This is a genomic window from Dictyoglomus sp. NZ13-RE01 (genome assembly GCA_002878375.1).
Lineage (GTDB): Bacteria > Dictyoglomota > Dictyoglomia > Dictyoglomales > Dictyoglomaceae > NZ13-RE01.
Window position 1 is genome coordinate 1 of sequence record NIRF01000002.1, and the last position, 115,343, is coordinate 115,343.

Sequence of the window (115,343 nt, forward strand, 5' to 3'; positions counted from 1 at the left end):
GCATAAACCAATAGGAGCTACCGCTCGACTTGCATGCCTTAGGCACGCCGCCAGCGTTCGTCCTGAGCCAGGATCAAACCCTCCATCCGGATCTATTCCCTATCCCTTCTGGAAGGTCTTTTCCTCGCTCTTTATCTCCTTCTTCCTTCTTCCCCTTTTCTAAGGTGCATCCGCCTGCTTCTCTCCCGCAGGCACGTTAATTCTATCATATACCCTTAACTTTGACAAGAGGGTACCCTTAATTATTTTTCTACAGAATTATCAGAGATAATTTCTTTCTTTTGCAGTTTGTACATTTCTATTATCTCCTTTACCGTCGTAACATCTTTTGCGGATTTATCTTCCCTTATAAAGCCAATAACTCGTGGAAATCTTAAAGCATAACCTAATTTTTCCCCATTCTTTCCGCAGGTATGCACTGGGCTCTTCGTAATTTCATCCGCTTGAATTTCAACTACATATTTGGGATAAACCCATACATCAGGAATAATCTGTGACTCAACATTATGAGGTTTTTCCTCTACTTTTATTTCATCTAATATTTCTCTAAATTTAACCCATTCCTCTTCTGTTGGTCCAGTACCTATTTTAGCAATGGTCTCATATCTATCCTCATCGGGATTGTAAACCCCAACTAGTAAAGCACCAATGCCAAATTTTGCTCTCTGTCCTCTTCCCTTGAAATAACCCAAAATTACAGCATCCACTGTATCTGATAATTGACTTTGATAAGATCTTTTTAACTTTATCCAATTGAAATTCCTTACGCCTGCCTGATAGGGAGCATCTAATCTTTTAGCCACTATACCTTCTAAGCCTTCTGTAATACATTCTTCAAAAAAGGCTTGTAATTCTACGGGGTTATTTGTGATAATGTAATTAGTTAAAAAAATAGTATCTCCTGGGATAATTATTTTCTCTAATCTCTCTCTTCTTCTTAAATAAGGAAGAGGGGTTAGATCCTCGCCATCTACATATAACAAATCAAAAACAAATAGTTTTAAAGGGAACATAGACGCCATTTTATCTATGTCATACTTTCTTTTCCTCTGAACAGTCATTTGAAATGGATAAAATTCATTAGTCTCTGGATTATAAGATATGGCTTCCCCCTCAAAAATGACCTTCTCGTTAGATACTTGTTGAATTATTCCTTGAACCAAATCAGGAAACATATGAGTATTATCCTCAAGGTTACGAGAGAATATTTTAATCTCCGTTCCATTTTTATGGACTTGACATCTAAAACCATCAAACTTTGGCTCTACACTACACTTACCAAGCTTTTTTATAATCTCCTCAGCGCTTGATAATCTCTCAGCAAGAGCCATTCTTATAGGTCTTCCAACCTCAACCTTTATCTTTTTAAGGGCATCTACCCCACCTTCCCAAAATACTTTTGCCACATATCCTAAGTCAGATGTAATATTAAAAGCTCTTTCTATATATTGCCTCAAATTTTTATCTCCCTTTTTCGCATAAGACAAAGCATCCATAATACTTGGTTCTCCCACACCAAGTCGAAGTCTCCCTAAAATAATCCTAACCACATATTTAGAACTCAGCGGACTTAGAGCTCTTATTAGATATCCAAGTTTATTAACTTTTGCCTCAACACTTCCTTCTCCACTTAGCAAAGCAATATCATACAAAACTTTAAAAACCTCTAAAACTTCCATATCTTCTTCTTTCTCTTCTGCTAATTTTTCAGCCACCTCTCCTAAGTCTCCTATTTCTTTATACATGTTCTCTATGTCTAAAATGCTCTTTAAAAATGCTTGAGCTAAAGACCTTATAATGAGTTTCTCAGACATTCCAAATTCTAACTTCTCATAAGGGGGTGCTACTCTTCCATCTAACAAATATATTATCTTATCTATCTCTTCAACCTTAGCTTTATTAAACAAATCTGCCAAAATAACCATCATCTCATTTCTTTTTGTTGTAGACTCCAATCTTTTAAAAAACATGGAAAGATCTTTAAAAAGCATAATTACTTCTCCTTTCCATAATATGGTTTCAAGGTTAATTTTAACATATATCCAAATATGTGTTAAAATATGGCAAAAAATTTTGAGGAGAGGTGATAAAAGTTGAATAGTTTTGTCAAAAGCCATGGGCTTGGTAATGACTATATCATATTTGATAAAAATCACGTCCAATTTCCTCTAAAGCCTTCAGTAATTCAAAGAATTTGTCATAGAAATTATGGTATTGGCTCTGATGGTATATTACTTTTCGAAAAAATAGACGACGAAAATTTTAGCGTAAGAATATTTAATCCTGATGGGAGTGAGGCTGAAAAAAGTGGAAATGGACTTAGAATATTAGCCAAGTTTCTCTATGATCATGGCTACACTAAAAATACCAAATTTTATATCAATACTTTAGGGGGAAAAGTAGAAATAAATTTAGAGTTAGACAATGAAAGAGTAAAAAACATTGAGGTTGATATGGGGAAAATAGAGTATATATACGTAGATAAGGAAATAGAGATCAATAATGAAGAAAAATTAAATATAGTTTACCTATCAATTGGAAACCCCCACTGCGTGTTTTTCGTGGATGAAATTGATGAAGAATTGATTAAAGATCTTGGACCTAAGATTGAGAATCATCCATTATTCCCAAACAGAACTAATGTACAAATGGTAAAAGTAATTTCAGATAGCACCATTGAAATTAGGATATGGGAAAGAGGCGCTGGATATACTTTAGCCTCTGGAAGTAGTTCCTGTGCTTCTGCCTGCGCAGCCTATAAAAAGGGGCTTGTGAAAAATAATGTCAAAGTAATAATGCCAGGTGGAGAATTATATGTAAACATAAAAGAGAATGGACATGTATTTTTAAAGGGACCTGCTCAGGAGATTTTTGAAGGAACTTTAAGTAAAGAATTTTTAGAAGAGCTCATAAGAATTCCATAAAGGTCCCAAAAATAAATCGGGTTTAAAATTATTAATATCTTTTTTAGCCATATAGATAACATAAGGACTTGTAATAGTTATTAACGGAACTTTATTACTCCATAGTCTCTGGAGCTTGTACATATTTATCTTTTTAGTTGTCAAATTACTACCAACTAAATAGTTATTAAAAAGTATATCTAACTCCTTTTCCCAATCAAAATAAGGTCTTCGTTGATATGGAAACCAAAAATGTTTATCTCCTTTTGACAAAAAGACATTTGAGTTTTCTTCGGGATAAATCCCCCAATCATATCTTGTTAAAATCAGTTCCCAATTGAATGTTTGGTAAAGATATATATTAATATTATTTTTATCTGAAATGGTAAGTTTTATTCCTAATTTTTCAAAATCATCTTTAATTATCTCCGCTATTTTTCTAACTATTTCATTATGATTTACAAGCACTTCAAACTCTAATTTATTCCCACTTAAATCCTCTAAATAACCATCTTTATCTCTATCCCGCAATCCTAAACTCTCTAAAAGATTTCTTGCTAAATCCAAATTATAATTAAATTCAAAGATATTTTTAGTATAGAAGCAGGATAAAGGATGAATTGGATTTTCCCTTATACCTGCATAGCCCCAATACACTTTTTCAATTATTTTTTCTCTATTTATGGCATGAGATAAGGCTCTTCTGAAATTTACATTTTGAAAGAGCTTTAATTTGTATTTAGGAATAGGAGCATATGGGTTTTGGTTAATTAATAATACGTCACTTAAAAAATCTAAACCTAAATTATAAATGTTATAATCTCTTTCATATGAACTAATGTTTTTTAAGTCTTTTTCTTCTATTTTTTTAATATCGACATCTCTATTTTCTAAGCTAATAGTTATCCTATCAAGATACGGTAATTGATTATTCGCTTTATCCTTCCTCCAATAATAGATATTTTTCTCAAAAGAAATCTCTTTATTAGGAATATATTCTTTCATATAGAAAGGTCCTGTTCCTATCCTATATTCACTTTTTATATGGGCTGGGAGAATTAAGGGAAGCCTTCCATAAAAAGGATATGTAAAATCAGGGAAAATAATCTTTACAACATAATTACTAACTTTTTCAGCAATTATCCCCTTTTCTTTCAGATCTGCGAAGGAATAAACTACATCATCTGCACTAAAATCTTTTCCATCAGCCCATTTAACATTATTTCTCAATTTAAAAAACCAAACTTTACCCTTCTCATAGATTCTCCACGATTCTGCCAAAACAGGTATCAACTTATTTTCTTTCTGATTAACAGTAAAAAGAGGCTCATACAGGAGATTAATAACCTCTTTGGGATAGGAATAGAGATTTTTTGTATCAATATTAAAGAAACCAATATAGATACTCAGGCTTTGCCTATTATTTTCTAAAAAAGAAAAACTATTATTTAAAAATAAAAATAGAAATACTACAAGTACAACAGCTCTTTTCATACTTGGGATAATTTTATATCTTAACTAATAAGATGTCAATTAAAAGGACTTTTTCAAAGTTATCAATTGTTCTAAATGTGTTCTCTCCTGATTTATTATTTCCCTTACTATTTTCTTACTTTTTTCTTTTAAATGATCTAAAATTCCATAATAAAATAAAAGAGAATCTTTTTCCAAAGAAATAGCCAAATCTATGGCAGATGAGGAATTAAAAAAGGTATCCTCTTTTAAAATCCTATCCCAATCTATAAAAACTTGTGCAGAAACCCAAGCATGTAGGTATTTGTTTGCCTCCTCATCCTCATAAGCAGTTAAAAATTCTTCTTTTTCTAAATTCTTATATATTTCCTTGAAGGTTTCTGCATGCCTTCTTTCCTCTAAGGCTAAAAAGTTAAAAATCTTTTTAACTTCATCTTTAAAAGCCTTTTCTGAAAACAAATTATAAAACTTTTCACCTTCCTCTTCTATATGGATAGCCATCTCTAATATGTCCTTATCTGAGAATAAAATTGGCATAGTCCTACATCCTCCTTCGAATGATTTTTTTTAAGGGCTCCCAAAAAATGGGAGCCCTCGAATAAGAGCTTGTTATTCAAAGACCTTAAAACTTGTTCTTGGTGCTCCACATATAGGACACTTATCAGGAACTTCCCCTTCTCCAGTATATCCACAAACATCACAAACATATACTTTTCCAAGTTCCAAATCTTCTCCCTTTTCTGCTTTATCTTTTGCCTTCTTATACATCTCCGCATGAATTTTTTCTGCTTCCAATGCAAAGGTTGTGGATCTAACAGCACCTTTCTCATTTTGTAATTCTGCAACCTGTCTATAGGCAGGATACATTTCCTCTACCTCAAAAGTTTCACCATTAATAGCAACCTGTAAATTTTCAGGAGTTTTATTTATTCCACTCAGTTCTCTTAAATGGTTTCTTGCATGAACTAACTCTGCATAAGCTATGGCTCTGAATAATTTAGAAATATTTTTTAATCCTTCCTTTTCTGCTACATCCGCATAGATCATATATTTCATATGGGCTTGACTTTCACCAGCAAAAGCACTTTTTAAATTCTCCTCTGTCATCTTCCTCATGCTCACACCTCCACATAAAATTATTATCATTTTTATTATAGCATTACTGTTGAATAAATAAAACTTACTTGGTAAACTAATACCATGATATGTGAAATTATTAGTATAGGAACAGAGCTTTTATTAGGTAATATATTAAATACAAATGCCCAGTATATATCAAAAAGATTAGCAGAACTCGGTATATTCGTTTACTATCAAACCACTGTAGGAGATAATATAGACAGGATCAAAAAAGCTATTGAGATTGCTCTGAACAGGAGCGATATTATCATAACTACAGGTGGACTTGGACCAACCCAGGATGATTTAACTAAGGAAGCTATAAGTGAACTTTTAAATATAGAATTAGTTTATGATGAATTTTCTCTTAATAAAATCCAAGAATATTTTGAAAAGAGAAATATACCAATAACAGATAGTAATAAAAAACAAGCGTTAGTTTTGAAAGGAAGTAAGGTCTTAATAAATAATCATGGGTTAGCACCAGGAATGATAATTGAGAAAAACGATAAAATCCTTATAATACTCCCAGGTCCACCTCGTGAAATGATTCCTATGTTTGATGAACAGGTAACTCCATTTTTAAAGCAATTCAGTAAGGGGACACTGTATTCTGAAATTTTAAGATTTTGTGGTATAGGAGAAAGCCTATTGGAAGAAAAAATAAAAGATCTTATTAAAAATCAGAGAAATCCAACTATTGCACCATATATAAGTAGCGGAGAGGTTATTCTAAGAATAACTTCCTACGCTGAAAGTGTAGAGGAAGGGAAAAAGCTGATAAATCCTGTAAAAGAAATTATTGTGAATAGATTGAAGGAATATTTCTATGGTGAAGGAGATATTACAATAGAAGAGGTTATTGCAAAACTACTTATTGATAATAACCTTACAATCTCTATTGCAGAATCTTGCACAGGTGGATTACTTACATCAAGACTTGTAAACGTTCCTGGTATTTCAAAAGTATTAAAAGAAGGCATCATTGCATACAGTAATGAATCAAAAATAAAAAGACTATCAGTAAGGGAAGATACAATAAAAAAATATGGGGCTGTTAGTAAAGAATGTGCTTTAGAAATGGCTGAAGGAGTAGCCAAAGTTTCCAATTCAAATATTGGATTATCTATAACAGGTATTGCAGGTCCAGAAGGTGGCACTCCTGAAAAACCTGTAGGTTTAGTTTATACAGGTCTCTATATTAACGGAATAAAAAAAGTTAATGAATTTCGCTTTTCTGGCGATAGAGAAAGAATAAGAACCCAATCAGTATTATACAGTTTGAATTGGCTTAGACAAGAATTAATGTCATTTACCAGCCAACATAATATCCTCTAATTTGAGCATAGGGGATACAACAGTACCATTAAAAGTGATCTCCTTTGACACTTCACTCACTGATTGTAGGAAATCCTTAAGATTTCCAGATATTGTAATCTCACAAACAGGTCCTACAAACTCTCCATCCTTTATCCATAAACCATCCGCCCCTATAGAAAAGTCTCCTGATATAGGATCAATAAGATGTAATCCCATTAAGTTAAATACATACAATCCATCTTTCGTAGACTTAATAATCTCTTCTTCTGATTTTTCTCCAGGTTTTATAAAGAGATTGAAAGCACCAACACCTGGTAAATTTTTATAACTTCCTCTCACACAATTTCCAGTTGATTTCACATTATCTTTATTAGCTGTATATAAATTATGTAAGAAAGAGTTTAATTTTCCATCTTTCACAATTTCTTTACTTTTAGTAAAAATTCCCTCATCATCAAATTTTCTTCTAAGAAAAGCCTCTTCAAGATTAGGATCTTCAATTATGGTAAGTTTCTCTGAAGCTATTTTTTCACCTATTTTATTTTTAAAAATGGATTTTCCTTTTTGCACCATATCTGCAGAAAAAGCCTGAACAAAAACTTCTAATAAATCCTGAGCACGTTCTCTCGGTAATATTACAACCGCCCTCTGAGAAGAAATAGGTTTTGCTCCCAATAGACTTATTGCCTTCCAAACCGATTTACTTATCAGATCATTAAAATCTAAATCGTACCACGTTTTTCCAACTTTAAACTCCCATGAACCCCTTTCATCTTTTCCATCTGAAGCACCAACTTCAGTATATACATACTGATACTGATAATTGTATTCTAATTCAGAACCCAAACTATTTAATATATTAACTCTAACCTTGTAAAATTCATACGTAACTTCTCTAATACTTTTTATTCTTTTATCTTTTGCATAAATTTGTTTTTCAACTTCCTTTAAAGTATCAATTTTTTCACGAATAGAAGGTTCATCTCTATAAAAATTTTCATCTTTACAAATAACATTTTCTACAAAGGTCCAATTATTATCCTCCGACAATACTTCTGCTGAATTTATCGCTTTATCCAAAATATCTTCCATTTTCTCTATATTGTTGGCATAAGAAAAACCATGTCTATTATTTTTTATAACCCTAACACTATATCCAGATTCTTTAGAAGACTGAAACCTTTCAATATCTCCCCCACTAATAGACAAATGAACCTTCTCAACTTCTTGATAAAAGAGCTCTGCCTTCTTTATATTCTTCTTATCAACACATTGGATAAATCTATTTTTAAGATCAATATTCATCAGTTCTCCTCCTTAGTCCCACCAACAGTAATCTTAGAAACCAAAACTGTGGGCATACCGTCAGTTACAGGTACTCCTTGCATATCCTTTCCACAAGTACCTGGGGCAAAACCCAAATCATTACCAATCATTTCAATTAATTCTAAAACCTTAGGACCATTTCCAATTAAAGTAGCACCTCTAACAGGAACTGAAATCTTTCCATTCCTTATTAGATATCCTTCTTCTACAGCAAAAACAAAATCACCACTTATTGTATCTACCTGACCTCCTCCCATCTTCACCACATATAATCCCTTATCTACACTATTTAATATATCCTCAGGATTTTTTTCTCCTGGCAAGATAAAAGTATTTGTCATTCGAGGAATGGGAGGAAATCTAAAATTTTGTCTTCTACCATTGCCTGTTGGTTTTGCACCTAAATTTTTTGCTGATAATCTTGAATGCATGTATCCTCTTAATATACCTTTTTCAATCAAAATGTTATATTGAGAGGGAATTCCTTCATCATCAAAACTAAAACTCCCATAATAGCCTTCTAAATTACCTGCATCCACAAGAGTTATATGTTCAGAAGCAACTTTTTGTCCTACTTTTCCAGCATAAACCGACACATTCTTTTCTACCAAATCTCCTTCTAATCCATGACCTACTGCTTCATGCACTATAACTCCCCCAGCTTTTGAGGAAATAACAACTGGCATTTCTCCCGCTGGTGCCTCCTCAGCAGAAAGCAGTAGAACTGCTCTTCTTGCAGACTCAAGAGCTACATTTATCGCTACTTCCTCCTTCAAAATATTAAAATCGCCAAGCCTTGCAAAGGACTCATACCCTGTTTGTATAAGACCATCCTTACCAGCCACAGAAAAACCATATAAGGATGTTCTAAATCTTCTATCTTCCTTATAATCGCCATTCGAGTTCGCAATAATCACTTTTTGATCACTACATCTTAATCCTGCTGTAAATTGAATTATAGAAGAATTATATTTTCTTGCCTTATCATTCATTAACTTCAAAAGCTCTGCTCCACTATTAAGATTAAAATGAGATATATCTCTTTTAATATCCTGAGAGTATCCTATTTCTTTATCTTCTAATGCAATTCTTTTTAAATAATCACCCTCACTTATTGCAAGAGCTATTTCTTTTGCCAATTTTCTTAAACCCTGATGGGTTATATCATTAGTATAACCATAAAAGGTAATATTCCCCTTTATAACTCTTATACCAACCCCAAAATCTTCTCCAAAAACTGCCTCCTCAATCTTATTATCATCAAGTTTTAATAATATAGAGTTACTTTCCTCATAAAATAACTCTGAAAAATCTCCACCTTTTTCCAAAGAAATAGCCAAAATCTCCTCAATTATATTTTTGTTAAACAAGCTATAACCACCTCACAGAAAAAATTTGGGGTAGGAAAGTTCCTACCCCTTAAAAAAATCTCTCTATAGAGTAATGGCAGAAACTGGACAAGAATCTGCTGCATCTTGACAACAGCCTGCAGATTCACAATCTGCACCCTCAATAACTCGAGCCTTGCCCTCCTCATCAATCTCAAATACATCAGGGCATAAAGATGCACAGACTCCACATCCTATACATAAGTCTCTATCAACTTTAGGTGCTCCCATTAAATTAACCTCCTCTATATAAAATTTTTCTCTAAAGAATAAATAAAAATTTTTTTATTGTCAATTTAATTCTTTTTAAAATCAATCTTAGCTCCTTCCTTAAAACCAAACTTTTCAAAGAATCCCATCTTAACCTCCAAAGCATATCTATAAGGCTTTGGACTAAAATAAACAGGGCAATCTTCTCCTTTACAAGGATACATTTTTTGAATATTAAAGATTATCTTCTGTGAATTTATAAATGCAATTTCTAAAGGAACATAGGTATTTTTCATCCAAAAACCATAACTAACATCCTGGGGAAAAATAAAAAGCATTCCAAAGTTCCAAGGTATATCCTTTCTATACATTAAGCCAAAAGAATGAAGCTCATCTCTATCCGCTATCTCTATTGGAATAGTCAATTTTTTGCTTCCTTGAGTTATAGTTAAGTGCCCTTTGGGGAATTTAGGGAATTTAATTTCTTCTCCAAATCCCACAATCAAAAAGAGAAAAACAAGAATAAAAATTAATATTAACCCTTTTTTTAACATAATTATCACCTCGTAAAAGTAATAGTGATATAATTATACAAGATGAAAAGAGAATTTGCAGATTTACCTTTACATTCAGGAAAAGCCCCCTACTGGCTTTTTCAGAGAATGAAAAAGCTCGCAAGGGAAATAATTCTTTTGTTTTATATAGAAAATAGAATTTCCGATTTTATTAGAAACTTATCAGACCCTTATTGGTTTCAAGCTTTAGGATGTGTACTTGGTTTCGACTGGCATTCCAGTGGACTTACCACAACCACAGGAGGTGCTCTGAAAGAAGGTTTAGGAGAGTTAAGCAAAGAATTAGGGCTCTTTATTGTGGGAGGAAAGGGTAAAACTGCTTTAAATACACCAGATGAGATCAAAAGTTTGGCAGATTCTATAGGGTTTGATCCTAACCCCTGGATTACTTTAAGTAGACTTGTAGCAAGAATAGATAATAATGCCCTTCAAGATGGTTACCAGCTCTATCATCATCTATTAATTTTTACAAAAGATGGAGCGTGGTGTGTAATTCAACAGGGGATGAATGAAAAAAATAATTATGCAAGGAGATACCACTGGTTAGGAGAAGAGGTTGTAAGCTTTATAGAAGATCCCCACAAAGCTATTTGTACTCAAAAATTTGAAAATAATGTATTAAATTTGGTAGCAAAGGAAAGCAAATCTGCCCAAGAAGTCATCTTAAACATAGTAAAAGAAAATCCCAAATCAGTGATTAAAACTTATGAAAAGATCTCAAATTCTCTTATACTTCCTCCTCATCACTCAATAACAACAAAAGAGATAAAACCTGAAAATCTAAAAACAATTATTTTAAAAACCTATGAGAATCCGCCCAAGGATTTTCAGGAACTAATACTATATGAGGGAGTGGGAGCAAAAACATTAAGGGCTTTAGCATTAATTAGCGAATTAGTATATGGTACTCCTCCGAGCTTCAAAGATCCAGCAAGGTTCAGTTTTGCTCATGGAGGAAAAGATGGCATTCCTTATCCAGTAGATAAAAGAACCTACGATAAATCCATTGAAATTTTAGAAAAAGCCATTAAAAAGGCTAAATTAGGAAAAAGGGAAGAAATTGATGCCTTAAAAAAATTGTCTTTTTATTTCAAACTGTAATAATGAGCCCATCTAATAGGCTCAGGCAATCTATACTTAGCTATCGTTTTTAAAATTATCTCTCTTGCAGACTCTAAAGACACTTTATGTCCAGGAGAAACAAATACAGGTTTTACATTCTCTTTAGTCCTTAAAACTATTCCAACTACCTCTTTTCTGTGATAAATATATTCATATTCTCCTCTTTTGTTTCCAGGAATTTTGAAATTACCCACCAATGGTTTCTTAGCACAACCAATAGTAGGAATATCTAAAACCACTCCAATATGCGAAGCTATTCCTAAGCGTCTTGGATGCGCATAACCTTGACCATCAACAATCAATATATCTGGCTTAATCCTTAGATTTTCCCAACACTTCACTATACTCAAACCTTCCCTAAAACTTAAAAAGGTTGGAATATAAGGAATCTTTTCTTCAGTAACAAATCTCTGAACCTCAACACATCTTAATGTATCCATTTCTAAAACTACTATCACACCTAATATTTTCCCATCTTTCGACGATGCATCAGCTCCCCCCACAAAGGATAAACTACTAAATTTATCCTGAAGCACTATTTTCTTAGCTAATTTATTTTGAATCTCTATAGCTTCATCTAAATTCCTAAAAGAGAAGTATTTTTCATAATCCAATTATTTCAATACTCCCCCAACAAAGATCCTCTCTTCCCTTTGGAATATAGCCTAAAAGATCAAGAAACTTCTGGAATACCGCCACCTTTTGTTGAGAAAAATAAATAGACACAAAATTTCTTAAAGAATCTCTTGGAATAAGGATATATTTGTTTTCATTAACCCTTTTTACTTCTTTTAGAGGAAAACTAACTTTATAATCTGCTATGTTATATCTACGTAGTTCTCTAACTCCTTGTAAAATTAACCACAAATCTTCAATATTAAGATATTTTCTAATTATTAACCCCTTATAAACCTCTTCCACATTCTCTGGTAAATTCTTATCGGGTGTTAAATAGATCTTTGAGTAACCATGATAATATTTTTCTCTATTAGGAATTAAAAATGAATTTATATAAATATTTAGGCTTACATCTTGTCTTTGTTTATAAACAATCTTCGAAAAAATCTCTTCAAGTAGTCCAGGAATAATAAATTTAAAACCATCTTCTTCAGGAAATACCTCAACAGGATTTTCTTCTTTATAAACAATAAGGGTAAAATTAATCTTCTCTCCTTTTCTACCTTCAAAGTATTGCATAGGAATTTTTAACTCAAAAATATTTTTTACACCTAAATCCTTTATTCTATCTATCAAAATCCACTTCTCATTTCCCAAAGCTTTCCACAATTCATAATTATTAGAGTTCTTAATCCTAATATTTAAAGATAAAGGATAACCTAAAATCCGTTTTTTATTTCTTATATAAATATTCCTTGCACTATCCTGAGGATGAGAAAAGTAAAAATCTATATAGTAACCATGTTTAAAGAATTCATCAGGATGTATATTTGTATCTACCCTTATATACAAGTTATCAAGATCATAGGCATAGTAAACCCCTTTCAACAATCTACTCTTAGTATCTATCAAATTAAGGGATGCATCTGCCCATTCCCCTTCGCTACTTATTTCTCCATCAATATTTGGAGTCATTATCAATGGTTCCCTTTCAAGCCATAGAGGCTTTTTAATGACAATAGGAACATTAAGGAAATAAGGTGGATCCTCTCCTAAAGAAATATATACATTCTTTAAATGCTGTCTAAAAATATAATCAAAGATCTCATCATGTCCCGAATCCTGATCATCACCAAACCACCAAAACCAATCACTTCCCTCACCTGCATATAGAGATACACTATCTATTTTACTTTTCAAGCTTTCATTTTCCTCTAACTTATCTTCAACAAAATCTCTTACAATCTTTAAATAATTCCAAGCGATATTTTCTTCTTTCTCTCCAATCCATGTAGTAAGATCTGCATCTACCCAAGAACCAGTAAAAATATTGTTCAATTCATCCACTGGAGAAAATTTCTCTAAATACTCACCTACAGTAATTGTTTCTATATCAGATGAATTAGATAATAAGCTATAAAAGCTTCTTAAGAAATCTCTTCCATCATTATCATAATATTCCCAGCAGTTCTCACCGTCCAATGCAATAGTCACTAAGTAAGGAAAATCATTAGGTAATCTATTTTTAATATTTATCAACCTTTGATATAAGTCCTTTGCAGCCTCCTCTGGGGAAAGATGCATATAAGTAAATCCTATTTTATCTGACAAGAAACTATCCCTAAAAACCACATTTGTCTTCTTACCCTTTATATTAACTATATACGGTTTATATAAAACATGCGGTTCAACTAAATATCCGTCTAAATCTCTAACCAAATCCTTTTTTAAGGTTTTAAAGAGAATTTTCTCATCAGTAATAATCCATCTTAAATTAAAATCTGAAACCATCTCTATGACTTCTGGACTTACTGCCTGTTCAGAGGGCCACATCCCCTTGGGGTAAACTCCAAAGTTTTCCAAATAAAAGTCAATTCCCATTTTTATTTGCATTTTTGCATCCTCAGGATATCTAAAGGGCAATGCAGGTAGTGGCAAATTAGGAGTTGCTATCCTTGCAGAATCTGTATCAATTAAGAGGGGAAGAATTGGATGATAAAAAGGAGAAAAAATAACCTCTATTTGCCCTTTATCTTGCAGATCTTTGTATAAACTAAGGACTTTACCAAGGAGCTCAAATTGTTTTTCTACTAACCTATATTTTTCACTCTCAGTATAGTTTTTCCCTTTCTTCCATAAATAGTTTAAAAACTCATCTTTATTCCTATATTCTGGATCAAACCAACAAAGATTATATAAAACTTGTAAGTCTAAGAAATCCTGCGAGGAAAAACTCTCTTTATTCTGTTTTTTTCTCCATAACTCGTTATACCTTGGATGTATTGATGCCATCTTATCAAAATTAAGCCAGAAAAATCTATCTAAAATAAATTCTTTATCTTCCTCAGAAAGATCCGTAGAAGGAATTAAAGTTTTTTCCAACCATAAGTCTTTTGCTCTATTTTCTACATAATCTTTTAACTGCATTACAAGAACTGGTGTCAAATTAAAGACTTGTTTAATCTTTGGATAATCATACAATATATTCACCATATTGAAATAGTTTTTAATCCCATGAAGCCTAACCCAAGGGAATAAATAAATATCCTTCTCCCTATCCTTATAATAGGGCTGATGCATATGCCATACAAAAGCAAGAAAAATTTTCTCTGCCATACCACAATATTATATATCAAAATATTTTTTATTGACACTCATAAATCAAAGGTTTATATTAAGGCTTAGAGTTATTAATTAATAAAAAGAAAGGGGGGAGAAAGCAAAGGTATATGAGTACTAATTTAGACGGTAATCCTGTACCGAGGCGCTTGATTTTTAGTTTTTATCTTAGAGAAAAATTAAAGAAAGGAGAAATGGTTCTATGGATTATATTAAGCTTTCTCCCATATATTTACTTAAAATACCAAGAAAAGGGGATCAGAGACCATGAAAAGAATACTCTGGTCTCCTATATCTTACAGAAAAATATCCATTGGAGATTTTATAATACTTCTTTTTATAGGAAGTATTATTTACGCTATTTCCTCTCTAAACCTTTACTACACAAAATCTCCTCAACCTCTATCCTTTGATCTTTCACCAACAAAACTACCACTTTATGCAATATATTCTCTAATAAGAATGATTTTTGCTTACATACTTTCTTTTATATTTACCTTAGTTTATGGCTATTTGGCTGCATACAATAAAAGATTAGAAAAAATTCTTATACCTCTTTTAGATATCTTACAATCTATACCTGTACTATCTTTTTTGCCTCCTGTTTTTATGGCAGTATTGGCTTTGTTTCCAGGTTCAAAATTAGGATTAGAAATAGTTTCAATAATCCTAATATTTACAGGACAAGTTTGGAATATGGTTTTCAGTTTTTATCAATCTTTAATTTCTATTCCCAGAGACTTAAGAGAAGCAAGTAAAATATTAAAACTAAATCCTTGGCAAAGGTTCTGGTATTTGGAGCTTCCATATTCCGCTATTGGATTGCTTTGGAATAGTATGATGTCTGTAGCAGGAGGATGGTTTTTCTTAATGGCATGCGAGATGTTTACCATTACAAACCAAGAAATCGTACTACCAGGTATTGGCTCCTACCTATCCTTTTCTGCTATGAAAGGTGATTTAAACAAAATTATTTATGGATTATTAACCTTAATAACTGTAATCATACTAATTGATCAATTAGTTTGGAGACCTTTAACAGCATGGAGTCAAAAATTTAAGATGGAATTTACAAAAGGGGATGAAGTTGAGTCTACGATACTTATATGGTATAGGAGATCTCAAATAGTTAACATAATTAGAGAGAGAATAGCCCATCCACTAAGAGAAAAGATAAATATGTTTTTTGTTAAAAAATATATTCAAGAAGCAAAACAAATCTCAAATCCCTCTAAATTAATAAAGATCTTCAATAATATAATCTTAGCTCTTATAATATTATTAGTTATAAGAGGAGCTATTGGTTTAGGAAATTTGATTATTCAACTTCCCCTTGAAACTTGGAAACAAATTATTTTCTCAGCCTTTATGACCTTTCTAAGGGTGGCAGTAGCAGTTACTATAGGTCTTGCATGGACCCTTCCAGTTGGAGTAAAAATCGGAATGAATCCAAAACTGGCTAAAATTTTCCAGCCCATAGTACAAATTGTTGCATCAGTCCCTGCAACAGCAGTCTTCCCAGTTATACTAATGTTTTTAATTAATACCGCAGGGGGATTAAATTTAGCAAGTATACTTCTTATGCTTTTAGGTACTCAGTGGTACTTATTGTTTAACATAATAGCAGGTGCAATGTCTATACCCAAGGACCTTATTGAAGTATCTTTGCTATTAAAGATTAATAAATGGGAAAAATGGAAAACTCTAATTCTTCCTTGCGTATTTCCTTATCTTGTTACTGGAGGAATCACAGCAATGGGAGGAGCTTTTAACGCAACTATAGTCTCAGAATACGTACAATTTGGTAATAAAATTATAAAAACTATTGGACTTGGAGCATTAATTACTGAAGCTTCCTCTACGGGAAACAATGCTCTTCTTGCTGGAGCCACATTAACTATGGCTCTCATGGTAGTTGCTATAAATAGGCTATTTTGGAAAAGACTCTTCAAATTATCTGAAGAGAAATATAGCCATTTGGGAGGTTAAGTATGGAACTTCTAAGACTTGAAAACGTAAGTTTAAGTTTTAAGTTTCCTGAAGGAGAAATAAAAGTTTTAGACAAGATAAACTTTGTTATTAATGAGGGGGACTTTATTGCTCTATTAGGTCCGTCAGGTTCTGGAAAATCCACTATTCTCAGAATAATATCAGGACTTCTTAAACCACAAGAGGGTAAAGTTTACTATAAAGGAGAGGAGCTTAAGGGAATTAATCCAGGGGTTGCCATGGTATTTCAAAACTTTGCCTTATTCCCATGGTTAACTGTTTTCGAAAATGTGGAGTTAGGGCTTAAGGCATTAGGACTTCCCCCTGAAGAAAGAAGGGAAAAGGCATTAAAAGTTATTGACCTTATCGGACTTGATGGTTTTGAAAATGCATATCCTAAAGAGCTTTCTGGAGGGATGAGGCAAAGAGTTGGTTTTGCAAGAGCTTTAGTGATGGAGCCAGACATCTTACTCTTAGATGAACCGTTTTCTGCATTGGATGTTTTAACAGCAGAAAACCTAAGAAACGACCTAATCGAGCTATGGATTGAGAAAAAAATTCCAACAAAGGCTATGATTCTTGTCACTCATAGTATTGAAGAGGCTGTATATATGGCGGATAAAGTAATTCTTCTGAGTAAAGATCCAGGAAGAATAATTAAAGAGGTTAAAATAAATATTCCCCACTGGAGAGATAAAAAATCTAAGGAGTTTCTTGAATTAGTTGATATGATTTATGGCTTATTAACAGGAAAACCAGTAGAAAAACTTGCTTTTAGAGAAAAAAAGCATCTATTCTTACCTCAGGTTGGAGTTGGAGCAATAACTGGATTAATTGAGCTTGTAAATGATATGGAAGGTCCTGTAGACATATATAAATTAGGAGAAGAACTATTAATGGATGTAGAGGACTTATTACCAATAGTTGAAGCTGCAGAAATTTTGGGACTTGCAGAAGTAAAAGAAGGAGATTTAATATTAACAGAAGCAGGGAAGAAATTTGCAGAAGCAGATGTTTTGGAAAGAAAGGAAATCTTTAAAGAGCTTGCTTTAGAAAAAGTACCATTCTTAAAACAAATAGTTAGGGTATTACAATCCAAATCCAATCATAAAGCACCAAGAGACTTTTTCTTAGACCTTCTTAAACAACACACTTCTGCCCAAGAAGCAGAAAAACAATTAGATCTACTTATAGACTGGGGAAGATATGCAGAGCTTTTTGAATATGACGATAATAAAGACGAACTATATTTACCGGAAATTATGATGGAGGTTAAAAATGAATGATGAAGTAATTGCTCGATTAAGACTATTGATATTTTTTCTACTTTTTATTTATCTATTAAGTCTTGGATTCTTTTTTGACAATCTTTGGATTAGGGTTTACTTTTATGGTGTCTTCCTCTATTCCCTATTTATATATTATCTCTTCTATAAAAAACTTTTAAAGGAGTCTTTTCTCATATCTTTGTTAGATGAATTTTCCATCTTCCTGTTTCTTTATATAATGAAGGGAATGGAAATTAAATTTTTATTCTTGATTTTTCTACCAATAATAAAGGAAGTTGTATACAAAAGATTTAAACATGCATATTTACTTAGTCTTCTATCTTGGATAGCTCTATTTCTTTTTTCAATTTATATAACCCCATATATTCCTATGCAAGTTTCTATCTCTATATTACCTTTCTCTTTTCTTATTACTTATGTTAGTATATACTATGCTAAGGAGAAAGGAGGCTAAAATTTGAAAAAATTACTACTTTTATTTCTTCTCCTTATTTCATTAACATTTTCCGCAGAAGAAATTGTATACATAATACCAGTAAAAGGCACCATAGAGCTTGGCTTAGCATCATTCATAGAAAGAAGTCTTAAAGAAAGCAAAAATGCAAGAGCCTTTATCTTTGAAATTGATACTTTTGGAGGCAGAGTAGATGCTGCAGTTAGGATTAGGGATGCCATATTAAATACGCCTGTAACCACTATTGCATTTATAAAGGAAAGAGCCTGGTCTGTTGGTGCCCTTATCGCAATAGCTTGTGAAAAAATAGCCATATCTCCCAGTGGAAGTATTGGTGCTGCAGAACCAAGACCTGCAGATGAGAAAACTATATCAGCTTTAAAATCTGAGTTTGAAAGTACTGCGGAAAGAAGAAAAAGAAACCCCAAAATAGCTGGAGGAATGGTGGATAAAAATATTGTAATTCCTGGTATTAAAAAAGAGGGAGAAATTCTTTCACTATCTGCAGAAGAAGCTAAAAAATATAAATATGCTGATATTATAGCAAAGGACATAAATGAAGTATTAAAAGGATTTCAATTAGATAATTTTGCAGTTAAAAACTTACATCCAACCTGGTCTGAAAATTTAGTAAGATTTATAACAGATCCTACAGTATCAAGCATAATACTTACTATTGGTATGTTAAGTTTATATGTAGCAATTTTTACTCCAGGTCTTGGTTTTCCCGAAGCTTTAGCACTAATTTGTCTGGGTTTATTCTTTGGAGGACATATTTTAGCTGGGCTTGCAGGTTTTGAACCTTTAATTTTATTTATCTTAGGATTGATACTACTTTTCATTGAGATGCATACTCCTGGTTTTGGCATAGCAGGAATATCGGGAAGTGCAGCAGTATTTTTCAGTATTTTTTGGCTTTTAAGTGGAACCACAAATATATTACAAGCCATGTTAATGGCTCTTTTCACTATTACTTCACTAATTATATTTCTAATCATCTACTTACCTAAAAGCTCCGCTTGGAAAAAATTAGGACTTACTCAAGAACAAAAGAAAGATCAAGGCTATATAGCAGTAAAAGAGAGAACTGATTTAATAGGCAAAAGGGGTAAAACTTTAACTATGTTAAGACCTACAGGTTTTGCAGAGATTGAAGGGGAAAAATTAGAGGTGTATACTGTTTCAGAATATTTACCTCCAGAAACGGAGGTTGTTGTGGTAAAAGTGGAGGGGAATAAAATTTTTGTGAGGAGGGTTTAGTTATGAGTTTAATCTATGGAATCGTAATTTTCATACTTGTAATAGTTCTTCTCTCTATTTTCTTTTCTTTTGTACCTTTAGGGCTTTGGATCTCCGCTCTTGCAGCAGGTGTTAAAATAAGAATCTTCGATCTTATTGGCATGAGGCTTAGAAGAGTGCCTCCATCAATAATAATTAATTCCATGATAAAAGCCCACAAGGCAGGGCTAAGTGAGGTAACCTTAGATAAATTAGAAGCCCATTATCTGGCTGGTGGAAATGTTGATAGAGTAGTAAATGCCCTTATTGCTGCTCAAAGAGCAGGAATACCATTAACTTTTGAGAAGGCAGCAGCTATTGATTTAGCAGGAAGAGATGTGTTAGAAGCAGTACAAATGAGTGTGAACCCAAAAGTTATAGAGACTCCTGTTGTAGCTGCAGTAGCAAAGGATGGAATTGAGCTAAAGGCAAAAGCAAGAGTTACTGTAAGAGCAAATATTGAAAGGCTTGTAGGAGGAGCAGGAGAGGCAACCATAATTGCAAGAGTTGGAGAGGGAATAGTAACGACTATTGGTTCTGCAGAAAGCTATAAAGAGGTTTTAGAGAATCCTGATAGTATATCAAGAACCGTCTTAGCAAAGGGATTAGATGCAGGAACTGCCTTTGAGATTGTTTCTATCGATATAGCGGATGTAGATGTTGGAAGTAACGTAGGTGCAAGACTAAAAAGTGATCAGGCAGAAGCAGATATGAGAATTGCACAAGCTCAAGCAGAGAGTAGACGCGCTCTTGCTATTGCAAGAGAACAAGAAATGAAAGCCCTAACTCAAGAAATGCGTGCAAAAGTAACAGAGGCTGAAAGAGAAATACCTCTTGCTATAGCTCAAGCTTTAAGAGAAGGTAAAATTGGCGTTTTAGATTACTATACCTTAAAAAATATAATGGCGGATACTGCCATGAGAGAGGCGATCTCACAAATAACAAAGAAACCAGAAGAGGGTAAACAATAATGGATTGGATAATAATCTTATATATAATTTTTATAATAGCTTCTGGTATAATTTCCGGTTTAATGGAATCCAAAGGAAAAAGACCAAGAAGAATAAAACCAATTGAGGTTCCTGTTACAAAAGAAGAACCTGAATTAATAAAGGAAAAACCTATAGTAAAATATGAAGAACCCAAAAAGATTTTAGAGGAGCCGAAAAAGACGAAAAAAGAAAATATCCCTCAAAAAGTAGAACAAGAGGAATTCTCTATCGAAAAAGATTTGGTAGAAAAACTACCAGAAATAATAGCTCTCATGGAGATAATAGGACCTCCAAGAGCTTATCGGGGTTTTGGTCAATCATTTCCTCGGAAATCTTTATAACTTGAAATTCCTCAAAACCAAATATTGTTGTAAAGACATTTATAAAATCCCTCTTTACCTCATAAAGGTGAAGAGGGATTTTTAATTCCTTTAGCATAGAAGTGACCTCTTTATCCTTTAATCCACAAGGAATTATATAAGAAAATGGTTGAAGATCATTATTAACATTCAAGGCAAATCCATGTAACGACACATGATTTTTCACTGCTAATCCTATTGCACATATTTTCCTATTTCCCACCCAAACTCCCGGATATTCCTTTATAATTTCTGAATTTATACCATATTTTCTTAAAAGTTCTTGAATTGATCTCTCAATTTTATATATAAATTCTTTCACCTTATTTATTTTAAAACTAAAATAACCGACCAACTGTCCAGGACCATGGTAGGTAATATCTCCACCTCTTTCAATCCTATAAAAATCAATACCTAACCTATTTAGTTCTTCAATAGACTTTAGTAGGTTTTCTTCCTTTCCAAATCTTCCCAAGGTTATAACAGGATGATGCTCCAAAAGAATTAGGACATCAGGTATTTTATCTTCCTTTCTTAAAGAATGTAAATATAATTGGAGATCCCAAGCCTTTTTATATTTTACACAAGGTAAATCTAATATCTTTAGCATCATGTTCTATACGTAGATATTTTAACAAAAACATTTTTCCAAGATCTTTTTATAACAAAGAAATAGAAATTAATCATTGCTTTACAAGATATATCCATTGCCATTGCTATCCATGCTCCTGGAAAACCAATTTTCCACACATTTATAAAAAGATAAGCAGAAGGTATTCTAATAAGCCACATTCCTAAGCTATTTGAGATCATAGGAAGTTTTGTCATTCCAGCACCTCTTAAAGCTCCTGACATAACATTATTGGTTGCAAGTAATGGTTGTATAAAAGCTATAATCCTTAATGCTGTAACTGCCATATTAATAACGTCTTTCTCCCTACTGAATATCTTTACTAAATATTGAGGAAATAAAAATAATAAAACCCCAACACTACTCATAAATAATAATGCCATCTTCCAAGATTCTATTGCCGCCTTAAAGGCATTATCATCTTCTCTTGCTCCTCTAAACCGTCCTACCAAGGTAGTAGCAGAAACTCCAAAGGCAAAACCAGGTTGAAAAGATAGTGATTCAACATTTAAAGCAATTCTATGAGCTGCATAAGCCTTTGTACCTAACCTAAGAACAATAGTAGCATAAATAAGGGCGCCAACAGAAAAGAATAATTGCTCCAAAGAAGTAGGGATACCAATCCTCAATATATGGAGCATTTTTTCTTTTCTATACTCAAAGAAATATTTTATTTGAAATTTAAAAAAATGATCTCTTTTATACAAAACATAAAAGAGGTACATAAGAGCTATAAATCTTGAGAGGGAAGTAGCTAAGGCAGCTCCAGCAACTCCCATAGCTGGCATTCCTAATTTCCCAAAAACTAAAACATAATCCCCAAAAATATTTAGTATATTAGCTACCATGGTAACGTATAAAGGCGTTTTTGTATCCCCAGCACCCCTCAGAGCTGAAGAAATGATAGGTATGAAAACAATTAAAAAACCTGGAATTAATATAAACTTTAAATAGCTTGAGGTTTGTGCTGTTAACTCCCCTTTAGTACCTAAAATAAACAAAAAAGGCTCAACAAGAAAAGCTCCAAAGATGAACAATATAATGGATACAATAAGTCCTAAAGTAAGAGAGTTTCCCAAATATTCCTGTGCAGATTTGTAATCTTTTGCACCTACACTATGAGCAACAGTTACCAAAGTACCAGTCGTTAATGAAGCTAAAATAGCAACAAAAATATTTACAATCTGTCCTCCCAATCCTACCGCAGAGAGAGCAATGTTTCCTAAAAAACCTACAAAAAACATATCAACAAAACTAAATAATAATTGGAATAAGTTCTCGATTAGCACAGGAATTGCTAATTTCAATAATTTACTTCTTATCTCTTTGTTATTACCATTTAATAATTCCAAATTCTTCATTGACTATACATTAAAATATTAAAATTTTTTACTCCACTATTTTCACCAATAAAAAGGGGCGGCTGGATTAGGTTTATTTACTCCAGCCGCCCAACAAGGAGGGGGGTGTAGCTATATTATAAAACTTAAAAATTTATATGTCAAAAAATTATTGCATCTTAAAAATCTTTGTTATAAAATATTCCCAATGAAAAAGGCTATGAACGGGAGTAGTAGCCACTGTTCGCAGAATTCAGAGAGGCTGGGTAAAGGTGTGAGCCAGCTATTCTGCAGGTGGTGAATGGGCCCGGGAGCTGTGGACCGAAAAAGGGAATAACCCTTGAGTAGGCTCCACCGGAAGATGCCACCGTTATCAGGGCAAAGGGTATCGGAGATTATCTCCCGTACCCAAAAAGAGTGAGGTCTTAAGACCTAAATAAGGTGGCACCACGAGAGGAAAGCCCTCTCGTCCTTTACAGGGATGAGAGGGCTTTTTTATTTATAAAAATATGAAAGGAGGAGCAATGTGATGAGAAGAAAGTTTAATCTGGAGGAAGAAAAGATTCCTAAAGAATGGTACAACATTCTTGCGGACCTTCCTTTCCCAATACCTCCTGTATTACATCCTGCTACTGGGAAACCAGCAAAACCAGAAGACTTATCTCCTATCTTTCCCATGTCCCTCATTCAGCAGGAAGTAAGTCAGGAAAGATATATCCCCATTCCCAATGAGGTCTTAGAAATTTACAAATTATGGAGACCAACGCCACTTTATAGAGCATTAAACTTGGAAAAATATTTGGATACTCCTGCTCATATTTACTATAAATATGAAGGAGTAAGCCCTCCAGGAAGCCATAAACCAAACACTGCAGTTGCCCAAGCTTATTTTAATAAGATAGAAGGGATAAAGAGGCTAACTACAGAAACAGGAGCTGGACAATGGGGTTCCGCTTTAGCCATGGCATGTAATTTCTTCAAACTTGAGTGTAAGGTTTATATGGTTAAAGTTAGCTACTATCAAAAACCATATAGAAGATCATTGATGGAAACCTGGGGAGCAAAAGTTGTGCCAAGTCCAAGTAAAGATACAGAAGCAGGAAGAAAAATTTTAGAGCAAGATCCAGAATCACCAGGGTCCTTGGGAATCGCCATAAGTGAGGCTGTAGAAGATGCAGTAAAGAGAGATGATACAAAATATTCCTTGGGAAGTGTTCTAAATCATGTCTTACTTCATCAAACCATAATAGGAGAAGAAGCCCTATTACAAATGGAGATGGCCAATGAGTTTCCAGATGTAGTAATTGGATGTGTAGGAGGAGGTAGCAATTTTGCAGGGTTATCCTTTCCATTCTTAAGAGAAAAATTCAAAGGTAAAAAGATAAGGTTTATTGCGGTAGAGCCAGAATCTTGTCCAAGTCTTACAAAGGGAATTTATGCTTATGACTTTGGAGATACAGCTAAACAAACTCCCCTTTTAAAGATGTATACTTTAGGACATAATTTTGTACCACCTGGAATACACGCAGGAGGACTGAGATATCATGGAATGGCTCCAATAGTAAGTGCTTTATACCATCATGGATATATTGAAGCAAGAGCTTATCCTCAACTTTCAATTTTTGAAGCAGGAGTAATTTTTGCAAGAACAGAAGGTATAATCCCTGCCCCAGAGTCTGCTCATGCAATAAAGGCAGTAATAGATGAAGCCTTAGATGCAAAAGAAAAAGGAGAAAGGAGAGTTATATTATTCAACCTAAGCGGACATGGATTCTTTGATCTCTCTGCCTATGATCAATATTTTGCTGGAAAGTTGGAGAACTATTCTTATCCAAAAGAAAAAGTAGAATCAGCCTTAAAAGATCTTCCAAGAATATAAACATTATAGGTGAGGAGCACTTCTTCTAAGCTCCTCACCTTCCAAGGAAAGATACAAATCTCCAAGCTCAATTCTTCTTATCTTCTCCCTTACTTTAAATGGAGTAAAAACTATAATGGAATTTTGCTCAAAGTTTATATCCTTAATGATACCTAAACCTAACAGATTTTCTTTTTCATCTAAAAGAGCTACTAATCTATTTTCATAGATTTGTTTTTTTGTCCTATCTATGAATTTACCTATAGAATGTAATAAAAAAGTAGGTAATTCTAAAAATTCTGCATGAGCAAAATAATTTCGAAACTTTTTTTGCCTGAAACTTTTTCTTTCCTCCCAAGATCTTTCTCTTGCCATTCTACTTTGAGATATCACATAAAAATTTTTAGTTAATCTATGAAGAATTTTGATGAAACTTTCTAATTCCCTATCTTTTCTAATTAGAACTATATGATCAGGCTCTAATAGACTTAATTTATAGTATTTTAAAACATTTCCCAATTTACCTAATATTAATCCACAAGTATTAACTAATATAAGCTCACAATTAAAAAGTTTTGCCCTCTCTACCAACTTCTTAACTCCAACTATGAGAGGCAAAAGATGCCCTACTGGTGAAATTGCCCCAACAAAATACCAATCGTTAATGGGAAGTTCATCAAAATTATAAAATTCTCTTTCTGGAATGCTAAGACTAACAGTGGTTGGAATACCTAACTCGCTCTGACCCAAATCGCTATTTATAATAGCAACCTTTATATTACACTTTAAAGCTTCTTTTGAAAGATAATAAATAAAAGAACTTTTACCAACATTTGGAACCCCTAATACTACCACTAGACCCTTTTTATTAAATATAGACTCTTTTGTTCTCTCCCAATCTATGGGTATATCTAACATTAAAACTCTCTATATTGAGGGGCCTTTTGATATAATTCCTCAATCTTATAAAAATCCCTTGCCTTTGGTGAAAAAATATGGACTATAAAGTCATTATAGTCCAATAATAGCCAACCACTACCTTCCTTTCCCTCAATTCCTCTTGGTTTAAAACCTAATTTGTCCATTTCTTCCTCTATAACTCTTTGAATAGCTTTTCTTTGTGTAGGAGATGATCCTGTGCAAATCACAAAAAAATCTGTTATCCCAGAAATATTTGTTACGTCTAAAATAACTACATCATCACCCTTCTTGCTTATAATCAAACGAGCCACTAAAAAAGCCTTCTCTTTACTATCCAAACCATCACCTCCTATGATTTTTCATTTTTCTCTTCAAAAATTGACTTTTTCAAATCCTCTATAGCCTTCAAGTCAGGTATAACATAACTTATTCCATTAATATTTTCTGACACTCCTGGCATCGTATACATTTTTATATTTTCCTCTTCAATCCCCCAAAATCTTGAAGCCAAATATAAAGCCTCATAAAAAGACATATTTGTTTCTATGGTTGAGCCCACCAAATTTATATATTTAGGAAGATCTGTTAAGGTTATCTTAGATTTCAACTGGTTATAAAGAGCTTTTAAAAATTTTTGTTGTCTTTCTATTCTTCCCAAATCGCCTAAAGGATCATGCCTAAATCTAACATATCCTAAAGCTTCTTTCCCATTTAAGTGATGTTTTCCAGGCGTCAATCTCACATAAAATTTATCAGTTCTATCTGTATAGTACATGGGCTTCTCAACCTCAATTTCAACACCACCAATAGCATCAATTAGTTTCTCAAACTGTTGAAAATTCATCTTTGCATAATAGTTTATTGGAACTCCCAAAAATTCCTCTACTGTTTTTACTGCTAAATCCACCCCACCATAATGATAAGCATGATTGATCTTATCATATCCTCTCCCAGGGATTATAACCCTCGAATCCCTTGGTATTGATAAAAGATCTACATGTTTATCCTTTAGATTTAAAGATATAAAAATAATCGTATCAGACCTTCCAATATCATAACTTCTCTCGTCTACTCCGAAGAACAGAATATTAATACGATCCTGCTTACCTAAAACAAGATCTGTAATCTCAATAGGATCTAAAGATGGAAAAGATTTACTTGGTTTATAATTGTAACTATTTTGAATATAATAGTAACCACCAATACCTACAATAACTAATAATATTAGTAGTATTCCAACTCCTATTAAGAATATTTTTAACTTTCGCAAACCTATTTCCTCCCTTTCAATAAAGGACCCCTCTTATCGAGGGGTCTTATTTTTCATTTTAAATTATATCACAGTTAAATATTTTATGAACGAGGTCTTCTCTCCCTTGGTTTTTCAGCTCTTGGCTTTGCCTCGTTTACTACAATCTTTCTCCCTTTAACTTCAGAACCATTTAAAGCAGAGATCATTTTTTCTGCAGAATTATCTTCTACCTCTACAAAGCCAAAGCCCCGAGATCTTCCTGTATTCTTATCAGAGATAATTCTTGCAGATATTACATTACCATAATTAGAAAATATATTTTTTAGTTCCTCCTCGGTGGTAGACCAAGGAAGGTTTCCAACATACAAAGTCTTGCTCATTTTTCACCTCTGGAAAATTTTTTAGATTTGAGAGCTTTTTGGGGAAACCCTCGAAACCCTAAAAGAGAATAATTTAAGCTAAAATCTACGGTACCTCGGTAACCTTCACCTCTCTTTCCCGGGAAAATAAAAAGACCTAAGCATCCTAAAAACTTAGGTCTTTTCTGAACCCTACATTCTTTTAAAAAACAAAAACCTCTAACCATCTTCAACAGTAAGGAATTGTAGCATAATTTCATTTGGATGTCAAAAATAATTTTCCCTTGCTCTGTAATCATTTTTAATCATCCTAAATCATAAGCACAATTCTTTTAACCATCTCCCTCTTGTTCTACATAAAAATCTTGTTTTTACTTAATATGTAATCTGCTTTCACGTATGACGGAATAGGAAATAAAAAGTATACAAGCAACAAACATAACATCTACTAAATTTGTTAGTCCATATGCTTTAAAAAGGTAAGAAAATATTATGTCACCAAGGGAGTGTAAGGAAGCCCCAATGACAAAGAAAATTAAATTTTGAGCTCTAATTCCTCCCCAAAGTTGTATAGTTAATATTAGAGATAAAGTTAAGAGAACAAAATCTCCAAGGATATAGAAAGAATTTAAAAATTTCTCCAAAAAAGTTTGTTCTTTATCAAAGAAAGTAGGAACAACTCCAACGTACATTACCCCTATTAATAAAATTACTGCTATAATGGCTATCAAAAATTTCTCTGTAGAAGAAAGGGCAACGTTTATCCATTTAATAAAGTAAACTAAAGCTATTACAATTGGCACATAAAAGAGTACATAAAAAAGCTCTGCAATTCCTGGAAAGGGAGCTTCTTGAGATAAAAAGATTGGGTAATAGAACCAGATAATGTCACCAATAATAAAAAAAGCTATTCCTAAAACTATGAAAAACCAGCCTAACCATCCTCTCCAATTCCTGTCAACAAAGGAAAATGTGATTACAGCTAATAGTGAAGATATGATTTCTGCAATCACATAGGAGATTGGGGCAAGCTTAATTAATTGGGGATAGTATGTAGAGATAAGAAATGAGAAGAAGACTATCAAAGAAAGAATAATAAATATAACCTCTACTTTTTCTAAGAATTTACTCATGATCTCCCTCCTCAAATTCTAATTTTTCTGGACTCAAATCCTCTAAAATTTTTAAGATTTCTGGTTCATTTTTATATTTTTCAAAAAAAGTTTTATAAACTTGCTGATATTTTTGAACTGTCACCTTCTTTCCCCAGTATTTTGCAATCTCTACGTTTAGCATTTTTATAAATGACACAAAATATTCAACAAACTCGTTCCAGCCTATCTCATGAATTTCTTTAAGTATAAACTTTTTGTTGTAAAATACTAAGGATTCTCCAAAAGGATTCGTATTTTTAATATAGCCTTCTATTGTCCCATTACTAAGTCCATGCTGAGAATAAAAGTCCAACAGGAAGTTCATATAAGAAAGTAAAACATCATAAATTTTATCCATTTCTTCTTCAATTACTCCAAATTTTAAAGATGGTAATTTAAGATTTTCAAAATCTTCCTCAGTTATTTGATAAAATCTTAAAAATCCCTCCCCTCTATTTAAGAGTTCATTAAAAACTTTATACTCTGGATCCAACTTTAGCATACCTTCTCCTTCTTCATAATAACCTAAAAGCTCTCCGCCCTCAAATAAAAAGTGATATTTATCTTTAGAAAATAAAATAGAAAGTTGAGAGATGGTATTTTTTTTAATACAATCCTCTAAAAGCTTTGAGGGGACAAATAAAGATATCTCTTTATCATGAATTTTAGGAGAAGTGAATAGTGAAACAAGAAGTACTTTTGTGATTTTTGAATCAAGAGAGCATAAAGAGATTTTTGAATTCCTTGCCAATGCATCTGTAACAAACATATTTATAGCATCCTCATCAGAAAGTATCAGCTCCCCCTGATGGTAGGTAAAAGCTTTTCTAAGTTTACCATTTGTTATCAGTATTTCTGTCTCATATTCCGAAACTATACCTCTTAGAATACCATAAAATTTTTTAGAACGAATCCATGCTATAAGTTCTTTAAGGTTTAATAACTCTGAAGGGGTCTCTTTATATATAGTTTCCCCTTTAGGGAATTTCATATCAATACCTCCTAAAAATTTATTTTTGTAACAAACAATAATAATTATATTTAATATTTCAATAAAGTTCAAGTATAAATTTTATCTTTGTTATAGTTTTGTGATATTGTCACCTGTAATAGATTTGAGATAATGTCACTATTATGAAAGGAGTTCGAAAGAACAAGATTAATTCAAATGGCTTTAGATGGCTTCATCTCTAACAAAAAAGCTTCTGAACTTTTTAATCTTAGTATTAGACAAGTATCTTTATTTACCCTCTTAAATAATGTAGAATATCATAAATTTTTTCATAAATTTTTATTTAGAGGTGAAGATATGAGTAACAATATATTTTGGGCTATGATATTAAATGTCATAATTGCATTAGCTCAAATAATAGCAGGAATTTTTTCTGGAAGCCTTGCTTTGATAAGTGATGCTCTACATAACATAAATGATTTTTTCTCTCTTTTTATAAGTTATATCGCAAATAAAATTGCATCTAATAAGAAAAGTGATATAAAGCACTCATATGGCTTCAAAAGAGTAGAAATTATATCCGCTTTTATTAACGGAATCATGCTTTTGGGAGTATTCTTTTATCTACTCTTTGAAGCTTATAAAAGATTAAGAACCCCCCATGAGGTATTAGGGGTTCCCACTTTGATTGTTGCTATAATTGGATTAATTGGCAATATATTAGGTGCAATGTTATTGCACGAGGAGAGTCACGAGAACCTTAATATTAAAAGTGCTTTTTTGCATTTAGTTTCTGATAGTTTGTCTTCTGTAGGTGTAATTTTATCCTCAATTCTTATTCTATGGAAAAATCTTTATATAGCAGATACAATCATATCCATAGTTATTGCAATTTTTGTCTTATTTGGAAGCTATGAATTATTAAAGGAGTCTATCCATATTCTCTTAGAGGGCGTACCATATAATTTAGACATAGAGGATGTAAAAAGGAAAATATTAGAAATTGAGGGAGTTAAAGATGTTCATCACATTCATCTTTGGCAAATTGGAAGTAAAGAAATATTACTATCCGCTCATGTAGTCGTAAAAGATCAGGAATTATCAAAGGCAGAAAAGATATATGGTCGTATAAATAGCATTTTAAGAGAAAATTTAGGAATAATTCATTCTACTATACAGTTAGAAACCAGCGAGGATAAGGACTGTAATTGTGAGTTTTGATTTTATTCCTATAAATTTTTTTGAAGTAAAGAAAAAAGGATGGGAAAGCTTAGATATCATCTTGATATCAGGCGATGCTTATGTTGACCACCCCTCCTTTGGCACCGCTATTATTGCAAGAATCTTAGAAAAGAATGGTTTTAAGGTAGGTATTATACCTCAACCAAATTGGAGAGAAAAAGAAAGTTTTAAAGTATTAGGGAAACCTAAACTATTTTTTGGTATAACTGCTGGTTCTCTTGATTCTATGGTAGCTAATTATACTCCTAATAAAATTAGAAGGCGAGAAGATGCCTATTCTGAAGGAGGAGCAGCCGGAAAAAGACCTGATAGAGCTACCTTAGTTTATTCCAATATAGTTCATGAATTATATCCAGACATACCAATAATATTAGGAGGAATCGAGGCAAGTCTTAGAAGATTTTCCCATTATGATTTTTGGGAGGATAGGATAAGACATTCCATATTATTGGAATCAAGAGCCAAGATATTAGTTTATGGAATGGGAGAGAAACAAATAATTGAGATAGCTAAAGCTTTAGCAAAGGGAGCATGCTGGGAAGAAATATTTGAAATACCTGGAATTGTATTCTCTATAAATGAAAAAGAATTTAAAAATTTCATTCGAGATGAGAATTATATAATTCTTCCCTCCTTTGAAGAAGTTGAGGAAAGCAAGGAAAAATACCACGAATTCCAAAACTTACTAATAAAAGGTTTAAAATTAGGGAAAAGATTAATTCAAAAGGATGGTAAAAGATTAATTATCCAAAATCCTCCACCTATTTATACATCAAAAGACTTAGATTACATATATTCCTTGCCTTTCACAAGAAAAGCCCATCCTTCATATAGAGATGAGATTCCAGCATTAAAGACTGTTCAAACCTCCATAACATCCCATAGAGGTTGTTTTGGAAGTTGTACTTTTTGCTCTTTAAATTTACATCAAGGCTGGCAAGTAATAGAAAGAAGTGAAGAGTCTATAATGAGAGAAATTAAATGGCTTGTATCCCAACCATTTTTTAGAGGAACAATAACAGATATAGGTGGTCCCACTGCTAATATGTATGGATTGTCTTGTAAAATCTATAAAATTCCTGGTTCATGTCCTTATAGAGACTGTCTTTATCCTGATATTTGTCCTAACCTTATTATAGATTTTTCGAAACAACTAAAGCTTCTTAAAGATGTAAAAAATATACCAAAAGTAAAACATGTATTTATTGCCTCTGGAATCAGATACGACTTAGCCTTAAAAGATCCATATTATATTAGAGAGATAATAAGAGAGGGTTATATAGGTGGTCACTTGTCTGTAGCTCCAGAGCATGTAGACAACAAAGTCTTAGAAATAATGAGAAAACCCAAATTTGAGATCTATGAAAAGTTCGTAGCTTTATTCAATGAGGAATTAAAAAGACAAAAAAAGGAACTTTATATAATACCATACTTCATTTCTTCACATCCTGGAGCAGATCTAAAATCCGCTTGGTCCTTAGCTATGTATGTCAAAAGTTTGGGACACTATTTAGAACAGATTCAGGACTACACACCACTTCCTCTTACTCCTGCCTCTTGTGCCTTCTATACCGAACTCCACCCCTTCAGAAAGGAAAAAATATATGTAGCGAAAAGTCAGGAAGAAAGAAGATTACAAAGGGCATTAGTGCAATATAAAGACAGGAAAAATAGAGACTTCTTACTTAAAAATAAAAACAAGATTCCTTTTCCCCTTGAAGAACTCCTATACTAAATCATCTTAAAAAATATATTATTAACAGAAAAATAGCAAGAATAAATCTATAATAGGCAAAAATCCTTAAACTATTTCTCTTAAGATATGAAAGTAAGAATTTAATACTTAAAATACCAAAAATAAATGCGGAAATTATTCCTAACAAAGTTATTGATAGGTCCAAACTCACATGCCCTTTATATACTTGATAACTTTTTAATAGAAGGGCGCCTAAAAGAGTAGGAAGAGATAACAAAAAGGAAAATCGCGCAGATTCCTCTCTTCTCAATCCAACAAATAAACCTCCTGAGATTGTAGAGCCAGACCTTGATACTCCAGGAAATAAAGCAAAGACTTGCCAAAAGCCAATAGTAAGAGCTTTTACTATATTTAAATCAGTAATTTTCAAAGATTTTTCAGTTCCTCTTTCAAAAAGTAAAAAGATTATTCCAAAACTTATAAGACCAATACATATAATAGGAATTGCAAAAGGATATGACTGCGGTTGAGCAATCTTCTCTGTTATAGGATCTAATATAATTCCAAATATTCCTGCTGGTATAGTAGCAATAATTAGATAAAAAAATAATCTCCTTTTTTCTCCACCTTTAAAAATTGCAAGAATCATATCCAACCAATCTCTAAAGAAATAAATTAAGATTGCTAAAATAGTCCCTAAATGAAGAGCAACATCAAAAGAAAGCCCAAGATCTGGAATCCTAAATAAGTAAGGTATAATAATAAGATGTGCGGTACTACTAATAGGTAAAAACTCAGTAATACCTTGCACCATGCCTAAAATAAATGCCCAAAAACTTCCCATAATGACCTCCTTATTTTCCTACACAAAAATTCTCAAAGATTTTATCCACAATATCTATAGAGGTTTCCTCTCCCAAAATATTTCCTATTAGCTTCTCCGCTTCATATAAATTTTCCGCTATAATATCATACCCTCCAAAACTCCAATTTAATATTTCTAAAGACTCAGTAAGTAACTCATAGGTAGATTTCAATAGGGTTTGATGATGAATATTTAGAAAAATGACATCTTCTAATTCTTCCTTCTCTATACTTGAAAGAATAAAATCCTCTAATTTATCAAGCCCCTCCTTAGTATATGTAGAAATATGTAAAATACCCATAACATCTCTAAACTTTTCTCTTATCTCTTTTTCATTTATCTTCGATGGTAGATCCATTTTATTAATAACTAAAACAATCTTATTATTTATACTTTTTATTTGTTCATATAACCTGATATCCTCTAATAGTACACCCTCTGAATTATCTATTAAGAAGAATATCAAATTCGCTTGATGAATCAATTCCTTTGTTTTTTCTATTCCTAAAGCTTCTATCTCATCCTTTGGTTCCCTTAATCCCGCCGTATCATAAAGTTTTACAATAAAACCTGAAAGAATGAGCTCTCCCTCGATATAATCCCTTGTAGTTCCAGGATACGGACTTACAATAACCCTTTCTTCTCTCATAAGTGCATTGAACAGACTTGACTTTCCTACATTTGGTCTACCAACAAGTATAATCTTATACCCTCCCCTGAGCCATTCACCTTTTTCCGACTTTTCTATAAGATATTTCACATCTTGAGAGATTTCCCTTATCATATCTTTCCATTTTTCTTTTTCTAAATCACTAACGTCCTCTGGAAAATCTAAAACTGCTTCTAAAAAAATTCGCACTCTTTCAATCTTATCCTTCAAAGTTTTCAACCTTTTAGAAAAGTCTCCCTCTAATTTTTTCAAGGCAAAATCCAAAACCTTATTGCTCCTTGCATATATGAGATCCAAAACTCCTTCTGCCTGTAATAGATCAATTCTACCATTAAGAAAAGCTCTCTTAGTAAACTCCCCCCTATCCGCCAAACGAGCACCCAATTTTTGAAACAGAGTAACAATCTCACGGAGAATTAAAGGGGATCCATGAGCATAAATCTCTACCATATCTTCTTTAGTGTATGTTTTAGGTGCCCTTAGTATTGCAACCATTACCTCATCTATAACTCTTTCTCCATCCACAATTTTTCCATAATGAAGAGTATGAGATGGTACCTTTTCTATATCCTTCTTCTTAAAAGGTATAAATACCTTTTTCAAAAGAGATATCACATTTGGTCCACTAAGACGTACAACACCAATTCCGCTATGTCCCAAAGGAGTAGATATAGCAACTATATCATCTTCTAAATATTTTTTCATAGCCCTTCTTTAGGTGCAATTACAACGTATCTATTAGGTTCTTCCCCTACACTGTATGTATATACTTTTGGATTATTTTGGAGAGCCAAATGAATAATTCTTCTTTCCCGTGCAGGAAGAGGTCTCAGAGATATTGGTTCTTTTTTCTCTTCTACCTTTTTAGCTAATTTATTAGCCAAATTTACAAGATAAGCTTCTCTTCTTTCTTTATAATGATCAATATCTAAAACCACTTTTTCTTTGATACCAATTCTTTGAGCATATATCCTTAATATAAGCTCAAAAGCTGATAAATTCTTTCCATTATATCCTATTAATCTTCCTAAATTTTCTCCTTCAATACTTACTAATAAAAAATCTTTTTTGTGACTATTTACCTTTGCTTTAATATTCATCTTTTTTAGAAGATTTTTTACAAATTCAATCAATGATTCTTCTTCCTTCTTTTTCACCCATGCAAAAATCCTATATGGTTTCGCTCCCACTCCTAAAATTCCTTCTCTCCCCACCTCTAAAATTTTATACTCTATCTCTTCTAAGGGCACCTCGAGAATAATTTGGGCTTTTCTTAAAGCATCCTGTAAGGTTTTTCCCTCTGTTTCCACCTCTTTCATAATTTATCCTCCAAAATGAAGCTTTAATACCACATATTGCTGTAATAACTGGAATAAATTAGAAACTAACCAATAAAGCATTACACCTGCAGGAATATTGAAAAAGTAAAACATACCTGTAAAAAGAACTGACATTATTATGTTATTAATTTCTTGCTGTTTTTTAGACTGAGGATCCATGGAGATAGAGGATAATTTTCCTGAAAAATACTGAGTAACTCCCATTAAAATTAACAAGATTATATCAGGCTTAGTTAGGTCCGACATCCAGAGAAAAGATGGTGTTACTACGTATTTATAGTGCAATAGTAATTGGTATAGAGCAATAAGAATAGGAAATTGTAATAGTAAAGGCAAACATCCCATCGCTGGATTTATCTTATACTGCTGATATAAAAGCATAATCTCTCTATTTAATGCTTGTGGATCATCTTTAAATTTTTCCTGTAACTTCCTAATCTCTGGTTGAATCTTTTGCTGAAGCATTAGAGCCCTAAGCTGTGCATGAGTTAAAGGATAAAGAATAATTCTAACAAGAACTACAAGAAGAATAATAGCAATACCATAATTTCCAGAGATATTATAAAAAAATTCCAAAATGTATCTTAGTATATCTACCAAAAACTGTATCATTTATCTTTCCTCCTTAAAAATTTTATATTAATTTTTGTAAATTCTTCGGGTACAGGATCATAGCCTCCAGGATTAAAAGGATGACATCTTAAAATTCTTTTTATAGCTAAAAAACCACCTTTTACTACTCCAAATCTATCTATCGCAATTAGAGCATAAGTAGAACATGTAGGATAAAATCTACAAGAACGGGGTAGAAATGGAGAGATAAAATTTTTATAAAACTTTATCAGGCTAATGGCTATTTTTCTCATCATCTTTTAGAACCTTAGCATTTTTCCAAATACTTCTAAGAATTCTTTCCATTTCCCAATAGTTATCAATAGGCTTTTCACTGCGCCTGACTATTACAAACATTTCAATATCCTCTGGTAAATAAGGTCTGTGTAACCTGTAAACCTCTCTAATAAGCCTCTTGATTCTATTTCTTAGAACTGCTGAACCAACTTTTTTATTTACACTTATGCCAATCTTTCTCTTTTCAGCACCTTTTCTAATATAAACAATAAGAGGAGGAAGGGCGTAAACCTTTCCCTCCCTCAATATCCTTTTAAAATCTTCCTTCTTTTTTAAACGTTCATCCTTCGGAAAAGAATACTTCCCCAATTACACAGCTAATCTCTTTCTTCCTTTGGCTCTACGTCTCTTTAAAACTCTTCTGCCACCAGGAGTCCTCATTCTTCTTAAAAATCCATGAACTCTTTGTCTATGATGCTTTTTTGGCTGATAAGTCCTTTTCATAGCTCATACCTCTCCCTTGCCATAAAATTTACACAAAGGTAATGTTAACAAAAATAAAAATAATCGTCAAGGATTGAAAGAAATAGATGGAATTTTGCCTCCTACAATAATTTTTAAGTTTTCTGGCAAACTATTGATATTCTTCATTACTCTTTCCCTTATCACATCAGGATTTTCAAAATCTCTAACTATTTTCCCTTCTTTAATTAGAGGTTTTAATAGAGGAGTAAAACCAGAAACTGGGGAAGAATTATATAATCTAATTACATCTTGAAATTTTTCATTCCGATAAACCTGCTTTCTTCCAGGCATATTACCTGACTTTGCCCTTGGCTCTCCATCGACCTCGACAATCTTCAAGGCAAAATCAATAGAAGGTGCATTAGCCACTCTTGTCCCAACCCCAAAAGCATCCACAAGATCTTTATATTTTTCTACCTCATACTCATCTAAACCACCACTTAAAAAAATCAATATATCATTAAAGCCTCTCCTCTCAAACTCCCATCTTATATCCCTTATAAGATATGCATAATCTTTACTATCCAATCTAATCCCCTTTAGCTTATCTCCTAAAGCTTCTAAGGCGTTTAATGCCTCCACTGTTGGCGAGCCGTAGGTATCTACAAGGGCAATTCTTGGTATTTTCTCATCTACATACTTATCAAAAGCCAAAAAGGCTTCTTTTTCATCCCCTATTACAAGTATCAAGGCATGGGGCATGGTACCTACAGGGGATATCCCAATATACTTTGCCCCAAGTACATTTGATACTCCATCAAAACCCGTTACATAGGTAGCATACTCAATAGCTGGAGCTAAAAAAGGATGTTGTCTTCTTGTTCCGAAACTATAAATTTTTTTATTGCCAGCAGATATTCTAACCCTTACTGACTTCGTACCAATCCCAGAAAGAAAAGAGACAAAACCCAAAATAGAGGTTTCATAACGAGCAAAATCCCTATAATTTCCAATTATTTGTAATACCGGCTCATAGGGGAAAAATATCTCCCCTTCATCCATAGCATAAACATCTACAGGCAAACCTTCTAAAAGCTTAGCTACCTCAAATATACCTAAAGCTATGCCAAATAAATAATTCCTATCAGGAAAAGATTTTGTGAAAAGCTCCATAACAACTCTTGGATTCTTTCCTAAGCCATTCAAAACCTCTTCAGTACGCAAAAAATACGCATCTGTTTCTAAACCATTTTTAATCTCTTCAGGCTTTGCAATCAAAAAATCCCTCATCCTCTCATAATCCTTTCTTTTATTTCTTTTGATGTAATTATCTCAGCACCATAAATATCCTTCATATATTTCAATGCCCTCTCGTGCTCCTCAGGAACAAAAGAGGCTACAGCATCAGAAACCACAATAACCTTAAAACCTCTATAGAAGGCATCACAGGCATTGTGCTGAACACAGATATGGGTACTTGTCCCAGTCAAAACCACAGTATCAATACCTAAGTTTCTTAACTTATTTTCTAAATCTGTCCCAAAAAATCCACTATAAACTTTCTTTTTTATTACATAATCCCCTTCTTTTGGAGAAAGATCTGCAATAATTTGTGCTCCCTCATCATTTTCCATGGCATGCTCTCCCCAAAGAGATATCTCAGGATCATTAGGAGAATGGGAATCAGTAAGATAAAAAATAGGAATTTTATTGTTTCTTGAAAACTCTAACAAATCTTTTATTACAGGAACTATTTTTTGGGCATATGGATTACCAAATTTACCTGTAACAAAATCTACAATCATATCAATTACTAATATTGCAGGCTTCATTCTTCTCACCCCCAAGGATAAGGGGATAAGCTTTATTAGCTTATCCCCTTAAAACAAAAAATTCTACTACTTCTTTCCTTTTGTGAAATACCAAATGAGAAGGATTATTACTACGATTATTATTAACCACCAATACCAAGCCATATATCTCCCTCCTTCCTAAAAAAAATTAAGAGGGCATCGGCTCTCTTGGATGTAGTTTACATCTTATCCTCAATTATGTCAACCCAAACCCTTCTTGTTCTTGGTCCATCAAATTCTGCTAAGAATATACCTTGCCAAGTTCCTAACTTCATCCTACCATCCTGGATCAAAACAAAAGTAGTATTACCTAATATGGAACTTCTGATATGTGCAGCAGAATTTCCCTCTATATGCGCATAATTTCCAATCCAAGGAACAAGTTTTTCTAATACCTGCAAAATATCTTTACTCACTGATGGATCATAATTTTCATTAATTATTACTCCTGCAGTTGTATGAGGAACAAATATATAACAGACCCCATTTCTTACATTGCTCTTTAAAATACACTCTTCTACTTTTGATGTTATATCCACCAAAGCACTTTTTGCATTTGTAGATACTGTAAATTCAAAAAACATCCCTTTATCCTCCTTTTAGACTATCCATAATTTTCATGTATAATAATCATAGCACGTATTATAAAGGAGGTGACAAAAATGGGCAACGAATGGAAAGGGAAGATCATAAAAATCGACGACTACAGGTTCATGATTCCCGAAGATTACAAGCCAGGAATGAGAGTTCCTGGAATCATATTTGCAGACGAAAAATTACTAAAGGATATTCTATCAGACCAGTCACCAGAACAAGTTGCAAACGTAGCAACTCTGCCAGGTATCATCTATGCATCTTTAGCCATGCCTGATATTCACTGGGGATATGGATTTCCCATTGGTGGCGTTGCTGCCATGAGAAGAAAAGGTGGAGTAATATCTCCTGGTGGAGTTGGATATGATATTAACTGTGGCGTTAGATTAATTAGAACAAATCTAACAAAGGAAGAAGTAGAGCCCAAAATAAAAGAGTTAGTAGATGAATTATTCTATGCCATACCTGCAGGAGTTGGTTCTGAAGGGGAATTGAGAATTAAAGGGAAGGAATTAGATGAAGTTCTTGCAAATGGAGCTCGTTGGGCTGTAAAAAAGGGCTATGGTTCGAAAGAAGATTTGAATAGAATAGAAGAAGGTGGCTGTCTTAGATATGCAAATCCAGATAAAGTTTCAAAAAAGGCAAAAGAAAGAGGAGAATCTCAGTTAGGAACCTTAGGATCTGGAAACCACTTTTTAGAAGTGCAGGTAGTAAGTAGGGTTTTTGAGCCTGAAATTGCAGAAAAAATTGGCATATTTGAAGGACAGATAGTTATAATGATCCATACAGGATCACGTGGACTTGGACATCAGGTAGCAGAAGACTATATTAGGGTGATGAACTCCGCTATGAATAAATATGGTATAAATGTTCCAGACAGACAACTTGCATGTGCTCCTTTCGAATCCCCAGAAGGTCAAGATTACTTTCAAGCTATGTGTGCAGCAGCAAACTTTGCCTGGGCAAATAGACAAATGATAACCCACTGGGTAAGAGAAACTATGGAAAAGGTCTTCAGAATGGGGGCAGAAAAACTCGGTTTACAATTAGTTTACGATGTGGCTCACAATATAGCAAAATTAGAGGAACATATAGTGGAAGGGAAGAAAGAAGAAGTAATAGTACATAGAAAAGGAGCCACCAGGGCTTTTCCTTCAGGTCATCCAGAAATTCCTGAGGAATATAAAGATATTGGTCAGCCTGTGATTATCCCTGGAGATATGGGAAGATCATCTTTTCTTCTTGTTGGACTTCCAAAAGCTATGGAAATCTCTTTCGGCTCCACATGTCATGGAGCAGGAAGAACTCAAAGTAGAAGTGAATTGTTAAGAAGTGGCAGAAGTGCAAGTGATATAGAAAAAGAATTATTAGAAAGAGGCATCATTGTAAGAGCTGCATCAAAAAAATCAATTGTAGAAGAGGCATCTGAAGCTTACAAAAATGTTGTTGATGTAGTAAATGTGGTACATAATGCAGGAATATCCTTAAGAGTTGCTCAGATGAAACCTCTTGCAGTAATAAAGGGGTGAGATTTACTCACCCCTTTTTTTTAAAAATTCATTAGCATTCCTACTTTATGACTTACTCCACCTATTCCTAAGGAATAGAGAAGAGCATAATCTATTCTCCACTTACCATCTGGGCTTCTAAACCCAAAACCAATAGTAGGAGAATCAATATTCCAACCTAACCTAAACAATATAGGATCAAAGGAATATTCCATACCTACATGAGGATATAGGGAGGGAAAATCCAGATCAAAGGCAACATTTAATTTTTTTGACTGATAAGCAATTCCAAACTTAAAATTAGTAGACAGAGCTTCCTTCGTATTACTCTCACCATTGTACCAATCAATATTAGAGAGCAAATTTTGAGCAGAAAAACCCAATTTAAAACTTGAGAAGAGGCGCAATAAAATACCAAGATCCAATCCCCAACCTTCCGCCCTATAAGGTGAAGGTAAATCTACCCAATATCTTTTAAGACTTACTCCCAAAGATACACCCTTTATACCAATAAAATCCAAAGATTTTGCCATAATATATCCCAATTGATTCTCTTTATATAAAACTCCTAAATCTTCAGAGGGAGATAAGGAAGCAAATAAAACTCCACTTGACCAAAGCCCAAAATCAGGAACAGCAAAGGTCAAATCATAAGAGGAAAAATACATGGAAGTACCAAAACCAAAATTTTCTAAGCTTAGAGGGGAATAACCATAAGTAATGTTAAATTGAGAGTTTGAAAGTTTAGCTATACTTGCAGGATTAAAGAACAATCCTACTATTTCTCCCTCAAAAGCACAAAAGGCATTTCCCATTCCAAGAGCACGCACATCCGGACTCACATAAGGTCCTGTGGAAGCAAAGGCGCCATAAATCTGGGCAAAGGACGGAGATACCAATAGAATTACTATTAGAATCCAGATAAATTTTCTTATGATATACCTCCTCACTTAATAACCACAAAACCTTTAAATTTAATTCTTACTGCTCCACTGCTCTCTACAATTATTGCTTTAACAAGATAGTATCCATTTGGAACCAGCTTTCCTAAACTATCTTTTCCATCCCAAACTACAGTATCTTGAGCTTGAGTAGTATTGTAAGATTTTGAGCTCAATTTTTTTACAAGCACTCCATTAAGGGAATATATTTCAATATCTACCCTTTGAATATTTCCTGAAACTGCTTGGAATTGATAATCAATCCTAAGAGTTCCTTTACTTGGAGAAAATACCTTTGGAGATATTAGTAAATCTCCTATCTCTTGTACAACCTGTTCTAATGTAAAAGTATATGTGTCAGAAATTGAATTATCAAGTTTATCAGTAGCTTTAATTATTACAGTGTATACTCCGTTAGTCCAAGTATAACCACTTATTTGAAGGGTTAAAGTTGCAGTTTTATCATCAGAAGACTTTTCATAAGTATAGGTTCCAGAAACAGCACTTCCGTAAGGATCAATCAAACTAATATTAGTCTTAGCCAAATTAAGATCTAAACCAATAGTTTCATCTGCTACAACCGCCCATACCCTCTGAGGAGCGAGAAGAAGTTTGGAATTTCTTGTAGGATTTACTTCTTTTACGATAGGTCCCTTTCTATCTAAGATAAAGGTTGTATTGGAAGTGGATGCATTTCCAGCATTATCATATAAAATCACATCAAGGTTATATGTACCATCTTGACTAAAAACGCTACTTTCAAATCTTGCTACAAGTTCAGTATCTGAAGATTCAGATGGAATAAATAAAGTATCTGTAGAAACTCCTTGAAAAGTAATAGTAACCTTTGATCTTGTAAAATCTATTCCACTACCTAATTCAGAATACTTCACACTAACTTTATCTACATTCCTTACATTTCCAGTTGGAGAAATAGAGAGAATGTTAGGTGCTGTTGTATCTAAAATAAACTTTTGAGGGACAAAAAGCACATTATCTAAAAGGTCAGAAACCCTTATTGTTAAATAATATTCTCCTTCTTGCCAACTATATGTAGGATCTATATTTAATATAAGCTCTGCTGTTTTTGGATTTATAACATTTATTGTAAAGGTAGATGGGACAGTGTTTCCTAATGAATCTTTTAATTCTAAGAAGGTCTTCAATGTATATGTACTTACACCTGTAGTATCATCCTGAACCGTTATTTTAATCTGTGAAAGAGTATAATTCACATAGGTTTGAGGTAAAGTACTACTAATTATCTTTGGAGGTGTTCTATCAATTACAAAATACGTATAAGTAGTAGTATTATTTCCGGCTTTATCTACTAAGTATATGGTAAGATCGTATCTTCCATCCTTAGAAATAACATCCGCTGGCACATTAGCAATGGCATAAATAGAGGATGATAAATTCTTATCAAATAAGAGAGTGACTTCTTTGGAAGGAACATCAGGAGTATACATCTTTATGTGAGATTTTGCAGGCATTAGTGGATAATTATCCCAAAAGTCTAATCCTGAGCCTATATCTTGATACTGTACCCTTATTTGAGTAACAGAATTTACATTTCCAACAGGATATACACTTTGGATTACTGGAGGCGTGTTATCAATAATGAATGTTGATGTAGCCAAAGAGCCAACATTTCCATTTTTATCTACTGGTACTACCTCTATAGTATATTGTCCTGATGGAAGAGAAGAAGTAAAAGTCCAATAAAGGGTATCAACTCCATTATTACACCTTATTCCTCCTACAAGTCTACCCAAGGTATCTTTCACAACTATAGAAGATTTTTCTAAATCTGGTCCTACACCAGCACCATCATCTAAAGCAGCAGAAACTACAAGTATATCAGAAACTAAACTTCCATTTTCAGGTGAAAAGGAAATTACCCGAGGTGGTGTTATATCTAAGGGTCCTGTTGAAAGCCTTTCTACCTTTACAGTTGTCTTAATTTCTTTAAGAGGCAAAAACATACCAAGTGTAGTAGAGAAATAATCAGCATACAAAATAATAGAGTAATTTCCATCCTCAACTCCACCCTCTAAAGTATAATACAATGGTGTTGTATAACCTTCTTGATATACAGGTTGTGGAGAACTTTTCTCTGCATACCAACAAAAGCTTCCATTTCCTGTTGTAGGATCGTAATTTATATTAGTGATAGTTCTTACAGGTTTACCTTTTGCATCATAAATTACAACTTGTAAATTATTTAAAGTATAGGAGGATGCACTGGGATCAATCTTAATTGCATTAAAGAAAAAGGTAGTTCCTGCTATAGCCTCGTTACTCTTTGTTGGGAAGGGAGAAATAATATTAAACTGATTCGAATGAGTATCCCATATACTTGTCTCAATAGTATAGGTAGCATTGGTATCAAGGGAGGGAGAAAAAGGATTAGGGATGGGATAAAAGTTTACAATGGCTAAATCAGGAATATCTAATATCAATCTACCACTTGCCATATTGCTGTTTCCTGCATAATCCACTGCAGTTATAGTATAAACTATATATCCTTCCCTTGCTAAAGTATATGTCCCCCCCAAATACACCATAACCATCCCATACAAAATTATACGTTTTAGGAACAGGACATATAACCCCATTCCACTCAGGAGGAGTATAAACATTTCCTGAACTATCTTGAAGAGTTATAGTTACTGTTGCATATTCGCTCAATTCAAAGGAAATTGTTACCTTATCTCTATATCCATCTCCATCTGGAGAAAATGGGTTAGGTGAAGCACTGAGATTACTAATTGATGGTTTTGTCTTATCCGCTTTTGCAAAGCCCATTTCTGTTGTTAAAGTCTGAGTACCATCGAATACAGCAATCACATAGCTATATTTTAATCCATCCTTCGTAGCTGTATCTGTAAATGTAGTTGATGTGGTAGAGGTGTAAAAGAAATTTGGGTAAGGATTTGTGATACCTTCCGCCCTATATATTGAATAAGTACCTGAGACAGTTGAGGTCCATGCGAGTTCTATTATCCCATTAGGACCAGATCTTGGATAGTTTGGAACCCAATTAATACTCTGAGCGTAAATTATGGAGAAGAGTCCCAGAACGAAAATCGAGAAGAAAAGAAATTTTCTCATATTCCATCCTCCCAAAACTTTTCTTGTATCTTAAATATTATATCACAATTCTAAAAACTCCTTGAAAATACATTTTAATTTCTTTGACAAAGAAAGTAATTATCTGTTATAATCTTCTTAGAATAAATATATTAAAAATCTTGATTAAAGGAGTATATGGTATGGTTGAGAAGCTTAAAAAACATGAGTTTCTTCAAATATTAAAGAGTAATCCTATTATAGCTGCTGTGAGAGAGGAGGATAGATTAACACAGGCTCTTCAAAGTAAAGCAAAGGTCATCTTCTTATTAAAAACAAACATTTTAACTTTACCCCACATAGTACAGGAAATTAAAAAAAACAATAAACATGTTTTTATTCATTTAGATTTATTAGAGGGATTAGCTCAAGATAAATATGCATTAAGATATTTAGGAGAGGTAGTAGGGATAGATGGGATTATAACTACAAGGACTAATCTTATTCAACAGGCAAAAGAAGAAGAACTCATTGCAATCCAAAGATTTTTTGTTTTAGACTCATCAGCATTGGCAACCGGAGTAAAGATTATGCAAACTTCAGAGCCAGATTTCGTGGAAATATTACCAGGTATAATATTCATTCATTTAGGTGAAGAATTAAAACAACAACTGCCCTATCCTTTAATTGCAGGAGGACTCATCCGTACCCCAGAAGAGGCAAAAGATATCCTTAAAGCAGGTGCTGTTGGAGTTTCAACAACTTCTATCGCTCTTTGGAACTTTTAGCTTCTTCTAAGCTCTCAACAGCCTTTAATTTAGCTAAAGCCTTTTGAAGAGAGGCATAAAGTTGTACTTTTTGGGTAATTGCCTTCTTTTCAGAAAGGAGTTTTTCTATCTCTTCCTTCTCTTTTTTAGCTCTTAATATATCTATTTCTTCTGCTTTTTCCGCAGAATCTACAGTAATATAAACATTATCATCAATAAGTTCTAAAAATCCTTCACCAGTAGCAAAGAAATCAACTTTACCACTTTGTTCTTTTACTTTTATAACTCCAATTCTCAAATAAGCCAAAGTGTTCATATGTCCTGGTAAAATTCCCCACATGCCATCCTCTACAGGAACTATTACCTCATAAACATTACCTCTAAATACTACCCTATCTGGTGTTGCTATTTCTAAATGGAGAAGTTTCTCCTTATCCTCTTTCATACTAATACATTAAAGCTCCCATCTCGTGAGCTTTTTTCTTTACATCATCCAAAGTTCCTACCATATAGAAGGCATCCTCAGGAATATCGTCTACCTCTCCATTAATTATGGCAGAAAAGCCCTCTATTGTCTTTTCTCGTGGCACATATACTCCTGGAATATTATTATATTGAGATGCTACAAAGAAAGGTTGAGATAAAAAGAGCTGAATTTTTCTTGCCCTTTGAACAATTAACCTATCTTCTTCTGAAAGTTCTTCCATTCCTAAAATTGATATAATATCCTTTAAGTCTTCATAGTGTTGTAGAATTTCTACAACTTTTCTTGCAACTTTTGCATGTTCTTCACCAACAAACTGAGGCTCTAATATCTGTGAAGAAGATGCTAAAGGATCTACTGCAGGATAAATACCCATCTCCGCTATCTCTCTTGATAGCACTAAGGTAGAATCCAAATGAGAAAAAATTGTAGCAGGAGCAGGATCTGTTAAATCATCTGCAGGAACATATACTGCTTGTACCGATGTAATAGACCCCATATCAGTAGAGATAATTCTCTCTTCCAATTCTCCCATTTCTGTAAGAAGGGTAGGCTGATAACCTACAGATGATGGAATCCTTCCTAACATAGAAGATACTTCCATTCCTGCCTGTACATACCTAAATACATTATCTATTAAAAGCAAAATGTCTTTTCCTAAATAATCTCTAAAATATTCAGCGATGGTTAAAGCAGTGTACGGAACTCTCATTCTTACTCCTGGAGGCTCATTCATCTGTCCAAATACCAAAACTGCCTTTGAAATGACCCCTGAATTTTTCATCTCGAGCCAAAGCTCATTTCCCTCTCTTGACCTTTCTCCAACTCCTGCAAAAACAGAAATTCCTCCATGGGCAGTAGCTATATTATGAATAAGCTCCATGAGTAAAACGGTCTTGCCTACTCCGGCTCCTCCGAATAAACCAATTTTACCTCCCCGTGGGAAAGGAGTAAGTAGATCAATTGCTTTTATACCTGTCTCTAAAATGGAATAAGAAGGCTGTACCCTACGAAATTCTACAGCACTCTTAACAATAGACTCCATTTCTCCTTCTATAGGATCTCCTCCATCAATTGGCTCCCCAAATACATTCAATACTCTTCCTAAAAGCTGTTCAGAAAGAGGCACTCTTATAGGATGAAATAATCTCTTTACTGGCATTCCTCTACGCAGTCCATTTGTGCTTCCTAAAGCAACAGTTCTAACCCTATTATTCCCTAAATGAATTCTTACTTCTAATATCAACTTTTCACTTTCGCCGTTTGGATTATGAACTTCCAAAGCCTCATTTAAAGAAGGGATCTCTTGAGGGAAATAAACATCAACAACAGGACCATTCACTGCAATAATTTTACCTTCCAATTCTAACCACCTCTTGTTCTTTCAAAGTTTCAATACCCGATATAATCTCAAGGAGCTCTCTTGTTATCTTTGTTTGTCTTACTTGGTTAAGCTGAAAAACCAGTTTTTCATAAACTTTCTGAGCATTATCGTAAGCTCTTCTCATGGCTATTCTTCTAAAAGCTTGTTCACTGGCAGATGCATCAAGAAATATCTGATATAAAGTAGTCTCAAAAATGTTTTCAAGAAGGGGACCAATAATTCTATCTGGAGAAGGAAGGAATAAAAAACTTTCCTCTTTCTCTTCTGTAATATTTAAAGGTTTTAGAGGAAGTAATCTTTTTATAATAATATCCTGTCTTGCAATATTAACAAAGTCATAGGAAATAACAAAAACTTCATCCACTTTCTCATCAAGGAAATCTCTCAATAAACTGCGAGCAAGTCTTTTTACTTGTAAGAAGTCAGGATTATCTAAAAGATGAGTAAATGAATCTATTACTTTGTAATTTTTTGCCTTCACAAACTTTATTGCATTTATTCCTACAGGATAAAAACTATACCTCTTTTTAGGATTTTCCTTTATAAATTTTTCTACTGTATTAAGTATCTGCACATTATAACTTCCACAAAAACCCCAATCTGATGTTATCATTAAAATACCCGTATTATAAATGTCTCTTTCTTTTAATAAAGGATGATTCAAATATTCCTTAGGTAACTTTGCGACCAGATTCTCTAACATTCTCTGCAATTCTTGGGTATAGGGCTTTAATCTTAGGGCTCTATCTTGGAAAGCCCTAATCTTTACTATACTCAAAGTTTCCATAGATCTAATTATATGGGTTATATTGTTTATGCTTTTAACTTTTCTTCTCAGTTGTTGAAGAGTTGGCATATTCTTTACTAAACTCCTGGAAACTATTATGTAACTCGTAAATTATCTGGTCATCTAATTCTAATTTCTGACGTAAAAGAGAAAGAAGAGAAGAATATTTTTTAGAAACATATTGAATATATTGATAAACAATATCCTTAACCTTTTCAACAGGATAGTTATCTAAAAACCCACCATTTACCAGGTAAAAAGTTATTATCTGCTCTTCAATAGGTTGTACATCATGAGGTGCCTGTTTTAATATCTCCTCTATCCTAAGTCCTCTTTCTACCTTTTTCTTCGTGTTTGCATCTAATTCTGTACCAAATTCTAAGAAGAGAGAAAATTCTCTATACTGCGCCAAACTCAATCTCAACATACCAGCAACCTGCCTTATTCCTTTTGGTTGAGCAGATCCTCCTACTCTGGATACCGAAAGCCCCACATTAATGGCTGGTCTAATTCCCGCATTAAAAAGAGAAGTATCCAAATAAATCTGACCATCAGTGATAGATATAAGGTTTGTAGGGATATAAGTAGATATTTCACCTGCTAAAGTTTCAGCAATAGGAAGAGCAGTTAAGGCTCCTCCTCCTTTTCTGGCATTTAGTTTTGCAGCTCTCTCTAAAAGATGAGCATGTAAATAAAAGATATCTCCAGGATATGCCTCTCTTCCTGGTACTCTTCTTAAAAGAAGGGCAATTTCTCTATAAGTATTTGCATGTTTTGTCAAATCATCATAAACCACTAAGACCTTTTCCCCTTGGTTCATGAAATACTCTCCCATAGCGCATCCAGCAAAGGGGGCAAGATATCTAATGGATGGGGATTGATCTGGAAATGTCGCAATAACAATAGTATTAGCTAAAGCCTTGTATTCCTTTAGCGTTTGTACAATACGAGCTATATTTGTTCTTTTCTGAGCTATAGCAACGTATATACAAATTGTTCCATATCTTCTTTGGTTTATTATTGTATCTATTGCAATTGTTGTTTTTCCAGTCTGTCTATCTCCCAATATTAATTCTCTTTGTCCATGTCCTATAGGAATCAAGGCATCTATAGCTCTAATTCCAGTATAAAGGGGTTCCTTAACTGGTTCCCTATCAAAGATACTTGGGGCAGGTCTATCAATAGGCATGAAAGCTTCAGGGTAGACAGGACCCAAATCATCCAAAGGATTACCTAAAGGATCAATAACTCTACCCAAGAAGCTACTTCCCACAGGAACCTGTACCATTTTACCAGTAGAATAGACTATATCTCCCTCTTTAACTGCCTCATCTTTCCCAAGAAGAATAACCCCAACAGAATCTTCAGAAAGATTTAAGACCATTCCAAGAACACCAGATGAAAAGGCTACAATTTCGCCAACAAAAGCATCATCAAGCAAAGAAACTTGAGCAACTCCATCTCCAACATATTTTACATATCCTATATTAGCAAGCCTTGGAGAAAACTCGTATTTTTCTATTTTACTCTCTATCTCTTTCCATGAGAGCCCTAAAATTGTTTCTCTCATATATTCTCCGTCTCCCTAATGTGCTGATAAATCTGATTAAGATGATAATCTAATGAATGGTCTAACAAATATTCTCCAAGAAATAGTTTAAAGCCAAGTACTATTGATGGATCTTCTTCACATTCAAAATTCCAATTTCCCGGGATAATATTTCTCAGTTTTTTCTCAATCTTATTGATAATATTAGAATTAACATTATTGGGAACTACTAACTTTACTTCTTTTAAGGAATTGAAACTTGTTGCCATTATAAATTTATCAAAGGAATCTACAAGATAAGACAAAAATTCTTCTTCGCTTGATGGTGGTAAATATTTCGCAAAAAATTGTTTAATTATTATTTTTGAAAGGTTAATAATCTCCTCTCTTGATGTTTCTAAGGCTCTTTTTCTTTCCGCCTTAGCTATATCATGAGCCTTTAGAATGATTTTTTCTGCTTCCTCCTCTGCTTTTGATATAATTTCTTGTCTTAATTTATCAGCATTTTTAACAGCCTCATCAACAATTTTTGCCGCCTCATCCCTTGCCATAGCCAACCTTTCTTCTCTTCTCTTTCTCAGCTCTTCTGCTTCTTTTAATTTTTCCTCTGCCGTTTTTATTGCTTCCTCTATTTTCCTCTTTCTCTCTTCCATTATTCTAAGAAGAGAGCCAATAAAATACCTCTTTATAATCCAAGCTAAAACTAATAAATTTACTATAGAAGAAAATATTGTAAGAACATTAAAGTTAAACATACCTTACTGCAGTCTCCCCAAAAGTGGATTTGCAAATAGTAAAATTAAAGATATAGTTAATGTAAAAATTACAATAGTTTCAATAAAAGCAAGGGCAAACAAAAGCATTCTGTTAATTTGATCGCCTGCTTCTGGTTGTCTTGCTACACTCTCAAAAGCAGAGGAAGCAGCATTACCCTGAGCACGTGTAGCAAACATACCTACTAAAGCTATCGATAAACCTGCAGTAACAATAGAAGCAATGATAATCCATCCTAACATGTCAACTTACCTCCTTATTCCTCAAATACTGCAGCCAAATAGGCGGCTGAAAGAGTAGTAAAAATTAATGCCTGTATAAAACCCATAAACATGGAAAGAGCCATAATAGGAACAGGGACAATTAAAGGAGCTAAAAAAGAAATTATGGCAAGCACAATGTGCTCTCCTGTAATATTTCCAAATAAACGAAGAGATAAAGAAACCGGTCTTGTAATTTGTTCCAAAAGGTTTATAGGGAGAAAGATAATTGAGGGGGAGATAAAGCTTTTGAGATAATCAATACCTTTTTCTTTTATGGCAACGTATTGTATATAACCAATGGTGCCTATAGCAAGACCAATTGTAACATTTAGATCAGAAGTAGGGGATGTAAAGCCAGGAATCAAACCAGACCAATTAGAAATAAGAATGAAAAGGAAAAGAGAAGAGAAAAAAGGAAAATACTTTACTGCTTTTTCTTCCCCTAAAAATCCCCCCAAATACCTTTGGAACATTTCAATAAGAGCTTCCACTAAGCTTTGTCTTCTTGTCCTTATCTCCTCGGTAGGTTTATAGGAAACCCAAAAACTAATCAACAAAACTAAAATACTTACAATCTGTAAGCTTATAAATGTATTTGTTATTTTAAAAATTCCTATTCTCGCTATTTCCCGTGGACCTATCTCTTCCATTATTTTTCACCTTCTCATTACGTAATACCTTAAAAATCATGTACCATTGACCTATTACGTATCCTAAAATAAAAAGCAAAGCTCCAAAAAGCTCTGCTTTGAGACTCATCAAAAAAGTCAATATTAATAATCCATATCTTTTAATTATACCTCTTTTATAACCAAATACACCATATTTTTTTATATCTTCCGATAACCAACAAAATGAAATTATACTACTACCAATTCCAAATGTCAAAGAAGATATGTAAGGGAAAAATAGATAAATACATAATCCCACTATTACCAATATTTTACCTATCTTAAAGTACTTATCCAAGTATCCTGAAGATATCACGGAAACCTGCCCAGATTCCCAATGCTATTCCAGCAAGAAGAAAAACTGGAGAAGATTTAAAAATCTTATCCAGATAATATCCTAAAAATATACCAACCAATAGGGAAGCTAACACACTCGTTCCCAAAGAAAAAGCAACATTAAAAATCTCCCATGGAGTTCTTGGCTTTTTCCTCATTTCTTACTAAGAAGCTCCTCTGCAATCTTCCTTATAATTGTATTATCCGCTCTTCCTTTCAGTTCTGAGACTGCGGATTTCATAACCTTTCCTAAATCCTTAATACTTTCAGCATTCACCTCTTTTATTATCCTATCAATTACTTCTCTTAGTTCATCTTCTGTAAGCTGTTTTGGAAGATACTCTTCCAAAATCTTTAACTCTTTCTCCTCCTTTTCAGCAAGATCTATTCTCTCTCCCTTTTTATATAATTCTATCGCCTCTTTTCTCTTCTTTATCTCCTTATTTATTACATCTATGATATCCTCATCAGAAAGTTCCTTCCCCTTTTCTCTCAATTCTATCTCCTTATACTTTATTGCAGAACGTAAGAAACTTAAAACTTCTGCCCTAAAACTATCCTTATTTTTCATTGCTTCCATATAATCTTTTGTAATCTTTTCACTTAGCACTTTCTCTTCCTCCTTTCTCCCTAACTTTCTTCATTCAAAATTTTTACAATTCTCATCCATCCGTTCTTTGTATTCTCTGGATTATAACCCCCACCACCTAATATTAACAACCTTCCATCACATACTTTATGGGACAACTCATGAACTCCTCTAATAAACTTCTCATAAGCTTCCAAAGAATAATTCAAATGGGTAATAGGATCTCCTTTAATACCATCTACTCCAGCCTGTAGAATTATAAGTTCACTTTTGAACTCCATAGCAAAATCTTCAATCTCTTTTAATGCTAAAAGAAGATCCTCATCGGAAGATCCCGGAAGCAGTGGAATGTTTAACTTAGTTCCAAAGGCTGACTCTTCTCCCCTTTCATGTCTTCCGCCTGTTCCAGGATACAAAAATCTACCATCTTCGTGAATATCCGCAATATATAAATGGGGATCTGAAAGAAATTCATAAAAAACACCATCCCCATGATGAGCATCAATATCTATATAAAATATGTCCAAGACATTATAGGATTTTCTTGCTTTTTCAATAGCTACTCCAATATCATTAAAAATGCAAAATCCACCAGCACTATCTCTTTTTGCATGATGTAAACCAGCCATAGGGACAAACACATGTTTATACTTTCCACTTAAAATAAGATCAAGCCCCTTTAAAGTTGACCCTACAACATAAGAGGCAGACTCAAAACAGCCCGGATATGCAGGTGTATCTCCATAATCCAAATACCCAGTTCCTTCCTTAGATTTTTCCTTTACAAGCTGAACATATTCCTTTTTATGGAATAGGAGAAGATCATCTTCTTTTGCGATATCAGGAGGTATTATATCTATTTTCAAATTATTATTCTTCTTTAACTCATCCCAAAAAGACTCTAATCTCTTTCTATTCATGGGATGATCCCCTGGAAAAGAATAACTAAAGGACTCTTCTCCAAAAATAATAGCACTATGAGTTTTTGACAATCTCTATTCCCTCCTTTCTGAGCAGGTAATTCTCAAATTCTTCCTTCTTACTTAATGGTATTCTTATCTTTAATATTACCTTATCATGAAAGTCCATATCTACCTCTTTTGTAAAATTCTTGTAAATGTCATTTTTCACATTATTTAATAGGTTATAGGGAAGTGATAAAATATAATCAGCAGTAATGTGCTTTTTTACTATCCTTCCAGCCAATATAGCAGATTTAGATGTTGAATAATATGCAGAAATTAACCCTTTTACTCCCAATTTAACTCCCCCAAAATATCTAACAACCACAACCATGGAATTCCAAAGATTAAACTCCCTTAGAGAGTTCAATATAGGTCTTCCTGCGGAACCAGAAGGTTCACCACCATCAGAAAAATACTCCTCGCGTGGTAATTTTCTATAAGCCCAACAATAATGAGTAGCAGAAGGATACTCAAGTTTTATCTCTCTCAAAATATCCTGGTAGTTTTTCCCCTCTAATGGATACGCTAAACCGATAAATATTGAATGTTTTATATTAACTTCGACTTTTCCAATATTTTCTAAGCCTAAATACTCATCTTCCATAAAATCATTAGGTTTGGGAACCTAAAATAATAGGTATATCTAACAACTTTTTCCTTTCTCTTATAACCCTTACATTAACCTTTGTGCCAGGTGGAGTATAGGTCAGAACTTTATGAACATCATCAATACCATTAATGATGGTATTTTCAATCTGAATTATAACATCTTCTTCTTGCAAGCCCGCTTTATAAGAGGGGCTAAAAGGAGCAACCCTTAAAACAATAACACACCCTTCTTGATTTAAGTTGAACTTCTCCCTTAATAAAGGTGGTAAAACACCAGTTTGTCCCAAAATTCCAAGAAAACTTCTTCTAACTCTTCCATCCCTTATTAATAATTCCGCTATCCATTTTGCAGTATTTATAGGTATAGAAAAACAGATACCTTGAGCCCCTTGAATTATAGCAGTATTTACTCCTACAGCCTTACCATAAACATCCACCAAAGGACCACCTGAACTTCCTGGATTTAAAGGGGCATCAGTTTGAATTATATTCTCTATGAGATGCCCACTTAAACTTCTTAAAGATCTTCCTAAAGCACTAATAACTCCACTTGAAACACTATGACCAAAACCCAAAGGATTACCAATTGCCATCACAAGCTGACCAACCTTTAACTTATCAGAATCACCAAACTCTAAAACAGGAAGCCTTCTTTCAGGAATTTTCAAGACAGCAAGATCTGTTGGAGGATCCTCTCCTACTATCTCCGCCTCATATCTTCTACCATCTGCCAAGGTTATTACAAATCTACCCCCCTGTTTAGTTACATGGCTATTTGTAATGATATAACCATCAGGATAAAATAAAAATCCTGATGCTACACCTGCTTTTGCCTCAACAGCAGGCAAAAAAGAAAGTACCGGCTTGTTAATGTCAATATTAACCACCGCAGGACTTACCTTTTCTACAACCTTAACTAAAGCTAAAGAATAAGCCTCCAAAATATTTTCATAATCCATTCTCTTCCCTCAAAATCCATTCTATTATATATTTTACACTTTTTTCTAAAACATCCAAATGATCAGTATCTTCTAACATAACAAAAACCCTATTATCTTTTTTGTGTTTTAAAAAGGCTTGCTCCACATCCTCCTTACCAAAAAATTCATCCTTATCTCCAATAATAGCTAAAATGGGAAGCTCTAAACCTTCCCAAATATGATCCATATCTGTAGGGAAAACTGCCCGGAAGAAAGCATAAGAATAATTTGAAACTATTAAAGGATCGTCAACTTTTATTGGAAATTCAAAAGAAATTATTCTCATATGAGGAAATATGGGGGCAATAAATTGAAAGGTTCTTGATAAAGTTTTAAGCCTTAAAAGTTTTTCACTCTTCGAAGATATTCTACTTACAGGTAAACCTCCAGCTACAAGAACAAGTCCTGAGGGCGAAAGTTTAAGCTCATGTACATATTTTACAGTTAAGCTTGCCCCCATACTATGTCCTCCTAAAAAGATAGGAATAGGAGGATTTTCTTTTAAAACCATCTGATAAAATAGCCCCATATCTTGAACAATTGTAGCAGTATTAGGGGAGTCTCCTCTCTTTCCTTGGGAATTACCATGCCCTCTAACATCAGGTAAATAAACCTTTATTCCTTTTTCAGAAAGTTTATAGGCAAAAGGAAGATAATATTTACCGTAGGAAGTTATTCCATGAACAAATATCAAAATTGCCTTTGGAGATGGTGGAGAAACAACCCTATAAGCCAGCTTAGTCCCATCCAAAGAGGTAAAATAAAGCACATTATCCTGAATGCCCTTGACATCCTCCAAAAATTTTTTAAGATCCATTGAGAATAAAGGAAGGAAAAAGAGTAGAAGAAAAACAATAAAAAACTTCATTCTACTCTTCATATAGGATCTCATCCTTCTTCTCTATGATTTTTTTACTACTTATTAGACTTTTTATCTTATTTATATACTTTTGAGAATTTTCCAAAAGAATAGCTCCAACAATAACATTGTCAACAAAAATTAGCTTTCTGTAAAAACCTTTTTCCTCATCCTTTAATACAAATATTTCCGCATTGGGCTCGTTATACTCAATATTTCCCATAGATGCCAAAGAAATTCCAGTAATTTTTAATGTATTAAAAGGTATAGTCCCTGTATATACAGTTTTCTCTCCTACCATGTTTTTCCCCGCAATACTACCTTGTTCTAAGCTGGCAGGAATAATACCATAAATTCTTCCAGAATACTCTACACAATCGCCAGCAGAGTAAACATACTTTACATTTGTTTCCATATATTCATTTACTATTATCCCTTTATTGACCTCAATCCCAGATTTTTTAGCTATATCTATCTCTGGAATTATTCCAGCAGAAACTATTAACAAATCGCCCAAAATTTTTCTTCCATCCTCTAATTCTATTCCCTTAAAAATATTATTCTCCGCTATTACTTTCTTCGCTTTTGCTCCCAAATAAAATTCAAATCCGAATTTTTCCTGAAGCTTTCTTTGAAATATTTTTGCTCCCTCTTCATCCAACTGCCTTGGAATAAGCCTTTGGAAAAACTCTATACCAACAACCTTAAGACCTCTTTGAGATAGAGCCCTTCCTACCTCTAAGCCTAATAAACCACATCCCAAAATTACGACTTTTTCTTTTCCCTTAATATAATCTAAAATTTCCTTTGCATCATCTATATTTCTTAAAGTAAAAACTCCTTTTGCATCTATATTCTCAAGAGGTGGCTTAGAGGGTTTAGCACCTGTTGCAATTAATAATTTACTATACTTGTACTTATCCTTTGTAGTCAGTAAAATTTGTTTATCTAAATCAACACTTAATCCTTTTTCCCCATATACGACATCTATCTTTTTTTCTTGATACCAACTTGATGGATAAAATGGAAGTTCTTCTTCTCCTATTTTTCCTGCTAAAAATTCAATTATCTGTGGGCGAGCATAATATGGGTATTTTTCTTCTGTTATTACAAGAATAGGAATTGTACGATCTTTCTCTCTAACTACTTGAGCACAAGTTATTCCTGCAACACCATTCCCTATAACTATGATCATAGGTCAATCTCCTATACAGGAGAAAACATATCTTTGCCAGCTCCACAAACAGGACATACCCAATCATCTGGCAAATCCTCAAAGGGGGTCTCTGGGGGAATTCCGCCATCTGGATCTCCTTCTTCAGGATCATAAATATACCCACACACTAAACATCTATATTTTTGCATGTTTTTAATCCTCCTAAAGTAAAATTATTTTCAGTCTAAATTATATCAAAAATTAGGCAGTAAAGAAAATCCTGTTGGAGTTAATTCTCCTCCTATTTTCTTAGTAGGAATAGCTTTTAATGATATCTCAAATTGAAAACTTCCTGTATTTGGATTTAGAGAAAACTTACCTAAAAAGCAATGGAGGTCTTTTTCCAAAGATATTAATGGATAAACATTAGCTGATGGATATGTTCCCCATAAAGTTAACTTACCTGCAAAATGCCAATCACCCTTTATGTCAAATATTAATTTGTAATCTAATCTCTGCAGAGGATTATCGTAATAGGGATTTATTAAAGCTCCTAAGCTAAATGCCATTGTAGGTGGCAAAGAAAAAGTTCCCTGAAGAATAACAGGTGAAAACTTTTGATTCTTCCAGTCATAATTACTGCTTCCCGTAAGAATAAAAAGATTTCTATAACTTAATCTTCCCCTAATATTCAATGGAGATAGTGTATTATTTATGAAATTATAAGAATCAGAAAGAGAAAGATTAACATCCTGAGTCCCTAAAAGTATAGAGAGAGTCAGATTATTTGTTTCTCCCATGTAATCAAAATAAAAAGGAGTATTACCCAAATCTCCTGTGATTATATCTTTTCCTAAAAGCTGAAAATTATAAATTGTAGATAAGTTCAAAAAGGATAGGGGTTTATAGTTTGCCTGCAAATTCCCCAAAACAAAATATCTTGCATCTCCTGTCTGATAAAAATCTTGCTTGTAGCCTAAATTAGCGTTTAAACTTAAATTTGATACCCTATAAGATAAGGGGAGATATAAACTATAACCCAATTTTAATGCCTTCATATAAGAAGATGGCTCATCGTAATAGCCTAATATCCCTTCAAATCTTAGGGGTACACTAAACAAATTAAAATTACTATTAAATGTGATCTCAGGTATTTTCAGTAATAATAAGTTTTTAGGGTCAGAAACCCTATAATTTTGATAGATCGAGAGGGAATAATTTTTACCCCTAAAATTAATTCTACCATCTTCATATAATTCATATCTTCTATTTCCAGAAATAATGTTATTATTATATCTTGCATTAAAAACAAAAGATTTTGTTCCCTCTTTATCAAAATTCTGTGATAAATTAAGAATTGAGCCAAACTTTTGGGAATTTACATCCTGAGACATATTAAACTGCAAAGATGTCCTATTTAATCCATAAGTAAAAGTAAACCTTAAATTATCTTGAATACTAAAGTAATTATACTGAGGCTTTAAATAGTAAGATAAGTTGTTATTAAAGAAAATAAAATCAGAGATTTTTTGATCATGGTTCCAATTTAAAGAAACATTGGGACTTTTAATACTCTGAAAATCTATATACTCTGACAAATTCAATTTAATACTTCCCTTTATATTCCTGAGATTATAATTTTGGGTTATATCTATAGAATAAGGATTTTGATTTGTTACAAAATTATGCTTTAAAAGAATAGAAATTAATCCTGCCTGATTAAAAATAACATAAGAAATTGGATAGGATAAAAATATGCTTTGGGCATCAAAACCTATTTGAGGAAAAGGATTAGGTTCCTCTTTTAAGGAGATAACATATCTAAACAAAGGAATTGAGAAGGGCAAGAATATAAATTTTAAAGAGACTCCATCTAAAATTATCTTGTCATCAGGCAAATAGGTGATCTTCGAGGCATATAGAAGATAATGAGGATTTTCCAAATCACAAGTCGTTATAGCACCTTTATTTATAATTATTTCATTTTTCTTCCACTCCAATAATGATCCAGAAAAATATAAATTCCCCTTTACTCCTTCCGCCGTATATGTAGCTTTTACCTGCAAAAGCTCACCCTCATCCTTCTTAAAAGCGTAAACCAATTCCTTTGCCAAAAATTCTCCTTTACGATCCTTAAATACTACATTCCCAGAAGCCTTTACTATTCCATCATTTACATTACCTTCCACACTATCTGCATATATGATAATACCTTTTCCCTCAATCTTTACCTTACCATAGGCTTTAAAAGTACGAGTCTCCCAATAAAATTCTATCTTCTCCGCCTTTATACTCCAAGGAGAAGTCTCACCGAAAACCTCATTTACTATTAAAAGCAACAGAATAAATGAAATTATTCTTACCACTTTCTTATTTTCCATAAAAACACTCCTAAGCTAATGGTTCCTAAGAAAATATTAGGGAGCCATGCAGAAAAGAAAGGAGAAAATATTGCATACTCTCCCAAAGATCGAGCAAATATTGTAAAACCATAATAAAAGAAAGCAATTATAATGCTAAAGGCTGTACCCCATAACCTCCCACTTTTTCCAGTAAATAATATTACAGCAAAGGCAAGCAAGGTAAAAACAGGTATAGCAATGCTTTGAGCTATTCTTAAATTACTTTCTACCTCTAAGCTTCTTGAGGATACCCCCGCTTTTCTAAAAACCCTTATTCTTCTCATAAGTTCATTGGTTGTCATCTCCTGAGGTCCTCTCTCCCTTTGAAATATATATAGAAATTCCTGGGGCAAATTTATTTGAAAGGTATCAAATTTTCCCTCCCAAGAAACAAAATGGTCTTTCCCTAATTTATGTACTATACCATCCTGTAAAATTAATTTTTCCTGACTCCAGATAGCAGATTTTGCTGTAAGAAGCATAGGAAACTCTTCTCCTAATGATAAGTCAAATATCATTACTCCCTCTAAAACATTACTATTTTCTTTTACCTTTTTAACATAATAATATCTTGATTGTTCATCATGAAAAAAAATATTTTCTCCTTTGGTAGGGAGAGGATTTACAAAGAAATACCTTTGGATAATTTGATTTGCTCTATAATTTGAATTAGGAATCAAGGAATAATTTAACATCCAAAGAATACCAGAGAGTAAAATAGACAATATAAAAATAGGAATTGTAAGTTTTATAAAGGGTATTCCATTGCTTCTTAATGCAAAAAGCTCTCCATCCCTTATTAGCCTACTAAATCCAAAAATAACTGCAAAAAGTAATGCGGTAGGGATCACAAAGACCAAAAGTGAGGGGACTTTATAGTAAAGAAGTTTTAAAACTGTATAAATACTAATCCTTTTTAGAATTATAAAATCAGAAAACTCATAAAGGATTTGTATTAACATTACTAAGACAAATCCCAAAATACCTAAAAGAAATGGAGAAATAACTTCTGCAAGAATATATCTTATATAAAGCTTCATAACTTATTCTGTCACATAAAATATACTTTCCACATCTCCTTCTGCTTCCATCCTCTTCTCTTTTACATAGACACTGATTTTGCTACATCTTATCTCGTTTTTCTCACTATCTAATATTGAAACATTATCTATTAGTGTATATATTTCCTTATTAGTATCCACTACAGCACTATCAGACTTTCCTTTTAGATCCTCTCTATCTATGCTTACCCCTCCAAACAAGTTCCCCGTATTTGTCCGAAGAGAATATTTAAGACTTTGAGAGGTAATTTTTGTAACTTCCAATTTACCCCCTTCAACCTTTCTTTGAATTACAATAGAAACATTCTTCTTTAATTCAACATTCTCATTTTTTAGGTCCGCCTTTAAATCTTCTCCTGAGATACTTAAATCCCTTTGAGAAATAGAAACTTTTCCAGGCGCCTCAACCAAGCTTGCATCTTGATTGTAATACACAGTTGTAGCAGTAATCCTTGTTTCGTCTTCTTTACCTGGCTTATAGATTACCACTACGTTTCCTTCCGCCTTTGACATTTTCTTTCCCCAATCATACGAGACCTTTTGAGCCTTAATCTGAACAGGATTTTTTGTAGGAGTTGTCTGGGCTGAGACTGTACTTATATGAGCCAGAAATAAAATTAAAAGAGAAAAAATCAATACTTTTCTCATTTTTCTTACCTCCTAAATACCAGTTTCAATAACAACATTACCCTCAAAAACTGCAATACCCTCCTTAGAGGAAAAACGGAAAAAATCTGCCTCCGCCTTGAACTCACCTATTTTTTCAAATTTAACTCTTCCTTTTGAACATATAAATTCTTTTGTACTCATATACCATACTGCATAGGGAGCAGTACCTTTATATCCATCCTCGGTCTGAAAATCTACTCCCTTTGGAAATACTAAAACTCCTTTATCCATATTTATTTCTGCAGAATCACCTTTAACATCTATGGATAGCTTCTCTCCTCTATATACCTTTCCTTCTATATTCCCTTTGAAATAAAAATTTTTATAAGAGAGATCAATTTTTAAATCATCTGCCTTTATCTCCCAAGAAATATTTCCCTCCTCTCTTCCCCTTAATATTACATTTTTACCAAAGACTCCAGCCTCCTCATGAGAAACATTTGGAATGTCCAAATCAATGGGCTTTGATAATAAGGCACTTAATCCCCATCCTGTTAATATTAAGACTAATAAAACCCCTAAAGAAATTACTTTATTCATGATTTCATCCTAAAAATAAGATAGATAATAAATGCCATAAATAAAGGTATATCTCCCCATACTCTATATAAGGAAAATCCATTTTTGTTAATTAAAACATCCTGATAATATATGCTTTTTTCACCTTCCCTACTCTCCCATAATATTTTACCATAGGGATCTACAAAAAAGGTTACACCTGTATTTGCAGTTTGAACTAATGGAGCTCTATTTTCCACAGCCCTTATTAGGGATAAATTTCTGTGTTGCCATACAGCTGGAGTTCCCTGAAACCAACCATCATTAGTTATAACCACAAGAATATCCGCACCGTTTCTTATTTGTTCCCTGGCAGTATAAGAGAATAAAGATTCAAAACAAATCAATGTACCAATATTTGCAAGAGGAGTTTTAAAAGGATAAAAACCTTCCCCTCTACTATATCCTCCCACCAAACTTTTAATATAGTTGGGAAAAAGAAAGGAAAAAGGCAATTCCTCTACAAAGGGTACCAACTGCACTTTACTATATGTCTCATATTCATCACTAAAGGGGGAGAAAAGATAAGCGGAATTATAAATTTTGCCCTTTTCATATTTCAAAGCCCCTACAATTAAATAAGCCCCCTTCTCCTTTGCTAAATCTTTTAACTCCTTTAGATAACTGGGATAATTATTTAGAGTGCAAAACAAAACACTTTCTGCCCAAACAATTAAATAAAGATCATCCGGTAATAATAATGTTAAATCCTTATGTACTCTCAATTGATCTTCAATATCTCTTAGATAATACTTTGAAAAACTATCATAATTCCCTTGTACTACGCCAACCTTTAGCTTTATTTGGGAATCATAAGACACTGCCCCCAAAATCTCTCCTACTAAAAATAATAAAAAGACAAAAAGGATACTAAATATTTTTTTTCTAATAGGCATTTTAAAAAAATAATATAAAATTGTATTTATAAGCACTACAATAAAGCTTAATCCCAAACCACCAAATATACTTGCCCACTGCAAAAGAGGATATACATTTACTAAGGGTTCTCCTAAGGTGCCCCAATTAAAGGCAAGAGGACCAATACTTTTTATAAATTCTAAAAAACACCAAAAAAACGCAGGAAATAAAAAGGAATTTCTCTTCTTAATACCCCATAAAAATAATCCATTGTATAAAGAAAGGTAAGAAATAAGAAGAAGATTAACAAAAATTCCAAAATAAAAATTCACAAAATTCCTTAAAAGATTAGGAATCCAATAAAAATTAATCCCATAAAAACCAAATCCATAGAGAAAGCCATACCAGAAAGCCTCTTTTTCAGAAACCCTTGAAATAAGATGAAACAAAGGAATGAGAGTAAAAAAAATGAGAAAGGAAAAATTAAAAGGTGGATAGGAAAAAACATATAATAATATGGATAAAAAAAGTAAAATTAAGTCAAACATGTTCCTCAATAAAATTTTGCATTAAAATTTTTAATTTTTAAAGAATCATTGGCAGTAACCGATGATCCCCTTATTAATTTCAATAAAATTCCATCAGAATTTGTCATTAATAAATCATCATTTTTATTAAGATAATATCCCGTATTAGGATCATAATAAACATTAAAAAAGATAACATTGATATATAATTGGTCTGGCTCTATATTATTTTCATAAAGGTTAATTAAAGGTATTTGCAAACGAATAGATCCATTGTCATAAGTTCCATACGTAACCTCTGTTAAATTATCAAGGTTAATATCTCCTTTCTCCTGGTCAATCTTTAGATTTTGATCCCCATTAACCCCCTTATAAAATTTATCTCCATTAAACAGGATAAAGTTTTTCCATGTAGACAAATTTTCCCAAATAGGTTCTTTATTCATATTAAAAACTACTGCTATATAATTTTTTTGCTCTCCCCCTAAAGTTTCACTAAAAGAAAATGATACTTCTACAATTTTTTTCAAAGGACTTGTTACTGTTCTAGCACAACCAGATAAGGAAAAAACAAGCAATATTAAGATCAATAATAATCTTTTCATTCCTTAATAACCCTTAAAAATTCATCATAAATATGGGGAGAAATTGCCAATACTTCTCCCTCAAAAAGATCAAATTCTTCTCCATCTGGTTTTCTTACAATAGCTCCTCCCTCTTTAGCGATCAAAACTCCAGCTGCAAGATCCCATGGGTATAACCCATATTCCCAATATCCATCAAAGATTCCCATAGCCACATAACAAAGCTCTAAAGCGGCACTCCCAAAGGCTCTAAATTCTGTAAAATCTAAAATTTTATTTGCAGTCTTAATTGCCTTTTTCAATTTCTCCTTATCGTAAGGCCAGCCTGTAACAAGAAGGGCATCCTTCAAAGATTTTGGACTTGAGGTATGAATCCTTTTCCCATTTAGATAGGCTCCTTCTCCCTCTTTAGCAAAAAATAATTCTCCTAAGATAGGTGCATAAACAACCCCAACTTTTGGATTTCCATCCTCCCAATATCCTATAGAAACACAAAACATGGAAATACCATGCACAAAATTAAGGGTTCCATCTAAAGGATCAACAAAAAAGGCTCTTTCATATTTTTTAATCTCCATGCCTTCTTCCCCTAAGATAGGTATGTGGGGAAATTTAGAGGATAAACTTGAAATGATAAGTTCCTGAGATTCCCTATCCGCATTCGTTACCAAATCATAAGATATAGTCTTCTGATCTACCTCAAAATCTCTATTATAAAAATATTTCTTTAAGAGCTCACCAGACTTCATTGCTGTTTCCATCATAACCCCAAATATGTCATCCATAAAAATCCTCCCTCGTAAGAAATTAAGATCTATTATAATATTTTAAGGTAAAAAGTAGAACCTTCATTCTCCTTAGATTCTACATCAATTTTTATATTCAATACATCACAGATCTTTTTAGCAAGAGAAAGACCAAGTCCATACCCCTCGCTACTTCTTGACTTATCAACCTTATAAAATCTTTCAAAAATTTTTTCTTTTTCGCTCTCTGGAATACCTCTTCCGTAATCCTTAACAAAAAACATACCTTTAGAGAAGCCCAATTCAATTACTTTTCTATCTAAACTATTCTTAACCGCATTATCCACCAATATATTGAATAAAATCTCTAATAAAATCTTAGATGAATAAATCTTTGTGTTAGAATCTATCTTTAGCGCAAAATGAAATTCTGGATACATCCTTTCATAATAAACTATACGCTCATGCAAAAACTCTTCTATATCAATTTCATCCTTACTTATTTTCTCCTGAATTTTTGCCATTTCCAAGAGTACCTCAATTAAATTCTTCATATTTTCCGCTGTATCCTCTATAACATCCAAAGATTCATTGAGCACTTTTTCATCTTCTTTTCCCCATCTTTTCAGCATCTTTACATAGCCAAGAATATTCGTTAGAGGTGTTTTTAACTCATGAGATACATCAGAGATAAATTGCTCCTGCATTGCATAAGCTTTTTCCACCTTCTCCAACATATTATTCAGAGTATTAATTAAGTCCCATAATTCATCTCTCTGCCTTGGTAATTTCACTCTCATCTTCAGTTTCTTAGCATCAATTTCCTTTACTGTCTTTATAACCTCTCTAATAGGCTTTAAAAATCTATTGGATAGTAGATAACCTAAAAATGAAGATATTAAAATACCTATAAAACCAGTATATAAAATACTTCTCCTTAGTCTATTAATAGCAGTAATTAAAGAAGTAATATCTTTTCCAACAACATAATCATCCCTTCTTATAAAAAAGTAATAATTTTGATCTTTTTCCACTATTCCTTCTTTATTAACTACTCCAATATTAAAGGGATCTTGAATAATTCCTAAAATCTCTGAATAGATATAATAGGTTGAGTATCTAAGACCTAATTGGAACCCCATTCCTCTCCCCATCATCATGCCTCTGGAAATCAAAACTCTTTCTAATTCTCTTTTAGTCTCAGACAATACCAAACTTCTCGTATAAACAAAATATCCATAGGAGAAGAGAATAATAAAAAGAGAAAAAATTATACTGAAGAGAATTGTTAATTTCCATGCTAACTTCATTTATTCCCCTCTAAAAGTATAGCCTACTCCTCGAACAGTTTTTATAAACTTTCCTTTCTTTCCTAACTTCTTTCTTAGATAATTAATATACACTTCTACTAAATTCATTCTCTCATCACTACTATCTCCCCATATAACTTCAAGGATTCTATCCTTAGTTACCACTATACCAGCATTTCTCATTAAAAAATATAAAAGATTAAATTCTGTCTTTGATAAATCTATCTCTTTCCCATCCACCTCAAACCTATATTGAGCTGGGAACAACTTTATTCCATAGAGCTCCAGTACTTCCGCCTCATCTCTTTCCTTTCTTCTTGCCACTGCCTTAATTCTTGCAATTAACTCTTCAATACTAAAAGGCTTCACAACATAGTCATCTGCCCCTAAGCTAAGTGCAGTTACCTTATCCTTCACATCTCCTAAAGCAGTGAGCATGATAATCCCTATATTGGGATATTTTTCTCTTAATCTTTTCGCTACTTCTTTACCATTTAAACCTGGTAGAAGAATATCTAAAATAACCACATCAGGCTTATACTCTTCTGCAGATATAAGAGCAGAATATCCATCTGAAACTACCTGCGTGTCAAATTTTTCATGCTTTAACTCCAATTCTAACAATTTTGCAATCTTAGGGTCATCCTCTACTATTAATATTTTCATCTTAATTCCTCCCAGATTTACTCCTTGTATTATAACCCAATTTTCTAAGGATTTTTTAAGGATTAATTTATTTTCTATTAAGGTTACTCTTTTAAACTTATTATCGTCTCGGGGATAAACCCGGGATTAAAAAATAAAAAATAGGAGGTATCAAAAGATGAGGTTCAAAGGTTTAGTAATTTTAAGTTTAGTAGTATTTAGTATCTTAAGTTTAGCTTATGCTTATGGTCCAAGGTTTGCTCCAGGAACTTGCCCTAACTGCTCTACTACTTTAGAGCAAGTAAAAGTAACAGGTACTGTAGAAAAGATTTACTACGATCCAGGTTTAACAATTGATGTAAAAACTACAAAAGGTGAAACAATCACGGTAAGAATTGGAGCATACTGGCTACAAAACAAACTAAATTTAAAGGTAGGAAGCAAAGTAGAAATTGATGGATTCAAGAGTGCTGTAACTAATGTCATAAGAGCTCTAAAAGTTTCAGTTGATGGAAAACAATTATTAGATTTAACCTCTCAATCAAATCAAGGTTTCGGAAGAAGACAAGGCTTTGGTAGAAGATGGTAAGTTTAGTAAGGAGGCAGGTAAAAACCTGCCTCCTTAATTTTTAAAATGTATTCCATCTCAATACTTCAGACAAGGATTTTTTAGGGGGAGTTTTTGGTTCCTCAGCAGGATAACCAACCGATATCATAGTCATAAGCTCCATATCTTCAGGACAATTTAAAGTTCTTTTTACCTCTTCTGAATGGGCTTTTTTTGTAAGAATTTACCCAACAGGTTCCCAACCCATAAGCCTGAGCAGATATAATAATATTCTCTGTTGCAGTACAAGCATCCTCTAATGCAGTTTCTGCAGACTTTTCACAAAATACAGCAATACAAGCTGGAGCATCTTTAATAAATCTTCCATAAGGAGTTACATCCGCTATTTTTTTCTCTAATATTTTTATCTGTAACTACTACAAAGACCCAAGGCTGTTTATTATATCCACTGGGAGCTAATCTCGCACAATCAACTATATCCTCTAAAATTTCCTTTGGAATTTCCTTATCCAAATATTTTCTAACGCTTCTTCTTGACTTTATAACCCTAATCGTTTCTAACATAAGAAACCTCCTTTTCTTCCTCTGGAAATTGAGCAAGACACAAATTATAATAGAAACCTTTCTTTTTCATTAATTCTGCGTGATTTCCGACTTCTACAATTTCTCCCTCTTTTAAAACAATTATCTTATCAGCCCTTTTTACTGTTGAAAGCCTATGAGCAATTATTAAAATTGTTCTTGTACCTGCAAGATTATTTATAGCATTTTGTATTTCTCTTTCGGTTTGAGTATCAACTGAGGAAGTTGCTTCATCAAGAATTAATATAGGAGAATTCTTAAGTACAGCTCTTGCTATAGCCAATCTTTGTTTTTGTCCTCCTGACAGTTTAACTCCTCTCTCTCCAACCACTGTATCATAACCATTTGGTAATTCCATAATAAAATCATGAGCACAGGCAATTTTAGCAGATTTTATTACCTCATCCAACGTTGCATCTTCTTTTCCATAAGCAATATTCTCAAACACAGTCCCATTAAAGAGGAATACATCCTGCATAACCATACTTATTTGATCCCTCAGAGACTTCAAGGTTACTTTTCTTATATCAATATCATCAATTTTAATAGAGCCTTCTTGAGGATCAAAAAATCTTGCTATTAGATACATAATTGTAGTCTTTCCCACACCTGTTGGTCCCACAAAGGCTACCATTTCTCCTGGCTCTATAACAAAGGAAATATTTTTCAAGACAGGAATTCCTGGAACATAAGAAAACCAAACATTTTCAAAACTAATCTTCCCCTTCACGTTTTTCAATTCTATAGCATTTGGATCTTCTTTAATTTCAGACTCTGTATCTAAAACCTCAAAAACTCTCTCTGCACCTGCTAAAGCCTGCTGTATATTTTCTAAAACCTGGCTTAGAGCAGTTATTGGCTGATAAAACATATTTAAATAAAGTAAGAAACCTACAATATCTTGAACCTGCAATTTACCATTTAGAGCCATAATTCCCCCAACAGATACTACGATGAGAGTACCTAATGAGCTTAAAAATCCTACTGTTGGATGAAAAATAGCACTCAACTTTAAAGCATCTAATAAAGACTGAATATGCTTATAAACTTTATCTTTAATCTTTAATAGCTCTTGTTCCTGCTTATTAAAAATCTGTATCTCTCTTATTCCTGAAAGATTATCTTGTAAATCTGCATTCAAATCCGCAAGAGCCTTTTGAGCCCTCCTAAAAATCGGCATTATCTTCTTCGCAAAAATAGTACTACTAAAAACTAAAAATGGAATTGGTATTAATGATAAACCTGCAAGGATAGGATTAATTAAGAATAAAATAAAAGCAACCCCCAATAATATGAGAATATTAGTAGCTAAATCTGGCACAGCATGAGCTATTAAAACCTCTAAATTAGCTGTATCGTTGACAACCCTTGACATAAGTTGTCCTGTTTGCTTATCAACAAAATACCTGAAAGACAAATTCTGAAGCTTATCATAAACCATAGTTCTAACCTCTGCTACAATATGCCAAGCAGCATAATGAGATAAATAATTTCTTAAAAACTGGAATAACACCCCTGCTATGTAAGAAGCTATAAGAAGGAGTGAAATTTTAATTAAATCCTCTTTTGCATTTGGATATTTACTTATATTCGATACTATACCTATTAGAGAGCGGATAAGCCAAGGACCAATAAGATTAAGGGCAGTCAAAACCAACATACTAACAGCAGAAAGGATCAAATATTTCCAATAAGGTTTTGCTATTTTTAATAGTCTCCATATGTACGACGTCTTAAACACCTCCTTATTCCCTTTTATTTCTTCGGGATATTAACATTATATCTTGAAGTTAAAAAAGATTGAATTTGTTATATAATTTAATAAACTATTTTCCAAGAAAGGAGATGGATTTATGAAAGCAGTTTATTTTGAGGAAAGTATACCGAGATATTTAATTAGCAAGGTTTTGGGTAAACTAAATTCATCTTTTTATTACAATGTATTTTCCTGTATAAGATATGGAGATATTCCAGAGCCCAAACTCCCAAATGAAAACTGGGTAAAAATAAAAACTTTAATGGGAGGTATCTGTGGTAGTGATATAAATCTAATACGTCTACATGACAGTCCATCGACATCCCCATTTGCATCCTTCCCCTTCGTTATAGGACATGAAAACTTAGGAATTGTTGTAGAAAAAGGAGAAAATGTAAAAAATATCAATATTGGAGATAGAGTAATAGCAGATCCTGTTCTTTCTTGTTCTGCCCGTGATATAGAGCCAGTATGTGAATTCTGTCAAAAAGGCGATTTTAGTCAATGTCAAAATTTTACAAAAGGTAGTATATCCCCAGGATTTATGATAGGATCATGCAAAGATACAGGAGGAAGCTGGGGAGAATATTACGTAGCCCATAAATCCCAGATTTTTAAAGTACCAGAAAAAGTTAAGAATGAAAATGCTATCTTAGTGGATGCTTTCTGTTCTGCTCTTCATCCTGTGATTAGAAATTTTCCAAAGGATTCCGATACTGTTTTAGTTATAGGAGCAGGAAGTATTGGAATAAATGTAGTGTCTTCCCTAAGAGCCTTAGGAAGTAAAGCAAGAATCATAGTTTTAGCAAGATATAAGTATCAAGGAGAGTTTGCAAAACAATACGGAGCTTCTGAAATAATATATACGAAAGGACTAAATAAAAAAGAACTTTATAAAAGAGTAGCTGACGAGGTTGGCGGTGAAATTCTACAGCCTATCTTAGGTAAACCTATTTTAGTAGGTGGAGCGGATGTGGTATTTGAATGTGTAGGTACCGATGACAGTATAGATGATGCCCTAAGATTTACTAAAATGGGTGGAAAATTAGTTATGGTTGGGTTAGTAGGAGAGACAAAAAAAGTGGACTGGACACCTCTATGGTTCAAAGAATTAAAGGTTTTCGGCACTAATTCCTCAGCTGAAGAAGATTATAATGGAGAAAGAAAAAGATGTTATCAAATTGCGTTAGAGCTTATGGAAAAAGGTTTAGATCTTTCTCCTCTCTTAACCCACACATTTCCTTTAAAGGATTATAAAAAGGCAATAGAAATGAATTTTAGAAGAAGCAAATATGGAATGATAAAATCCGCCTTTGTATTCTAAAAAAGGGGCTCCAAAAGGAGCCCCTAATTTTTACTCGTATAAACAAGCCTTTATCTTAGGATCATCTATATTTGTCTTATCGTACCAATAGAAACCACTATCAATAAACTTAGGAAGTTTTTCTCCCTTTATAGCTTTTACAGCAGCCTCAACTGCCATATACCCCATTCCTACAGGATTTTGAGTAATTGCTCCTGCCATCAAACCGGACCTGATTGCATCTATTTGTTGTTTTCCAGAGTCATATCCTATTACAACAATCTTTCCTACTTTCTTCATTTCTTTTACAGCATTGATAACTCCAATGGCAGAGCCCTCATTTGCTCCAAATATTCCTTTCAAGTTAGGATGTGCTTGAATAATAGCCTTTGTTAAATCTGTAGATTTCAGATGATCACCGCCACCGTATTGAATATCTACAATCTTTATCATTGGATATCTCTGCTTAATACGATTTACAAATCCATCTCTTCTATCTATTCCTGTTCTACTTACTTGATCATGAACAACCAACGCCACCTCTCCTACTTTCTTGATAAACTCTGCCATCTTATCTGCTGCATAACCTGCAGCTTTTATGTTATCAGTTGCCACAGTAGTAACTGGGATGTCACTATCTACACCGGAGTCAAAACCTATAACAGGTATTCCCATAGAGCGTGCTTTTTCAAGGTATGGAATTACTGCCTTACTATCTAATGCTGCAATACAAAGTGCTGCTGGCTTCTTAGCTAAAGCTGCTTGTAACATTTCAATCTGTTTATCAACCATAGCCTCCGATTCTGGTCCTTCAAAAGTTATATCTACATTGAGATCTTTTGCCGCTTTCTCAGCACCACTTTTTACTGCTTGCCAGAATTGATGCTGGAAACCTTTAGAGATCATAGCTATATAGGGTCTCTCTGCTGCTAATAGTGATAGGGAGAAAAGGAGCAACAAACCTAAAATTAGGGAGAGCATTTTAAAACCTTTCATAGCGAACCCTCCTTAAAATTTAAATTTTTATAATATTTGCCTTTACAGGCAAACATTACCCCCTTTTACCTTTCTGTCCTTCTAATAATATCCAAGTAGACCGCACCAATGACAATTATTCCGCTCACTACTATTTGCCATTCCTGAGGGACAGAAAGTATTCTAAGACCATTCGTTAATGTACTCATTATGAGAGCTCCAATAACGGTGCCAATAATAGAGCCTTCTCCTCCTCTTAATGATGTACCTCCTATGACCACAGCTGCAATTGCATCAAGTTCATATCCTTGTCCTAAAGCTGGCTGTGCTGAGTTTAAACGGGATGCCATCAAAACTCCTCCCATTCCTACAAACATACCACACAAAATATAGATAATTGTCTTCCATTTATCCACATTTAATCCTGAAAGTCTCGCCGCCTCTTCATTACTTCCTATTGCAAAGTCATATCTTCCTAAAGCGGTCTTTGTGAGTAAAATATAGGCAATAATAATTGATAAAATAAAAATTAAAATTGCATTAGGAATATCTGCAGATGGAATTATTTTATTAATTAATGAACCCATAGCTATTTCATTAAAAGATGGTGCATCACTGTAATATATTGGTCTACATCCAGAAATAACAAGAGCTAATCCCTTTGCTATCATCATCATACCCAAAGTAGCAATGAACGGAGGTAACTTCATCTTAGAAATAACAATACCATTGATAAAACCACAAAGCATCCCAGTAGCAATTCCACCAATTACTCCTATTATCACAGGAAGACGCCAAAAAGTAATAAATACTCCACTCATAACTGCAGATAAAGTCATTACAGTTCCTATTGAAAGATCTATTCCTCCTGTAATGATCACAAAAGTAACTCCTAAAGCCAGCATTCCATTTACACAAGTAGCAAGAATAATTGCGATGACGTTTTCAAAGGTGAGAAAGTTTGGTGATGCCAAAGAGAAAAATAAGAAAAGCAGAAATAAACTTGCAAACATTAAAAGCTGTCTTAAACTTCCAAACTTTGAAATCTTTTCATTATTTAACATTAAAATAATACCCCCTTAACTCTCATAAGCTGTTGCATATCTCATAATAATCTCTTCGGTTAAATTTTTATTTTCCAACTCACCTGTGATTCTACCTTCTCTCATCACTATTACCCTATGGCTCATCCTCAATATCTCAGGAAGCTCTGAAGAGATCATAATAATAGATTTACCTTCCTTAACTAATTCATTTAACAATTTATAAATCTCATTCTTAGCTCCTACATCAATTCCTCTCGTTGGTTCATCAAATATGAGAATATCGCAGTTTTTTAATAACCATTTCGCTAAAATTACTTTTTGTTGATTTCCACCCGATAAATTCTTTACCTTTTGCCTTAGAGATGGAGTTCTAATTCTCAACTTCTCTACATATTCCTTACAAACCATTTCAGCTTTTTTCTTATTCAAAAAGAGTAAAAAATTTAAGAATTCTTTGAGAGATGGTAAGGTAATGTTTGCCTCAACATCTAAGTCTAACATTAGTCCAAACCTTTTTCTATCCTCAGAAAGATAAGCAATTCCATTTTTAATTGCATCCGTAGGGCTTTTAATATGTACCTTTCTACCTTTTACATAAATCTCGCCCGAATCAAAAGGATCCGCTCCAAAAATAGCTCTTGCAACCTCTGTACGACCAGCCCCTACCAATCCAGAAAATCCTAATATTTCCCCTTTTCTCAATTTGAAACTCACGTTTTTAATTTCTCTTCCCCTACTAAGATTCTTAACCTCTAAAACAACCTCAGCATCCTCTTCAACTTCCTTTTCTTTTAAAGTTTCATAAATCTCTCTTCCTACCATCATACTTATAATCTCATCTATTGTAGTTTCGCTCATTTTGACTGTTCCTATATACTGACCATCTCTCATAACTGTAACTCTATCTGCAATTTCTTTTAGCTCTTCTAATCTATGAGAAATATATATAATCCCTATCCCTTGGCTCTTCAGCTTTCTTATTATGTTAAAAAGCTCCTCAGTCTCAGAAATACTAAGAGCAGCTGTTGGTTCATCAAAAATAATCACTTCCGCGTTGTATGATAAAGCCTTTGCGATCTCTACCATTTGTTGTTTTCCTACTGTTAAATCTGCAACTTTAGCTTTTGGATCTATATTCATATGAAGAGTATCCAATAGTTCTTTTGTTCTCCTATTAATTTCTTCCTCATCTATGAAAAATGGAATTTTCTTATTTCTTGGCTCTCTCCCAATAAATATATTTTGAGCTACTGTAAGATGAGGCATTAAATTCAAGTCCTGATAAACAATACTTATTCCCATTTCCTGAGCTACTCTTGGATTAGGAATTTCAACTTCTTTTCCTTTATAAATAATTCTTCCACCATCTTTCCTGTATACTCCTGTTAGGATTTTCATAAGTGTAGACTTTCCAGCCCCATTCTCGCCAACTAAAGCGTGTACTTCACCACTCCTAAGTTCAAATCTTGCATTCCGAAGGGCGTGAACTCCAGGGAAACTCTTCTCTATACCTTCCATCAAAACCAAAATATTGTCAGATATAATTCCACCTCCCTAATTACAATGTGTGATTAAACCTTCTTGTAAAGAGGTCCTAAAGTTTTGCATGCTCTAAAATCTGCTCCTTCTAAATCTTCGGTTCCAAACATACTCCACATGCTTGGTCTAAATATTCTTTCCTCCTCAACATTATGCATACAAACAGGAATTCTTAATATAGAAGCTAAAGTTAGGAATAAATCTCCTACATGTCCATAGGTAATATTGCAATGATTAGCTCCCCAGTTCTCCATAACACTATAAACACTTCTAAAAGCTCCTTTTCCTGTTAATTTTGGCACAAACCAAGTTGTTGGCCATGTAGGGTCAGTTCTTCTATCAAGAACTTCATGAACCTGAGGAGGAAGTTCTACAGTATAGCCTTCTGCAATCTGTAAGACCGGTCCTAAACCCTTTACTATGTTCAATCTGGAAATAGTAACAGGCATATTTCCCTTAGTAACAAATTTTGTAGAAAATCCACCACCTCTAAAATATCCTAAATTAGCATAACAAAATCTCGTTGCTTCCAAACATTTCATTACCTCTTCTTCAGTTATTTCCCAGAATGGTTTTATTCCCGGTTTTCCATTTATCTCTTCTTCTCCTGTACCATCAAGAGCAGCAGGACCAGAATTTATCAAATGTATAACACCAAATTGGGCAAGACCCTCTGGTTTCCATCCTGTAACCCTATAAATTGCTTCAGGACTCCAATAGGTCCTCACATCTGCGAAAATTTGAGCAGTATTTGTAAGTAAATGACCAAACAACATGCAAACTCCATTTAAGCTATCATTTTCTGTGGCAAGAATATATGGTTGTCTTAATCCATTCCAATCAAAGGAAGAATTAAGAATTGCTTCCATAAAATCTCCATTTGGGAAATGATCTGTCCATTGACGTTGTCCCTGAAATCCTGCAACTATTGCATTATGTCCCAAACTTTCTTCCGGAAATCCTTTTGCTTCTAATTTTCTATTTCCTACCATAAGATCTCTTGTAATTATTGCCATTTTAACTACAAATTCCCAAACTTCTCTTTTCTTCTCTGGACTTACTCTTTTTTCAGGTGGATTTGGATCCTCTCCTTCTTTACAATATTTTTGAACCCACTCCATTGCTTTCTTAAACTCTTCCTCATCATAAATACCTTCTTCAATTCTCCTTATTATTTCAGTCATATCTACATATTCAACTCTCATTCCCAAATAATCCTCAAAAAAGTCAGGATCAACAATAGAACCTGCAATTCCCATAGAAACACTTCCAATAGACAGATAGGATTTATTTTTCATAATGGAAACTGCAAGCCCACTCTTCACAAATTTTAATATCTTCTCCTGTACATCACTTGGAATTGAAAAATCATCCTTATCCTGCACATCTTTTCCATAGATTTTGAAAACTGGAAGCCCCTTTTGATTATGAGCAGCAGAAACAGCTGCAAGATAAACAGCACCTGGTCTTTCCGTTCCATTAAATCCCCAAACAGCCTTAGGTATATCTATACTCATATCCATAGTCTCTGATCCATAACACCAGCAAGGAGTAACCGTAATAGAAACTCCAACCCCTTCCTTTTTGAAAAGCTCATCTGCCATTCTTGCCTCTACAACTCCACCTATACATCTTGGAGGTATAACACATTTAACTCTTTCTCCATTTGGAAGATAAACATTATTCTCTATAAATTCAGCCACTGCTTTTGCAAGTCTCATTGTTTGCTCTTCGAGGGATTCCCTAACTCCGCCATATCTACCATCAATAGTAGGTCTAATACCTATCTTGGGGTAATCCTCAACAAATCTTTTTTCTCCTTTCAAAACTGGAATCATTAATTAACACTCCTTTCATAATTATTTTTTAGGGGGAGCTGTCGAGCTCCTAATTATTAATTCGGGTTTAAGCAAGATTTCTCTCTTTTCCTTTATCTTATCCTTATTTTCAATACGCCTTATAAGAAGTTCAGTAGCAAGTACTCCCATAGTATATGCAGGTTGCTTTACTACAGTAAGAAAAGGATATACTTCTGACAAACTTTCCACATCATCAAAGGAAACTAAAGAAATATCATCGGGAATTTTTAGTCCCATCTCCCTTATAGCCAAAATAGCTCCTATCGCCATAAGGTTATTTCCTCCAAAAATTGCAGTAGGAGGCTCCTTCAAGCTTAAAAGCTCTTTGGTTAATCTATAACCATCTTCTTTTGAAAATTTTGAATTCTCATTAATTTTAATTAGGCTCTCATCTATTGGAATGTTATATTCTCTAAAGGCTCTCTTATAACCTTCTATTCTATCCACAGCAGTAGAAATATGTTTGCTTCCTACGACAATTCCTATCCTTCTATGACCTAAATCAAGTAAATGTTTTGTAAGTAAATAAGCCCCCTCTATGCTATCTCCCCTAACAATATCCACATCATCTAAACCTTCAATAGTTCTATCAATTAAAACCAATGGAATATTTCTTAAAAATACAGATTTTAATGGACTTTTCCTTCCAGATGCAGAGGTAAAAATCAAACCATCAACCTTGTTTCTTGACAAAACTTCTATATACATAAGTTCCTTATCTGGATTTTCATCGGTATTACATAAGATGACTGTAAAATGTTTTGCGATAGCTGTATCTTCCACACCTCTTGCTATAGTAGTAAAAAATGGGTTTGTAATATCTGAAATTACAAGACCTATAGTTGCGGTTTTTTTCAGGGTTAAGCTACGAGCTATAGAGTTTGGCACATAACCCAATTCTTCAATAGCCTTCAAAACCCTTTCTCGGGTACTTTGCTTCACATTTCTTTTGCCATTAATTACCCGAGAAACAGTCATTACAGATACACCAGCTTTTTTGGCAACATCATGAATTGTTACCATATCTTTAAATTTAATTTTTTGTTAACGATAACATTATACTATAAAAAAAATAAAAAGTCAAAAATTTTTACATATCAAATTGAAAAAAAAGAAAAATATAAATAAAAAAAGCAGGGCAAGAGCCCTGCTTGAAAATAGCGAAAATAAAGAATAATGCTTAGAAGTTAACCAAACTAAACCCAAAGATTATTGGCCAAGGCCAGAAATAAACATACATATAGGAGCCTTTAGAATTAGTAGGAGTATATATACTGAGGTAAATATCAAAATCAACATAATCTTTATGATACTGCCCAATATTTATCAAATTAGCAGTTAAATAAGCTCCTACTGCAGGGTACCACTTTCGACTCAACAAATTAAAGGACCACTGTTTTAAGAGATATATTGCCTCAAGATTAGCACCAATAGAAAAAACACTCCCTACATCTTGCATAGATAGAAAACTGGCCGTCGGACCAAAAAATACATACAATCCTTCAACCCCCTGAATTGGAAGACCAATCTCATAATCACCAGCCACACCAAAAATTAATGGATAAACAGGATAAACTATGACGGCCCCACCATATTTTGAAGAAGGGAAATTCACCCCAAAAATCTCAAAAGCATAGGAAAAAGATATTAAAGAGGAAATTATAATTATGAAAGCCAAAATTTTTTTCATACAATTTAACCCCCTAAATTTAAAGAATTTACAAATTCTTTTATACCACATTCAACCTTAAATTGTCAATTAAATTTTTAAAATTTCTTTAAATACCTTGTAGGCGAGCTAAAAACTCTTATTTTTATCTGCTTCTTCCCATTCTTTAATAAATAATCAATAATCTGCCAAAGCATATTTCACTTGAAATCTCACTTTCTCCTATTACAACTGCCCCCTTAACTGAAGAAGCATTCACATATTGAACATAATTACTCTTAACCTCAATTACAAGTCCTCCATGTGATATCTTGCCTTCTGAATTTCGCCAAAAGATTATGTCGCCAGGATTAACATCTTGTATTGAGATGTGTTTTGTGTTGTAAATATAAAGCTCTTCTATATTCACATCAGGCACTGTGCTAAACCCAAGTCTGAATTTCAACTCTGGAATAACCTGTTTATAAGCCCAAACGATTAAGCCAGAGCAATCAAACTTGTCTGGTCCTCGCGCTCCGTATTCATAAGGAGTTCCTAATTTCTCCAACGCTTTCTGTAATGCTAAATAAGATTGCTCTTGAGTAGCCTCTACTACATTAATCTTAACGCAACCACTCAAGAAAATTAGTAGTAGCGATATAACTAAAACGACTTTATAATTTCTTTTAATCTTAAAAATTCTTCTTAGCTTAACTATTCTTGGCAATGTAAAATCACCACCTGAGGGGAGGAATAGTACATAACACTAATATCCATAATTTTATAAAAATTCTGTTTCAATCCCTTATAGGCGAGCTACAAATCTAATTGATATTTCTCCGCCTCCATAGATGGATATTGTTTCAATCCCTTATAGGCGAGCTACAAATATATGGAATCATTGCAAAAGTTTTAGTTATCACAGAGTTTCAATCCCTTATAGGCGAGCTACAAATTTGGGACTATGCCCCAAGCGGTCGCAAGGTTCCAAGTTTCAATCCCTTATAGGCGAGCTACAAATCGGGCGTTTTTATTTTTGTGTTTTTATTTTTGATAGTTTCAATCCCTTATAGGCGAGCTACAAATTTCCTTAATACTTGCTTTAATTGTCAGTTATCTTGCGTTTCAATCCCTTATAGGCGAGCTACAAATCTGAAAGCATAAATTGTAGGTGCACAGTTGCTGCAGGTTTCAATCCCTTATAGGCGAGCTACAAACAGCAAAAATATTAGAATTAGACGCTACTTTACGCAAGTTTCAATCCCTTATAGGCGAGCTACAAACTGCAAAACAGGCGTCCCTTTCTTTTTGCTCGCCTATAGTTTCAATCCCTTATAGGCGAGCTACAAACAAACAATTGCACGCTTAGAACAATTTGGGCAACAACTGTTTCAATCCCTTATAGGCGAGCTACAAACTAGCAAGAATGGCGAAACTTCTTACACAGAAGCGAAGTTTCAATCCCTTATAGGCGAGCTACAAACATATAGAAGGCGGGCACTTCTACACCTAATTGTCTTGTGTTTCAATCCCTTATAGGCGAGCTACAAACATAGTTGAAGTCCCTGATGATGTAGGGGAAAGGTTATGTTTCAATCCCTTATAGGCGAGCTACAAACCGTAAAGAGTTCTATGTATATGAGAACTATGATTTCAAGTTTCAATCCCTTATAGGCGAGCTACAAACACCCTCTCACTTGAGATATAACTCTCTCAAAGAGTTTGTTTCAATCCCTTATAGGCGAGCTACAAACCACTTAAGAAGTTTACTTCTAATGTAGTAGGAGAAAGTTTCAATCCCTTATAGGCGAGCTACAAACGATTTGAATTATTACAATTTAACGGATGTCGGGAGTAGTTTCAATCCCTTATAGGCGAGCTACAAACTAAGAAATATGTTAGGTTAGTATTAACCCCATCAAGGTTTCAATCCCTTATAGGCGAGCTACAAACAGTATGTTTTTAAAGATATGGAAAGAAACCTTTTAAAGTTTCAATCCCTTATAGGCGAGCTACAAACAATTATAAATCTTATCTTCGTCTATATCATATCTTTGTTTCAATCCCTTATAGGCGAGCTACAAACGTAATGTCTTGGAGCATGCCCATGAAATCATTTAAAACTGTTTCAATCCCTTATAGGCGAGCTACAAACTCCCTTCGCTACTATCTCTACTTCAAATCTTACTGTTTCGTTTCAATCCCTTATAGGCGAGCTACAAACTTACCTAACGCTATATCTTGGTCATTTGGATTAGGAGTTTCAATCCCTTATAGGCGAGCTACAAACTAGCTCTTGCAATGATAAGACTTTCCCTTCGGGCAACCGTTTCAATCCCTTATAGGCGAGCTACAAACTCATTGGCGTCAAGGGAAGCATGAAGAAGCCTATAAGTTTCAATCCCTTATAGGCGAGCTACAAACTACGAGTTTGAGGGTTGGGTATTTTCAAAAGTTATTCGTTTCAATCCCTTATAGGCGAGCTACAAACAGAAAATTATACTTTTGAACCATCTTCCGAAACCGAAGGTTTCAATCCCTTATAGGCGAGCTACAAACCATCTAAAGCAGTGCCAGATAAATTAGCTATTGAGAGTTTCAATCCCTTATAGGCGAGCTACAAACCTAAATATTTTGCTATTCCTTTAAATACTATAATTGTTTCAATCCCTTATAGGCGAGCTACAAACTAAAACCTATCTGGATAGAGGGGGACGAAAGAAATGCGGTTTCAATCCCTTATAGGCGAGCTACAAACTTAGCCAAGAAGGTGATGTCCTCTGAAGTCAATTCAGTTTCAATCCCTTATAGGCGAGCTACAAACCATACTTTTAATAACCTGTCAAGTGCTTTTATTTTTGTTTCAATCCCTTATAGGCGAGCTACAAACCCGTTAATCCCGCAAAAAATCTACAATTTAAAATTAATACCCTTATAGGAGATCTACAATTTTGATTATATTATACATCAAGATTTGTTAGATTTAAAGAGGGAAATTTTGAGATTTTAATTTTCTGTCGTACCCCGGGGTTTTTTGCATGATTGGAGGTCGACAGAAATTTTACAAATAGAAAAATTCCTATAAAGAAAAACTTCCTATGATAAATAGAATATAAAATAGCAATAGAACAAACCCTGTTTTCCTTCCTATTATATTATCTCTTTTAAGAGAAATTGTTAAAATAAAAATTACAAGTAGAGTAAGCGGTAAAATAAATTGTACAATATTTTTTTCAACTTTTATGGGATTTATAAGAGAAGAAAGACCCACTACTATTAATATATTTATTATGTTTGCTCCAATAACGTTACCAGTACCAATATTAGGTAACTTTTTTACAACAGAAGTAATTGAATTAGCAAATTCTGGTAATGATGTGCCAAAAGCCACTAATGTTAATCCAATTATAGCCTCAGAAATTCCAAAGCTTCTTGCAATATTTATAGCACTTGTTACCAATAATCGAGCCCCAATTACTATAGCCAACCCAGAGAGAAAAACCCAAATTATACTTCTTGTTGGAAATTTAATATTTTTATCTTCTTCCTCAATCTTTTTATTATCCTTATAAACTCTAAACAGAAACACCACATATATAATTATTAAAATAAATCCTTCAATCCTTGATATAATACTATCAATCATTAAAAACCATAAGAAGGTGGTAATTAAAAGCAAAAAGAAAGAGTTTCTCCACGCCTTTTCATCAACTTTCATTGGCTTAAAAAAAGAGCAAATTCCAAGAATAAGAGATATATTAACTAATACACTTCCTAATGCATTTCCCAAAGCAAGACTACTATCTCCTTGTAACGATGCTATTATCGAAACCGTAATCTCTGGTAAAGTGGTTGCTATACTTGCTAAAATCAATCCTATTACATATTCACTTACTTTGAAACTTTCTGCAACAAGCTTTATATGAAATATAAATTTATCTGAGCCTTTAATTAGAACATATAGTCCAACAAAAAATATTATAAAATTTAAAATCATGAAAATGTCTATTAAGTGCTATATTTATTAATATAAACAAATTTTTCAAATGGTAATCTTTCAGGTCTTTTCTTTTCTCTTTCCTTTTGCTCATCACTAAGCAGATCACTTAGCTTACTATCCTTTTTCCCAAATATAATCAAAGCTATCACCTGCATATCCTCAGGAATATTTAAAATCTTTTTTACCTTTTCCTCATCATAACCCGCAATAGGATGAGCAATAAGACCAAGCTCTGTAGCTCTCAACATCATAAAAGCCACAGCCATTCCTGTATCAAATAAAGCATAGTTCCTTCCTTTGATTTTGCAATCTAAATCTTCTTTAGTAAATACTGTAACTATGAGTGAGGAATTAGTAGCCCAACGATTGCCTGGAGTTAGAGCACTAAAAAGTTCCTGAAGAGTCTCCTTCTCATAAGTAAATACGAATCTCCATGGCTGATTATTAAAGCATGAAGGTGCAAGGCTTGCTTTCTCTGCAAGATCATAGATCAGATCCTCTGTGACATCAAAAGCAGAAAGAGATCTCAATGCTCTCCTTTCATAAATTGCATCTTTTACATCCATTGTTAAATCACCTCTCTAAATAAATTTTATTAGGAATAATTATAATATTATGCACACTTGACAAAAATACTTTATAATTGTATATTTTTATAGAATTTATACCAAAAAGGTAGATGATTTTAAAATGAGAAAGATATTAATTGTAGGTGCAGGTGCTGTAGGTACTTCTTTTGCATATAGCCTAATGCAAAAAGGATTGGTTGAAGAAATAGTCCTTTACGACATTGATAAAAATAAAGCAAAAGGCGAAGCCATGGATCTTTCTCATGGAGTGTCTTTTGTAAGTCCAGTGAAAATAAGAGAGGGAGATTTAGAAGAAGCAAAAGATTCAGATATAGTGGTTATAACTGCAGGAGCAAAACAAAAACCAGGAGAAACAAGACTTCAATTAATAGATAGAAATCTTGAAATATTTAAAAATCTTATCCCTAATATAGTAAACACAGGTTTCAATGGTATATTCTTAATAGTAACTAATCCCGTAGATATCTTAACATACATTACATGGAAAATTTCAAATTTTCCAAGAGAAAAAGTAATTGGGTCTGGAACAGTATTAGACAGCTCACGTTTTGCATATCTATTAAGTCAACATTGTAATGTTGATCCCAGATCTCTTACAGCATATGTTATAGGGGAGCATGGTGATACAGCTGTTCCTGCATGGAGTCTTACACATATTGGTGGAATACATATCTCAGAATTTTGTCCTATATGCGATAATAAGTGTATTTCAAAGGATGTTATGAATGAGATTATGAAAGAAATAAGAGAATCTGCTTATAAAATAATTCAATATAAGGGAGCTACTTACTATGCAATTGGACTTGCAGTAGTTAATATTGTAGAGGCAATATTACGAGATGAAAATAGAATTTTACCTGTTTCATCAGTTATACCCGATCTTTTTGGAATAAAAGATGTTCCCTTAAGTCTTCCATCTATATTAAATAGAAATGGGATAAGAAAAGTACTAAATATATCTTTGTCTTCAGAAGAAAAAGAAGCATTACTTCATTCCGCTAAAACATTAAAAAGCATTATTGATAATTTAGATTTACAATTAGTAGCAGTATAAAACAAACTTGTGATATAATTTGACTGTTTAAAATTAAATTTTAGAGAGTGATAAAAATTGCCTAAAGTACTTGTAATTTATGACAGTGTTACAGGAAATACCAAAGAAATGGCACATGAAGTAGCAGAAGGGGTAAAAGAAACTGGAATAGAAGTGGTTATAAAGCATGTAGATGATGCAAAACCAGAAGACTTGCTAAATTTTGATGGCATAATTGTTGGTTCCCCTGCTTATTGTGGAACCTTAACTTGGAAACTTAAAAAATTCTTTGATGATAGTGTTAGTGTTGCTTGGGGTAAAGTCAAAGGGAAAATTGGAGCAGCCTTTGCTACTTCAGGCGGACTTGGTGGAGGGAATGAAGCCACATTATATTCCATTCTTACGATACTTTTAAATTATGGTTATTTAGTCTTTGGACTTCCAGATTACTCTGCACCTGGAGTTACTGCCCATTATGGTGCAGTTTCTGTAGGTGCCCCTAAAGAAGCAGAAAGAAAATCTGCAAGGCTTCTTGGAAGACAAATGGGAGAATACCTAAAGAGATTTAATATATAAGGGAGGAAAGGATGAAAGTAAAATTTTTGCTAAGCCCTATAGCATATGATGTTGAAGATAAGTTAGAAGAGGCAAAAAGATTTTTAGGAAAGTATCTAAGGCTTGAAGAAAGCGAAGATCCAGATGCCATAATTCTTTTGACAGGTGGAACAGAAGAAAAATCCTTAAAATATTTGAAAGATGGGCTATATATAATCCCATTTGGAAAGGCTAATGGACTTGCAGCAAGCCTTGAAGTCCAAGCCTATGCAAAAGAGAAAGGCATAAAAACAATATTAATTCCAAATCCTAATGAAAATATCCTAAATACTCTAAGTGTTCTTGATGAGCTAAAAAATAAGAAAGTAGGTATAATTGGAAAACCCAGTGATTGGCTTATAAAAAGTGGAAATTATGAAATTTTAAAGGAGTATAATCTGATACCTATAGAAATTTCTTTATCTGAGGTAGAAGAATATTTGCAAGAGGACGAGGCTTTGGCAGAAAAGATATGGAGCATATCAAAAGAAAAGAAGATATCAAAAGAAGAGCTCCTCAAAGCTACAAAAATTTATACATCCTTAAAAAGAATAATAAATAAATATGATTTATCCGCTCTCACTATAAGATGTTTTGATCTTGCAATTAATTTTAAAATTACGGGATGTCTTGCCCTTTCCCTTTTAAATGCAGAAGGCATAACATCATCTTGTGAGGGAGATATAGAAGCTCTTATTACTATGCTTATTGGAAAGAAACTAACAGGAAAAACTCCTTTTATGGCAAATTTAGCTAAAATTGATGGTAATAAATATACTTTTGCCCACTGTACTATTGCTATTGATATTCCAGAATATTTCAATCTAAATACCCATTTCGAGACCTTAAGTAGTGTAGGAATAGAAGGATATGTGAATACAGATAAAATTACTTTATTTAGATTGGGAAGAGGAAAGAGGCTATTAGTAACTTCGGGAGAATTTATTAAAACTCCCTTTGAAGACAACATGTGTAGAACTCAAATTACTGTCAAAATAGAAGATGATACCTTTTTAAAAGATCCTATTGGCAATCATTTTGTAATATTTTTAGGGGACGAGAAAGAAAAACTACTTAGCTTATCGGCAGTCTTATAATTTAAATTAGAAAACCTTCTTAATACTTTCACCAGTTGACTTAGAGTTAACTCCAACATGTATAATTTTTAGAAACAAAAACGGTTTCTTTAGGAGGAAAGTCAAAATGAAGCTTAGAAGATTAGGTAGAACAAGTATAGAAGTATTTCCTATAGCGTTTGGAGGAATCCCTATACAAAGAGTAGATATAGATTATGCCGTAAAGGTTATAAAGAGGGCAATAGAACTTGGAATTAACCTAATAGATACAGCAAGAGGATATAGGGATAGCGAAGCTAAGATCGGTAAAGCATTAAAAGCTGTGGATAAAAAAATATATATTTCTTCCAAATCTCCTAATAGAACAAGAGAGGGAATATTAGAAGACATAAAAACAAGTTTGAAAAATTTAGGCGTAGATAAAATAGATATTTATCATCTACATGGAATAAATAATAGAGAGGATTTTAAGAAGGTTTTTGCCCCAGATGGAGCTTATTATGGTCTGCTTGAGGCAAAAGAGAAAGGATACATTGATTTTATTGCAGTTTCAAGTCATAGTGTAGATATATTGGAAGATCTTATAAAAACTGACAAGTTTGATGTGGTTCAGCTTTGTTATAACATAATAGAAACCGAAGTAGAAGATAGAATATTTCCATTGGTATTAGAAAGAGATATTGGGGTTATTGCTATGAAGCCAATGGGGGGGGGTGGCGTGCTTCCAAATCTAACCTATCCCTTAAATATGTTCTTCAAAAAGAATTTGTAATTCCAGATCCAGGAATGGAGAGAATAGAGGAAGTTGAAGAAAATGTAAAAGTTGTTATGAATCTTTCAGAGATAACTTTCGAAGAATATCAAGAAATAGAAAAAATAAGGAGAGAAATGGGCTCTACTTTTTGTAGAAGATGTGAATATTGCCAACCATGTCCCCAGGAGATTCCAATATCTACCATGGTAAGAGCAGAATCCTTTTTAAAAAGAATGTCCTATGAGAGCCTAAAAACTGGATGGTTTTACGATGCCTATTTAAAAGCCCAAAATTGTACAAAATGTGGTATTTGTACAACCCGTTGTCCTTACAATTTACCTATTCCTGAACTTTTAGAGAAAAATGTAAAACTTGTTAGAGAATATTTGGGAGAGTAAAAGTTATGGAAAAACAAATCCTAATAGCCTACTATAGCTGGTCTGGAAATACTCGTAAAATAGCTGAGCTAATTCATAAAAAAATAGATGGTAATCTTTTTGAAATAATACCTGAAAAAGAATATCCTTCATCTTATTGGGTTGTTGTAGAACAAGCAAAAAAGGAAATACAAGCAGGATTTAAGCCCAAATTAAAATATAAAATTGATTTGGAAAAATATGAGATAGTCTTTTTAGGAACACCCAATTGGTGGAGTACAATAGCACCACCTGTAGCTACCTTTTTGACAGAGTATGATTTCTCCGGCAAAATTATAGCTCCTTTTTGTACCCATGGCGGAGGAGGACAAGGAAGGATAAAAAATTATATTCAAAAATTGTGCCCAAATGCCAATATATTAAGCTTGCTATCTATACATGAAAGGGAGGTAGAAAAAGCAGAAGAAAGAGTCTCTGAATGGTTACGAAATATTGGAATCCTTAAGTAAATTTTAAAAAGGAGGTAAAAAGAGATGAAATATAGAAAATTTGGTAAAACTGATATTGAAGTTTCAATTTTGGGATTTGGAGCTATGAGGCTTCCAATTATTGGAGGAGACCATACTGCTATTAACGAGCCCGAAGCTATAAAAATGATAAGATATGCAATAGACCATGGGGTAAACTATGTAGATACAGCCTATCCTTACCATGGTGGAAAAAGCGAAGTTGTTGTTGGAAAAGCCTTAAAAGATGGTTATAGAAATAAAACCTACGTAGCCACAAAGCTTCCTGTTTGGCTAACAAATAGTAAAGAGGACTGCGATAAATATCTTGATGAACAATTGAAGAGATTAGACATGGAGTATGTTGATTTTTATCTTCTTCATGCATTGAATAAAGACACCTGGAACAAAATTTATAACTTTGGAGTGTTGGACTGGGCTGAAAAAAAGATTAGAGAAGGAAAATTTAGATATCTGGGATTTTCCTTCCATGACGATTTAGAAACCTTTAAAAAGATTGTAGATGCTTATGACTGGACTTTCTGTCAAATCCAATATAACTACATAGATATAGACTATCAGGCAGGAAGAGAAGGATTACAATATGCAGCAAATAAAGGTTTAGCAGTAGTAATAATGGAGCCATTAAGGGGAGGAAATCTCGTGAATCCTCCTGCAAAGGTGAGAGAATTGATGGAAAGCTACAAAGTTAAAAGAAACCCAGTAGAGTGGGCACTTTTATGGCTATGGAATCAAAAAGAGGTAACTACTGTACTTTCTGGGATGAGCACCTTGGAACAGGTTATAGAAAATATAAAAATAGCTGAAAAGGCAGAGGTCGGTATTTTAGATAGAGAAGATATAGAGTTAGTAGAAAGATTAAGAGACACATTCTTAGGAATAAAGGCAATAAATTGCACTCAATGTCAGTATTGTCTACCATGTCCTTATGGTGTTGACATACCTCGCAATTTCCATATATATAACGAAGGATTTAGATATAATAACTGGGGACATGCAAAGTGGCTCTATAATAACACTCTAAAACCTGAAGAAATGGCAAGTAACTGTCAAAAATGTGGAATATGCGAAACTAAATGTCCTCAAAATCTTCCTATTAGAGATTTATTAGAAATGGTTGCAAGAGAGTTAGGAGGTTAAGTCAGATAAAAAAGGGCAGACTAAAAAGTCTGCCCTTTTTCTTATGCTATACTCTTTTTAAATTGATGTCTTGCTACAAACATCATTATTATTGCAAGAGAGAGTACATATAAAAATCCCTTAACAATATCCTCTACATTCCATCCTGATATAACTAAAGTTCTTAATGGATTTACTACATAGGTTACAGGATTCCATTTAGCAATAGTAGCAAGCCAATTAGGCATTACATTTATAGGGAACATTGCACTACTTGTAAACATTAAAGGCATAGTAAACAAGTTCATTACTGCAAAAAGAGTTTCCATATTTCTTAATCTTGAAGCAATTGCAATGGAAAGACCAGCCATTGTAAAGTTAAAGCAGGACGCAAGAAGAATAATTACTAAAATCCCAAAAATTCCAGTAGCAAACTTTACTCCAAAAAGGGTTGCAATAATAACTATAATAACTGCTTGAATTGCTCCTTGAAGGGCTGTAGCAAGCATTTTGCCTAAAGGAATAGCAGTTCTTGATATAGGAGAAGAAAGAACTCTATTAAGAAAACCCCATCTTCTATCCCATACTACTGAAGTGCCACCAAAAATTCCTCCAAAAAGGGATGTCATTACAATTATTCCTGGAGTCATAAAATCAATGTAATTTACTCCTCCAAGAGCCATTCTGCCAAATGGATTATTTGTAAATCCTGACATCATATTTCCCATTAGGGCAAGCCATAGGAAAGGTTGAAAGATTGTAACTAATATTCTAATTTTTTGATCCCAAAAATGTTTCATTTCTCTCCAGAATATCGAATAAGCATCATATATTAACGTCCTCATTATCTCGTCCTCCTTATTAATCTTCTCATTCTCGCAGCATCTTCTCTTGAACCTTCCTCATCCCTAAATTCTCTTCCTGTATATGCAAGATAAACATCATCTAAGGAAGGCTTTTTCATAGTAATAGATGTAATTTGTATATTTAAATCTTGTGCAATAGAAAAGATAACAGGAACCAATCTTTCCGCCTGTGATGCTACAATAGTATATCTTCCATCTTGAGAAGAGATATTCTTCACATTCTCCAAGCTTCTTATCTTATCTAAAAAGCCTGAAATATTTTCTGTACCGTCCGCTATTTTTAAAGAAATAAGATCTCCACCAATAGAGTCTTTCAACCTTCTCGGTGTATCAAGAGCTTTTATTTCTCCCCTATCAATTATTGCAATTCTATCACATAAAGAATCTGCTTCTTCCATATAATGGGTAGTAAGAAATATGGTCATATTATTTTCCTTCCTTATTCTTTGAATATATTCCCATATATCTTTTCTTGTTTGAACATCAAGACCAAGAGTAGGTTCATCCAAAAAAAGTACCCTTGGTCTATGAATAAGAGCCATAGCAATATCAAGTCTTTTTCTCATTCCCCCAGAATAAGTTTCTACTTTATCCTTAGCTCGATCGTAAAGACGTAGTAGTTTTAAAAGTTCCTCAGACCTCTCCTTTACAACATCTTTTGAAAGGTGATAGAACCTGCCTTGGAGATGCATATTTTCCCATCCTGTTAGAGAATCATCCACTGTAAGGTCCTGTGCAGAATATCCAATACAATGTCTAACCTCATTAGGATTCTCTACTATATCAAAACCACAGATTTTGGCAGAACCCCTTGTTGGTTTCAAAAGGGTAGTTAGCATCATAATAGTTGTACTTTTCCCTGCCCCATTAGGACCTAAAAATCCAAATATTTCTCCCTCTTCCACATCAAAAGATATACCCTTTACAGCATGGACATCTCCAAAAGGAGAATGATAAGTTTTTGCAAGATCTTTTACTTCAATTACTTTCATTCTTTTCCTCCTCCTTTATTTTGGATACAAACTTTTCTAATTCTTCAATATCTCGTGTCATCTCCTCAAAAAAGGTCAAGATCTCCTCTGTCTTAACAAGCATAAGACCAACTTTAGGTCCTACACACATAACCATTAGTTTATCACCAGGCTTAATGCTTAGGTCCTCTCTTGCCTCCTGAGGAATTACAATTTGTCCTCTTTCACTTACAGTTGCAATTCCATATACTTTTCTTCTCATTCATATCCTCCTTATCAATCATATTTTTCAAACCAGGATTATATAACTTATTATTATAAAAAACAAGACCAAAAATTTTTTGACCATATATGACCTCTGAGTCATAAAATGGAAAGTAAAGAGATAGAAATGCTGTGAATTTTAATCTTCCAAATTCATATCTAATTGACTTTTTCGAAAATTTGAAATTATCTTTTAAATTTAGTATAATCAATAAATAATTTTTATTTTTATTATAAGTACTATTTGATGAATTATGGACAAATATAGAATTGAAAATTTAGATCAATTTATAGAGTTATGGACAAAAATTTACAATACAGGCGGAAAGCCTGATTGGTCTCACATTTTACCTTATTACAGCGATGATATTCATTTTAGAGATACTATTCAAGAAATAAAAGGTATTAATGAATTTCGATCATTGGTAGAACGCTTAACAAAAAGATCAAAAGAATTAGAATTTAAAATAAAGCACGCTGTTATGAATGAAAATATTATCTTTATGGAGTGGGAAATGGTGATATCATTTAGAGGAGCTAAAAAATCCTCTGTTTACGGTGCAAGTAGACTTACCTTAGATGAGAACGGAAAAATAATTGACCAAAGAGATTATTATGATCTATGGGGAGATATCTTTGATAATATTCCAGGAATAAATAAACTTTATAGAAAAATTATGCGTGCTTTGTTTGGGTGATTGTCATGGAACCATCTTTTAAAAAATATTGGCGAGATTATAAGTGGTCAAACATTTTTGAAATGGTGAGAAATAGCTTCAAAAAACCAAAAGTTTGTAGTGATCCTTTTAAGGGTTTTGTTGTTATCACTGGCGCAACATCTGGAATTGGTTATCAAACTGCAAGAAAATACGCATCTTTTGGTGCAAAGTTATTGACTATAAATAGAAATAAAGAGAAATCAGAATCCCTTTGCAAAGAGCTAAAAGATGAATTTGGCGCAGAGTGTTCCTATATAATTGCTGATCTTAGTAAATTAGAAGACATAAAAAGAGTTGCAAAAGAACTTTCTTCAATAAACTCAGATATCGATGTCCTAATCCACAACGCAGGAATTTATCTAAATAGAAGAGTCATCACAGAAGATGGAATTGAAATTACTTTTGTAGTAAATTATCTTTCAAACTTTATAATAACTTATAGTTTACTTGATAAATTTAAACTCCAAAAACATGGAAGAATAATTTTTGTATCGTCGGAAGGCTACCGATTTGCTGCATGGGGTCTAAAATTAGACGATATAAATTGGGAAAAAAGAAAGTATACAGGTTTAGGCGCATATGGTTCAGCTAAATTGGCACAGATTCTCTCAATGATGATATTTGATGAACAGCTTAAAGGTACAGGTGTAACAATAAATGCAATGCATCCTGGTTTTGTTAGAACAGCAACAGGAAGAGATAACGACGCCGTTTATAAATTTTTTAAGAGAAATATCCTTGATAGACTTGCAAGCTCCCCTGAAGTTTCAGCAGAGGCTCTTTACTATCTTGGGGTTTCAAAGGAAATAGAAGGAGTGAGTGGTAAATTTTTCAATTTAACAACAATAGAAGAATTAGCACCCCCTGCAAAAGACCGTGAAGTAGCAAATGACTTATGGAATTTAAGTCTTAAGTTGGGTGGATTTGTATGAAGTGGGATATTATAGTTGTTGGTGGTGGGGTTGCTGGACTTACCGCTTCAATAAAAGCTGCCTCTTACGGTAAGAAAGTTTTACTATTTGAGAAAAATGATAAATGTGGAGGACTCTTAAATACTTTTGAAAAAGACGGTTTTTTATTTGATGGTGGGACAAAATCACTCGAGGGTATTGTTTTAGCCCTACTAAAAGACTTTGAGTTAAAATTAGATTATACAAAAACAGTAGTTTCGTTAGGGATTGAAGATAAGCTTATTGAAATAAAAAATGAAGATGATTTAGAATTATATAAAAACTTATTACTAACCTTTTATAAAGAAAGCTCTAAAGATGTTGAAAAAATAATAAAGTCGATTGAAGAGATTGGTAATTTGCTTAAAGCCACCAATAAGATTTTAGGTTTTAAGAAAAATCTTAATTATATTTTTACTCAATTTATTCCTGGATTTTTTTCACTTCTCTTTAACTTAAAAGTCTTAAACAAAATGAAAAAACCAGTCGAGAGGTATATTTCTGAAGATTTGAAAATAGAAAATAGATATTTATCTAATGTTTTAATACAGCACTTCTTTAAAGGGACACCAGCATTCTTTGTTTTTGGTTACTTCTATTATTATATGGATTATATTTATCCCAAAGGGGGTACTGCAAGCCTTGCTGTTTCTTTAGAGAAGAAGGCAAGAGATTTGGGAGTCGAAATAAAAACAAATACTCCAGTTGAAAAAGTAATTCCCTATGAAAATGTTGTAGTTGATAGTCAAGGGAATAAATATCATTTTGATACGCTAATCTGGGCAGCTGACTTAAAGAAATTGTATTTAAACTTAGATCTTAACGGTTTGGATGATAAAACTAAAGCTAAGGTTTTGCAAGAGAAAGAAAATATTTTAAACGGAAAAACAGCTGAATCTGTATTCAACATATTTATAGAAGTTGATGAACAACCAGAAGTTTTTAGCAAAATTCACAGCCCACATGTTTTTTATACCCCCTCAAGAAAGGGAATAATGGATCTTAAGGGAAAAGAGCAGTTTATAATTAATAATTTTGAAAAATTGAGCAAGAATGAAATATTTAAAATTTTAGACGAGTTTTGCTCTAACAACACTTATGAGATCTCTATCCCAGCCCTCAAAGACCCCGAAGCTGCACCTTCTAATAAAACTGGAATAATAGTAAGTTTCCTTTTTAATTACGAAATTACAAAAAAAGCAAAAGAATTTGGCTTTTATGAAGAATTGAAAGATCACGTTTCAAGAAAAGTTATTGACATTCTTTCTGAAACAATTTATAAAGACGTACAGTTTAAAGATAAAATAATAAAATTCTTTTCTGCAACTCCTCTAACTATTGAGAATATAAGCGGATCTTCATGTGGATCTATCGTTGGTTGGTCTATGGAATATCCCCTTCCTGTTAACGGAAGTTTAATCAACATGGTAGGTGCCGTAAAAACCTCAATAAACAATATTTTTAAGGCTGGGCAGTGGACAATGTCTCCTGCAGGAATTCCCACTTCAATTATTACAGGTCAATTAGCATCAAATGAAGCATTAAAATATTTAAAAAAAGGTAAAAAATGAAATACAATGCAATTGTAGTTGGTGGTGGTATAGCAGGACTTACAGCAACAGCTTATTTAGCAAAATCAAACAAAAATGTTTTGCTTATCGAAAAGAATGAAAAGTGTGGTGGTTTAGTTAATTCCTTTGTAAAAGATGGCTTCACTTTTGATGGCGGAATTAGAGATTTAGAGAATGTTGGCATTATAATTCCTATGATTAGAGATTTAGGAATTGAATTGAATCTCATAAAAAGTATTGTTTCTATAGGTATCGAAGACCAAGTAATTAAGATAGAAAGCAAAGATAATATAGAGGATTATAAGAATTTACTCATAAGGTTATTTCCTGACAAAACTTGCGAGATAAATAAGGCAATAAAGTTAATAAAGGAAATAACAGAAGAAATGGAAGTTTTATATAAATTTGATAACCCAATGTTTTTAAATCTTAAATCAAATTTATCTGAATCTTTTAAGCATATACCTTGGTTATTTCGTTTCTTAAAAACCCTTTACAAAATGAACTCATTAAAAATGCCTGTTGAAGGCTATCTTGAAAAAATTGTAAAGGATCAATCACTTCGAGATATGATTACCCAACACTTTTTTAAGGCTACGCCAACCTTTTTTGCATTAGGATATTTCTACCTTTACACTGATTATTTTTACCCCGAAGGTGGAATAGGAGTACTTTCTGAAAAAATTGAACAAAAAGCAATAGAAAATGGCGCAAATATTATTACCGAGAGAAAAGTAACGAAAGTAATCCCAAGCCAAAATTTAGTTATTGATTCTTTGGGAAATGAATTTTATTACGACAAACTAATTTGGGCTGCAGACTTAAAAACCCTTTATAAAATAATGGATTTGTCAGGTTTAGATAAAAGAGAAAAAGAACTTATAGAACATGAAAAAACAAAAATTCTTGAAGGGCATGGCTCCGACTCTGTTTTCACTATATTTTTAGGTGTGGATTTAGATCCTACATTCTTTAAAAATATCCATACAGGGCACTTCTTTTATACCCCAGAAAGAAAGGGTCTTACAAATTTGTATAAAGAAGATAGTATAGAAAATTTAAGAAATTCTGCCCCTTTTGACAAGAGAAAGGTTTTTGAATGGTTAGAAAAATTTTGCGAATTAACAACTTATGAAATTTTTATTCCCGCCTTAAGAGACCCAAATTTAGCACCTCCCCATAAAACCGGTCTTATAATTGGTTTTTTGTTTGACTATAGACTCACAAAAAGGATTTATGAACAAGGCTATTATGATGAATTTAAAGACTTTATTACGAATAAAGTTATTGATGTTTTGACAAGAAGCATTTATAAAGATTTAAAGGATAAAATCCTTTTCTCTTTTTCTGCTACACCTTTAACTATTGAGGAATATGTTGGAAGTAACGAAGGTTCAATAATAGGATGGTCTTTTGAAGAACCTCAACCTGTTGAAAGTAACATGCTTTTTGTAATGAATTCTGTTAAAACTCCGATTAAAAATGTCTTTAAGGCAGGGCAATGGGTGTATAGTCCTGCTGGGGTTCCTATGTCTATTTTAACTGGCAGATTAGCAGCAAAATTAGCCTTTGGAGCTTAAGAATAAAATCTTACAGAATAAACACGAAAAGAGCACATTAAAAGGATGCTTCAAGAAATTAGAGAAGGAAAGAATTTCCTTTACTTTTCTGGATGTCCCCATAGAAGACCAAACACACAGAAGTGTTTTAAGAAACAAAAATTTTAGAAAAAATAAATTTTTACAATAAAGCCAATTTTCTTTATGATAACTTGATGATAACATGAAAAACAGAAGAAAAAGTGGATTACTTTTTTATATTAGTACACTTCGGTATCTGCATTTGCAATTAATCCTCTTTTTATAAGTCTCGAAGGGCTTGTTGATTAAGTTAATTTCACAATTGACAAATTAATGACTATAGAGTTATCTAAAATTAGCGAGATAGGTAAGGAGGTTTTTCTTTATGTTTGTAGAGATAAAAAACTTATGGAAAAGCTACCGTATAGGGGGTTTTAAGATTGACGCACTGAAAGATGTTTCTTTAGATTTGGAGAAAGGTAAATTTTACGTTATATTAGGACCATCAGGATCAGGTAAAACAACTCTTCTAAATATTTTAGGAGGAATAGATAAGCCTGATGCTGGAAAAGTAATTGTAGAGGGGGAGGACATTGCATCTTATGATTCCAAGACTCTTACCAATTATAGGAGAAAGAAATTGGGATTTGTCTTTCAATTTTACAACCTTGTAAATTCTCTTACAGTTTATGAGAATGTCCTTTCCACAAAGTATCTTTCTGAAGACGGTTTAGATCCGGAAGAGGTATTAAAAACTGTAGGTATGTGGGAACATAGAGACAAGTTTCCCTTTGAACTCTCTGGAGGAGAACAGCAAAGGGTTGCTATAGCAAGAGCTGTAGTTAAAAATCCTGCAATTATTTTATGTGACGAGCCAACAGGAGCATTAGACTTTGAGAATGCAAAAAGGGTATTAGCCTTATTAGAAGAGATTAACAAAAAATATGGTACTACTATAATCATAGCTACTCACAATACTGCAATCTCTAAAATGTCTCATAAAATAATCAGGCTGAGAAGTGGAGAGCTTATTGAGTTTTCAGATAATCCCTCTCCTATCTCAGCAGAGGAGGTAATTTGGTAATGTTAAAGAAAATTCCTTTAAGAATAATGTGGAGGGATAAAGGATACTCTTTGGGCATAATAGCTCTTGTCCTTTTTACTTCATTTTCCTATGCACTTTTTAGCATATTAATCACTAATATTGATACAAACTACAAAATCTTTGTAGAAAGATATAATCAAGAAGATTTTCATTTTCTAACCTTCTTTCCTATAAATATTAGTGAACTTGAGAAAAAATACAATGTCCAGATAGAAGAAAAGTTTACATGGGACTATGAATATGGAGATAAGCTTATAAGATTTTTTAGTGTCTCTGAAAAAGTAAATAAGCCACTAATAATTGAAGGAGCCTTCCCGAGAACTGGAGAAATAGCTATAGATCCTAATTTTGCCACTGCTAATAACCTTAAAATTGGGGATGAAATGGAAATTTTAGGGAAGAGGTTTACCATCTCTGGTTTTGTGGCTTTTCCCGATTATATCTATATAACTAAGAACGAAAATGACCTCTTGCCTGATCCAGTTCATTTTGGTATTGGCTTAATGAATTTTGAAGATATGAAAAACTTTTTAACTAATCTTTCTTATAGATACTACATGGTAAAAGGAATGCCAAAAGACCTCGATGCCTTTAAAAAAGATATTTCAAGTAGATACTTATTGCTCTCTTTTCAAGAAAAACCGGGAAACTTTAGAATAATAGTCACAGAAAAGAAAATGGAAAGCGCAAGACCCATGTCCCTCATAATATCAACAATGTTACTACTCATTTCATCAATACTACTTTTTATTGTTCTAAGGAGATTAATCAATTCAATGCATGCAGAAATAGGAACTCTATATGCCTTAGGATACAATAGAAGTGAACTTCTAAACGTGTATATTAGATTTCCTGTATATATATGGCTTTTTGGAGCTCTTCCAGGAGGTCTTTTGGGATACTATCTTTCTGATCCCTTTATAAAATTTTATGTATCATTTATAAGTGTACCTGTAGTTGAGAAAATTTTCCCCATAAAGGATCTTCTCGTTGCTATACTATTTCCTGCCATCTTCATGATCCCTTCTGGATATCTTGCCCTAAAAGATCTTTTGGGAAGAAGTGTTGTGGAAATAATTAAAGGTGAATCTGAAAAAACCTTTAAGAAAAAATATAGAATGACTTTTCTTGATAGATTTTCCTTTAGACGTAGAATAATGCTGAAACAAGGTTTACTTCATCCTTCAAGGGAACTTGTTTTAATTGTAGGTGTAGCTTTTGCCACTCTCATATTTCTATATGGAATTACTGCAAAATCCGCCATGGAAAACCTTGTGTATGATACCTTTGAGAATGTTTATAAATATAATTACATGTATCTTTTAAATTATTACAAGGATAAAAACGAATTTCCAAATGCAGAAAGATTCAATATGTTAAATTTCAAAATAGAGGGAACAAAAGCGAAAGTTGTTATATACGGTATTGAGAAAGATTCTAAATTTATAAATTTAAGGGATAATAAAGGGCAGAAAATAGAAGTTAAAGGATTCATCATCTCACAATCTCTCGCAGACAAATTTAACTTAAAAGTAGGAGATATTCTGAATCTCATAAGTTATGTGGATGGCAAAAAATATAGTTTAAAAATTGACAAAATAACAGATCTTTATGTAGGTAACAACGGATTTATGAATATAGAAGAATTCAATAATACATTTAGATTAGATAAGGGCTCATTTATAGGACTATATTCCAATGAAAAGCTGAATATTCCCAAAGAGGAATTAGTCACTTATTTAAGCAAAGAAGATCTTATTAAATCTTTTAGAGATAATATGCAGAGTGTTGATCAAATGCTACAAGTTATGTACATTATCTCTTTCTTTTTAGCCTTTACCATAATTTATGTGCTTTCCTCTCTAATTATAACTGAGAATAGGAAACCTCTCGGAATATTTAAAATTCTCGGATATTATGATAGTGAATTAAGCTCTGTGTTTTTAGGATTTAATAATTTCTCCTTTTTTATTGGTTTTCTATTAGGTATACCATTGTATAATTTATTAATTCGATATATTCTAAATGTCGCCTTAAGAGATATGGACTTTTCTTTTAATCTAAAGCCTCAAATAACAGACTTGGTTTTTACTTTCCTATATCTATTTATAGCTTTCATACTCTCTAAATACTTAGGAAGAAGGAAAATAAATTCAATTTCTCCAAGTATAATATTAAAAGAGCAATCAGAATAATTTATCAGGAGAACTACATAGATGATAATGACTGTTAGAGGAGAGAAATACTTTGGTAGAGATATTATGGTCCTTAAAAGTTTAGCTGAGGAGTTAGATATTCACATAATAGCCAGTACTGGTTGCTTTGCTGCAGGAAATGACAAACATATACCTAAAATCTATTATGAAAAAACAGAAAAAGAAATAGCGGAAATGTGGATAAGAGAATGGAAAGAAGGGATCGAAGCCTCAAATGTTAAGCCAGGAATAATTAAAATAGCTGTTGATAGCGGTCCTTTAAGTAGTATTGATAAAAAGATTGTTTCATCCGCATGTATCACAAGTCTGGAGACAGGACTTACTATTGCGTGCCATACAGGAGAAAAAGAATGTGCTTTAGAGGTTTTTACGGTAATAAAAAAATATAAATTAAACCCGTCTAAATTAATCCTTGTTCATGCGGACAATATTGAGGATAGGGAAGTCATCTTTAGTTTAGCAGAAAAGGGATGCTTTATTGAGTTTGATTGGATCGGACTCAAAGATATAAATAATCACGTAGAGTTAATATTGGAATCTATTAGTAGAGGTTATATATCTCAAATATTGTTATCTCAAGATGCAGGACAATATTATGTAGGTTTTAAAGATGGAAATAGAAAAAAGTTTCGTCCCTATTCCTACATTGATAAATATTTAATTCCAGAACTAAAAAAGAAAATTGACGACAAAGATATTTATATTATGCAGGTGATGAATCCAAGACGTGCCCTTGCAATAGAATAAATTAAGGAGGGAGATTGCTTTGAGAAAAGTATTAACACTTTTAGGCGATTTTTATCATGACCATGATAAGTTTTTAGAAGTAGTAAAATATGCTTTAAAAGACAAAGAAATTGAATTATTAGACTCATCTATAGATAACTTCCATGAATATTTAGTTAAAAAACCTGATCTTCTAATCTTAGGTAGAGAGAATAAAATAAATCCTCAAGAAGATAATGTTTTGGTATGGATGAGTGAAGACATTGAAAAAGACTTAGTAGAATATGTAAAAAATGGGGGAAAACTTATTGTTTGGCACTCTGGACTTGCAAGTTACAATGTTGATGGACCATATGTATCCCTTATAAGAGGATATTTTAAGCACCATCCAGAGCCCAAATTAGTTACTTATTATGGAAATAACATAGAATTTTCTTTCATAGATGAACATTATTTTGTACATTGTGACGAAAAGAATACAAATGTTTTTTTGAGATCAAGATCTGAATATGGAGATTCAATTGCTGGATGGACCCACAATTTTGGAAAAGGTAGAGTAATATGTCTTACCCCTGCCCACGATATAGGGCTTAAAGATAAAAAATTTAGAGATTACTTTAAGAGCTTAATAGAAAATATGATTTAAAATACATGCAGAATAGAAGAGATATGGACAATACTTGACAGTAATATTTTTAAGTGATATATATAAAATTGAGATATAGTAATTAACAGGGGAGGATTATGGAAAGAATAAGGATAAAAAAGGTTGTAGGATTAAGTCCAGGATTTTGGTTAAGAATGTGGATCCTAACCTGTTTAGGAGAGGGCGAACTACATGGCTATGAAATTATTAATAGAATCTCTGAAGTTTTTCCAGGTATTATTTCATCAGGTATTAGTGGAATGGGAAGAGGTTATAAAATTTTAAGAGAACTTGAATTAGAAGGATTAGTTGTATCAAAATGGGATGTAGAAGAAAAAGGACCCGCTAAAAGAGTTTATAGACTAACACCTAAAGGACTTGAGGCAAAAGAGGAAAGCATAAAATATATAATGGAGCTCAAAGAGTATATAGAAAAGTTCTTAGAAATAGCAGGAGGAGAGGATAAAGATTTATAATTATTCTTCTAAAATCGCAATATATTTTAGGTTTCTGTACTTTTCTTTATAATCCAGACCATATCCTATTACGTAATAATTTGGAATTTCAAACCCCTTATAATCAATAGGTACATCTATAATTCTTCTTCCAGGACAATCTAATAAAGTACAAACTTTTAATGATGAGGGCTCTCGAGTTTTTAATGCCCTCAATAAATATGCCAAAGAAAGCCCTGTATCTACAATATCCTCTACAATAATTACATCTCTATTGTAAATGTTAATATCTAAATCTTTAATAATTCTAACAACACCAAAGGTTTCCTTTGAAGGACCATAACTAAGAATAGAGATAAAGTCTAAAATATGAGGAATAGATAAACTTCTTGTTAAATCAACTGCAAAATATACTGCTCCTTTTAATATACATGCCAAGACAGGTTCTTTTCCTTCGTAATCCTTGCTTATTTTTTCCCCCAAAGTCTTAATTCTCTCTTTTATTTCTTCTTCTGTAAACAAAATTTTTCCAATTTTTTCCATTATTTCACTTTAGCCCCATATTTTTCCAATATCTTTAAATAATCTTTTCCATATAATAGCTTTATATTTATATGAGGATATAATTCTCTAAGTTTTCTTATCTTTCTTAACTTTTCTGTCATAAGCTTGGGCTTTTGAACTGTAAGCTCAATATAAAGATTAAACTCAGGAAGATAAAAATCTGGAGTAAAAGCTTCAATTATTTGACCTTCGCTATCCCATTCTAAGGGAAAAGTATGAGGCTCATATTCCCACTTTATTCTATAAAAGGTCAGTAATTTAGCAAACTCCTCTTCACTCTTATTTGCAAAATTCACAGGAGTTGTAAGAGTGAAACTCTCCTGAGAATCTGGAATATTTTTTTTAGGTTTTTCAATTGATTTTACGATAATTTCATAGATCTCCTGAGAGGTATAATAAGAAAGATTTAAAATTAAGTGATAAAGATATGGATTTTTCCAATCCTCATTGAACAACATTCTAAAATAAGTTTCCCTTTCTCTATCCTTCTCTTCTATAAGCTTCTTAGTAGTATTTATATCTAAATTATACTCCTTTATTAAGTTTTCAATTCTATACTTTAATGGTGCAATTATATTTACATGTATAGTATCTGGATAGTTTTTAAATATTACCTGCCCTCCCCTTCCCATTAATATTACAGAAGATCTTTTTAGCAAACTATCTACTACATTTTTTATGCCCTCTACATATTTACTGGAAAAATCATCTTCGTACTTTCCTTTCTCAATCTCTTTTTCTTTAATAATTAAATCCTCCTCTGATATTTCCAAATATTTTGATAAATAAGATGTTAGATTTTTTCTATTTAGAAGAAGGAAATTGTATTCTTTTGCTAATTTCTCAAAAATACTATCTACATTGGTGCCAAATTCGCGTGCCACAGTAATTAGCTTTACAAGCATTATATGACCTCCTCGTATAATGCATATATGTCCTCATCTTTTACAGGTCTAAGAGTATTTTCAATATTCATAACTGCAGATTTTGCTCTCTCTACTAACAGATTTATATTTATTTTATCTCTACTTATAACCTGAGACAATCTAAGAGGTAACTTTAATGTATTTAATAACTCTTCAATCTTATCAGGTGGATATCCCTTCATAACTGTTTTCAGAAAATTCATTTTCTCCTGTGGAATAACAGGGGCACAAAATCTCAAATAAGCAGGAAGAAGAATACCATTTGCAATTCCATGTATTACTCCGTATAGACCACCTAAAGGACGAGACATGGCATGCACAAGAGTAGTCTTTGTATTATTTATAGCTACACCTGCCCAAAAAGCAGAGTAAGATACTCTTTCCTTAGAATAATTGGAATCTTCAAGAATGGCAGGAATAAGATGATTCCAAAGCGCTTCTATGGCAGATTTTGCCCATATATCTGTTGTACAAGTTGCAGACTTAGATAAAAAAGACTCAATAGCATGTGAAAGAGCGTCTATACCTGTAGCACTCGCTACTAAGGGACTCATAGTATATGTAAGTTGAGGATCTATAATGGCAACCTTTGGAATTAAAGCCTTTCCAAATAAAATAAATTTATCTTTTGTTTCCAAATCTGTAGCAACTGCAAACCTGGTTACCTCGCTACCTGTTCCAGCAGTAGTAGGACTTGCAATAATAGGATATGCTTTTTCTATTTCTTTCCCCTTAAGATCAAAGATTGTTGCGGTTTTATCTGCAAGAAGAGCGGACACTATCTTTGCAGTGTCTATAACACTCCCTCCTCCTATGGCAATTATAGCATCAGGTTTAAATTCTTTAACTTTACTAAGAATTTCATTAATGAGATTAACATTAGGCTCAGGTGGAATTCCAGAAACCACTTGTATTTCCAGTCCAGCTTTATCCAAAGAAGATAAAATTTTATCAAAATATCCACTTCGTTTTAAAGAATTTTCACCACAGAAGAAGGAGAATTTTCTTCCTAATTGAACAGCCTCTGAAGATAAGGAATTTATTGTTTCTACACCGTAGATTATTTTTCCTGGGAGCTCTAATAATGGCATTTTTAAAACCTCCCTTTATAAGAATCATTTATAATTTTATCATATTTGTTATTCTAATAAACAAAAAAATTTATTGACAGTGATTTAGATCACACATAAAATTTAAAGCATGACAGAAAAAATATTCTACAAGGATCCAGAAAAATATACAGATAAAGCAAAAATTATTTACCTGAAAGAAGGTAAAGAATTTAGTGTTCTCTTAGATAGGACTATATTTTATCCTGAAGGTGGAGGACAGCCTTCAGACAGAGGAATCATTAAGGGAGAAAACTTCGTTATCAGGGTTACAAATGTAAAAGAAGAAAAAGATGGTATCTGGCACTATGGAATTTTAGAGGGTGAGAAGCCTAATTTATATACTGATGTTTTTTTAGAAATAGATTGGAGATTAAGAAGGGAATACTCCCAGGAACATTCCGCCCAACACTTGTTTTCTGCTGTTATTGAAAAAAGATTCGGATATGAGACTACAGGTTTTCAAATATTAGAGGATCACACAAAAATAGAAATTCCATTCTTTGGCGATCTTAATCTTTCCCACATATTTGAAGCTGAAGAAGAAACTAATAATTTAATAATGGAAGGTTTACCTATTCTTGTATACTGGAAGGATGAAAAAACAAGAATAGTTGAAATTCCTTCCATAGATGTTAATCCATGTGGGGGAATTCATGTAAAAAACACGAAGGAAATAGGTTTGTTCAAAGTATTAAAAGTATACAGGAAAAATGCTCAATTTTGGAGGATTGAATTTATAGCTGGAAGTAGGATATTGAAAAGGTTAGAAAAAAGAGAAAAAGAGTATGAGTATATTAAACAAAGATTAGGAGATCCAGAAATTCTACCCGCTATAGATAGGCTATTAGAAAAGCTTAGTAATTTAGAAAAAGAGAATAAAAAGTATAAGGATGATATCATAACCTTTGAAAGCGAAAAACTTTTAGAGGAAAGCTTTGAGACCCTTGGGGGAAAAGTTCTTCTTAAAAGAATAGATAAAGAAATAAATGATTTGAGATTTTTGGGACAAAAGCTTTCTCAACATGTATCCTTCTATTTCCTTATAAATAGAAACAAGCAATTAATAATGGGAAGAAAAGAAAATTTTCCTAAAGAAAAGTGGGAAGAAGTTATTTTTGAGATTTCTCAGAGAGGATATAAGGGAAAAGAAGGTGAACTCTTTTATCAGGGAATAGTAGAAAGGGATGAAAATTTATTGGAATTCCTTAAGGAACTCCTTACTAAACACTGATACTTTATTTCTATCTTTTTTAGCATTATATAGGGCAATATCTGCATATTTAATTAACTCAAAAGGATCATTGGAATGTTCAGGATAACCAGCTATTCCCATACTTAATGTACCAATCTTCTTTTCTTCGTTTATCTCTATTACATGCTTCTCCTCTATCCATCTTCTTCTAATCTTTTCAGCCACATTTTTTGCTCCTGCAATATGAGTTTCTACCAAAACTAATATAAACTCCTCACCACCAAATCTTCCCACATAGTCTGTATGTCTTATATTCTTAATGAGAAAAATAGAAAGCTCTCTTAGAAATTCATCTCCTATAACATGTCCATAGGAATCATTAATTAATTTGAAGTGATCAATATCTAAAAAAATGATACTTAGAGGGTGAGAAAATCTTTCTGCTCTTTTCATCTCAATAGATAATATTTCTTCTAATCTTCTTCTATTTAAAAGACCAGTCAAATGGTCTGTAATGGAAAGCTTCTTTGTATGCTCATAAATCAATATGTTTTCTAAAGCAATAGTAAAGTGATCCTTTATAGATATTAAAACCCTAATAGTTTCTTCAGACAAAGAGCTTATGTCTATGATTACAAAACCAAATATCCTGTTTTTTCTTCGTAGGACAGATAAGATATGATCCTCTGGAAAGGATGGAATAAGAAAGTCCACATCTTTCTTAGTTAATCTACTTGGAATCTCAGTAGTAGTATTAAAATATTCTAATAAAATATCCATCTCTTCCTCAGAGATCAAAGAAAATCTTTTATAAAATATTTCTTTAGTCCACGGGTTTATCAAGACTAAATCTTTAAGTCTCTTAGGGAAGTATTTTTCAAACTTTTTTTCTGTAGAGGATATGAGTTCTTCAAAGCTTTGAGCCATATTAAAACCACTTAGGAAGTCAGAAAGTATATTTAATTGGTATGTTCTATTTTCTATAATTGATTTTTGTTCCTTAATTATACTCTCCAGTCTTTCGTGTAGTTCCACAAGGGTTCTTGATAACTCTCCTATCTCATTGTTCTCTTTGAAAAATGGCTCCTCTTTTATAGATGGATTAGGTTTTTTTATATATTGGGTTAGAGCCTCTAATGGAAGTAGAAAATCCCTTCTTAATAGATAAAAAGCAACAATTGATAATAGAATCTGAGCTAATATCACATAAAAAAAGATGTTAAATAAAGTTAAGCCTAAATTTTTTTCCAGATTTTTGGTAGAGGAGACACTTACTAAGTGGTAAGGAAGATTCTCATCTATTAATTTCATAGGAATAATAAGATAGTATGAATGCCCCTTTAGATCATGGTACTTCGTAATTTTGGAAGATATACTCTGATAAATATATTTAGGGAAAGATTCGTTTATATTATAGGAATAAACAATATTAAAATTCTTATCCAAAATAGTTATGCCCATCAGCTCAGGCATAAAAGATATTGTATACTTAATCTTATCGTCTATGGCTAACTTATCATTAAAGCCCAACTTAATGTTTGGATAGATTGTTTCTGCTAAGTGAATAGTATAATGCTCAATCAGTCTTTCAAAATTACTAAAAAGCATCCCCCTTAATTGGGTGAATAAAACAAAAAGAATACCCCCAACAAGTATAAAATTGATTAAGAATATTATAATAAGGACCTTTGTAGTTATTCTCATTTAGGGCATATTTATCTCCAACGGATTCTTAAGACCAAACTGAGGATCTATTATAAGCTTTTCAGGAGTTGTTGGCACATCAAATACAAGATAACCAACTGTAGCTTCACCAGGATAGATAATTTTTCTAAATAATACTTCTTTTCCTTCGTTATTAAGAATAACAGATGCAGAACCATCTGGATAGTAAATACTATTCCCAATTTTTAGCTTGAACATATTCTGCTGAAGAGTTACAGGTTGAGAATCAAGATTAAATATACATATCTCTAAGAGGACATATTTCATTTGTGGGAAAATCCCATAAGCAAAAAGCTTAAATCCCTCCCAATCGTAATTGTAACCTGTTAGAGAAAAATATACATTTCCCCAATTTTTCACTTCATATTTCTTTCCATTTTTAAATAGTAAGTTTTTTTTAGGATAGAAGACTATATCTCCAAAAGAGATTATTTTATTTACTTCATTCCCATCGAGCACTACTTTTAAATCTTTTGAAATATAAAAATTATCTATTTTAATAAGTTCATAACTTTTATTCTCGTATATTACTAACTTATTATCAAGTACAAATATATAATTTCCTATTTTTTCTCCTTTATATTCTTTACCATCAATCAATACGGGGACTGTCTCAGCAAAAACAACTGACAAAAGAAGAATTAATAAAATAGCAAGTTTTTTCATGGCACCCTCCTATCCATTTAATTTCATTGCTTTAATTATAAAACATTTAAGCCAATTTAACAAATGGTTTTCCATAATGTATTATATATGTTATGAAAGGGAAGATTATAAATTTAGAAAAAATAAGTCCTTTTTATCTCTTCTCCTTAGAAGATTATCTTCTAAGCAATATAAACGAATTTTATGTTATATTTTACTCCTTTCCACCCTGCGTTATATTAGGTAGGTCATCAAAGGTAGAGGATGAAGTTTTTGTGGAAAATATCATTCAAGATAATATTACAATTGCAAGAAGGCAAAGTGGTGGTGGCGTAGTATACATTACTCCTGATCAATTATGTGTTAGTTTCTTATTCCCAAAAGAAATCAAACTTCCTGAAGATCTAAAAGAGAAATATACCTTTTTAGCATCAATAACTGCAAAAAGCTTAAGTGATTTTGGAGATTTTACCTTTGACGAGAGGGGAAATATTTTTTCTATGGATGGGGGTAAAATCTCAGGATGTAGTGGCTATTTAAATAAACATGGGTATCTACACCACTTTACCATTATAAGAAAACCCATTAAAAATATGGAAAAATATTTGAAAAAGATCAAATACAAGACTTCCTTTATAAATGTTCCAAAGGAAAAATTAAAAAAGGCAATCACAAAAGGGCTTAAAGATTACTTTTCCATTACTTTTAAAGAATTTTTAATTGACTCTATAGATTTAAGTAATATTCTATCTAAATATAAAGATAAGAATTACATATTTAGGTTATAAAGATTATGATTTGGGCATACTTAGCTATTTTAGGTAGAATAATCCTTTTAGGCTACGAGAAAATTGTTGTTAAAAAGGTTGGAGAAAATAATGATAGTATGGCAACATCTTTTCTATTTTTTGCTCTTGCCATCTTATTCCTCTTTCCTTTTGTTTTTTTAGATAAAATACCTAAAAATTTAGAATTCCTACCATATGGATTAACAAGTAGTTTCATATATTCACTTTCCTTCTTTTTGTATGTTAAGTCTCTATCCTTAGGTGAAGCAAGCTTAGTTGGTCCCTTATATAACTTCAATGTTTTCTTCCTTCTTCTATTAACTACTATCTTTCTTGGTGAAGCTTTTACTATTAATAAACTCATAGGATTATCCTTGTTAGTATATGGGGCATCTTTCCTAAACAGACAAGAGAATGTTTTTAAATCCTTAAAAATCCTTATAAAAAAGAAGGAATCCTTCCTTATGATTCTTAGTTCACTACTAATTGCTATTGGCAGAACTATTGATGGATTCTTAATGGGGAAGATAAGTGCATTATTTTATACTTTCTTTTTATACTTTGCTATAAGTGTCTTCCAATTCCTGTATCTACTAATTGGGAAAAAGTTAAGAGAGGTAGCTAAGGTTTTTAAAAATAATACTTTATATGTTTTTATTGCCAGTGCTATCAATGCATATTCTTATCTTTTACTCCTCATAGCCTTTAAAAAAGTACCAGTAAGCATCGCAGAGCCTTTATCTATGCTGAGCATGATCTTAACAGTGATTTTTGCCCACTATTTATTAAAAGAGAACATAGGATTAAGAATAGTAGGAGTTTTAATAATGATTTTAGGGTCTTTTATCCTATTCTTGTAAAGGTAATGGGATGAAATTAAGATTTTACCTTTCAATTCTAATTGGAAGATTAATTTATTTCATTATGAATTTGTTTTCCTTAAATGCTACTACTTTTCCAGGTAAAGTGGCATATTATATATGTCCTTCTTTTCTTATAAACATGAGAAGATATTTCAAAAAAGTAATTTTTATAACAGGTACAAATGGTAAAACTACCACTACAAATTTAATCTATCAAATTTTAAAGAGGACAAACTCAAAGGTGTTAGCTAATTTAGAGGGGGCAAACTTAAGATCAGGAATTATAACCGCTTTTCTAAAAAATCCTTCAAGCTATGATTTCGGAGTTTTTGAAGTAGATGAGGGAATTTTCCCTTATGTCTTTAGGGAGCTAAAACCAGACTTTATTGTGATTACAAACTTTTTCAGGGATCAACTGGATAGATATGGAGAAATTGACAAGACAGTAAATGCAATTGGCAATGTTTTAAAAGATTATGATAAAACAGTTCTCATATTAAATGCGGATGATCCCTTTGTAGCAAGATTTTCAAGGCTTAGTAATAAAAAATACTTTTATGGCATTAATATTAAACTTAAAGAAGAGAAAGAAGAAATTAGAGAAAGCATATATTGTCCCTTTTGTGGTCAAAAACTTCAATATGAATACTTTAATTATGCCCAAATGGGGAAATACTCCTGTAGCTGTGGGTTTAGAAATCCCCCCTATGATTTTTATATAACAAGTGCCAAATATGAAAATAATAAGTGGATTTTTGAAGTGAAAGGTGAAAATATGTCTATTGATCTTTCCTTCAATTATCCAGGAATTTACAATCTTTATAATGCTCTTGCTGGATTTGCTTTAGCTAAAACCTTAGGGATTCAAACAGATATTATAAAAGAAGGAATAGAAAATTTTTCCTTTAAATTAGGAAGATGGGAAGCATATTCTTACAAGGGGTATAATAAGATTCTCATATTAGTGAAAAACCCAGCGGGATATAATCAAGTATTAGACAGCATAATTCAGGATAGTGAAGAAAAAATACTACTATTAATATTAAATGATAATATAGCGGATGGAAGAGATATCTCCTGGATCTGGGATGTAGATTTTGAAATGCTTTGTAATGATCATCATATAAAAAAGATTATATGTTCTGGAAAAAGAGGAGAAGAATTGCTTTTAAGATTAAAATATGCAGAATTTCCCTTAGAAAAATTAGAATTGATAAATGATATATCAAAAAGTCTAAAACTTTCAATCCATACCCCCCAAAAGGTTTATATCCTTCCTACATATACTGCTCTTTTTTACTCAAGAAAATTCCTTAAAAGGAGCATAAAAGATGGAAATTAATATACTCCATATGTATCCTGATCTTTTAAATCTTTATGGGGATAGAGGGAATATAATAGTTCTTAAGAAAAGATGCGAATGGAGAGGTATAAAAGCAAATATTTTATCTTTTACAAAAGATAAAGAGCAGGGTTTAGAATCTGCAGATATCATATTTTTAGGGGGTGGATCTGATAGGGAGCAAGAGATTATTTTTTCTCACATCATAAAATATAAGAATGTTCTAAAAGATTTAATAGAAGATAGCCTTGTCGTGCTTGCAATCTGTGGAGGATACCAACTCTTAGGAGAATACTATTTGGATGCCTATGGGAATAAGATAGAAGGCTTAGGAATTTTAAACTTTTACACTAAGGCGGAGGAAGGAAGATTAATAGGTAATATTTTAATTGAAACCACTCTCCCTATTTATCCAAAAACCTTAGTAGGGTTTGAAAATCATGGTGGTAGAACTTATCATAATTACAATACACTTGGAAAAGTATTAAAAGGTTTTGGCAATAATGGAAAGGATGGAAAAGAAGGCTTAGTTTATAAGAATCTTTTTGGTACATACTTACATGGACCAGTTCTACCCAAAAATCCACATTTTGTAGACTATTTAATAAAAAAAGCTTTAGAAAGAAAATATAAAAAAGAAATCTCTTTAACCCCCCTAAATGATAAAGAAGAGATGTTAGCTCACGAAAAAGCGAAACATCTAAAGAGGTAGTGGATATAAATTTGTAAATGAAGGAGGATTATTATGGAAAAGAAAGAAGAGGTAAAAATTAAATTAGAGAGAGTTAGAAATTTTCTCAGAGAAAAAGATCTTTATGCCATTTTAATTAAAAAACAACCAAATTTTTCATGGATCACTGCAGGAGGAGTTAACTTTGTTGGAATGACTACAGAAATAGGAGTAACTTCTGTTCTTGTAACAGAAAGGGAACAATTTGTTATTGCAAATAAAATTGAGGCAGGAAGAATGAGAGATGAGGAAGTAAAAGATCTGGATTTTGAAGTTATTGAGTACCCATGGTATGAAGATAAAGAAATAGAAATAGTAAATAGCATTGTAGGAGATAAAAAGGTAGGGTGCGATATACCTTATAGTAATTTTATATTTGTAGAGAATGATTTTAGAAGATTAAGATTTACTTTAACTGAAGGAGAAATTGATAGATACAAATATTTGGGCGAGAAATTAGCAAAAGCCGTGGAAGAAACATTAATGGAGACGAAAAAAGGAGATAAAGAGATAAAAATAGCAGGAAGAATTGCTCAAAAACTTTGGAAAGATGGAATAGAACCTACTGCCTTTATGATAGCATCTGATGAAAGAATCAGAAACTATCGACATCCTATATCAAAAGACAAAGAAGTAAGAGAATATGTTATGGCTTCGGTAAATGCAAGATACAAAGGCTTAATAACTACTATAACAAGAATGGCTCACTTTGGACCACTTCCGGAAAATGTTATTAAACAATATCGAGATAATGTAGAAATAGAATGCATTATGATATCCAAAACAAAGATTGGAGGAGAAATGAGAGTTCCAGTACTTACCGCCATAGAAGAGTATGAAAAAAGAGGTTATAAGGATGAATGGAAACTTCATCATCAAGGAGGACCCATGGGCTATTATCCAAGAGAAATAAGAGTAACTCCCAATACTACAGAAAAAATCCTACCTTATCAAGCCTTTTGTTGGAATCCTACCATCACAGGAACAAAATCTGAAGATGGATTTATTGTTACTCCTGATGGCTTTATCACTATTACAAATCCAATCATATATCCCACAATCACAATAGAAGTAGAAGGAAATAAATTTGTAAAGCCAGATATACTGGTACTTTAGGGGGGTTTTGGAATTGAGGTTTACTGATGGATATTGGAGAGTTAAAGAAGGTTACTCCGTCTATTCACCTGCAGAAGTTTACGATTATGAGATAAGGGAAAAAGAAATAATTATCTATGCTCCATATCATAGGATACAAAATAGAGGTGAAACATTATATGGTCCCCTATTCGAAATCCACTTCACCTCTCCCCTTCCTAATATAATTCAAGTGAAAATATATCACTTTAAAGGTGGCTTAGAAAAAGGTCCAAACTTTGAGCTCTTTGTAAGAGAAGATTATAAGCCTGAAATTTTAGAGGATAATGAATTTTTGATCCTAAAAGCTGACAAGTTAATGGTAAAAATTAACAAAAAGGGAAATTTATCTTATAAGTTTTTCTATGAGAATAAAGAGCTTACTAAGTCTGGCTTTAAATATACAGGTTATATTCTTGATGACAAAAAGAATCCCTATGTAAGAGAACAGCTCGCCTTATCAGTTGGAGAGCTTGTATATGGATTAGGAGAAAGATTTGGTGCTTTTATTAAAAACGGACAAAGTATTGATATGTGGAATGCAGATGCAGGAACAACATCTGATCAAACTTATAAAAATATTCCCTTTTATGTTACCAATAAAGGATATGGGGTATTTGTTAATCACCCAGAAAAAGTCTCTTTTGAGATAGCCACGGAACATGTAGAAAGAGTACAGTTTAGTGTGCCAGGAGAATATCTAAATTATTTTGTAATAGGAGGAAAAAACTTAAAGGAGGTACTGGATAATTATACCAATCTTACTGGAAAACCTGCACTTCCCCCTGCATGGTCCTTTGGATTATGGCTCACTACCTCCTTTATAACAAACTACGATGAAAAAACAGTAACGGGTTTTATTGAAGGGATGAGAGAAAGAAATATTCCTCTTCATGTATTTCACTTTGATTGTTTTTGGATGAAAGAATACCATTGGGTGGATTTTCAATGGGATGAAAGGGTATTCCCCAATCCTGAAGAAATGCTAAAAAGATTAAAAAATAGAGGCTTAAAAATATGTGTTTGGATTAATCCATATGTAGCTCAAAGATCAAGACTATTTGAAGAAGGAAAACAAAAAGGATTTTTAATAAAAAAGCCTGATGGGAGTGTTTGGCAAACAGACGATTGGCAACCTGGAATGGGTATAGTAGATTTTACTAATCCATCTGCAAGAGAGTGGTACTCTGAAAAGTTAAGAAATTTAATCAAGATGGGAGTTGACTCTTTCAAGACAGATTTTGGAGAGAGAATTCCAACCGATGTAGTTTATTATGATGGTTCAGATCCTCAAAAAATGCATAACTTCTATACATTCTTATATAATAAGACCGTTTTTGAAACATTAAAGGAAGAGTTTGGAGAAAACAAAGCTATAGTCTTTGCCCGCTCAAGTACTGCGGGTGGACAAAGATTTCCAGTACACTGGGGCGGAGATTGCTTAGCAAGCTATGAATCTATGGCAGAAACATTAAGAGGCGGACTTTCTTTAGGGCTTTGTGGATTTGGTTTTTGGAGCCATGACATAGGAGGATTTGATAGTTCAGCAACTCCAGATCTTTATAAAAGGTGGGTTGCTTTTGGATTATTATCCTCCCATAGTAGATTGCATGGAAATTTTGCCTATAAGGTACCATGGCTCTATGATGAGGAAGCTGTGCACGTATTAAGATTCTTTGTCAATTTGAAATGCTCCTTAATGCCTTATTTATTTGCAAAGGCTATTGAGGCGTCAAAGAAAGGTATACCTATGCTTAGAGCTATGCTTTTGGAATTTGAAGATGATCCTACCTGCCATTTCCTTGATAGACAATATATGTTAGGAGATTCTCTTCTTGTTGCCCCTGTCTTCTCGGAAACTGGAGAAGTAGAGTATTATTTACCAAAAGGAATTTGGACAAACTTTATAACCGGAGAGAAAAAAGAAGGAGGAAAATGGTACAGGGAAAAATTTGATTATTTCTCTCTTCCTTTAATGGTTAGACCTGGAAGTATTGTGGCTGTAGGCGATAATAAAGAAAGACCTGATTATGATTATGCAGATAATGTAACTCTTTATGTATTTGAACCTATAGAAGGAGAAAAGGCAAGTTGCGAGGTTTTTGATCAAGATGGAAATCTAAATCTTAGAGTAATTCTAAAAAGGGTTGGAAACAAACTTAATTTTGATATAGATTATGAGATAGGAAAACCCTTCTCTATATTACTTTTCTCAGTGGAAAATATAAAAAGTATAAAGAATGGAAGTTTCCAAAAAGTAGAAAAGGGCATAAAAATTCTACCTGATAAGGGAGTAAAAGGAATAGAAGTTGAGTTATAATTATATAAAAAGTTTTAGAAGAGATTAGGAGGAAGAAAAAATGGATCTATTTGAAAAATGCTATAATTTGACTCCAGAACATCCCTTATCAGAGGCAAGGGTTGCCATAGATCAAGGACTTTATCCCTTCTTTCTACCTTTAGAAGAGACAGAGGGTACTGAGGTAGTAATTAATGGTAGAAGGCTCATTATGCTTGGCTCTAATAATTACTTAGGACTTACCACTCATCCCAAGGTTAAAGAGGCAGCTATAAATGCAATTAAAAAATATGGGACAAGTTGTACAGGATCGCGCTTTATGAATGGCACCTTAGCTCTCCACAGAGAATTAGAGGAAAGACTGGCAGAATTTTTAAACAAGGAAGCTTGTATTGTATTTTCTACAGGATACCAAACAAATGTAGGAACGATATCTGCCCTCATAGGGAAAGACGATATAGCAATAACTGATAAAGAAGATCATGCTTCTATAATAGATGGTTGTAAAATGTCTTATGGTAAAATGCTAAGGTTTAAACATAATGACATGGAAGATTTAGAAAAAGTACTTAAAAGCTGTCCTGATGATGCAGGAAAATTAGTAATAGTGGATGGGATATTCTCTATGGCAGGAGATATTGCACCTCTCCCTGAAATAGTTAAACTTTGTAAAAAGTATAACGCAAGACTCATGGTAGATGATGCACATTCCATAGGAGTTTTAGGAGATCATGGAAGAGGAACTGCAAACTATTTTGGACTGGATAATGAGGTAGACCTCATTATGGGAACCTTCAGTAAGTCCTTTGCAAGCTTAGGAGGATTTATAGCAGGAGATGAAGAAGTAATTTTCTATATCAAACATAATGCCAGGTCCTTTATCTTTAGTGCCAGTATGTCCCCTGCAAATACTGCAGCAGCTCTTGCAGCTTTAGAGGTGATGCAAGAAGAGCCTGAAAGAATAGATAGACTTTGGAAGATAGCCAATAGAATGAGGGAGGGTTTAAAGTCTCTTGGTTTTGATATAGGGAATAGTTGTACTCCCATCATTCCTATATATATTAGGGATAAGTGGAAGACATTAGAGATGTGGAAAGAACTCTTTGAGCTTGGGGTTTATTGCAATCCAGTCCTTCCTCCTGGGGTACCACCTAATCAGTCCCTACTGAGAACAAGCTATATGGCAACCCATACTGAAGAACAAGTAGATAGAGCTTTAGAGATATTTGAAAAGGCAGGAAAAAAAGTAGGAATTATATAAAAAAGGGGAAGGAGTGCCCCCTTCCCCTTTTTACCTTCTAAATAAATTTGTGATTCTTTTGAAAGCATCAAAGATTGTGCTTCTTTCTTCGTAAAAGGTTTCAGGAACTTCTAAGTTATACTTGGCGAATATTCTTATTATGTCACTTTTTACCTGATCTTTTTCTTTATCATTTAAACCCTCTATAAAACTTAGATACATCAATTCAAAGACAGACTGAATTGGTACTCTAAAGTCTATGGCCACGTCATTTTCAAATTGTACAAGCTCAGGAAAAGAAGAATTTGAGTTAATACTATGAACTTTTTCCCTCACAAATTCTTCTCCTAATCTCTCCTTACAACACTGATAAATTTCATTGAAGGCATAAATGTAAAGATCTTTCTTTTTCTCCATATCTTGAATATATTCTAATCCAACTTCTAAATCATTTATTCTCTTACTAAAATCTATGATTAAATCTCCCTTAATAATATCACCATGCTGAGGAGCTATGATTTCTGGTAAAGGACTTAATCTACCAATATTATCTATAGCGTTTACCAAAGCAGGTTTAGAAGGCATATAAATCTGATGAAAGGCTTTGATCCCTGCCCAAGAATTTTTATCTGCAAAGATATCATCAGTATTTTTAGTAGAGAGCCCAGCAAAAAGATCTCCTGAGAACAAAATTTTTTTTGAGGGAAGGTATAGAGCAGCTGCTCCTCTAAAATGGCAAAAGGGGGTAGGTACAAACTCTAAGAACTCTCCAGAATCAAGATTTAACCTTCTATTTGGAAAATGTTCTACCGGTTGATATCTTTCTTTCTCAATGCCGTAAGATTTCATAAGTCTCCAGGTATCTTCAGATGTTATGAGTACTGCGTCCTTATTCATAGAAAGAAGTCCAGGAACAGAGGAAGTTAAATCAGGATCTTGGTGATTGACATAAACTATGTCCAAGTCTTCAATTTTTCCAATAATATCCTTGATGACTAAAACAAGATCATTAAAGTACTCAAGCGGTGATGGATCTATTATTAGATTAATTTTTCTCTTTTTCCCTCCTAATCTTACAAGATAAGTGTTTTCAAAAAAAGGAAATTCAGGGGTACGAATCAGATAAACATCTTCTAAAATCTCTTTAACAAGCATACTCTCACCTCTTTAGTTTAATATTATTCTAATTATATAATTATTATCCAAGTTACGCAAAAAGGAACCTGATATAGACATAGT

112 protein-coding genes, 1 rRNA gene, 3 pseudogenes and 1 CRISPR repeat array are annotated in these 115,343 nt (G+C 33.0%); of the genes and pseudogenes, 39 read left to right on the plus strand and 77 right to left on the minus strand.

Features of this window, described 5'->3' with window-relative positions; translation table 11 throughout:
- Both CBR30_02545 and CBR30_02550 read right to left on the minus strand, forming a co-directional pair.
- Positions 1-86: ribosomal RNA gene (locus CBR30_02545) — 16S ribosomal RNA — on the minus strand; the annotation flags it as partial.
- A gap of 156 nt (positions 87-242) precedes the next feature.
- Positions 243-1,991: a DNA ligase gene (locus CBR30_02550; GenBank protein PMQ01890.1), complete on the minus strand. Its 1,749-nt coding sequence runs from the start codon at positions 1,989-1,991 to the stop codon at positions 243-245.
- Positions 1,992-2,093: 102 nt separating this feature from the next.
- On the opposite strand from CBR30_02550, the gene CBR30_02555 reads away from it, so the two are divergent.
- A complete protein-coding gene (locus tag CBR30_02555; GenBank protein PMQ01891.1) occupies positions 2,094-2,924 on the plus strand; it encodes a diaminopimelate epimerase in 831 nt (276 codons plus the stop codon).
- Here the strand turns inward: CBR30_02555 and CBR30_02560 are convergent.
- The 3 genes from CBR30_02560 to CBR30_02570 form a co-directional block, all read right to left on the minus strand.
- A complete protein-coding gene (locus CBR30_02560) occupies positions 2,898-4,397 on the minus strand; it encodes a hypothetical protein (protein ID PMQ01892.1) in 1,500 nt (499 codons plus the stop codon). The genes CBR30_02555 and CBR30_02560 overlap by 27 nt on opposite strands.
- A gap of 39 nt (positions 4,398-4,436) precedes the next feature.
- Complete coding sequence (locus CBR30_02565) at positions 4,437-4,913, minus strand: rubrerythrin (protein ID PMQ01893.1); 477 nt, start codon at positions 4,911-4,913, stop codon at positions 4,437-4,439.
- Positions 4,914-4,985: 72 nt separating this feature from the next.
- Positions 4,986-5,492, minus strand: coding sequence for a rubrerythrin (locus tag CBR30_02570; GenBank protein PMQ01894.1), 507 nt, complete (start codon positions 5,490-5,492; stop codon positions 4,986-4,988).
- An 84-nt stretch (positions 5,493-5,576) separates the two neighbouring features.
- Here CBR30_02570 and CBR30_02575 point away from each other — a divergent pair, with 84 nt between their 5' ends.
- Complete coding sequence (locus tag CBR30_02575) at positions 5,577-6,833, plus strand: competence/damage-inducible protein A (protein ID PMQ01895.1); 1,257 nt, start codon at positions 5,577-5,579, stop codon at positions 6,831-6,833.
- On the opposite strand, the gene CBR30_02580 is transcribed toward CBR30_02575, so the two are convergent.
- The 4 genes from CBR30_02580 to CBR30_02595 all read right to left on the minus strand — a co-directional run bounded on the left by CBR30_02580 (position 6,804) and on the right by CBR30_02595 (position 10,293).
- A complete protein-coding gene (locus tag CBR30_02580; protein PMQ01896.1) occupies positions 6,804-8,120 on the minus strand; it encodes a PmbA protein in 1,317 nt (438 codons plus the stop codon). The two genes, CBR30_02575 and CBR30_02580, sit on opposite strands and share 30 nt — an antisense overlap.
- Positions 8,120-9,511, minus strand: a complete 1,392-nt coding sequence (locus CBR30_02585) for a TldD protein (protein PMQ01897.1) — start codon at positions 9,509-9,511, stop codon at positions 8,120-8,122. The genes CBR30_02580 and CBR30_02585 overlap by 1 nt, the downstream gene beginning before the upstream one ends.
- Before the next feature lie 63 nt (positions 9,512-9,574).
- Complete coding sequence (locus CBR30_02590) at positions 9,575-9,760, minus strand: ferredoxin (GenBank protein ID PMQ01898.1); 186 nt, start codon at positions 9,758-9,760, stop codon at positions 9,575-9,577.
- A 65-nt stretch (positions 9,761-9,825) separates the two neighbouring features.
- Positions 9,826-10,293: a hypothetical protein gene (locus tag CBR30_02595; GenBank protein PMQ01899.1), complete on the minus strand. Its 468-nt coding sequence runs from the start codon at positions 10,291-10,293 to the stop codon at positions 9,826-9,828.
- A 42-nt stretch (positions 10,294-10,335) separates the two neighbouring features.
- On the opposite strand from CBR30_02595, the gene CBR30_02600 reads away from it, so the two are divergent.
- Positions 10,336-11,415, plus strand: coding sequence for a hypothetical protein (locus CBR30_02600; protein ID PMQ01900.1), 1,080 nt, complete (start codon positions 10,336-10,338; stop codon positions 11,413-11,415).
- On the opposite strand, the gene CBR30_02605 is transcribed toward CBR30_02600, so the two are convergent.
- Together CBR30_02605 and CBR30_02610 are read right to left on the minus strand one after the other, a co-directional pair.
- Positions 11,400-12,050 carry an endonuclease V gene (locus CBR30_02605; GenBank protein PMQ01901.1) on the minus strand — a complete coding sequence of 217 codons (651 nt, stop codon included), beginning with the start codon at positions 12,048-12,050 and terminating at the stop codon, positions 11,400-11,402. The two genes, CBR30_02600 and CBR30_02605, sit on opposite strands and share 16 nt — an antisense overlap.
- On the minus strand, positions 12,040-14,670 hold the full coding sequence (locus CBR30_02610) for a glycoside hydrolase family 57 (protein ID PMQ01902.1): 2,631 nt from the start codon (positions 14,668-14,670) through the stop codon (positions 12,040-12,042). Before CBR30_02610 ends, CBR30_02605 begins: the two co-directional genes overlap by 11 nt.
- Before the next feature lie 270 nt (positions 14,671-14,940).
- On the opposite strand from CBR30_02610, the gene CBR30_02615 reads away from it, so the two are divergent.
- From CBR30_02615 to CBR30_02640, 6 genes are read left to right on the plus strand one after another with little or no spacing between them, the layout of a single operon-like run.
- On the plus strand, positions 14,941-16,662 hold the full coding sequence (locus CBR30_02615) for an ABC transporter permease (GenBank protein ID PMQ01903.1): 1,722 nt from the start codon (positions 14,941-14,943) through the stop codon (positions 16,660-16,662).
- Positions 16,663-16,664: 2 nt separating this feature from the next.
- Positions 16,665-17,948, plus strand: coding sequence for a nitrate ABC transporter ATP-binding protein (locus CBR30_02620; protein ID PMQ01904.1), 1,284 nt, complete (start codon positions 16,665-16,667; stop codon positions 17,946-17,948).
- Positions 17,941-18,405, plus strand: a complete 465-nt coding sequence (locus CBR30_02625) for a hypothetical protein (GenBank protein PMQ01905.1) — start codon at positions 17,941-17,943, stop codon at positions 18,403-18,405. The genes CBR30_02620 and CBR30_02625 overlap by 8 nt, the downstream gene beginning before the upstream one ends.
- Before the next feature lie 3 nt (positions 18,406-18,408).
- Positions 18,409-19,665, plus strand: coding sequence for a hypothetical protein (locus CBR30_02630; GenBank protein ID PMQ01906.1), 1,257 nt, complete (start codon positions 18,409-18,411; stop codon positions 19,663-19,665).
- A 2-nt stretch (positions 19,666-19,667) separates the two neighbouring features.
- Complete coding sequence (locus CBR30_02635) at positions 19,668-20,654, plus strand: hypothetical protein (protein PMQ01907.1); 987 nt, start codon at positions 19,668-19,670, stop codon at positions 20,652-20,654.
- A complete protein-coding gene (locus CBR30_02640) occupies positions 20,651-21,016 on the plus strand; it encodes a hypothetical protein (GenBank protein ID PMQ01908.1) in 366 nt (121 codons plus the stop codon). Before CBR30_02635 ends, CBR30_02640 begins: the two co-directional genes overlap by 4 nt.
- On the opposite strand, the gene CBR30_02645 is transcribed toward CBR30_02640, so the two are convergent.
- Both CBR30_02645 and CBR30_02650 read right to left on the minus strand, forming a co-directional pair.
- Entirely contained in the window at positions 20,946-21,644 is a 699-nt protein-coding gene (locus CBR30_02645; protein PMQ02073.1) for an octanoyltransferase, read from the minus strand. The genes CBR30_02640 and CBR30_02645 overlap by 71 nt on opposite strands.
- Positions 21,644-23,026, minus strand: a complete 1,383-nt coding sequence (locus tag CBR30_02650; GenBank protein PMQ01909.1) for a hypothetical protein — start codon at positions 23,024-23,026, stop codon at positions 21,644-21,646. Before CBR30_02650 ends, CBR30_02645 begins: the two co-directional genes overlap by 1 nt.
- Positions 23,027-23,531: 505 nt before the next feature.
- Between CBR30_02650 and CBR30_02655 the strand changes: the two genes are divergently transcribed.
- Positions 23,532-24,884: a TrpB-like pyridoxal phosphate-dependent enzyme gene (locus CBR30_02655; protein ID PMQ01910.1), complete on the plus strand. Its 1,353-nt coding sequence runs from the start codon at positions 23,532-23,534 to the stop codon at positions 24,882-24,884.
- Between the two features lie 3 nt (positions 24,885-24,887).
- Here CBR30_02655 and CBR30_02660 read toward each other — a convergent pair whose 3' ends face one another.
- The 7 genes from CBR30_02660 to CBR30_02690 form a co-directional block, all read right to left on the minus strand.
- Complete coding sequence (locus CBR30_02660; GenBank protein ID PMQ01911.1) at positions 24,888-25,781, minus strand: AAA family ATPase; 894 nt, start codon at positions 25,779-25,781, stop codon at positions 24,888-24,890.
- Positions 25,781-26,137: a ribosome silencing factor gene (rsfS, locus tag CBR30_02665; protein PMQ01912.1), complete on the minus strand. Its 357-nt coding sequence runs from the start codon at positions 26,135-26,137 to the stop codon at positions 25,781-25,783. The genes CBR30_02660 and rsfS overlap by 1 nt, the downstream gene beginning before the upstream one ends.
- Positions 26,134-27,054 carry a transcriptional regulator gene (locus CBR30_02670; protein ID PMQ01913.1) on the minus strand — a complete coding sequence of 307 codons (921 nt, stop codon included), beginning with the start codon at positions 27,052-27,054 and terminating at the stop codon, positions 26,134-26,136. Before CBR30_02670 ends, rsfS begins: the two co-directional genes overlap by 4 nt.
- 83 nt (positions 27,055-27,137) lie before the next feature.
- Positions 27,138-27,416 (minus strand): RNA-binding protein, encoded by a 279-nt coding sequence (locus CBR30_02675; protein PMQ01914.1) that lies wholly within the window; start codon positions 27,414-27,416, stop codon positions 27,138-27,140.
- Positions 27,413-27,694: a hypothetical protein gene (locus tag CBR30_02680; protein ID PMQ01915.1), complete on the minus strand. Its 282-nt coding sequence runs from the start codon at positions 27,692-27,694 to the stop codon at positions 27,413-27,415. The genes CBR30_02675 and CBR30_02680 overlap by 4 nt, the downstream gene beginning before the upstream one ends.
- Positions 27,695-27,766: 72 nt before the next feature.
- Positions 27,767-28,528 (minus strand): hypothetical protein, encoded by a 762-nt coding sequence (locus tag CBR30_02685; protein ID PMQ01916.1) that lies wholly within the window; start codon positions 28,526-28,528, stop codon positions 27,767-27,769.
- Entirely contained in the window at positions 28,521-29,540 is a 1,020-nt protein-coding gene (locus tag CBR30_02690) for a hypothetical protein (GenBank protein PMQ01917.1), read from the minus strand. Before CBR30_02690 ends, CBR30_02685 begins: the two co-directional genes overlap by 8 nt.
- 318 nt (positions 29,541-29,858) lie before the next feature.
- Here CBR30_02690 and CBR30_02695 point away from each other — a divergent pair, with 318 nt between their 5' ends.
- A complete protein-coding gene (locus CBR30_02695) occupies positions 29,859-30,722 on the plus strand; it encodes a cobalt transporter (protein ID PMQ02074.1) in 864 nt (287 codons plus the stop codon).
- On the plus strand, positions 30,709-32,478 hold the full coding sequence (locus tag CBR30_02700; GenBank protein PMQ01918.1) for a YgiQ family radical SAM protein: 1,770 nt from the start codon (positions 30,709-30,711) through the stop codon (positions 32,476-32,478). The genes CBR30_02695 and CBR30_02700 overlap by 14 nt, the downstream gene beginning before the upstream one ends.
- Before the next feature lies 1 nt (position 32,479).
- On the opposite strand, the gene CBR30_02705 is transcribed toward CBR30_02700, so the two are convergent.
- The 10 genes from CBR30_02705 to CBR30_02750 all read right to left on the minus strand — a co-directional run bounded on the left by CBR30_02705 (position 32,480) and on the right by CBR30_02750 (position 39,065).
- Complete coding sequence (locus CBR30_02705) at positions 32,480-33,283, minus strand: UDP-diphosphatase (GenBank protein PMQ01919.1); 804 nt, start codon at positions 33,281-33,283, stop codon at positions 32,480-32,482.
- Between the two features lie 10 nt (positions 33,284-33,293).
- A complete protein-coding gene (gene trmE, locus CBR30_02710; GenBank protein PMQ01920.1) occupies positions 33,294-34,679 on the minus strand; it encodes a tRNA uridine-5-carboxymethylaminomethyl(34) synthesis GTPase MnmE in 1,386 nt (461 codons plus the stop codon).
- Positions 34,676-35,293 carry a protein jag gene (locus tag CBR30_02715; GenBank protein ID PMQ01921.1) on the minus strand — a complete coding sequence of 206 codons (618 nt, stop codon included), beginning with the start codon at positions 35,291-35,293 and terminating at the stop codon, positions 34,676-34,678. Before CBR30_02715 ends, trmE begins: the two co-directional genes overlap by 4 nt.
- A gap of 3 nt (positions 35,294-35,296) precedes the next feature.
- Positions 35,297-35,926 (minus strand): sporulation protein, encoded by a 630-nt coding sequence (locus tag CBR30_02720; GenBank protein PMQ01922.1) that lies wholly within the window; start codon positions 35,924-35,926, stop codon positions 35,297-35,299.
- Positions 35,923-36,183 carry a membrane protein insertion efficiency factor YidD gene (locus CBR30_02725; protein PMQ01923.1) on the minus strand — a complete coding sequence of 87 codons (261 nt, stop codon included), beginning with the start codon at positions 36,181-36,183 and terminating at the stop codon, positions 35,923-35,925. Before CBR30_02725 ends, CBR30_02720 begins: the two co-directional genes overlap by 4 nt.
- Positions 36,161-36,532, minus strand: coding sequence for a ribonuclease P protein component (gene rnpA, locus CBR30_02730; protein ID PMQ01924.1), 372 nt, complete (start codon positions 36,530-36,532; stop codon positions 36,161-36,163). Before rnpA ends, CBR30_02725 begins: the two co-directional genes overlap by 23 nt.
- Positions 36,533-36,667 (minus strand): 50S ribosomal protein L34, encoded by a 135-nt coding sequence (locus CBR30_02735; protein ID PMQ01925.1) that lies wholly within the window; start codon positions 36,665-36,667, stop codon positions 36,533-36,535.
- Positions 36,668-36,733: 66 nt separating this feature from the next.
- The gene (locus CBR30_02740) at positions 36,734-37,918 is read right to left on the minus strand and encodes a nicotinate phosphoribosyltransferase (protein PMQ01926.1); all 1,185 of its coding nucleotides are present in this window, start codon (positions 37,916-37,918) and stop codon (positions 36,734-36,736) included.
- Complete coding sequence (locus tag CBR30_02745) at positions 37,915-38,460, minus strand: nicotinamidase (protein ID PMQ01927.1); 546 nt, start codon at positions 38,458-38,460, stop codon at positions 37,915-37,917. The genes CBR30_02740 and CBR30_02745 overlap by 4 nt, the downstream gene beginning before the upstream one ends.
- Before the next feature lie 200 nt (positions 38,461-38,660).
- Entirely contained in the window at positions 38,661-39,065 is a 405-nt protein-coding gene (locus CBR30_02750) for a hypothetical protein (GenBank protein PMQ01928.1), read from the minus strand.
- 78 nt (positions 39,066-39,143) lie between these two features.
- Between CBR30_02750 and CBR30_02755 the strand changes: the two genes are divergently transcribed.
- The gene (locus CBR30_02755; GenBank protein ID PMQ01929.1) at positions 39,144-40,604 is read left to right on the plus strand and encodes an RNA-splicing ligase RtcB; all 1,461 of its coding nucleotides are present in this window, start codon (positions 39,144-39,146) and stop codon (positions 40,602-40,604) included.
- A 20-nt stretch (positions 40,605-40,624) separates the two neighbouring features.
- On the opposite strand, the gene CBR30_02760 is transcribed toward CBR30_02755, so the two are convergent.
- Together CBR30_02760 and CBR30_02765 are read right to left on the minus strand one after the other, a co-directional pair.
- Positions 40,625-41,533, minus strand: coding sequence for a hypothetical protein (locus CBR30_02760; GenBank protein PMQ01930.1), 909 nt, complete (start codon positions 41,531-41,533; stop codon positions 40,625-40,627).
- Positions 41,530-44,166: a hypothetical protein gene (locus CBR30_02765; GenBank protein PMQ01931.1), complete on the minus strand. Its 2,637-nt coding sequence runs from the start codon at positions 44,164-44,166 to the stop codon at positions 41,530-41,532. The genes CBR30_02760 and CBR30_02765 overlap by 4 nt, the downstream gene beginning before the upstream one ends.
- Before the next feature lie 633 nt (positions 44,167-44,799).
- Between CBR30_02765 and CBR30_02770 the strand changes: the two genes are divergently transcribed.
- Entirely contained in the window at positions 44,800-45,384 is a 585-nt protein-coding gene (locus CBR30_02770) for a transcriptional regulator (protein ID PMQ01932.1), read from the plus strand.
- Here the strand turns inward: CBR30_02770 and atpC are convergent.
- The 25 genes and pseudogenes from atpC to CBR30_02895 form a co-directional block, all read right to left on the minus strand.
- Entirely contained in the window at positions 45,362-45,808 is a 447-nt protein-coding gene (gene atpC, locus CBR30_02775; protein ID PMQ01933.1) for an ATP synthase F1 subunit epsilon, read from the minus strand. The genes CBR30_02770 and atpC overlap by 23 nt on opposite strands.
- A 1-nt stretch (position 45,809) precedes the next feature.
- A complete protein-coding gene (locus CBR30_02780; GenBank protein PMQ01934.1) occupies positions 45,810-47,210 on the minus strand; it encodes a F0F1 ATP synthase subunit beta in 1,401 nt (466 codons plus the stop codon).
- Positions 47,200-48,087, minus strand: coding sequence for an ATP synthase F1 subunit gamma (gene atpG / locus CBR30_02785; protein ID PMQ01935.1), 888 nt, complete (start codon positions 48,085-48,087; stop codon positions 47,200-47,202). Before atpG ends, CBR30_02780 begins: the two co-directional genes overlap by 11 nt.
- A complete protein-coding gene (locus tag CBR30_02790) occupies positions 48,053-49,588 on the minus strand; it encodes a F0F1 ATP synthase subunit alpha (protein ID PMQ01936.1) in 1,536 nt (511 codons plus the stop codon). Before CBR30_02790 ends, atpG begins: the two co-directional genes overlap by 35 nt.
- Positions 49,585-50,322 carry an ATP synthase F0 subunit B gene (gene atpF, locus CBR30_02795; protein ID PMQ01937.1) on the minus strand — a complete coding sequence of 246 codons (738 nt, stop codon included), beginning with the start codon at positions 50,320-50,322 and terminating at the stop codon, positions 49,585-49,587. The genes CBR30_02790 and atpF overlap by 4 nt, the downstream gene beginning before the upstream one ends.
- Positions 50,323-50,325: 3 nt before the next feature.
- Complete coding sequence (locus CBR30_02800) at positions 50,326-50,583, minus strand: ATP F0F1 synthase subunit C (protein ID PMQ01938.1); 258 nt, start codon at positions 50,581-50,583, stop codon at positions 50,326-50,328.
- Between the two features lie 14 nt (positions 50,584-50,597).
- Positions 50,598-51,254, minus strand: a complete 657-nt coding sequence (gene atpB, locus CBR30_02805) for an ATP synthase F0 subunit A (protein PMQ01939.1) — start codon at positions 51,252-51,254, stop codon at positions 50,598-50,600.
- A 16-nt stretch (positions 51,255-51,270) separates the two neighbouring features.
- A pseudogene (locus CBR30_02810) lies at positions 51,271-51,591 on the minus strand (hypothetical protein).
- The gene (locus tag CBR30_02815; GenBank protein ID PMQ01940.1) at positions 51,566-51,769 is read right to left on the minus strand and encodes a hypothetical protein; all 204 of its coding nucleotides are present in this window, start codon (positions 51,767-51,769) and stop codon (positions 51,566-51,568) included. The pseudogene CBR30_02810 and the gene CBR30_02815 overlap by 26 nt, the downstream one beginning before the upstream one ends.
- Entirely contained in the window at positions 51,766-52,221 is a 456-nt protein-coding gene (locus CBR30_02820; GenBank protein ID PMQ01941.1) for a glutamyl-tRNA amidotransferase, read from the minus strand. The genes CBR30_02815 and CBR30_02820 overlap by 4 nt, the downstream gene beginning before the upstream one ends.
- A gap of 20 nt (positions 52,222-52,241) precedes the next feature.
- Complete coding sequence (locus CBR30_02825; protein PMQ02075.1) at positions 52,242-53,120, minus strand: acetoin utilization protein AcuC; 879 nt, start codon at positions 53,118-53,120, stop codon at positions 52,242-52,244.
- A gap of 55 nt (positions 53,121-53,175) precedes the next feature.
- On the minus strand, positions 53,176-53,769 hold the full coding sequence (locus CBR30_02830) for a thymidylate synthase (protein ID PMQ01942.1): 594 nt from the start codon (positions 53,767-53,769) through the stop codon (positions 53,176-53,178).
- 7 nt (positions 53,770-53,776) lie between these two features.
- Complete coding sequence (locus tag CBR30_02835) at positions 53,777-54,733, minus strand: serine protease (GenBank protein ID PMQ01943.1); 957 nt, start codon at positions 54,731-54,733, stop codon at positions 53,777-53,779.
- On the minus strand, positions 54,723-55,634 hold the full coding sequence (locus CBR30_02840; GenBank protein ID PMQ01944.1) for an alpha/beta hydrolase: 912 nt from the start codon (positions 55,632-55,634) through the stop codon (positions 54,723-54,725). Before CBR30_02840 ends, CBR30_02835 begins: the two co-directional genes overlap by 11 nt.
- A complete protein-coding gene (locus CBR30_02845) occupies positions 55,624-56,808 on the minus strand; it encodes a nitrite reductase (GenBank protein ID PMQ01945.1) in 1,185 nt (394 codons plus the stop codon). The genes CBR30_02840 and CBR30_02845 overlap by 11 nt, the downstream gene beginning before the upstream one ends.
- 11 nt (positions 56,809-56,819) lie before the next feature.
- A complete protein-coding gene (locus CBR30_02850; protein PMQ01946.1) occupies positions 56,820-56,978 on the minus strand; it encodes a rubredoxin in 159 nt (52 codons plus the stop codon).
- Positions 56,979-57,023: 45 nt separating this feature from the next.
- Positions 57,024-59,150 carry a hypothetical protein gene (locus CBR30_02855; GenBank protein PMQ01947.1) on the minus strand — a complete coding sequence of 709 codons (2,127 nt, stop codon included), beginning with the start codon at positions 59,148-59,150 and terminating at the stop codon, positions 57,024-57,026.
- Positions 59,129-60,211: a permease gene (locus CBR30_02860; GenBank protein PMQ01948.1), complete on the minus strand. Its 1,083-nt coding sequence runs from the start codon at positions 60,209-60,211 to the stop codon at positions 59,129-59,131. The genes CBR30_02855 and CBR30_02860 overlap by 22 nt, the downstream gene beginning before the upstream one ends.
- Before the next feature lie 3 nt (positions 60,212-60,214).
- Positions 60,215-60,880 carry an LPS export ABC transporter periplasmic protein LptC gene (gene lptC, locus CBR30_02865; GenBank protein PMQ01949.1) on the minus strand — a complete coding sequence of 222 codons (666 nt, stop codon included), beginning with the start codon at positions 60,878-60,880 and terminating at the stop codon, positions 60,215-60,217.
- A gap of 12 nt (positions 60,881-60,892) precedes the next feature.
- Positions 60,893-61,441: a hypothetical protein gene (locus tag CBR30_02870; GenBank protein ID PMQ01950.1), complete on the minus strand. Its 549-nt coding sequence runs from the start codon at positions 61,439-61,441 to the stop codon at positions 60,893-60,895.
- On the minus strand, positions 61,438-62,865 hold the full coding sequence (lnt, locus tag CBR30_02875; GenBank protein PMQ01951.1) for an apolipoprotein N-acyltransferase: 1,428 nt from the start codon (positions 62,863-62,865) through the stop codon (positions 61,438-61,440). The genes CBR30_02870 and lnt overlap by 4 nt, the downstream gene beginning before the upstream one ends.
- A gap of 5 nt (positions 62,866-62,870) precedes the next feature.
- Entirely contained in the window at positions 62,871-63,449 is a 579-nt protein-coding gene (locus tag CBR30_02880; GenBank protein ID PMQ01952.1) for a hypothetical protein, read from the minus strand.
- Positions 63,446-64,213, minus strand: coding sequence for an inositol monophosphatase (locus CBR30_02885; GenBank protein ID PMQ01953.1), 768 nt, complete (start codon positions 64,211-64,213; stop codon positions 63,446-63,448). Before CBR30_02885 ends, CBR30_02880 begins: the two co-directional genes overlap by 4 nt.
- A 32-nt stretch (positions 64,214-64,245) precedes the next feature.
- On the minus strand, positions 64,246-65,484 hold the full coding sequence (locus tag CBR30_02890) for a two-component sensor histidine kinase (GenBank protein PMQ01954.1): 1,239 nt from the start codon (positions 65,482-65,484) through the stop codon (positions 64,246-64,248).
- The gene (locus CBR30_02895; protein ID PMQ01955.1) at positions 65,485-66,150 is read right to left on the minus strand and encodes a DNA-binding response regulator; all 666 of its coding nucleotides are present in this window, start codon (positions 66,148-66,150) and stop codon (positions 65,485-65,487) included.
- Between the two features lie 157 nt (positions 66,151-66,307).
- Between CBR30_02895 and CBR30_02900 the strand changes: the two genes are divergently transcribed.
- Complete coding sequence (locus CBR30_02900) at positions 66,308-66,718, plus strand: hypothetical protein (protein ID PMQ01956.1); 411 nt, start codon at positions 66,308-66,310, stop codon at positions 66,716-66,718.
- A gap of 40 nt (positions 66,719-66,758) precedes the next feature.
- On the opposite strand, the pseudogene CBR30_02905 reads toward CBR30_02900, so the two are convergent.
- Both CBR30_02905 and CBR30_02910 read right to left on the minus strand, forming a co-directional pair.
- Positions 66,759-67,261, minus strand: a pseudogene (locus CBR30_02905) (nitroreductase family protein).
- Entirely contained in the window at positions 67,245-69,020 is a 1,776-nt protein-coding gene (locus CBR30_02910; GenBank protein PMQ01957.1) for an ABC transporter permease, read from the minus strand. The pseudogene CBR30_02905 and the gene CBR30_02910 overlap by 17 nt, the downstream one beginning before the upstream one ends.
- 112 nt (positions 69,021-69,132) lie before the next feature.
- On the opposite strand from CBR30_02910, the gene CBR30_02915 reads away from it, so the two are divergent.
- Entirely contained in the window at positions 69,133-70,359 is a 1,227-nt protein-coding gene (locus CBR30_02915; GenBank protein PMQ01958.1) for an alcohol dehydrogenase, read from the plus strand.
- Between the two features lie 30 nt (positions 70,360-70,389).
- Here CBR30_02915 and CBR30_02920 read toward each other — a convergent pair whose 3' ends face one another.
- The 9 genes from CBR30_02920 to CBR30_02960 form a co-directional block, all read right to left on the minus strand.
- A complete protein-coding gene (locus CBR30_02920; protein PMQ01959.1) occupies positions 70,390-71,334 on the minus strand; it encodes a BMP family ABC transporter substrate-binding protein in 945 nt (314 codons plus the stop codon).
- Between the two features lie 65 nt (positions 71,335-71,399).
- Entirely contained in the window at positions 71,400-72,377 is a 978-nt protein-coding gene (locus CBR30_02925; GenBank protein ID PMQ01960.1) for a ribose ABC transporter permease, read from the minus strand.
- 15 nt (positions 72,378-72,392) lie between these two features.
- Positions 72,393-73,877: a D-xylose ABC transporter ATP-binding protein gene (locus CBR30_02930; GenBank protein PMQ01961.1), complete on the minus strand. Its 1,485-nt coding sequence runs from the start codon at positions 73,875-73,877 to the stop codon at positions 72,393-72,395.
- A gap of 53 nt (positions 73,878-73,930) precedes the next feature.
- On the minus strand, positions 73,931-75,736 hold the full coding sequence (locus tag CBR30_02935; GenBank protein PMQ01962.1) for an L-fucose isomerase: 1,806 nt from the start codon (positions 75,734-75,736) through the stop codon (positions 73,931-73,933).
- A gap of 21 nt (positions 75,737-75,757) precedes the next feature.
- Positions 75,758-76,780: a LacI family transcriptional regulator gene (locus CBR30_02940; protein ID PMQ01963.1), complete on the minus strand. Its 1,023-nt coding sequence runs from the start codon at positions 76,778-76,780 to the stop codon at positions 75,758-75,760.
- Between the two features lie 157 nt (positions 76,781-76,937).
- Positions 76,938-77,447, minus strand: coding sequence for a hypothetical protein (locus CBR30_02945; GenBank protein PMQ01964.1), 510 nt, complete (start codon positions 77,445-77,447; stop codon positions 76,938-76,940).
- Between the two features lie 145 nt (positions 77,448-77,592).
- Positions 77,593-78,132 (minus strand): hypothetical protein, encoded by a 540-nt coding sequence (locus tag CBR30_02950; protein ID PMQ01965.1) that lies wholly within the window; start codon positions 78,130-78,132, stop codon positions 77,593-77,595.
- A gap of 67 nt (positions 78,133-78,199) precedes the next feature.
- Positions 78,200-80,356: direct repeats of the CRISPR family, unit length 29 nt; unit sequence GTTTCAATCCCTTATAGGCGAGCTACAAA.
- 128 nt (positions 80,357-80,484) lie between these two features.
- Entirely contained in the window at positions 80,485-81,402 is a 918-nt protein-coding gene (locus CBR30_02955) for a cation transporter (protein PMQ01966.1), read from the minus strand.
- 11 nt (positions 81,403-81,413) lie between these two features.
- A complete protein-coding gene (locus CBR30_02960; GenBank protein ID PMQ01967.1) occupies positions 81,414-81,971 on the minus strand; it encodes a nitroreductase in 558 nt (185 codons plus the stop codon).
- Between the two features lie 124 nt (positions 81,972-82,095).
- On the opposite strand from CBR30_02960, the gene CBR30_02965 reads away from it, so the two are divergent.
- The 6 genes and pseudogenes from CBR30_02965 (at position 82,096) to CBR30_02990 (ending at position 87,496) form a co-directional block, all read left to right on the plus strand.
- A complete protein-coding gene (locus tag CBR30_02965; protein ID PMQ01968.1) occupies positions 82,096-83,049 on the plus strand; it encodes an L-lactate dehydrogenase in 954 nt (317 codons plus the stop codon).
- A gap of 57 nt (positions 83,050-83,106) precedes the next feature.
- A complete protein-coding gene (locus CBR30_02970) occupies positions 83,107-83,604 on the plus strand; it encodes a flavodoxin (GenBank protein PMQ01969.1) in 498 nt (165 codons plus the stop codon).
- Positions 83,605-83,615: 11 nt separating this feature from the next.
- Positions 83,616-84,719 (plus strand): hypothetical protein, encoded by a 1,104-nt coding sequence (locus CBR30_02975; protein PMQ01970.1) that lies wholly within the window; start codon positions 83,616-83,618, stop codon positions 84,717-84,719.
- Between the two features lie 106 nt (positions 84,720-84,825).
- Positions 84,826-85,850 (plus strand): annotated as a pseudogene (locus CBR30_02980) (aldo/keto reductase).
- 5 nt (positions 85,851-85,855) lie between these two features.
- Entirely contained in the window at positions 85,856-86,338 is a 483-nt protein-coding gene (locus CBR30_02985) for a flavodoxin (protein ID PMQ01971.1), read from the plus strand.
- Positions 86,339-86,362: 24 nt separating this feature from the next.
- Entirely contained in the window at positions 86,363-87,496 is a 1,134-nt protein-coding gene (locus CBR30_02990) for an aldo/keto reductase (GenBank protein ID PMQ01972.1), read from the plus strand.
- Between the two features lie 41 nt (positions 87,497-87,537).
- On the opposite strand, the gene CBR30_02995 is transcribed toward CBR30_02990, so the two are convergent.
- The 3 genes from CBR30_02995 to CBR30_03005 are packed head-to-tail and all read right to left on the minus strand — an operon-like array spanning position 87,538 to position 89,574.
- A complete protein-coding gene (locus CBR30_02995; GenBank protein PMQ01973.1) occupies positions 87,538-88,320 on the minus strand; it encodes an ABC transporter in 783 nt (260 codons plus the stop codon).
- Positions 88,320-89,333, minus strand: coding sequence for an ABC transporter ATP-binding protein (locus tag CBR30_03000; GenBank protein PMQ01974.1), 1,014 nt, complete (start codon positions 89,331-89,333; stop codon positions 88,320-88,322). The genes CBR30_02995 and CBR30_03000 overlap by 1 nt, the downstream gene beginning before the upstream one ends.
- Positions 89,320-89,574, minus strand: coding sequence for an AbrB family transcriptional regulator (locus CBR30_03005; GenBank protein PMQ01975.1), 255 nt, complete (start codon positions 89,572-89,574; stop codon positions 89,320-89,322). Before CBR30_03005 ends, CBR30_03000 begins: the two co-directional genes overlap by 14 nt.
- Before the next feature lie 253 nt (positions 89,575-89,827).
- Here CBR30_03005 and CBR30_03010 point away from each other — a divergent pair, with 253 nt between their 5' ends.
- From CBR30_03010 to CBR30_03050, 9 genes are all read left to right on the plus strand, one after another.
- On the plus strand, positions 89,828-90,274 hold the full coding sequence (locus tag CBR30_03010; protein ID PMQ01976.1) for a limonene-1,2-epoxide hydrolase: 447 nt from the start codon (positions 89,828-89,830) through the stop codon (positions 90,272-90,274).
- A 5-nt stretch (positions 90,275-90,279) separates the two neighbouring features.
- Positions 90,280-91,227 (plus strand): short-chain dehydrogenase, encoded by a 948-nt coding sequence (locus tag CBR30_03015; GenBank protein PMQ01977.1) that lies wholly within the window; start codon positions 90,280-90,282, stop codon positions 91,225-91,227.
- Complete coding sequence (locus CBR30_03020; GenBank protein ID PMQ01978.1) at positions 91,224-92,816, plus strand: amine oxidase; 1,593 nt, start codon at positions 91,224-91,226, stop codon at positions 92,814-92,816. Before CBR30_03015 ends, CBR30_03020 begins: the two co-directional genes overlap by 4 nt.
- Positions 92,813-94,396: an amine oxidase gene (locus CBR30_03025; GenBank protein ID PMQ01979.1), complete on the plus strand. Its 1,584-nt coding sequence runs from the start codon at positions 92,813-92,815 to the stop codon at positions 94,394-94,396. The genes CBR30_03020 and CBR30_03025 overlap by 4 nt, the downstream gene beginning before the upstream one ends.
- 385 nt (positions 94,397-94,781) lie before the next feature.
- The gene (locus CBR30_03030; protein PMQ01980.1) at positions 94,782-95,480 is read left to right on the plus strand and encodes an ABC transporter ATP-binding protein; all 699 of its coding nucleotides are present in this window, start codon (positions 94,782-94,784) and stop codon (positions 95,478-95,480) included.
- Positions 95,480-97,696 carry an ABC transporter permease gene (locus CBR30_03035; protein PMQ01981.1) on the plus strand — a complete coding sequence of 739 codons (2,217 nt, stop codon included), beginning with the start codon at positions 95,480-95,482 and terminating at the stop codon, positions 97,694-97,696. The genes CBR30_03030 and CBR30_03035 overlap by 1 nt, the downstream gene beginning before the upstream one ends.
- A gap of 21 nt (positions 97,697-97,717) precedes the next feature.
- The gene (locus CBR30_03040; GenBank protein ID PMQ01982.1) at positions 97,718-98,464 is read left to right on the plus strand and encodes an aryldialkylphosphatase; all 747 of its coding nucleotides are present in this window, start codon (positions 97,718-97,720) and stop codon (positions 98,462-98,464) included.
- A gap of 19 nt (positions 98,465-98,483) precedes the next feature.
- On the plus strand, positions 98,484-99,089 hold the full coding sequence (locus CBR30_03045) for a hypothetical protein (GenBank protein PMQ01983.1): 606 nt from the start codon (positions 98,484-98,486) through the stop codon (positions 99,087-99,089).
- A gap of 98 nt (positions 99,090-99,187) precedes the next feature.
- Positions 99,188-99,565, plus strand: a complete 378-nt coding sequence (locus CBR30_03050; protein PMQ01984.1) for a PadR family transcriptional regulator — start codon at positions 99,188-99,190, stop codon at positions 99,563-99,565.
- On the opposite strand, the gene hpt is transcribed toward CBR30_03050, so the two are convergent.
- From hpt to CBR30_03065, 3 genes are read right to left on the minus strand one after another with little or no spacing between them, the layout of a single operon-like run.
- Complete coding sequence (gene hpt, locus CBR30_03055; GenBank protein ID PMQ01985.1) at positions 99,566-100,087, minus strand: hypoxanthine phosphoribosyltransferase; 522 nt, start codon at positions 100,085-100,087, stop codon at positions 99,566-99,568. It lies immediately after the preceding gene.
- A complete protein-coding gene (locus CBR30_03060) occupies positions 100,087-101,016 on the minus strand; it encodes a hypoxanthine phosphoribosyltransferase (protein ID PMQ01986.1) in 930 nt (309 codons plus the stop codon). Before CBR30_03060 ends, hpt begins: the two co-directional genes overlap by 1 nt.
- Positions 101,013-102,125: a 1,3-propanediol dehydrogenase gene (locus tag CBR30_03065; protein ID PMQ01987.1), complete on the minus strand. Its 1,113-nt coding sequence runs from the start codon at positions 102,123-102,125 to the stop codon at positions 101,013-101,015. The genes CBR30_03060 and CBR30_03065 overlap by 4 nt, the downstream gene beginning before the upstream one ends.
- Positions 102,126-102,234: 109 nt before the next feature.
- Between CBR30_03065 and CBR30_03070 the strand changes: the two genes are divergently transcribed.
- On the plus strand, positions 102,235-103,377 hold the full coding sequence (locus CBR30_03070) for an alanyl-tRNA editing protein (GenBank protein PMQ01988.1): 1,143 nt from the start codon (positions 102,235-102,237) through the stop codon (positions 103,375-103,377).
- Here CBR30_03070 and CBR30_03075 read toward each other — a convergent pair.
- Positions 103,339-105,042, minus strand: coding sequence for a hypothetical protein (locus CBR30_03075; protein ID PMQ01989.1), 1,704 nt, complete (start codon positions 105,040-105,042; stop codon positions 103,339-103,341). The genes CBR30_03070 and CBR30_03075 overlap by 39 nt on opposite strands.
- Positions 105,043-105,729 carry a hypothetical protein gene (locus CBR30_03080; GenBank protein ID PMQ01990.1) on the minus strand — a complete coding sequence of 229 codons (687 nt, stop codon included), beginning with the start codon at positions 105,727-105,729 and terminating at the stop codon, positions 105,043-105,045.
- Positions 105,730-105,821: 92 nt separating this feature from the next.
- On the opposite strand from CBR30_03080, the gene CBR30_03085 reads away from it, so the two are divergent.
- Genes CBR30_03085 through CBR30_03115 form a run of 7 tightly spaced genes read left to right on the plus strand, consistent with a single transcriptional unit; the run spans position 105,822 to position 114,125 of the window.
- On the plus strand, positions 105,822-106,496 hold the full coding sequence (locus tag CBR30_03085) for a hypothetical protein (protein ID PMQ01991.1): 675 nt from the start codon (positions 105,822-105,824) through the stop codon (positions 106,494-106,496).
- 5 nt (positions 106,497-106,501) lie between these two features.
- On the plus strand, positions 106,502-107,356 hold the full coding sequence (locus CBR30_03090; protein ID PMQ01992.1) for a hypothetical protein: 855 nt from the start codon (positions 106,502-106,504) through the stop codon (positions 107,354-107,356).
- 10 nt (positions 107,357-107,366) lie between these two features.
- Positions 107,367-108,701, plus strand: coding sequence for a Mur ligase (locus tag CBR30_03095; GenBank protein PMQ01993.1), 1,335 nt, complete (start codon positions 107,367-107,369; stop codon positions 108,699-108,701).
- Positions 108,691-109,413: a glutamine amidotransferase gene (locus CBR30_03100; GenBank protein ID PMQ01994.1), complete on the plus strand. Its 723-nt coding sequence runs from the start codon at positions 108,691-108,693 to the stop codon at positions 109,411-109,413. Before CBR30_03095 ends, CBR30_03100 begins: the two co-directional genes overlap by 11 nt.
- Before the next feature lie 33 nt (positions 109,414-109,446).
- On the plus strand, positions 109,447-110,547 hold the full coding sequence (locus CBR30_03105; GenBank protein ID PMQ01995.1) for a peptidase M24: 1,101 nt from the start codon (positions 109,447-109,449) through the stop codon (positions 110,545-110,547).
- Positions 110,548-110,560: 13 nt separating this feature from the next.
- Positions 110,561-112,885 carry an alpha-xylosidase gene (locus CBR30_03110; GenBank protein PMQ01996.1) on the plus strand — a complete coding sequence of 775 codons (2,325 nt, stop codon included), beginning with the start codon at positions 110,561-110,563 and terminating at the stop codon, positions 112,883-112,885.
- Between the two features lie 40 nt (positions 112,886-112,925).
- Positions 112,926-114,125 carry an 8-amino-7-oxononanoate synthase gene (locus tag CBR30_03115; GenBank protein PMQ01997.1) on the plus strand — a complete coding sequence of 400 codons (1,200 nt, stop codon included), beginning with the start codon at positions 112,926-112,928 and terminating at the stop codon, positions 114,123-114,125.
- A gap of 30 nt (positions 114,126-114,155) precedes the next feature.
- On the opposite strand, the gene CBR30_03120 is transcribed toward CBR30_03115, so the two are convergent.
- Positions 114,156-115,259, minus strand: coding sequence for a histidine kinase (locus CBR30_03120; GenBank protein ID PMQ01998.1), 1,104 nt, complete (start codon positions 115,257-115,259; stop codon positions 114,156-114,158).
- Between the last annotated feature and the right edge of the window lie 84 nt (positions 115,260-115,343).

Coding starts and splice junctions, on each gene's coding strand:
- CBR30_02550 (PMQ01890.1), bottom strand. CDS start 1,991: ATGCTTTTTAAAGATCTTTCCATGTTTTTTAAAAGATTGGAGTCTACA.
- CBR30_02560 (PMQ01892.1), bottom strand. CDS start 4,397: ATGAAAAGAGCTGTTGTACTTGTAGTATTTCTATTTTTATTTTTAAAT.
- CBR30_02565 (PMQ01893.1), bottom strand. CDS start 4,913: ATGCCAATTTTATTCTCAGATAAGGACATATTAGAGATGGCTATCCAT.
- CBR30_02570 (PMQ01894.1), bottom strand. CDS start 5,492: ATGAGGAAGATGACAGAGGAGAATTTAAAAAGTGCTTTTGCTGGTGAA.
- CBR30_02575 (PMQ01895.1), top strand. CDS start 5,577: ATGATATGTGAAATTATTAGTATAGGAACAGAGCTTTTATTAGGTAAT.
- CBR30_02580 (PMQ01896.1), bottom strand. CDS start 8,120: ATGAATATTGATCTTAAAAATAGATTTATCCAATGTGTTGATAAGAAG.
- CBR30_02590 (PMQ01898.1), bottom strand. CDS start 9,760: ATGGGAGCACCTAAAGTTGATAGAGACTTATGTATAGGATGTGGAGTC.
- CBR30_02595 (PMQ01899.1), bottom strand. CDS start 10,293: ATGTTAAAAAAAGGGTTAATATTAATTTTTATTCTTGTTTTTCTCTTT.
- CBR30_02600 (PMQ01900.1), top strand. CDS start 10,336: ATGAAAAGAGAATTTGCAGATTTACCTTTACATTCAGGAAAAGCCCCC.
- CBR30_02610 (PMQ01902.1), bottom strand. CDS start 14,670: ATGGCAGAGAAAATTTTTCTTGCTTTTGTATGGCATATGCATCAGCCC.
- CBR30_02615 (PMQ01903.1), top strand. CDS start 14,941: ATGAAAAGAATACTCTGGTCTCCTATATCTTACAGAAAAATATCCATT.
- CBR30_02620 (PMQ01904.1), top strand. CDS start 16,665: ATGGAACTTCTAAGACTTGAAAACGTAAGTTTAAGTTTTAAGTTTCCT.
- CBR30_02625 (PMQ01905.1), top strand. CDS start 17,941: ATGAATGATGAAGTAATTGCTCGATTAAGACTATTGATATTTTTTCTA.
- CBR30_02635 (PMQ01907.1), top strand. CDS start 19,668: ATGAGTTTAATCTATGGAATCGTAATTTTCATACTTGTAATAGTTCTT.
- CBR30_02645 (PMQ02073.1), bottom strand. CDS start 21,644: ATGCTAAAGATATTAGATTTACCTTGTGTAAAATATAAAAAGGCTTGG.
- CBR30_02650 (PMQ01909.1), bottom strand. CDS start 23,026: ATGAAGAATTTGGAATTATTAAATGGTAATAACAAAGAGATAAGAAGT.
- CBR30_02660 (PMQ01911.1), bottom strand. CDS start 25,781: ATGTTAGATATACCCATAGATTGGGAGAGAACAAAAGAGTCTATATTT.
- CBR30_02675 (PMQ01914.1), bottom strand. CDS start 27,416: ATGAGCAAGACTTTGTATGTTGGAAACCTTCCTTGGTCTACCACCGAG.
- CBR30_02680 (PMQ01915.1), bottom strand. CDS start 27,694: ATGATTACAGAGCAAGGGAAAATTATTTTTGACATCCAAATGAAATTA.
- CBR30_02685 (PMQ01916.1), bottom strand. CDS start 28,528: ATGAGTAAATTCTTAGAAAAAGTAGAGGTTATATTTATTATTCTTTCT.
- CBR30_02690 (PMQ01917.1), bottom strand. CDS start 29,540: ATGAAATTCCCTAAAGGGGAAACTATATATAAAGAGACCCCTTCAGAG.
- CBR30_02695 (PMQ02074.1), top strand. CDS start 29,859: ATGAGTAACAATATATTTTGGGCTATGATATTAAATGTCATAATTGCA.
- CBR30_02705 (PMQ01919.1), bottom strand. CDS start 33,283: ATGGGAAGTTTTTGGGCATTTATTTTAGGCATGGTGCAAGGTATTACT.
- trmE (PMQ01920.1), bottom strand. CDS start 34,679: ATGAAAAAATATTTAGAAGATGATATAGTTGCTATATCTACTCCTTTG.
- CBR30_02715 (PMQ01921.1), bottom strand. CDS start 35,293: ATGAAAGAGGTGGAAACAGAGGGAAAAACCTTACAGGATGCTTTAAGA.
- CBR30_02720 (PMQ01922.1), bottom strand. CDS start 35,926: ATGATACAGTTTTTGGTAGATATACTAAGATACATTTTGGAATTTTTT.
- CBR30_02725 (PMQ01923.1), bottom strand. CDS start 36,183: ATGATGAGAAAAATAGCCATTAGCCTGATAAAGTTTTATAAAAATTTT.
- CBR30_02735 (PMQ01925.1), bottom strand. CDS start 36,667: ATGAAAAGGACTTATCAGCCAAAAAAGCATCATAGACAAAGAGTTCAT.
- CBR30_02740 (PMQ01926.1), bottom strand. CDS start 37,918: ATGAGGGATTTTTTGATTGCAAAGCCTGAAGAGATTAAAAATGGTTTA.
- CBR30_02745 (PMQ01927.1), bottom strand. CDS start 38,460: ATGAAGCCTGCAATATTAGTAATTGATATGATTGTAGATTTTGTTACA.
- CBR30_02750 (PMQ01928.1), bottom strand. CDS start 39,065: ATGTTTTTTGAATTTACAGTATCTACAAATGCAAAAAGTGCTTTGGTG.
- CBR30_02755 (PMQ01929.1), top strand. CDS start 39,144: ATGGGCAACGAATGGAAAGGGAAGATCATAAAAATCGACGACTACAGG.
- CBR30_02765 (PMQ01931.1), bottom strand. CDS start 44,166: ATGTTTATACTCCTCCTGAGTGGAATGGGGTTATATGTCCTGTTCCTA.
- CBR30_02770 (PMQ01932.1), top strand. CDS start 44,800: ATGGTTGAGAAGCTTAAAAAACATGAGTTTCTTCAAATATTAAAGAGT.
- atpC (PMQ01933.1), bottom strand. CDS start 45,808: ATGAAAGAGGATAAGGAGAAACTTCTCCATTTAGAAATAGCAACACCA.
- atpG (PMQ01935.1), bottom strand. CDS start 48,087: ATGCCAACTCTTCAACAACTGAGAAGAAAAGTTAAAAGCATAAACAAT.
- CBR30_02790 (PMQ01936.1), bottom strand. CDS start 49,588: ATGAGAGAAACAATTTTAGGGCTCTCATGGAAAGAGATAGAGAGTAAA.
- atpF (PMQ01937.1), bottom strand. CDS start 50,322: ATGTTTAACTTTAATGTTCTTACAATATTTTCTTCTATAGTAAATTTA.
- CBR30_02800 (PMQ01938.1), bottom strand. CDS start 50,583: ATGTTAGGATGGATTATCATTGCTTCTATTGTTACTGCAGGTTTATCG.
- atpB (PMQ01939.1), bottom strand. CDS start 51,254: ATGGAAGAGATAGGTCCACGGGAAATAGCGAGAATAGGAATTTTTAAA.
- CBR30_02815 (PMQ01940.1), bottom strand. CDS start 51,769: ATGAGGAAAAAGCCAAGAACTCCATGGGAGATTTTTAATGTTGCTTTT.
- CBR30_02825 (PMQ02075.1), bottom strand. CDS start 53,120: ATGAATAGAAAGAGATTAGAGTCTTTTTGGGATGAGTTAAAGAAGAAT.
- CBR30_02830 (PMQ01942.1), bottom strand. CDS start 53,769: ATGGAAGATGAGTATTTAGGCTTAGAAAATATTGGAAAAGTCGAAGTT.
- CBR30_02835 (PMQ01943.1), bottom strand. CDS start 54,733: ATGGATTATGAAAATATTTTGGAGGCTTATTCTTTAGCTTTAGTTAAG.
- CBR30_02840 (PMQ01944.1), bottom strand. CDS start 55,634: ATGAAGAGTAGAATGAAGTTTTTTATTGTTTTTCTTCTACTCTTTTTC.
- CBR30_02845 (PMQ01945.1), bottom strand. CDS start 56,808: ATGATCATAGTTATAGGGAATGGTGTTGCAGGAATAACTTGTGCTCAA.
- CBR30_02850 (PMQ01946.1), bottom strand. CDS start 56,978: ATGCAAAAATATAGATGTTTAGTGTGTGGGTATATTTATGATCCTGAA.
- CBR30_02855 (PMQ01947.1), bottom strand. CDS start 59,150: ATGGAAAATAAGAAAGTGGTAAGAATAATTTCATTTATTCTGTTGCTT.
- CBR30_02860 (PMQ01948.1), bottom strand. CDS start 60,211: ATGAAGCTTTATATAAGATATATTCTTGCAGAAGTTATTTCTCCATTT.
- lptC (PMQ01949.1), bottom strand. CDS start 60,880: ATGAGAAAAGTATTGATTTTTTCTCTTTTAATTTTATTTCTGGCTCAT.
- CBR30_02870 (PMQ01950.1), bottom strand. CDS start 61,441: ATGAATAAAGTAATTTCTTTAGGGGTTTTATTAGTCTTAATATTAACA.
- lnt (PMQ01951.1), bottom strand. CDS start 62,865: ATGTTTGACTTAATTTTACTTTTTTTATCCATATTATTATATGTTTTT.
- CBR30_02880 (PMQ01952.1), bottom strand. CDS start 63,449: ATGAAAAGATTATTATTGATCTTAATATTGCTTGTTTTTTCCTTATCT.
- CBR30_02885 (PMQ01953.1), bottom strand. CDS start 64,213: ATGGATGACATATTTGGGGTTATGATGGAAACAGCAATGAAGTCTGGT.
- CBR30_02890 (PMQ01954.1), bottom strand. CDS start 65,484: ATGAAGTTAGCATGGAAATTAACAATTCTCTTCAGTATAATTTTTTCT.
- CBR30_02895 (PMQ01955.1), bottom strand. CDS start 66,150: ATGAAAATATTAATAGTAGAGGATGACCCTAAGATTGCAAAATTGTTA.
- CBR30_02900 (PMQ01956.1), top strand. CDS start 66,308: ATGAGGTTCAAAGGTTTAGTAATTTTAAGTTTAGTAGTATTTAGTATC.
- CBR30_02915 (PMQ01958.1), top strand. CDS start 69,133: ATGAAAGCAGTTTATTTTGAGGAAAGTATACCGAGATATTTAATTAGC.
- CBR30_02920 (PMQ01959.1), bottom strand. CDS start 71,334: ATGAAAGGTTTTAAAATGCTCTCCCTAATTTTAGGTTTGTTGCTCCTT.
- CBR30_02925 (PMQ01960.1), bottom strand. CDS start 72,377: ATGTTAAATAATGAAAAGATTTCAAAGTTTGGAAGTTTAAGACAGCTT.
- CBR30_02930 (PMQ01961.1), bottom strand. CDS start 73,877: ATGGAAGGTATAGAGAAGAGTTTCCCTGGAGTTCACGCCCTTCGGAAT.
- CBR30_02935 (PMQ01962.1), bottom strand. CDS start 75,736: ATGATTCCAGTTTTGAAAGGAGAAAAAAGATTTGTTGAGGATTACCCC.
- CBR30_02940 (PMQ01963.1), bottom strand. CDS start 76,780: ATGGTAACAATTCATGATGTTGCCAAAAAAGCTGGTGTATCTGTAATG.
- CBR30_02945 (PMQ01964.1), bottom strand. CDS start 77,447: ATGAAAAAAATTTTGGCTTTCATAATTATAATTTCCTCTTTAATATCT.
- CBR30_02955 (PMQ01966.1), bottom strand. CDS start 81,402: ATGATTTTAAATTTTATAATATTTTTTGTTGGACTATATGTTCTAATT.
- CBR30_02960 (PMQ01967.1), bottom strand. CDS start 81,971: ATGGATGTAAAAGATGCAATTTATGAAAGGAGAGCATTGAGATCTCTT.
- CBR30_02965 (PMQ01968.1), top strand. CDS start 82,096: ATGAGAAAGATATTAATTGTAGGTGCAGGTGCTGTAGGTACTTCTTTT.
- CBR30_02975 (PMQ01970.1), top strand. CDS start 83,616: ATGAAAGTAAAATTTTTGCTAAGCCCTATAGCATATGATGTTGAAGAT.
- CBR30_02985 (PMQ01971.1), top strand. CDS start 85,856: ATGGAAAAACAAATCCTAATAGCCTACTATAGCTGGTCTGGAAATACT.
- CBR30_02990 (PMQ01972.1), top strand. CDS start 86,363: ATGAAATATAGAAAATTTGGTAAAACTGATATTGAAGTTTCAATTTTG.
- CBR30_02995 (PMQ01973.1), bottom strand. CDS start 88,320: ATGAGGACGTTAATATATGATGCTTATTCGATATTCTGGAGAGAAATG.
- CBR30_03000 (PMQ01974.1), bottom strand. CDS start 89,333: ATGAAAGTAATTGAAGTAAAAGATCTTGCAAAAACTTATCATTCTCCT.
- CBR30_03005 (PMQ01975.1), bottom strand. CDS start 89,574: ATGAGAAGAAAAGTATATGGAATTGCAACTGTAAGTGAAAGAGGACAA.
- CBR30_03015 (PMQ01977.1), top strand. CDS start 90,280: ATGGAACCATCTTTTAAAAAATATTGGCGAGATTATAAGTGGTCAAAC.
- CBR30_03020 (PMQ01978.1), top strand. CDS start 91,224: ATGAAGTGGGATATTATAGTTGTTGGTGGTGGGGTTGCTGGACTTACC.
- CBR30_03025 (PMQ01979.1), top strand. CDS start 92,813: ATGAAATACAATGCAATTGTAGTTGGTGGTGGTATAGCAGGACTTACA.
- CBR30_03030 (PMQ01980.1), top strand. CDS start 94,782: ATGTTTGTAGAGATAAAAAACTTATGGAAAAGCTACCGTATAGGGGGT.
- CBR30_03035 (PMQ01981.1), top strand. CDS start 95,480: ATGTTAAAGAAAATTCCTTTAAGAATAATGTGGAGGGATAAAGGATAC.
- CBR30_03040 (PMQ01982.1), top strand. CDS start 97,718: ATGATAATGACTGTTAGAGGAGAGAAATACTTTGGTAGAGATATTATG.
- CBR30_03050 (PMQ01984.1), top strand. CDS start 99,188: ATGGAAAGAATAAGGATAAAAAAGGTTGTAGGATTAAGTCCAGGATTT.
- hpt (PMQ01985.1), bottom strand. CDS start 100,087: ATGGAAAAAATTGGAAAAATTTTGTTTACAGAAGAAGAAATAAAAGAG.
- CBR30_03065 (PMQ01987.1), bottom strand. CDS start 102,125: ATGCCATTATTAGAGCTCCCAGGAAAAATAATCTACGGTGTAGAAACA.
- CBR30_03070 (PMQ01988.1), top strand. CDS start 102,235: ATGACAGAAAAAATATTCTACAAGGATCCAGAAAAATATACAGATAAA.
- CBR30_03075 (PMQ01989.1), bottom strand. CDS start 105,042: ATGAGAATAACTACAAAGGTCCTTATTATAATATTCTTAATCAATTTT.
- CBR30_03080 (PMQ01990.1), bottom strand. CDS start 105,729: ATGAAAAAACTTGCTATTTTATTAATTCTTCTTTTGTCAGTTGTTTTT.
- CBR30_03085 (PMQ01991.1), top strand. CDS start 105,822: ATGAAAGGGAAGATTATAAATTTAGAAAAAATAAGTCCTTTTTATCTC.
- CBR30_03090 (PMQ01992.1), top strand. CDS start 106,502: ATGATTTGGGCATACTTAGCTATTTTAGGTAGAATAATCCTTTTAGGC.
- CBR30_03095 (PMQ01993.1), top strand. CDS start 107,367: ATGAAATTAAGATTTTACCTTTCAATTCTAATTGGAAGATTAATTTAT.
- CBR30_03100 (PMQ01994.1), top strand. CDS start 108,691: ATGGAAATTAATATACTCCATATGTATCCTGATCTTTTAAATCTTTAT.
- CBR30_03105 (PMQ01995.1), top strand. CDS start 109,447: ATGGAAAAGAAAGAAGAGGTAAAAATTAAATTAGAGAGAGTTAGAAAT.
- CBR30_03115 (PMQ01997.1), top strand. CDS start 112,926: ATGGATCTATTTGAAAAATGCTATAATTTGACTCCAGAACATCCCTTA.
- CBR30_03120 (PMQ01998.1), bottom strand. CDS start 115,259: ATGCTTGTTAAAGAGATTTTAGAAGATGTTTATCTGATTCGTACCCCT.